115 protein-coding genes, 2 tRNA genes and 5 pseudogenes (2 of these 122 only partly in view) are annotated in these 109,523 nt (G+C 61.5%); 63 read left to right on the top strand and 59 right to left on the bottom strand.

All coding sequences use genetic code 11. The annotated features are described in order from the left end of the window. Positions 1–226: the 3' portion of an NYN domain-containing protein gene (locus tag J3O30_RS05930; RefSeq protein WP_207583330.1), read on the top strand. 548 nt of this gene lie to the left of the window's left edge; only the last 226 of its 774 coding nucleotides appear in the window; the start codon falls outside the window, past its left edge; the stop codon is at positions 224–226. A gap of 340 nt (positions 227–566) precedes the next feature. Further along, the gene (locus tag J3O30_RS05925; protein WP_207583329.1) at positions 567–1,361 is read left to right on the top strand and encodes a transglutaminase domain-containing protein; all 795 of its coding nucleotides are present in this window, start codon (positions 567–569) and stop codon (positions 1,359–1,361) included. A gap of 106 nt (positions 1,362–1,467) precedes the next feature. Here the strand turns inward: J3O30_RS05925 and J3O30_RS05920 are convergent, their stop codons facing one another. The 5 genes from J3O30_RS05920 to J3O30_RS05900 all read right to left on the bottom strand — a co-directional run bounded on the left by J3O30_RS05920 (position 1,468) and on the right by J3O30_RS05900 (position 5,202). Then, positions 1,468–1,920, bottom strand: a complete 453-nt coding sequence (locus J3O30_RS05920) for a hypothetical protein (protein ID WP_207583328.1) — start codon at positions 1,918–1,920, stop codon at positions 1,468–1,470. A 170-nt stretch (positions 1,921–2,090) separates the two neighbouring features. Next, complete coding sequence (locus J3O30_RS05915; protein WP_207583327.1) at positions 2,091–2,855, bottom strand: hypothetical protein; 765 nt, start codon at positions 2,853–2,855, stop codon at positions 2,091–2,093. A gap of 30 nt (positions 2,856–2,885) precedes the next feature. After that, positions 2,886–3,146, bottom strand: coding sequence for a hypothetical protein (locus J3O30_RS05910; protein ID WP_207583326.1), 261 nt, complete (start codon positions 3,144–3,146; stop codon positions 2,886–2,888). Between the two features lie 90 nt (positions 3,147–3,236). Then, the gene (locus J3O30_RS05905) at positions 3,237–4,541 is read right to left on the bottom strand and encodes an ATP-binding protein (protein WP_207583325.1); all 1,305 of its coding nucleotides are present in this window, start codon (positions 4,539–4,541) and stop codon (positions 3,237–3,239) included. Position 4,542: 1 nt separating this feature from the next. Continuing rightward, a complete protein-coding gene (locus tag J3O30_RS05900) occupies positions 4,543–5,202 on the bottom strand; it encodes a response regulator transcription factor (RefSeq protein WP_207583324.1) in 660 nt (219 codons plus the stop codon). Positions 5,203–5,402: 200 nt separating this feature from the next. Here J3O30_RS05900 and J3O30_RS05895 point away from each other — a divergent pair. From J3O30_RS05895 to J3O30_RS05885, 3 genes and pseudogenes are all read left to right on the top strand, one after another. Further along, a pseudogene (locus tag J3O30_RS05895) lies at positions 5,403–5,882 on the top strand (response regulator); the annotation flags it as partial. Positions 5,883–6,360: 478 nt separating this feature from the next. Next, a pseudogene (locus J3O30_RS05890) lies at positions 6,361–6,843 on the top strand (adenylate/guanylate cyclase domain-containing protein); the annotation flags it as partial. Positions 6,844–7,060: 217 nt separating this feature from the next. Beyond that, positions 7,061–7,261 (top strand): hypothetical protein, encoded by a 201-nt coding sequence (locus J3O30_RS05885; protein WP_207583323.1) that lies wholly within the window; start codon positions 7,061–7,063, stop codon positions 7,259–7,261. Positions 7,262–7,367: 106 nt separating this feature from the next. Here the strand turns inward: J3O30_RS05885 and J3O30_RS05880 are convergent, their stop codons facing one another. Both J3O30_RS05880 and J3O30_RS05875 read right to left on the bottom strand, forming a co-directional pair. Continuing rightward, on the bottom strand, positions 7,368–7,805 hold the full coding sequence (locus tag J3O30_RS05880) for a VOC family protein (protein WP_207583322.1): 438 nt from the start codon (positions 7,803–7,805) through the stop codon (positions 7,368–7,370). Positions 7,806–8,137: 332 nt separating this feature from the next. Further along, positions 8,138–8,710: a hypothetical protein gene (locus J3O30_RS05875; protein ID WP_207583321.1), complete on the bottom strand. Its 573-nt coding sequence runs from the start codon at positions 8,708–8,710 to the stop codon at positions 8,138–8,140. 14 nt (positions 8,711–8,724) lie between these two features. Between J3O30_RS05875 and J3O30_RS05870 the strand changes: the two genes are divergently transcribed. The 3 genes and pseudogenes from J3O30_RS05870 to J3O30_RS05860 all read left to right on the top strand — a co-directional run. Next, on the top strand, positions 8,725–9,261 hold the full coding sequence (locus tag J3O30_RS05870; RefSeq protein ID WP_207583320.1) for a DUF992 domain-containing protein: 537 nt from the start codon (positions 8,725–8,727) through the stop codon (positions 9,259–9,261). A gap of 150 nt (positions 9,262–9,411) precedes the next feature. Next, positions 9,412–9,942: a sugar O-acetyltransferase gene (locus J3O30_RS05865; RefSeq protein ID WP_207583319.1), complete on the top strand. Its 531-nt coding sequence runs from the start codon at positions 9,412–9,414 to the stop codon at positions 9,940–9,942. Positions 9,943–10,343: 401 nt separating this feature from the next. Next, a pseudogene (locus J3O30_RS05860) lies at positions 10,344–10,478 on the top strand (transposase domain-containing protein); the annotation flags it as partial. 54 nt (positions 10,479–10,532) lie between these two features. On the opposite strand, the gene J3O30_RS05855 reads toward J3O30_RS05860, so the two are convergent. Next, positions 10,533–11,339: a sulfite exporter TauE/SafE family protein gene (locus J3O30_RS05855; RefSeq protein ID WP_207583318.1), complete on the bottom strand. Its 807-nt coding sequence runs from the start codon at positions 11,337–11,339 to the stop codon at positions 10,533–10,535. A 297-nt stretch (positions 11,340–11,636) separates the two neighbouring features. On the opposite strand from J3O30_RS05855, the gene J3O30_RS05850 reads away from it, so the two are divergent. The 3 genes from J3O30_RS05850 to J3O30_RS05840 all read left to right on the top strand — a co-directional run bounded on the left by J3O30_RS05850 (position 11,637) and on the right by J3O30_RS05840 (position 13,674). Next, on the top strand, positions 11,637–12,074 hold the full coding sequence (locus tag J3O30_RS05850; protein WP_207583317.1) for a GNAT family N-acetyltransferase: 438 nt from the start codon (positions 11,637–11,639) through the stop codon (positions 12,072–12,074). Positions 12,075–12,302: 228 nt separating this feature from the next. After that, a complete protein-coding gene (locus J3O30_RS05845) occupies positions 12,303–13,124 on the top strand; it encodes an MBL fold metallo-hydrolase (protein WP_207583316.1) in 822 nt (273 codons plus the stop codon). Positions 13,125–13,194: 70 nt separating this feature from the next. Then, positions 13,195–13,674, top strand: coding sequence for a hypothetical protein (locus J3O30_RS05840; RefSeq protein WP_207583315.1), 480 nt, complete (start codon positions 13,195–13,197; stop codon positions 13,672–13,674). 238 nt (positions 13,675–13,912) lie between these two features. Here J3O30_RS05840 and J3O30_RS05835 read toward each other — a convergent pair whose 3' ends face one another. Next, the gene (locus J3O30_RS05835; RefSeq protein WP_207583314.1) at positions 13,913–15,244 is read right to left on the bottom strand and encodes an alkyl/aryl-sulfatase; all 1,332 of its coding nucleotides are present in this window, start codon (positions 15,242–15,244) and stop codon (positions 13,913–13,915) included. A 241-nt stretch (positions 15,245–15,485) separates the two neighbouring features. On the opposite strand from J3O30_RS05835, the gene J3O30_RS05830 reads away from it, so the two are divergent. Together J3O30_RS05830 and J3O30_RS05825 are read left to right on the top strand one after the other, a co-directional pair. Further along, entirely contained in the window at positions 15,486–16,163 is a 678-nt protein-coding gene (locus J3O30_RS05830) for a winged helix-turn-helix domain-containing protein (RefSeq protein WP_207583313.1), read from the top strand. Positions 16,164–16,166: 3 nt separating this feature from the next. Then, the gene (locus J3O30_RS05825) at positions 16,167–17,564 is read left to right on the top strand and encodes a HAMP domain-containing sensor histidine kinase (RefSeq protein ID WP_207583312.1); all 1,398 of its coding nucleotides are present in this window, start codon (positions 16,167–16,169) and stop codon (positions 17,562–17,564) included. 4 nt (positions 17,565–17,568) lie between these two features. Here the strand turns inward: J3O30_RS05825 and J3O30_RS05820 are convergent, their stop codons facing one another. Then, complete coding sequence (locus tag J3O30_RS05820; RefSeq protein ID WP_207583311.1) at positions 17,569–18,417, bottom strand: glycosyltransferase family 25 protein; 849 nt, start codon at positions 18,415–18,417, stop codon at positions 17,569–17,571. A 303-nt stretch (positions 18,418–18,720) separates the two neighbouring features. Between J3O30_RS05820 and J3O30_RS05815 the strand changes: the two genes are divergently transcribed. Continuing rightward, positions 18,721–19,191, top strand: a complete 471-nt coding sequence (locus J3O30_RS05815; protein ID WP_207583310.1) for a nucleoside deaminase — start codon at positions 18,721–18,723, stop codon at positions 19,189–19,191. Positions 19,192–19,610: 419 nt separating this feature from the next. Next, complete coding sequence (locus tag J3O30_RS05810; RefSeq protein ID WP_207583309.1) at positions 19,611–20,306, top strand: class I SAM-dependent methyltransferase; 696 nt, start codon at positions 19,611–19,613, stop codon at positions 20,304–20,306. Between the two features lie 148 nt (positions 20,307–20,454). On the opposite strand, the gene J3O30_RS05805 is transcribed toward J3O30_RS05810, so the two are convergent. Next, on the bottom strand, positions 20,455–21,378 hold the full coding sequence (locus J3O30_RS05805) for an AraC family transcriptional regulator (protein ID WP_207583308.1): 924 nt from the start codon (positions 21,376–21,378) through the stop codon (positions 20,455–20,457). An 80-nt stretch (positions 21,379–21,458) separates the two neighbouring features. Here J3O30_RS05805 and J3O30_RS05800 point away from each other — a divergent pair, with 80 nt between their 5' ends. Next, complete coding sequence (locus J3O30_RS05800; protein WP_207583307.1) at positions 21,459–22,286, top strand: oxidoreductase; 828 nt, start codon at positions 21,459–21,461, stop codon at positions 22,284–22,286. A 52-nt stretch (positions 22,287–22,338) separates the two neighbouring features. Here the strand turns inward: J3O30_RS05800 and J3O30_RS05795 are convergent, their stop codons facing one another. From J3O30_RS05795 to J3O30_RS05770, 6 genes are all read right to left on the bottom strand, one after another. Then, positions 22,339–23,160 (bottom strand): oxidoreductase, encoded by an 822-nt coding sequence (locus J3O30_RS05795; RefSeq protein ID WP_207583306.1) that lies wholly within the window; start codon positions 23,158–23,160, stop codon positions 22,339–22,341. 276 nt (positions 23,161–23,436) lie between these two features. Further along, positions 23,437–24,183, bottom strand: coding sequence for an NAD(P)-binding domain-containing protein (locus J3O30_RS05790; protein WP_207583305.1), 747 nt, complete (start codon positions 24,181–24,183; stop codon positions 23,437–23,439). Positions 24,184–24,219: 36 nt separating this feature from the next. After that, positions 24,220–24,663 carry a MarR family transcriptional regulator gene (locus J3O30_RS05785; RefSeq protein WP_207583304.1) on the bottom strand — a complete coding sequence of 148 codons (444 nt, stop codon included), beginning with the start codon at positions 24,661–24,663 and terminating at the stop codon, positions 24,220–24,222. Positions 24,664–24,739: 76 nt separating this feature from the next. After that, entirely contained in the window at positions 24,740–25,384 is a 645-nt protein-coding gene (locus J3O30_RS05780) for a TetR family transcriptional regulator (RefSeq protein ID WP_207583303.1), read from the bottom strand. A gap of 17 nt (positions 25,385–25,401) precedes the next feature. Beyond that, a complete protein-coding gene (locus J3O30_RS05775) occupies positions 25,402–28,512 on the bottom strand; it encodes an efflux RND transporter permease subunit (protein WP_207583302.1) in 3,111 nt (1,036 codons plus the stop codon). Continuing rightward, entirely contained in the window at positions 28,512–29,627 is a 1,116-nt protein-coding gene (locus J3O30_RS05770) for an efflux RND transporter periplasmic adaptor subunit (RefSeq protein WP_207583301.1), read from the bottom strand. The genes J3O30_RS05775 and J3O30_RS05770 overlap by 1 nt, the downstream gene beginning before the upstream one ends. A gap of 98 nt (positions 29,628–29,725) precedes the next feature. Here J3O30_RS05770 and J3O30_RS05765 point away from each other — a divergent pair, with 98 nt between their 5' ends. Then, positions 29,726–30,313 (top strand): TetR/AcrR family transcriptional regulator, encoded by a 588-nt coding sequence (locus tag J3O30_RS05765; protein ID WP_207583300.1) that lies wholly within the window; start codon positions 29,726–29,728, stop codon positions 30,311–30,313. A gap of 24 nt (positions 30,314–30,337) precedes the next feature. On the opposite strand, the gene J3O30_RS33095 is transcribed toward J3O30_RS05765, so the two are convergent. Continuing rightward, complete coding sequence (locus J3O30_RS33095) at positions 30,338–30,748, bottom strand: porin (RefSeq protein ID WP_246762725.1); 411 nt, start codon at positions 30,746–30,748, stop codon at positions 30,338–30,340. Between the two features lie 87 nt (positions 30,749–30,835). On the opposite strand from J3O30_RS33095, the gene J3O30_RS05755 reads away from it, so the two are divergent. The 4 genes from J3O30_RS05755 to J3O30_RS05740 all read left to right on the top strand — a co-directional run bounded on the left by J3O30_RS05755 (position 30,836) and on the right by J3O30_RS05740 (position 34,498). After that, complete coding sequence (locus tag J3O30_RS05755) at positions 30,836–31,426, top strand: TetR/AcrR family transcriptional regulator (RefSeq protein ID WP_207583299.1); 591 nt, start codon at positions 30,836–30,838, stop codon at positions 31,424–31,426. A 72-nt stretch (positions 31,427–31,498) separates the two neighbouring features. After that, positions 31,499–32,128 (top strand): hypothetical protein, encoded by a 630-nt coding sequence (locus J3O30_RS05750; RefSeq protein WP_207583298.1) that lies wholly within the window; start codon positions 31,499–31,501, stop codon positions 32,126–32,128. A gap of 75 nt (positions 32,129–32,203) precedes the next feature. Beyond that, positions 32,204–32,776: a DUF308 domain-containing protein gene (locus tag J3O30_RS05745; protein ID WP_207583297.1), complete on the top strand. Its 573-nt coding sequence runs from the start codon at positions 32,204–32,206 to the stop codon at positions 32,774–32,776. A 738-nt stretch (positions 32,777–33,514) separates the two neighbouring features. After that, positions 33,515–34,498 carry a phosphotransferase gene (locus J3O30_RS05740; RefSeq protein WP_207583296.1) on the top strand — a complete coding sequence of 328 codons (984 nt, stop codon included), beginning with the start codon at positions 33,515–33,517 and terminating at the stop codon, positions 34,496–34,498. Positions 34,499–35,240: 742 nt separating this feature from the next. On the opposite strand, the gene J3O30_RS05730 is transcribed toward J3O30_RS05740, so the two are convergent. From J3O30_RS05730 to J3O30_RS05700, 7 genes are all read right to left on the bottom strand, one after another. Then, a complete protein-coding gene (locus J3O30_RS05730; RefSeq protein ID WP_207583294.1) occupies positions 35,241–35,834 on the bottom strand; it encodes a hypothetical protein in 594 nt (197 codons plus the stop codon). 14 nt (positions 35,835–35,848) lie between these two features. After that, positions 35,849–36,046, bottom strand: a complete 198-nt coding sequence (locus J3O30_RS05725; protein WP_207583293.1) for a helix-turn-helix transcriptional regulator — start codon at positions 36,044–36,046, stop codon at positions 35,849–35,851. After that, positions 36,043–36,354 (bottom strand): GcrA family cell cycle regulator, encoded by a 312-nt coding sequence (locus J3O30_RS05720; protein ID WP_207583292.1) that lies wholly within the window; start codon positions 36,352–36,354, stop codon positions 36,043–36,045. Before J3O30_RS05720 ends, J3O30_RS05725 begins: the two co-directional genes overlap by 4 nt. Then, the gene (locus J3O30_RS05715) at positions 36,351–36,749 is read right to left on the bottom strand and encodes a hypothetical protein (RefSeq protein ID WP_207584270.1); all 399 of its coding nucleotides are present in this window, start codon (positions 36,747–36,749) and stop codon (positions 36,351–36,353) included. The genes J3O30_RS05720 and J3O30_RS05715 overlap by 4 nt, the downstream gene beginning before the upstream one ends. Further along, the gene (locus J3O30_RS05710; protein WP_207583291.1) at positions 36,715–37,080 is read right to left on the bottom strand and encodes a hypothetical protein; all 366 of its coding nucleotides are present in this window, start codon (positions 37,078–37,080) and stop codon (positions 36,715–36,717) included. Before J3O30_RS05710 ends, J3O30_RS05715 begins: the two co-directional genes overlap by 35 nt. 46 nt (positions 37,081–37,126) lie before the next feature. Then, complete coding sequence (locus J3O30_RS05705) at positions 37,127–37,351, bottom strand: sigma-70 family RNA polymerase sigma factor (RefSeq protein WP_207583290.1); 225 nt, start codon at positions 37,349–37,351, stop codon at positions 37,127–37,129. A 184-nt stretch (positions 37,352–37,535) separates the two neighbouring features. Then, a complete protein-coding gene (locus J3O30_RS05700) occupies positions 37,536–37,745 on the bottom strand; it encodes a hypothetical protein (RefSeq protein ID WP_246762724.1) in 210 nt (69 codons plus the stop codon). 83 nt (positions 37,746–37,828) lie between these two features. Between J3O30_RS05700 and J3O30_RS05695 the strand changes: the two genes are divergently transcribed. From J3O30_RS05695 to J3O30_RS05685, 3 genes are all read left to right on the top strand, one after another. Continuing rightward, positions 37,829–38,476, top strand: a complete 648-nt coding sequence (locus J3O30_RS05695) for a S24 family peptidase (RefSeq protein WP_017993243.1) — start codon at positions 37,829–37,831, stop codon at positions 38,474–38,476. 828 nt (positions 38,477–39,304) lie between these two features. Next, entirely contained in the window at positions 39,305–39,568 is a 264-nt protein-coding gene (locus J3O30_RS05690) for a hypothetical protein (protein WP_207583289.1), read from the top strand. Positions 39,569–39,579: 11 nt separating this feature from the next. Further along, positions 39,580–39,807 carry a hypothetical protein gene (locus J3O30_RS05685; protein WP_207583288.1) on the top strand — a complete coding sequence of 76 codons (228 nt, stop codon included), beginning with the start codon at positions 39,580–39,582 and terminating at the stop codon, positions 39,805–39,807. A gap of 26 nt (positions 39,808–39,833) precedes the next feature. Here the strand turns inward: J3O30_RS05685 and J3O30_RS05680 are convergent, their stop codons facing one another. Continuing rightward, complete coding sequence (locus J3O30_RS05680; RefSeq protein ID WP_207583287.1) at positions 39,834–40,073, bottom strand: DUF982 domain-containing protein; 240 nt, start codon at positions 40,071–40,073, stop codon at positions 39,834–39,836. A gap of 278 nt (positions 40,074–40,351) precedes the next feature. Between J3O30_RS05680 and J3O30_RS05675 the strand changes: the two genes are divergently transcribed. After that, complete coding sequence (locus tag J3O30_RS05675; protein ID WP_207583286.1) at positions 40,352–41,938, top strand: hypothetical protein; 1,587 nt, start codon at positions 40,352–40,354, stop codon at positions 41,936–41,938. A 77-nt stretch (positions 41,939–42,015) separates the two neighbouring features. On the opposite strand, the gene J3O30_RS05670 is transcribed toward J3O30_RS05675, so the two are convergent. Then, positions 42,016–42,092 (bottom strand) — tRNA-Pro (locus tag J3O30_RS05670). 264 nt (positions 42,093–42,356) lie between these two features. Between J3O30_RS05670 and J3O30_RS05665 the strand changes: the two genes are divergently transcribed. The 4 genes from J3O30_RS05665 (at position 42,357) to J3O30_RS05650 (ending at position 46,442) form a co-directional block, all read left to right on the top strand. Then, positions 42,357–42,764, top strand: coding sequence for a hypothetical protein (locus J3O30_RS05665; RefSeq protein WP_207583285.1), 408 nt, complete (start codon positions 42,357–42,359; stop codon positions 42,762–42,764). Positions 42,765–43,016: 252 nt separating this feature from the next. Continuing rightward, positions 43,017–44,204 (top strand): alpha-hydroxy acid oxidase, encoded by a 1,188-nt coding sequence (locus J3O30_RS05660; protein WP_207583284.1) that lies wholly within the window; start codon positions 43,017–43,019, stop codon positions 44,202–44,204. 446 nt (positions 44,205–44,650) lie between these two features. Further along, positions 44,651–45,844 carry a TCR/Tet family MFS transporter gene (locus tag J3O30_RS05655; RefSeq protein WP_207583283.1) on the top strand — a complete coding sequence of 398 codons (1,194 nt, stop codon included), beginning with the start codon at positions 44,651–44,653 and terminating at the stop codon, positions 45,842–45,844. A 313-nt stretch (positions 45,845–46,157) separates the two neighbouring features. After that, positions 46,158–46,442, top strand: a complete 285-nt coding sequence (locus J3O30_RS05650; RefSeq protein WP_207584268.1) for a GIY-YIG nuclease family protein — start codon at positions 46,158–46,160, stop codon at positions 46,440–46,442. Positions 46,443–47,107: 665 nt separating this feature from the next. Here J3O30_RS05650 and J3O30_RS05645 read toward each other — a convergent pair. From J3O30_RS05645 to J3O30_RS05635, 3 genes are all read right to left on the bottom strand, one after another. Next, positions 47,108–50,503 carry an acyl-[ACP]--phospholipid O-acyltransferase gene (locus J3O30_RS05645; RefSeq protein ID WP_207583282.1) on the bottom strand — a complete coding sequence of 1,132 codons (3,396 nt, stop codon included), beginning with the start codon at positions 50,501–50,503 and terminating at the stop codon, positions 47,108–47,110. Positions 50,504–50,596: 93 nt separating this feature from the next. Continuing rightward, a complete protein-coding gene (locus tag J3O30_RS05640; protein ID WP_003588051.1) occupies positions 50,597–50,878 on the bottom strand; it encodes a YiaA/YiaB family inner membrane protein in 282 nt (93 codons plus the stop codon). A gap of 50 nt (positions 50,879–50,928) precedes the next feature. Then, positions 50,929–51,615 (bottom strand): PspA/IM30 family protein, encoded by a 687-nt coding sequence (locus tag J3O30_RS05635; RefSeq protein ID WP_207583281.1) that lies wholly within the window; start codon positions 51,613–51,615, stop codon positions 50,929–50,931. 111 nt (positions 51,616–51,726) lie between these two features. On the opposite strand from J3O30_RS05635, the gene J3O30_RS05630 reads away from it, so the two are divergent. The 6 genes from J3O30_RS05630 (at position 51,727) to J3O30_RS05605 (ending at position 56,750) form a co-directional block, all read left to right on the top strand. Next, positions 51,727–52,332, top strand: coding sequence for a TetR-like C-terminal domain-containing protein (locus J3O30_RS05630; RefSeq protein WP_207583280.1), 606 nt, complete (start codon positions 51,727–51,729; stop codon positions 52,330–52,332). Between the two features lie 423 nt (positions 52,333–52,755). Continuing rightward, entirely contained in the window at positions 52,756–52,986 is a 231-nt protein-coding gene (locus J3O30_RS05625; RefSeq protein WP_207583279.1) for a helix-turn-helix transcriptional regulator, read from the top strand. After that, entirely contained in the window at positions 52,983–54,251 is a 1,269-nt protein-coding gene (locus tag J3O30_RS05620; protein WP_207583278.1) for a type II toxin-antitoxin system HipA family toxin, read from the top strand. Before J3O30_RS05625 ends, J3O30_RS05620 begins: the two co-directional genes overlap by 4 nt. 136 nt (positions 54,252–54,387) lie before the next feature. Then, a complete protein-coding gene (locus J3O30_RS05615; protein ID WP_207583277.1) occupies positions 54,388–55,167 on the top strand; it encodes an SDR family NAD(P)-dependent oxidoreductase in 780 nt (259 codons plus the stop codon). 233 nt (positions 55,168–55,400) lie between these two features. Then, positions 55,401–56,282 (top strand): GIY-YIG nuclease family protein, encoded by an 882-nt coding sequence (locus tag J3O30_RS05610; protein WP_207583276.1) that lies wholly within the window; start codon positions 55,401–55,403, stop codon positions 56,280–56,282. A gap of 153 nt (positions 56,283–56,435) precedes the next feature. Beyond that, on the top strand, positions 56,436–56,750 hold the full coding sequence (locus J3O30_RS05605) for a DUF2293 domain-containing protein (protein WP_246762723.1): 315 nt from the start codon (positions 56,436–56,438) through the stop codon (positions 56,748–56,750). A gap of 10 nt (positions 56,751–56,760) precedes the next feature. Here J3O30_RS05605 and J3O30_RS05600 read toward each other — a convergent pair whose 3' ends face one another. The 4 genes and pseudogenes from J3O30_RS05600 to J3O30_RS05590 form a co-directional block, all read right to left on the bottom strand. Then, on the bottom strand, positions 56,761–57,468 hold the full coding sequence (locus tag J3O30_RS05600) for a hypothetical protein (RefSeq protein ID WP_207583275.1): 708 nt from the start codon (positions 57,466–57,468) through the stop codon (positions 56,761–56,763). Between the two features lie 9 nt (positions 57,469–57,477). Further along, complete coding sequence (locus tag J3O30_RS05595; protein WP_207583274.1) at positions 57,478–58,527, bottom strand: type I restriction enzyme HsdR N-terminal domain-containing protein; 1,050 nt, start codon at positions 58,525–58,527, stop codon at positions 57,478–57,480. Positions 58,528–58,817: 290 nt separating this feature from the next. Beyond that, a pseudogene (locus tag J3O30_RS33090) lies at positions 58,818–58,892 on the bottom strand (DUF192 domain-containing protein); the annotation flags it as partial. Positions 58,893–59,001: 109 nt separating this feature from the next. Continuing rightward, positions 59,002–59,075: transfer RNA gene (locus J3O30_RS05590), tRNA-Gln, on the bottom strand. A 165-nt stretch (positions 59,076–59,240) separates the two neighbouring features. On the opposite strand from J3O30_RS05590, the gene J3O30_RS05585 reads away from it, so the two are divergent. Genes J3O30_RS05585 through J3O30_RS05575 form a run of 3 tightly spaced genes read left to right on the top strand, consistent with a single transcriptional unit; the run spans position 59,241 to position 62,355 of the window. Then, entirely contained in the window at positions 59,241–60,158 is a 918-nt protein-coding gene (locus tag J3O30_RS05585; protein WP_207584267.1) for an MBL fold metallo-hydrolase, read from the top strand. Continuing rightward, on the top strand, positions 60,155–60,613 hold the full coding sequence (locus tag J3O30_RS05580; protein ID WP_246762722.1) for a DCC1-like thiol-disulfide oxidoreductase family protein: 459 nt from the start codon (positions 60,155–60,157) through the stop codon (positions 60,611–60,613). The genes J3O30_RS05585 and J3O30_RS05580 overlap by 4 nt, the downstream gene beginning before the upstream one ends. Beyond that, a complete protein-coding gene (locus J3O30_RS05575; RefSeq protein WP_207583273.1) occupies positions 60,610–62,355 on the top strand; it encodes a DUF4166 domain-containing protein in 1,746 nt (581 codons plus the stop codon). The genes J3O30_RS05580 and J3O30_RS05575 overlap by 4 nt, the downstream gene beginning before the upstream one ends. Positions 62,356–62,633: 278 nt before the next feature. On the opposite strand, the gene J3O30_RS05570 is transcribed toward J3O30_RS05575, so the two are convergent. Together J3O30_RS05570 and J3O30_RS05565 are read right to left on the bottom strand one after the other, a co-directional pair. Further along, positions 62,634–63,056 carry a hypothetical protein gene (locus J3O30_RS05570; protein ID WP_207583272.1) on the bottom strand — a complete coding sequence of 141 codons (423 nt, stop codon included), beginning with the start codon at positions 63,054–63,056 and terminating at the stop codon, positions 62,634–62,636. Between the two features lie 140 nt (positions 63,057–63,196). Further along, positions 63,197–64,105 (bottom strand): DUF1499 domain-containing protein, encoded by a 909-nt coding sequence (locus J3O30_RS05565; protein WP_207583271.1) that lies wholly within the window; start codon positions 64,103–64,105, stop codon positions 63,197–63,199. 367 nt (positions 64,106–64,472) lie between these two features. On the opposite strand from J3O30_RS05565, the gene J3O30_RS05560 reads away from it, so the two are divergent. Then, positions 64,473–64,862: a hypothetical protein gene (locus J3O30_RS05560; RefSeq protein WP_207583270.1), complete on the top strand. Its 390-nt coding sequence runs from the start codon at positions 64,473–64,475 to the stop codon at positions 64,860–64,862. Between the two features lie 29 nt (positions 64,863–64,891). On the opposite strand, the gene J3O30_RS05555 is transcribed toward J3O30_RS05560, so the two are convergent. Then, the gene (locus J3O30_RS05555) at positions 64,892–65,137 is read right to left on the bottom strand and encodes a hypothetical protein (protein ID WP_207583269.1); all 246 of its coding nucleotides are present in this window, start codon (positions 65,135–65,137) and stop codon (positions 64,892–64,894) included. A 104-nt stretch (positions 65,138–65,241) separates the two neighbouring features. Between J3O30_RS05555 and J3O30_RS05550 the strand changes: the two genes are divergently transcribed. Together J3O30_RS05550 and J3O30_RS05545 are read left to right on the top strand one after the other, a co-directional pair. Continuing rightward, the gene (locus J3O30_RS05550) at positions 65,242–65,439 is read left to right on the top strand and encodes a hypothetical protein (RefSeq protein WP_207583268.1); all 198 of its coding nucleotides are present in this window, start codon (positions 65,242–65,244) and stop codon (positions 65,437–65,439) included. 366 nt (positions 65,440–65,805) lie between these two features. Beyond that, entirely contained in the window at positions 65,806–66,081 is a 276-nt protein-coding gene (locus tag J3O30_RS05545; protein WP_207583267.1) for a hypothetical protein, read from the top strand. 53 nt (positions 66,082–66,134) lie between these two features. Here the strand turns inward: J3O30_RS05545 and ppdK are convergent, their stop codons facing one another. The 6 genes from ppdK to J3O30_RS05515 form a co-directional block, all read right to left on the bottom strand. Continuing rightward, a complete protein-coding gene (gene ppdK / locus J3O30_RS05540) occupies positions 66,135–68,819 on the bottom strand; it encodes a pyruvate, phosphate dikinase (protein WP_207583266.1) in 2,685 nt (894 codons plus the stop codon). A gap of 606 nt (positions 68,820–69,425) precedes the next feature. Beyond that, entirely contained in the window at positions 69,426–72,887 is a 3,462-nt protein-coding gene (locus J3O30_RS05535; protein ID WP_207583265.1) for a chromosome segregation SMC family protein, read from the bottom strand. Positions 72,888–72,989: 102 nt separating this feature from the next. Then, positions 72,990–73,766 (bottom strand): DsbA family protein, encoded by a 777-nt coding sequence (locus tag J3O30_RS05530; RefSeq protein ID WP_207583264.1) that lies wholly within the window; start codon positions 73,764–73,766, stop codon positions 72,990–72,992. Between the two features lie 149 nt (positions 73,767–73,915). Beyond that, the gene (locus J3O30_RS05525; protein WP_183696222.1) at positions 73,916–74,185 is read right to left on the bottom strand and encodes a type II toxin-antitoxin system RelE/ParE family toxin; all 270 of its coding nucleotides are present in this window, start codon (positions 74,183–74,185) and stop codon (positions 73,916–73,918) included. Next, complete coding sequence (locus tag J3O30_RS05520) at positions 74,169–74,393, bottom strand: DUF6290 family protein (RefSeq protein ID WP_207583263.1); 225 nt, start codon at positions 74,391–74,393, stop codon at positions 74,169–74,171. The genes J3O30_RS05525 and J3O30_RS05520 overlap by 17 nt, the downstream gene beginning before the upstream one ends. Positions 74,394–74,463: 70 nt before the next feature. Further along, entirely contained in the window at positions 74,464–74,961 is a 498-nt protein-coding gene (locus tag J3O30_RS05515; RefSeq protein WP_207583262.1) for a DUF721 domain-containing protein, read from the bottom strand. 108 nt (positions 74,962–75,069) lie between these two features. Between J3O30_RS05515 and mutY the strand changes: the two genes are divergently transcribed. The 3 genes from mutY to J3O30_RS05500 are packed head-to-tail and all read left to right on the top strand — an operon-like array spanning position 75,070 to position 77,160. Then, entirely contained in the window at positions 75,070–76,173 is a 1,104-nt protein-coding gene (gene mutY / locus J3O30_RS05510) for an A/G-specific adenine glycosylase (protein ID WP_207583261.1), read from the top strand. Between the two features lie 2 nt (positions 76,174–76,175). Next, positions 76,176–76,790 carry an HAD family phosphatase gene (locus J3O30_RS05505; RefSeq protein ID WP_207583260.1) on the top strand — a complete coding sequence of 205 codons (615 nt, stop codon included), beginning with the start codon at positions 76,176–76,178 and terminating at the stop codon, positions 76,788–76,790. A 4-nt stretch (positions 76,791–76,794) separates the two neighbouring features. Next, positions 76,795–77,160, top strand: a complete 366-nt coding sequence (locus tag J3O30_RS05500; protein ID WP_207583259.1) for a nuclear transport factor 2 family protein — start codon at positions 76,795–76,797, stop codon at positions 77,158–77,160. A 118-nt stretch (positions 77,161–77,278) separates the two neighbouring features. Here the strand turns inward: J3O30_RS05500 and J3O30_RS05495 are convergent, their stop codons facing one another. The 5 genes from J3O30_RS05495 to J3O30_RS05480 all read right to left on the bottom strand — a co-directional run bounded on the left by J3O30_RS05495 (position 77,279) and on the right by J3O30_RS05480 (position 80,103). Beyond that, positions 77,279–78,421: a site-specific DNA-methyltransferase gene (locus J3O30_RS05495; protein ID WP_207583258.1), complete on the bottom strand. Its 1,143-nt coding sequence runs from the start codon at positions 78,419–78,421 to the stop codon at positions 77,279–77,281. Positions 78,422–78,632: 211 nt separating this feature from the next. Further along, on the bottom strand, positions 78,633–79,268 hold the full coding sequence (locus J3O30_RS05490; RefSeq protein WP_207583257.1) for a hypothetical protein: 636 nt from the start codon (positions 79,266–79,268) through the stop codon (positions 78,633–78,635). 37 nt (positions 79,269–79,305) lie between these two features. Next, positions 79,306–79,437, bottom strand: a complete 132-nt coding sequence (locus tag J3O30_RS33610; RefSeq protein WP_259671149.1) for a hypothetical protein — start codon at positions 79,435–79,437, stop codon at positions 79,306–79,308. Continuing rightward, positions 79,427–79,777, bottom strand: coding sequence for an antibiotic biosynthesis monooxygenase (locus tag J3O30_RS05485; RefSeq protein WP_207583256.1), 351 nt, complete (start codon positions 79,775–79,777; stop codon positions 79,427–79,429). Before J3O30_RS05485 ends, J3O30_RS33610 begins: the two co-directional genes overlap by 11 nt. Continuing rightward, complete coding sequence (locus tag J3O30_RS05480) at positions 79,774–80,103, bottom strand: NIPSNAP family protein (RefSeq protein WP_207583255.1); 330 nt, start codon at positions 80,101–80,103, stop codon at positions 79,774–79,776. The genes J3O30_RS05485 and J3O30_RS05480 overlap by 4 nt, the downstream gene beginning before the upstream one ends. 71 nt (positions 80,104–80,174) lie before the next feature. Here J3O30_RS05480 and J3O30_RS05475 point away from each other — a divergent pair, with 71 nt between their 5' ends. After that, positions 80,175–80,861, top strand: coding sequence for a metalloregulator ArsR/SmtB family transcription factor (locus J3O30_RS05475; protein WP_207583254.1), 687 nt, complete (start codon positions 80,175–80,177; stop codon positions 80,859–80,861). A gap of 161 nt (positions 80,862–81,022) precedes the next feature. Here J3O30_RS05475 and J3O30_RS05470 read toward each other — a convergent pair whose 3' ends face one another. From J3O30_RS05470 to J3O30_RS05460, 3 genes are read right to left on the bottom strand one after another with little or no spacing between them, the layout of a single operon-like run. Next, the gene (locus J3O30_RS05470; RefSeq protein WP_207583253.1) at positions 81,023–81,643 is read right to left on the bottom strand and encodes an NAD(P)-binding domain-containing protein; all 621 of its coding nucleotides are present in this window, start codon (positions 81,641–81,643) and stop codon (positions 81,023–81,025) included. 47 nt (positions 81,644–81,690) lie between these two features. Further along, positions 81,691–82,632 (bottom strand): SDR family oxidoreductase, encoded by a 942-nt coding sequence (locus J3O30_RS05465; protein ID WP_207583252.1) that lies wholly within the window; start codon positions 82,630–82,632, stop codon positions 81,691–81,693. A 52-nt stretch (positions 82,633–82,684) separates the two neighbouring features. Then, positions 82,685–83,320, bottom strand: coding sequence for an NAD(P)-binding domain-containing protein (locus J3O30_RS05460; RefSeq protein WP_207583251.1), 636 nt, complete (start codon positions 83,318–83,320; stop codon positions 82,685–82,687). A 166-nt stretch (positions 83,321–83,486) separates the two neighbouring features. Here J3O30_RS05460 and J3O30_RS05455 point away from each other — a divergent pair, with 166 nt between their 5' ends. After that, positions 83,487–84,065: a TetR/AcrR family transcriptional regulator gene (locus J3O30_RS05455; RefSeq protein WP_207583250.1), complete on the top strand. Its 579-nt coding sequence runs from the start codon at positions 83,487–83,489 to the stop codon at positions 84,063–84,065. Positions 84,066–84,241: 176 nt separating this feature from the next. Here the strand turns inward: J3O30_RS05455 and J3O30_RS05450 are convergent, their stop codons facing one another. Next, the gene (locus J3O30_RS05450) at positions 84,242–84,841 is read right to left on the bottom strand and encodes an NADPH-dependent F420 reductase (protein ID WP_207583249.1); all 600 of its coding nucleotides are present in this window, start codon (positions 84,839–84,841) and stop codon (positions 84,242–84,244) included. 76 nt (positions 84,842–84,917) lie between these two features. Next, on the bottom strand, positions 84,918–85,652 hold the full coding sequence (locus tag J3O30_RS05445; RefSeq protein ID WP_207583248.1) for an SDR family oxidoreductase: 735 nt from the start codon (positions 85,650–85,652) through the stop codon (positions 84,918–84,920). 219 nt (positions 85,653–85,871) lie between these two features. On the opposite strand from J3O30_RS05445, the gene J3O30_RS05440 reads away from it, so the two are divergent. Next, positions 85,872–86,765: a LysR family transcriptional regulator gene (locus tag J3O30_RS05440; RefSeq protein ID WP_207583247.1), complete on the top strand. Its 894-nt coding sequence runs from the start codon at positions 85,872–85,874 to the stop codon at positions 86,763–86,765. Positions 86,766–86,908: 143 nt separating this feature from the next. Here J3O30_RS05440 and J3O30_RS05435 read toward each other — a convergent pair whose 3' ends face one another. Together J3O30_RS05435 and J3O30_RS33085 are read right to left on the bottom strand one after the other, a co-directional pair. Next, positions 86,909–87,331, bottom strand: coding sequence for a hypothetical protein (locus J3O30_RS05435; RefSeq protein ID WP_207583246.1), 423 nt, complete (start codon positions 87,329–87,331; stop codon positions 86,909–86,911). 304 nt (positions 87,332–87,635) lie between these two features. After that, complete coding sequence (locus J3O30_RS33085) at positions 87,636–87,851, bottom strand: hypothetical protein (RefSeq protein ID WP_246762721.1); 216 nt, start codon at positions 87,849–87,851, stop codon at positions 87,636–87,638. Between the two features lie 284 nt (positions 87,852–88,135). On the opposite strand from J3O30_RS33085, the gene J3O30_RS33080 reads away from it, so the two are divergent. The 5 genes from J3O30_RS33080 (at position 88,136) to J3O30_RS05415 (ending at position 92,470) form a co-directional block, all read left to right on the top strand. Next, complete coding sequence (locus tag J3O30_RS33080) at positions 88,136–88,708, top strand: hypothetical protein (protein WP_246762720.1); 573 nt, start codon at positions 88,136–88,138, stop codon at positions 88,706–88,708. Between the two features lie 51 nt (positions 88,709–88,759). After that, positions 88,760–89,104 carry a hypothetical protein gene (locus tag J3O30_RS33075; protein WP_246762719.1) on the top strand — a complete coding sequence of 115 codons (345 nt, stop codon included), beginning with the start codon at positions 88,760–88,762 and terminating at the stop codon, positions 89,102–89,104. 9 nt (positions 89,105–89,113) lie between these two features. Then, positions 89,114–89,557: a hypothetical protein gene (locus J3O30_RS05425; RefSeq protein WP_207583244.1), complete on the top strand. Its 444-nt coding sequence runs from the start codon at positions 89,114–89,116 to the stop codon at positions 89,555–89,557. A 231-nt stretch (positions 89,558–89,788) separates the two neighbouring features. Next, positions 89,789–91,615 carry a methyl-accepting chemotaxis protein gene (locus J3O30_RS05420; RefSeq protein WP_207583243.1) on the top strand — a complete coding sequence of 609 codons (1,827 nt, stop codon included), beginning with the start codon at positions 89,789–89,791 and terminating at the stop codon, positions 91,613–91,615. Positions 91,616–91,780: 165 nt separating this feature from the next. Beyond that, on the top strand, positions 91,781–92,470 hold the full coding sequence (locus J3O30_RS05415; RefSeq protein WP_207583242.1) for an HAD family hydrolase: 690 nt from the start codon (positions 91,781–91,783) through the stop codon (positions 92,468–92,470). Between the two features lie 196 nt (positions 92,471–92,666). On the opposite strand, the gene J3O30_RS05410 is transcribed toward J3O30_RS05415, so the two are convergent. Then, complete coding sequence (locus J3O30_RS05410; RefSeq protein WP_207584265.1) at positions 92,667–93,308, bottom strand: hypothetical protein; 642 nt, start codon at positions 93,306–93,308, stop codon at positions 92,667–92,669. A 276-nt stretch (positions 93,309–93,584) separates the two neighbouring features. On the opposite strand from J3O30_RS05410, the gene thrC reads away from it, so the two are divergent. From thrC to J3O30_RS05390, 4 genes are read left to right on the top strand one after another with little or no spacing between them, the layout of a single operon-like run. Then, the gene (gene thrC / locus J3O30_RS05405) at positions 93,585–95,009 is read left to right on the top strand and encodes a threonine synthase (protein WP_207583241.1); all 1,425 of its coding nucleotides are present in this window, start codon (positions 93,585–93,587) and stop codon (positions 95,007–95,009) included. Between the two features lie 3 nt (positions 95,010–95,012). Then, on the top strand, positions 95,013–96,311 hold the full coding sequence (locus J3O30_RS05400; RefSeq protein WP_207583240.1) for a pitrilysin family protein: 1,299 nt from the start codon (positions 95,013–95,015) through the stop codon (positions 96,309–96,311). A 26-nt stretch (positions 96,312–96,337) separates the two neighbouring features. After that, positions 96,338–96,952: a GNAT family protein gene (locus tag J3O30_RS05395; RefSeq protein ID WP_207583239.1), complete on the top strand. Its 615-nt coding sequence runs from the start codon at positions 96,338–96,340 to the stop codon at positions 96,950–96,952. Beyond that, positions 96,949–99,861, top strand: a complete 2,913-nt coding sequence (locus J3O30_RS05390; RefSeq protein ID WP_207583238.1) for a sensor domain-containing phosphodiesterase — start codon at positions 96,949–96,951, stop codon at positions 99,859–99,861. The genes J3O30_RS05395 and J3O30_RS05390 overlap by 4 nt, the downstream gene beginning before the upstream one ends. A 52-nt stretch (positions 99,862–99,913) precedes the next feature. On the opposite strand, the gene J3O30_RS05385 is transcribed toward J3O30_RS05390, so the two are convergent. Then, positions 99,914–100,396, bottom strand: a complete 483-nt coding sequence (locus tag J3O30_RS05385; RefSeq protein WP_207584264.1) for an Lrp/AsnC family transcriptional regulator — start codon at positions 100,394–100,396, stop codon at positions 99,914–99,916. Positions 100,397–100,501: 105 nt separating this feature from the next. Between J3O30_RS05385 and J3O30_RS05380 the strand changes: the two genes are divergently transcribed. The 7 genes from J3O30_RS05380 (at position 100,502) to J3O30_RS05350 (ending at position 108,449) form a co-directional block, all read left to right on the top strand. Next, positions 100,502–101,713, top strand: coding sequence for a diaminopropionate ammonia-lyase (locus J3O30_RS05380; protein ID WP_207583237.1), 1,212 nt, complete (start codon positions 100,502–100,504; stop codon positions 101,711–101,713). Further along, positions 101,710–102,954, top strand: coding sequence for a Zn-dependent hydrolase (locus J3O30_RS05375; protein ID WP_207583236.1), 1,245 nt, complete (start codon positions 101,710–101,712; stop codon positions 102,952–102,954). The genes J3O30_RS05380 and J3O30_RS05375 overlap by 4 nt, the downstream gene beginning before the upstream one ends. Continuing rightward, positions 102,951–104,111 carry a M20 aminoacylase family protein gene (locus J3O30_RS05370; protein WP_207583235.1) on the top strand — a complete coding sequence of 387 codons (1,161 nt, stop codon included), beginning with the start codon at positions 102,951–102,953 and terminating at the stop codon, positions 104,109–104,111. Before J3O30_RS05375 ends, J3O30_RS05370 begins: the two co-directional genes overlap by 4 nt. A gap of 194 nt (positions 104,112–104,305) precedes the next feature. Then, the gene (locus J3O30_RS05365; protein ID WP_207583234.1) at positions 104,306–104,731 is read left to right on the top strand and encodes a hypothetical protein; all 426 of its coding nucleotides are present in this window, start codon (positions 104,306–104,308) and stop codon (positions 104,729–104,731) included. Positions 104,732–105,061: 330 nt separating this feature from the next. Beyond that, positions 105,062–107,242, top strand: a complete 2,181-nt coding sequence (locus J3O30_RS05360; RefSeq protein WP_207583233.1) for a methyl-accepting chemotaxis protein — start codon at positions 105,062–105,064, stop codon at positions 107,240–107,242. Between the two features lie 159 nt (positions 107,243–107,401). Further along, positions 107,402–107,710, top strand: coding sequence for a Dabb family protein (locus tag J3O30_RS05355; protein ID WP_207583232.1), 309 nt, complete (start codon positions 107,402–107,404; stop codon positions 107,708–107,710). A gap of 154 nt (positions 107,711–107,864) precedes the next feature. After that, positions 107,865–108,449: a cation transporter gene (locus J3O30_RS05350; RefSeq protein WP_207583231.1), complete on the top strand. Its 585-nt coding sequence runs from the start codon at positions 107,865–107,867 to the stop codon at positions 108,447–108,449. 12 nt (positions 108,450–108,461) lie between these two features. Here the strand turns inward: J3O30_RS05350 and J3O30_RS05345 are convergent, their stop codons facing one another. Further along, positions 108,462–109,361 (bottom strand): zinc ABC transporter substrate-binding protein, encoded by a 900-nt coding sequence (locus J3O30_RS05345; RefSeq protein WP_207583230.1) that lies wholly within the window; start codon positions 109,359–109,361, stop codon positions 108,462–108,464. Positions 109,362–109,378: 17 nt separating this feature from the next. Continuing rightward, positions 109,379–109,523 (bottom strand): annotated as a pseudogene (locus tag J3O30_RS05340) (metal ABC transporter permease) (it continues 727 nt past the right edge of the window).

Here is a 109,523-nt window from a genome sequence, read left to right as displayed (position 1 = left end):
GACACGAGACATGTTGACCAAAGCGATCACCGCAACTTCTGATCAAGACGGTCGAGCAAATCTAGCTGAAGTGGGAGGGCATCTGGTGAAGCAAGCGCCTGACTTCAAACCACGCAAGTACGGCTTCCCCAAGTTGAAGGATCTCGTGAGGTCGTCAGGTATCGTCGATGTAGAGCACGCACCGAATAACCCGAAAACAATCCTAGTTCGCCTTAAGAAGGCGTAAGCCAGCAATAGACGTGAGACCGGGATTGCCCCGCCAGCCGATCGGGCAACGCGTCGCGGACCAGGGAACAAAGTTATCTGGCGAAAGTAAGGGTGCTGAGCCGTGCAGAGGCAAAGCATTGAAGTGCTGCCTCCCAAGCTACTTCAGCATCTCTGCACGGCTCACCGAACAGTAACCCGGCCGCGGCCGAAATTGTTCCCGCTCGCTCTTTTCGCCCAGATCCAGAATCGCCTAAACCTGTCATTGTGGCTGTCGCAAAACTCCCTATCCTGCGATGTTGCAGACGGCGGTAAAATCATTGCCGGTTTGATCTCGCAACGGGAAAGGCAACCATAGCGACATGGAGGAAAAGAAACGCTGGACCAACCATAGTCAGATGTCCGATCCAATCCATCACAGGCCTTTGATGGCGGATTTGCCGAACGGGGTCGGGCGATTGAATGAAATTATTCAAGGCGTGCTCGTTCACGCCGATTGGGCAGCAGAATACGGTCTCGACCAAACAAGGTTGGACGCATCGGCGAGAAAAACATTGCCGATCGCGCAACGCTTCGACGATGTGTTCGCCAGAGATCCTCAGCCGCTCCACTGCCGGCGTCCCGCAGAGAGACGATCCACCGGCACGTGTCGCGATTTTGCACTCGCATTGTCTTCGATCCTTCGCAGCAAAAGTGTTCCCGCACGCGTGCGCTGTGGCTTCGCCTCCTACTTCTCGGCAGGATGGGAGGATCATTGGGTTTGTGAATATTGGAGCGCGGCAACCAGACGCTGGCATTTGAGCGACGCGCAAATCGACCGGATGCTGAAAGAGAAAAAACAGATCAAATTCGACCCAGCCGACGTACCGCGTGACTATTTCATGCCTGCAGGAGAAGCCTGGCTGAAATGCCGTCGAGAGACGGTCGATCCTCAGGCATTTGGCCACGGTGAGGTGAATGGCCTGTGGTTTGTGAAGATCAATGTCATCAGAGATCACTACGTGCTGAATGGCCGAGAAACCTCCGATTGGGATCGGTGGCGCGAAGCAGATTTTTCTCAAAGGCTGATACGACCGCAAGACCTGCCGCTGCTGGACAAACTCGCCAGCGATCCCGCGCAGGATTTGATCGAGGTCTTGCCGGACTGGCTGCCATAAGATGCCTGAAGCCGGCTAGGCTTAAAGTCTTTTCGCGCGGTTTAGTGGGATTCATTCCCGCTGCTTGTGGTTGGATCCTCGGTCAAGCGAACTTCAATAACGGAAATCATGCTTGGAAAAAGCTTATCTGATAATCTTCGAATTCACCTGATCTCTCCGGCTGAACAAGCTCTACGACGAATGTACGATCAGGAAATTGCCACCCAAGCTTTGCGATGTAGATTTCGCGCAGGCGTTCGCCCAGGATCGCCAGCTTGTCGCCGGCTACATCCGTGCATGCCGAGTGCTGAATGTCAGCGATGTGAAAATGATTCATCACCCATTCGATAGACTGGCGCGTTGCCTCAGGATTTCGTTCAAAGGATCGCAAGCCCTCCAAATTGAAACCGTCAACGAGAACGTATTTTTCAAACGCGACGAAGCGGGGCCAGAATATCTCTGAATAGCCTACTGCGAGCGAGAAATTTCCGCTGTTGGCGGTCCAGTCCCGGAGGCTGATCCCTCGACCATCATTCCCGGCTGCGAGTTCTGATTTCATACTATCTGGAATGTTTGCCAATCGTGCCCTCCCGGTCATGTAAACGTGCCGAGACCAGAAGAGCCTAACTCGTCGCTTCTTTCAAGGAACGGTGGGAACTCTTGGCGTCCGGTTGCGCCGGAAGCTGCCCACCCCGCCCCGAACCATCGTCATCTTCACTGCGGCCGGCGCTATGCCGTTGGTCAGTGATCTCAAGGAAGGGTCGGCGCGCGCATGTAGCGGGCTGTCGCGTAGACGACCGTCGCTATGATGGCAAGGAGGAAACCAAGACTGGTGGTGACGGTACCGAGGCCGAGGCCGCCATATTCCATCGGCTGGGACAGGAGGTCGCCGAAGGACGCGCCGAGCGGGCGGGTCAGGATGTAGGCCAGCCAGAAGGCGGTGGTGGCATCCAGCTTGAACTTGTAATAGGCCACCGCGATCACCACGATGATGCCGCCAAACAGAAGGCCCGTATTCAGGTAGCCCAGTTCGAAGCGTTCCGCGACCTGGTCGCCGACCGATGTGCCGAGGGCAAAGGTGAACAGGATGGCGAGCCAATAGAAACTCTCGCGCCGTGGTGTCAGGATCGAGTGGATGGAGAGCGTGCGGTCCACCCCGTACCAAATGGCGAAGGTGACGGCGAGCGCAATGCTGAAGCCCACCGTGGTGGTCATCAGCGAGACCCCGAAATTGTCAACGAGGTTATCGGTGACAAGGGTACCCACGACGCTGATCAGGACGACCGTCAGCCAGTACGACCACGGAACATACTTGCCCTGGTAGAACTGGATTGCGAGTGCGCAGAGAAACACGCAGGCCATGAAAATCGACGTGGCGGTAAGGCCATAGCCGAGGTTGACGTTGAGAAAGTCTGCTGCGGTCTCCCCCATGGTGACCGCCAGCAGCTTGATCAGCCAGAAGTCGACCGTGACCTCGGGGACGCGGCTGGCAGATTGACTGAATGATGTGCTCATCTTGGTATCTCCTGAGGTCACGGGCGCGGCTTACTTGCCAAGAAGCTTCATGGCGTCCATCAGGAACTGGTCGGCACGCTTGTCGTCATCGGCATTGCAGCGCTCGACCGCCTTGGTTTCCAGCTCGTCGGCCTTCTTCATCACATCGGCCGACACCTTGGCGGTCCCCTTGGCCGCGCGGTATTCCTTCAATACGTCCTCGCACGGGCGCGAGGCTGCATTGGCCTGCGCGACGAAGGCTGCGGAGCCGAGCGTGAGGGCGGTGAAGATCAGTTTGGCGGAACGGTTCATGGTGTTTGTCTCCATTGGTTTGTCGTGCACCTGTCGGGGTACGCTCAAAGCATGGGGCGCAAGGCTTAGGAGAAACTTAGAGCCGCCGGATCAGGCGAGAGGCCATTCGAGAACGACCCGCAGGCCGCGTCCTGCAGGATTGTCCATCAGCCGGATGGTGCCACCGTTGCGGCCGGCCAGATTGCGGGCGATCGCAAGGCCGAGGCCGCTTCCATCTGTTTTAGACGGATCGATACGGTAGAAGCGGTCGAACACGCGCTCGCGCAGTTCGGCTGCAATCCCCGGCCCGTTGTCGGTCACGGAGAGAACTGCGTGATCGTTGCGTGTCAGCACGGCAAGATCCACTTGCCCGTGGTCCGGCGTGTATCGCAGCGCATTGTCAACGACGATATCGAGGATGGCGGCCAGTTCCACGGGGTCGCTCCTGACCACGCAGGGAACCGATTGCACCATGCCGAGATCGATCGCTTTTGCGTCGGCCGCTGCCAGGAACCGGCTCAGGCACTCTTGAAGCGCTTCGCCAAGATGGACTGTGGCCGCCTCGCGGCCGGCCCCCTCGCCGCTCTCGCTGCGAGCCAACCTGAGAAGCTGGGTAGACACCTGTGTCGCCCTGCGCACGCCGGCCTCCAGGTCGGCGACGGCCGCGTCGCGCTCCTCCGGCTGCCCAGCCTGCCTGAGATTATCGATCTGGAGGGAAAGCGCCGTGATCGGTGTCCTGAGCTCATGGGCCGCATCTGCAAGGAAGGCACGCTGTTGCTCCAGCGTGGCGCGGACGCGGTCAAACGCGCGGTTGATCGCCAGCACCAGCGGACGCACCTCCACAGGGGCGTCCTTGACCGAAAGAGGGTCAATGTCCTCCACGACGCGGCGTTCCACCCGGCCCGCCAGGATATGGAGACGCTCCATGATCGCACCCACCAGCCAATAGGCGGCTAGCCACGACAGGGGTATGGCCAGCAGGAACGGCCATGCGGTGTTCCAGGCGGCGTCCGCCGCAAGCTCATCGCGCTCGGCCGTGCGCTGGGCGACCATGACGGTACGGGCTGGATCGCCCTTGTCGGTAAAAAGCCGCCACTCCTCGCCATCCGCAAGGAAGGTGGAGAATCCGCCAGAGGCGGGTGGTGGGAAAACCACACGCGGATCGTTCGTCCGGGTCGCCCGCGCATCCGCGAAAGTGATCCTGACAGCCACAATCTCATCGCTGGAGGCTCCCGCGCTCGCCAGAGGTTCAAGACCGCTGCCATCGCCGACCACATGAGCGATCTGCTGGAGCTGGAAGTCCAGGATGCTCCACGCCTCAAGACGTGCGCTGTAATAGGAAAAGGCTGCGGCAAAGGCCGCAAGAGCCGTTAAAAGCGCGGAAAAGACGAGAATGAACGAGCGGCGGAGCGACATGTCAGGCCTTCGGGATCGTCCAGCCGGCGCCGCGCACATTGCGGATAACATCCTTATGGAAGCGCTTGCGGATATAATGGATCAGAACGTCTATCGCATTGCTTTCGATTTCCTCGCCCCAGCCGTAGATACGCTCTTCAAGCTGACCGCGCGAGAGGATCAAACCCGGTCGCTCTGCCAGTGTCCGCAGAAGTGCGAATTCCCGCGCAGACAGGGTTTCCGTTGCCTCCCTGAACGTTACAGCATGCGTTGCGAGATCCAGCGTCACCTCTCCCGCCTGAATCAGCGACTGGGCATGCCCGGCCTTGCGGCGCATCACCGCCCGGATACGGGCCAGCAGCTCATCGAGCTCGAAAGGTTTCAGCACATAGTCGTCGGCGCCGAGGTCAAGGCCCTTCACACGGCTTGGCAGATCGTCGCGTGCGGTGAGGATGAGGATGGGAACGCCTTTGCCTGCCTTGCGGATCGATTCCAGCACCTGCATGCCATCGATCCGGGGCAGCCCGAGATCCAGCAGGACAACGCCGTATTCCACAAGGCCGACGGCTTCCAGCGCAGCCTTTCCGTCCGTCACCCAATCCACGGATATGGCATGCCGCCCCAACCCTTTCAGCAGGGCTTCGGCAATCATCCGGTCATCTTCGACAAGCAACAATCTCATATATCAAACGTAAGCGGTCTGGTGAAACTTGTCTTCTGCTGACTGGGGCAGACGACAGGCATAAAACCATACGGATCGATTTTTCCAGCAGCGCCGTCTGCCGAGGACGTCCCCGCCCCCACCTTACAAATCCGTAAGTTGTCGCCAAAGCGCCTCCTCAGCTAGAGTGCTTTAGGGCATGCCGGGAATGATCGGGGCTGATGCGGATCCTGCTTATCGAGGACGATCGGAAGACGTCCGATTATATCGCCAAGGGCCTTTCCGAGGCAGGCCATGTCTGCGACGTGCTCGGCGACGGCCGCGATGGGCTGTTTCAGGCGCAGCGCGAAGCCTATGACGTCGTCGTCGTCGATCGCATGCTGCCGGGGCTCGACGGGCTGGCGATCGTCCGCTCGCTGCGGGCGGCCAAGGTCGGCACATCGGCGCTGTTCCTGACGTCGATCGGCGGCGTCGACGATCGGGTCGAGGGGCTGGAGGCGGGCGGCGACGATTATCTCACCAAACCCTTTGCCTTCTCCGAGCTTCTGGCGCGCGTCAATGCGCTTGGCCGCCGGCCGCCGGTGCAGGAGCAGAGGACGGTGCTGAAGGTTGCCGATCTCGAGCTCGATCTGATCCGCCGCGAAGCCCGCCGCGCCGGCCAGGTGGTCGAGCTGCAGCCGCGCGAGTTCACCCTGCTCGAGGCGCAGAAGGCTGGCGCGCCTCTGATTCCTCGCCGGGGCAGATCATCGAATATGCCGAGCCGGAATTGAAGTGTTGGATGCCGATGCCCTCGGCCAATCTCGCTCGCATCTCGATGCCCTCCCCCTGGGAAGGCGACGACGCCCAGCAGCTCGATGGGTCGGGGATTTAAGAGATAACACTCATCGATAAAGTCTTCAGCCCGCGCGGATCACCGCGCGGCGTCATCCGCGAGAAGTGTGGCTGACTGACTGCAACGAGCGCGACACGGCCCACTTCGGCCAGCGCTGCCATGAGTTTCAGGTGTTGACATCTATGCAGAGGTTGATGGCTGTTGACCGCTTATTCTGAGTCTACTGTGAATAGCGCACCCACCATAATGAGACTTCGTGTCGCCCTTTTCCGTAATCGAAATAATCCACCGGCAGACCAGCCGCTATCTTAGCATCCGACATCGCCATTCGTTCCGCCATGCATGAGTTATCAAGCATTGCCGAGCGCAATGGCGGGGCCGTCGTGCAATATCTCGGCGATTCCATTTTCGTCATGTGGAATGCCCCGGTCGACGATATCAGCCATGCCGAACATGGTTGGCGATGCGCACTGGCGATGAAAGCGGCGGTCGACGGCTTGAACGAAGCCAATCTCAGCAATGGCCGCCCCGAGCTCCTGACGCGATTCGGATTGCACACCGGCCCGGCCGTCGTCGGCAGCTTCGGGGCGATTTCGCGTCAGCAGTACACGGCGATGGGCGATACGATCAATGTGGCATCACGGCTGGAAGGCATGAACAAGGATCTGAACACATCGATCCTGACAAGCGCCGCCACCCGCGCCGCCGTCGCCGACCGCTTCGACTTTCGCCCCTTCGGCCTGGCCCCGGTCAAGGGACGCGCCGAGAAGGTCGACATATGGGAGCTTGTCGGGGAAATCAGCGACGAGAGCAGATCCTGCGATCGATGAATGACGGCGCAGGTCGAAGCCGATTCAAGATTCACTTTGGAGAGGTAGATGATGGCACGAGTCTTAAGCGATGATCTTCGATTGCGAGTGTTGAAATATGCGGAATTGTGTAGCAACGGAAAGGTGCCCATCATTCCAGCTTCTCGAAGAACCGCCACGGCCGGTTAAGTCCACTAGCTTGCTCCCCCGAAAATCTAAACTCTCGAAGAGGATTTCCATGCAAAGTTCGCGCAAGGACCTGCTGATCGCACTGGCTCTGATAGCTGCGGGCTTCGTAGGCTTTTTTCTTTTTCTCTATCTCACAGGACACGATCCGGACGAGCGTCCATTGACCCTGATCGAATGGGTGATCGGTGGCATCCTGATCGTGCCGGGGTTTGGATATCTCGTGAAGTGGAGACGGGCGAAGGATGGCTAGAGCAATTCCAGAAAAAGCGCGAAGCGGTTTTCCGTCCGGAATTGCGTAAAAACAAAAATTTAGAGCGGTTCTGCGCTTCCGTGAAAAGCTGAACCGCTCTTGCTGCTCAGTTGAGCTCCTGCGCGAGTCCGACAAGAAGCCCCTCAGGCCCGCGGATGTAGCAAAGCCGATAGGACTCCTGATACTGAACGACTTCGCCCACTAGCTCCGCGCCCCGCGCACGCAGTCGTCCAAGCGTCTCGTCGACGTCGTCGACGGTGAACATGGCACGGAGGTAGCCAAGCGCGTTAACCGGGGCATCGCGGTGATCGGCGACGACAGTCGGCCGCAGGAAGCGGGAGAGTTCTAGCCGGCTGTGTCCGTCCGGCGTGCGCATCATTGCGATCTCGACATGCTGATCTCCCAGTCCGGTGACGCGCCCGGCCCACTCTCCCTCAATCGTGGCCCGCCCTTCGAGTTCGAGGCCCAGTTCGCGAAAGAAATCAATCGCCACGTCGAGGTCTTCGACGACGATCCCTACGTTGTCCATCCGCTTGAGCGCCATGCTTGTACTCTCCCCCTTGTCGTTCGATTTCCTTCCAGGACGTGCATGGGCCATCGCTCCCGACATCGCTATCAGAATCTTTAGGGAAAATGTCTGGAAGGATCGATCGGGCGCGCACTCTGCAATTCCGAACAATAAAAAAGGCCGGGCGAAACGCACCGACCTTCTCAACATCGCTCTTCACACCAGTGCCAGTACATCCGTGGTCAAGGGCAGATTAACGACTTCGGCGTCGCGAACGCTCCTGTGGAGCACTCACCAGCGATGCCGATGGGCAGTATGTAGCCGCTGATTGTGTTCAATTCAAGTCCACAGCGTCAAGTTATGCCGGACTAGGTCCTGTTGACAAAGTTCTCCATCATCGAATTCCAGCGAGAGCGTGGGAAACGGGTCGGCGCGCAGAGCTTCGAGACGCTCGGTCGTGCGGCGACCTGACGCAGAGCGCGCATGTGCCTTCGTTCGGCGTAGTCCGCCCCGAACAGCAAGAAGTCACGGACGAACGCATTCATCTTGCCGAGCACACGCTGGATCGTGCGGCCCGAAATCTTGCAGACGCCGTCCTCGTCGACGACGAGGACGCGGAGATGATGATAATCGCCTCCGGGCTTCACGAGCCTCGTCATGATGCTCCCGGTGCTCTCCCAGTCGCCGCTGTTCGAAACCGCGGTCTGTGCCGCCTCCTCGATGAGCTTGCTGACGACGGTTCCGTACCGGGCGGAGCGGTTACAGCTATCGATCGCCGTCGTCCGTCCGCCGGGAGCGAAGCCGCCGCATACCAGTCCGCCGCCCGGATCTACGTCGGCGGCCGCCGCTTCGAATCCGGCAGGGTTGTCGACTTCTCGAAGGAAAAGCCCCAGTCGGCGCTTGAACGAAGTTTGTTGGAATGCGTTTACCGCGGTATTCATGAAAGGAAAATCCCATGAACAAGCTCATGATGACCGCAGCCGCAGCTACCCTCGGCGTCGTTCCCTCGTTCGTCCCGGCAGCAGAGGCTGCCAGCCAGCCCAAGCAACCGAAGCATGCCGCTCAGCAGGTCGTAAATACACCGAAGACCCGTCTTGGAACCCTGTCTTGCGAAGTCGCAGGTGGCGTCGGCATGGTCCTCGGTTCGAGCAAGGCGATCGACTGCAGCTTCAAGCAGAAGACCGGCAAGGTTGAGCACTACACCGGTACGATCGGAAAGCTCGGCCTTGATATCGGCGTAACCGGCAAATCGTACCTTAGCTGGGTCGTCGTCAATACTGCCCCTACGCGCGTAGGCGACGGCGCCCTTGCGGGTACCTATGTCGGCGCGTCAGCCAGTGCGTCCGTCGGCGTCGGCCTCGGTGCCAACGCGCTGGTGGGAGGAAATGCGAAAAACTACGCATTGCAACCACTCAGCGGTGAAGCCGGAACCGGCCTGAATGTGGCTGCAGGCGTCTCCCGTCTCCAGCTTAAGGCTGCGCGGCAGCGCTAGGAATTGCCTAAAACGCGAATCTAGGAGTTGCGTGAAGCGGCCAAGGGTGCTTGCCTCCTTTAGCCCATAGCGGACATGGGCTAAAGCACTTTTCTCTCATTTTCCAATGACATCATCTATAATTGCGCCGAATCGCCGGGATACCAGCATATGACAAGTTCAGCCCGCTCCGCCGAAGGTCGCGCCCGCTTTGAAAATGTGCAACGGGCGGTCCGCCTATCGGCAAGACTTAGCGCGATCGGCTTCGACGATCTTCCCGGCCTGCGCTCCGCCTTTGAAGAGCTAGTAGGAAAGCCAGTGGGCGATCGGTTCATGGTGATCCCTCCTTTCTCGACCGACTGCGGCTTGAACATAAGCGTGGGAGCCAACGTCTTCATCAACCAGGGTTGCCACTTCATGGATATGGGCGGCATCGCTATCGGCGATGACGTAATGATAGGGCCGAAGGTAACCATTGTTTCCGCGGGACACCCTGTGTCTCCTTCGAAGCGTCGAAACGGTATCACTGCGGCACCTGTCATCATTGGCAAGAATGTCTGGATCGGCGCTGCGGCTACCATCCTCCAAGGCGTCACCATTGGTGAGAATGCCGTAATTGCAGCCGGTGCAGTGGTTAGTCGAAGCGTCCCGGCGAACTCTATGGTAGCCGGGGTGCCAGCCCGAGTGATCAAGCATCTGTAGTCGAGCCTCTCGCCATGTCCGACATTGGCCCAAACCGGGCTTCCTTCTCAATGCAGCTGGCCGCAATCAGTCCCTCGTGGTTTGAGTGTGAATAGGCCTCGAACATTGACCCTTTACTTGTCTTCACGCCCGTAGTTGATGGCCCCTTGAATAGGTGGCATCATCATGAGCATGGGTTTAGACCGCAAACAGCAGGTACGCGGGACGACGCCGCCGTCAGTAGAGCAGCAGAAACCTCGAATTTCGAACGATAAAACACGGCGGCGCGAACCCGCCCCGTGCTTCTTCTCACACAGTCCACTCTGAAAAGCCCTGCCATTCCAGGCCAACCGCATCGGGCAGAATTCTTGATTTTTGCACGATACCGTCAACCCCCCTTATCAGTTTGGCGACGGTTGAGAGAGAGCTGAACGACCATCGCCTCGCTCGTCGAGACCTGCAAACTCAACGGCGTTGATCCGCTGGCCTATCGGACCGCCACGCTCACCGCCATCGTCAACGGCCACAGACAGAGCCGGATCGATCAACTGCTGCCAGATTCCTGTCGCAGGACCGCTGAAGATCATGAGGTTGCGGCAGGACGCCCGCGGTCATGCGTGCCGCCATACCTTGATTGCGGAAATCACCAGGATCACAGCAAGGGCAGGCAGCAGCACGACACTCGGGACGATGCCGAGGAGCTGTCCGCCGATAAACGCGCCAAGGATCGATCCAAGGGCCATGACGAGCAGGAACATACGGTTGCTTCTGATGACGGCAAAGCTTTGGTCACGGCTGTAGCGGGTAAAGCCGACGACCATCGTCGGCAGGCTGACAGCCAGGGAAAGGCTACCTGCGAGCTTGATGTCTGCGCCGAAGAGAAGAATGAGGGTTGGAATCAGAAGCTCGCCGCCCGCGACCCCGAGCAGGGATGCCACGATACCAATCACGAGCCCCGCGACCACGCCTGCTATGATCTGCGCAGTCCCCGTCACAAGGGCCGACCCGGCTGAGATGTCGTGACCTAACACCAGCACGCCCGCGATCATGAGCAGCAAGATGGCGATCACCTTGTAGAGCGTCTCGGACTTCAGTCGCGTCGCCCAGCCCGCGCCGAGCCAGGCACCCGCGAGACTTCCGGCCAGGAGGTTGACGATGATTGGCCAATGCGCCGCAATCTGGTCGAAAGGAACCGTCGCCGCCCGAAATGGCAGAGCGAATGCTACGACGACCAGGCTCATGGCCTTGTTGAGGATCACCGCCTCCAACGCTGCAAAGCCGAACGGAGCGATCAGAAGGGGCAGACGGAATTCTGCTCCTCCAAGTCCGATCAGGCCACCAAGGGTGCCGATAGCCGCTCCGCAGATAAACGCCGCTGGCCGATTGCTGGAAAGGTCCTTCAAGGCGGGATCGGCCATGGCGTTATGTTCTCAAGGAAATCACGGGCCATGACCTATGACCCGGAAGCCGCGCATCGACAAGGGTAGCATGGCGCGTGTCACCGCGAGTGGCGCATGGCAAACCTGCGAACCATGCGGCGCCCAGAACATGAGTTTCTCGGTCAACCTGCCTATGTCGCCGAGTGCGCTCTTCACGTCATCCGTCTCTGTACATATGTAAGTATCCTGACTTTTGCGGCGAGAATTGTTGTGATTTTCATCGCAAAAATGGCACTGGATGAATTCAGTGCCAGATAACCTTGAAAGCCACACCCCATGACGACCGTGATCCGCCCCATCGCTTCGCCGGACGAGGCACAATGGCTGCCGCTCTGGCAAGGCTATCTGCGCTTCTACCGCCACCGCCTGCCGGAGGAACTCACGTCGCTCGCCTTTTCGCGCCTGGTCGATCCCGGATGCCAGCCGCATGGGCTGGTGGCCGAGCGCGACGGCGCTCTGATCGGGTTTGCCCATTATCTGTTCCATCCATCGACCTGGGCAGCCAACGACGTCTGCTATCTCGAGGATTTGTTCGTTTCGCCTGAGGCGCGCGGCAGTGGCGCCGGGCGGGCCCTGATCAAGGCGGTCTACGACTACGCCGATGCGTCCGGCGCGGCCACCGTCTATTGGATGACGCAGGAGTTCAACGCCGATGGTCGTGCGCTCTACGATACGCTGGCGCGACGCACCTCTTTCATCCGCTACGAACGCTGACAGAGCCGTGCCGGATGCCGGCGGGCGTCAGCGAGGTGAAATCGACAGCGATGCCGATATTCATGCCTGGGCGCTCGCGCGGGATGATCGGATTGCATGTCCTGTCGAAGCTGTTCCGGGACGCGGGTGGGCTGTGGCTCTACCGACGTGAAGCGATCCCGGCCAAATCGTCGAATACGACCGGGATGCTGGCCCTGAACACGTACCAAGCTTGCGAGGAACCTGACCATGACATGTCATATCTGCACCGCCTGCGGCACTCAGTTCGGCGAAAGCACGGAGCCACCCTCTGCCTGTCCCGTTTGCGAAGATGATCGACAGTTCGTGCCGCCATCAGGTCAGGCATGGACGAACATGGCGGTCATCGGCTCGACCCATAAAATACTCTGGACCGAGGAAGCCAAGGGCCTTCACTCTCTTCAGATGTCACCAGAGTTCGGGATCGGCCAGCGAGCCTTCCTCATCGAAGGCCCCGACGGCAATATTCTGTGGGACTGCCTCAGCCTGCTGGACGAGACCAGCATCACGAAAATTGCTGCCATGGGCGGCCTTGCGGCCATCGCGATTTCGCACCCGCATTTCTATTCGTCGATGATGGCGTGGAGTGAAGCCCTTGGCGACGTGCCTGTCTATGTCCACGCCGATGATAGCCAATGGGTGCGGAGATCAGGGCCGGCACTCAGCCCATGGACGGGCGAAATCTTCGAATTGAACCAGGCGACCCTGGTCCGCTGCGGCGGCCATTTCGCCGGCAGTTCGGTGCTCTATTGCCCCTGGCTGGAAGACGGACGGGGTGCGCTGTTTGCTGGTGACACAATGCAGGTAACCCTCGATCGCAGATATGTCAGCTTCATGCGCAGTTATCCGAACCTCATACCGTTAAATGCGCGCGCGGTGAAAGGCATAGGAGAAGCGGTGCGTCCCTTCCGGTTCGAGGCGATCTATGGAGGATTTTCAGGCAGGACGATCAAACGCGAAGGATCGCATGTCGTGGAGCGATCAATCGCGAGATACATCCGGGCGATCGAGGCCGACCCACAACAGGACTAGGCCGTGAACCCATAAGTCTTGATGACCGCCCTGGGTGGAACCCGTCATGCAAATCGACTAGTCGTAGTCCATGCTTAAGTTTGTAGAACAACAGCTCGGCCAAGGTTGGGTCGCCGAGCCAAATGCGCCAGAGCCTCAGGTTTCAGTTGCAGGCCCCTCGGTCAACGTCTGTTTCCGCTCGTATAGGCCCGTGCAAGACAGAAAACCGTCGGGTATTCTCAGGGCTTTGAACCTATTTTCGAAGGCCGGTCCGAAGTTTGATGAGACATGGGGCACTCTAAGCTTCATTGGTTGCAGCCGGTGGCGCTGGGACGACACCAACGATCATGAATGGTATAAGGTAGATGGCCATGGTCGCTACAGTGGCATAGCCCCGCGTTGGGGCGAGTTCTATGAGTTAGTTGGCCACGACACGATCCGCGATGCCGTGCCTTGGGAGACAATCCGGGCAGACACCGCTAACTCCCGACATTTCCTCTATTATTTTCGCGACGAAACGCTTGAGTTCATGGCCGAGGAGTGGTCTTTCATCCCTAGCCTGACGGTCTAATTTTGCGTTCGTTTGGAGCTGAGACTTTCCTGTAGTAGCGGAACCTGATTCAGATTCCAGGATGAGCCGCTATGATCTAACCGACGTTGAATGGCGCGTAGTTGCGCGGATTTTACGAGCTTGGGTTTAAGCGCCATCTCTCTCGCTCATTGAGCAAGCCGCCCCAAGGCTGCCACCATGACGGACGGCAACTTCGCGCAGTAGCGCGTTATATCTACACGATTATGCATCCGTTTCTTCAGGCTGGACTACGGAGACCATCACCGTCGTCCAGATAGCGAGCCTTCAAATCATTGGCGACCGATAGATAATAGTTTCGAGCAGTGGCGTTCATTTGGCGCTCCCCTAGCTCGCGCAGCGCTTTCATCTTGACTGTCATCGCCGCGCGGTTGCCGGGCTCGAGGTCGAGCAGATAGTCCGCTTGCTCTGCAGCCCACTGAAACTCACCGGCTGCGAGCGCCGCTTCAGCACTTTCCAGCATTTTGGCGGAGCCGCCCGACATCGCTACGAGTTTTCCCGCTCGCTCTTTCGCAGGAAGGGGCCAAATATTGGTTGGGTTACCATCGAACCAGCCTGCATTCTGGCAATAAATGCCACGGATCGACCACAGCACGGTCCCATAGAATTCCTGCAGGTAGGGATGCTGCGCTAGCTCTTCAGGCAACTTGATTTGCTGTACCAGCTCATCAGGGGTCATACCCTTGGCAATGCCTTCCATCGTCTTTTCGTACACGAACTTGATGGCATCCCGATAAGCCGTCAGTGCGTTGCGAGCATCGGCCGCATTCTCGATCACACCCATGTGGCCCGGTACAATAAAATCCGCTTCGAGCGAGAGCAGCTTGTCCAAGCTCTCGATCCACTTATCTGCCGGGCGCGTCGGCAGGCCGCGCAACGGAGCGATATTCGGAAAAGTCTTCAGCAAGACATCGCCGGCGATGAGTACCTTTTGCTCCGGGAGCCATACCGAAATGTTGTCGTCCGCTTCCCCAGGGGTCAAAATCGGTTGAAGTGCGATACCTGCGATAGTGATAGGTTTCTCATCACCATCGAACGTATTGGTCGGCGGCAAAAAACCTTGGCGGGTATGAGGCATCGTCCTGCCGTATTCCAACTGCGTGCCCGCGTTGATGAAGTCCTCGGCCGGAAGATGCATGCCGAAGGCATCGCCTCCATCGCGCTGACCGCGACCCATGCTGGGTGTCGCAGAACGCAAAAGCTCGTGGCTATAAATTCCTGGGTTTTCATTGCCCGCGAACACAGTCGCACCGCCCGTATGGTCGGGGTGATTATGGGTATAGATGATCGCCTTGACGGGACGAACGAGGTGAGAACCAAACGCCTCTACGATGGCCGTCGCATCAACAGGATTGGCGGCGGTGTCGACGATAATCGAACCTCCCCGGCCGGCAATCAAGGTGACGTTGCTCGCCGAGTAGCCGATGGCGGCATATACCCCGTCGGTGACGTGGACGACGCGTGGCCGAAATTCCTCCGAATGGGCAATCAGCTTCTCCCTACCAATGAACTCGTCTTGAGAGCCGGTTTGGAGTGTAGGTTTAATGGTCATGGCATCCCGTTTCCGTCTGTCGTCGCGAAGGCATCTTACTAATCGGGGGCCTGAGGTCGAGAACTTCATGGCCGCAATTGAACCTATAGAGCCTTTGGAAACATATACCCTGCGGGATAATTCCACGGCAGGAGGCCCTGACTGAGCAGGGCCCCCGCACCTTACCAATCCGTAAGTTGTGGCCAAGCCGGCGCCTCGGCTAAATTGCCCGCTCCAGGCATGCCGGGAATGATCGGGGCCGATGCGAATCCTGCTTATCGAGGACGATACCAAGACGTCCGACTATATCGCCAAGGGCCTTTCCGAGGCAGGCCATGTCTGTGACGTGGTCGGCGACGGCCGCGATGGGCTGTTTCAGGCGCAGCGCGAGGCCTATGACGTGATCGTCGTCGATCGCATGCTGCCAGGGCTCGATGGGCTGGCGATCGTTCGCTCGCTCCGGGCTGCCAAGATCGGCACATCGGCGCTGTTCCTGACCTCGATCGGCGGCGTCGACGACCGGGTCGAGGGGCTGGAGGCAGGCGGCGACGATTATCTCACCAAACCCTTTGCCTTCTCCGAGCTGATGGCGCGCGTCAATGCGCTTGGCCGCCGGCCGCCGGTGCAAGAGCAGAAGACGGTGCTGAAGGTTGCCGATCTCGAGCTCGATCTGATCCGCCGCGAAGCCCGCCGCGCCGGCCAGGTGATCGAGCTGCAGCCGCGTGAGTTCGTCCTGCTCGAAGTGCTGATGCGCGGCGAAGGTCGGGTCATCACCAAGACGATGCTTTTGGAGCGGGTCTGGGATTTCCACTTCGATCCGAAGACCAGCGTCGTCGAGACCCATATCAGCCGCTTGAGGGCCAAGGTCGACAGACCGTTCCAGGCCCAGCTTCTGCACACGGTCCGCAACACCGGATACAGCCTGCATGCGCCGCGTTAGAACATGATGGCTCCCAACCCCACAGGCTTTTTGGCATCGTTCTCCAGCCTGCGCCGGAGCACGCCGTTCCGGCTTGCCGTCACCTTCGGCTTGCTCTTCGTCGTCACCTTCTTCTTGAGCGGCGCGATCATCTATCACATGCTGGACCTTGGCCTCTCCCGCGATCTCGAACAGTCGCTCACCGAGATGAATTCGCTGATCGTTTCGACCTACGAGCCCGGTGACACCGGGGATCTCGTCAACACGCTGAACAATTATGCGAGCTTCCAGTCGACCTCCGACGGGCTTTATTCGCTGACCGACCATGCCGGCAAGAAGCTCGCCGGCAATTTCGCCGCACCGCCCATCCCGAACGGCGTCTATACCGTCAGCTCGGGCGATGTCGGGCTGAAGGGGCATGAACGCTACCGGATGCAGGTGTCGACGATCGGCCCCTACAGCCTGGTGGTCGGCGACAACTTCAACGATGTCGACGAGATGCTGAGGATCGTGCTTGAAAGTTTCGAATGGGCCGCGGCGATCGTCGTGGCGACGGCGATCGGCGGCGGCGCCTTTCTCGCCGTTCGCGCCCAGGCGCGGCTGGACAGGGTGGCCAACACCATGAACGACGTCTCCCACGGCGCGCTCGACGCCCGCATTCCGATCAGCGGCAATGGCGACGATCTCGATACGGTGGCGATCCAGATCAACGCGGCGCTGGTGCGGCTGCAGACTTTGGTCGAGAGCATGCGGCAGGTGAGCACCGATATCGCCCATGATCTGAAAACGCCGCTCAACCGGCTGCGGCTGACGCTGGATGCCGCGGTGGCGGGCAATGACCGGCAGGCGGATGTGTCGGTCCTTCTCGACGAAGCGAGAAACGAGAGCGACCGGATCAACGCCACTTTCGAGGCGCTGCTGCGCATTTCCCAGATCGAGGCCGGCGCCCGCAAGGAGCGTTTCCAGCCGACCGATCTCGATGCCGTGCTTGCGGTGATTTCCGAGGTCTATGTCGATGTCGCCGAAGATGCGCAGAAGTCGCTGCGGATAACGGCGCGCGCTCCCGCCATCATCCGCGGCGACCGCGATCTGCTGACCCAGATGATCGCCAACCTGGTGGAGAATGCGATCAACCACTGCCCGGCTGGAACGGTGATCACGGTTTCGCTGCGCCGTGAGCACGATCGCGCCATCCTCTCGGTCGCCGATACCGGCCCCGGCATTCCCGCCGGCGAAAGGGACAAGGTGTTCCGGCGGCTCTACCGGCTGGACAAAAGCCGCACGACGCCCGGAAGCGGGCTCGGGCTCAGCCTCGTCAAGGCGATCGCCGAGCTGCATGCGGCCGAGATCACCATGGGAGACAGTCAACCCGGCCTCATCGTCTCGATCGCCTTCCCCCTACTCTCCGGGGAGCGGTCCTGACAGCTCAACCCGGCGAGCGATCCTGACCTTTCATCCCGGGTGAGCGGTCCCGACCGCTCACCCTTGATGCCGCGAGGCGGCTGAAGCGGGCAGCAAAGCGGCGTATTTCGGCAGCAGTGCGATAGGGCAGAACGCTCCACGGCCGGCGGCGGCCAAGCCGGTAGGCCGAAAGCCCTGCCTGGATCTGCGAGCAGGCATCCGCCCTTTGGCTGACCGGCAGCGGATCGACGAAGCAGGCGCTTAAGCCCTCGTCGAATTCCAGGTCGAAGGCGAGATCATAGGGCAGCCGCATCGGCAGCAGCGCGCCGACCATCCAGCCGGCCGCCCTGCGGTTGATCAGATAGGCGCCGGAGCCTTTCTCGCGGGTGAGCGCGATGGCGAGCGAGCGCGATGCCGTCAGCGGCGCCACTTGGTGTTTGCGCCCGGTGTTGACGGTGGAGAGACGCAGGATGTCCCAGCGCTCCTGGTGCTGCAGGGCAGCTTCCACCACATCGGCGAGGTCATCGTCGAAATCGAGGTCGTCTTCCAGAATGAGGGCGAATTCGGCGTCGCCGGAGAGGAAGCGCCAGGCGCATTCGACGTGGCTGAGATAGCAGCCGATCTCGAAAAGGTTCGGCCGGCGGCCATGCCGGCTCAGATAGGAGGCTTCGTCGAAATCCGGATGCGGCAGGCTGAGCGTTGCGCCATCCACCGCCGCCACCCGCTCGAAGGCAAGGCCGATGCCGGAAAGCAGGCGCTCCATGCGAAACCGCCGCAATGGCGCCCGGTCGAGATTGATCAGATAGGTGTTGACCCGCAGGCTGACCGGATGGATCGCCGGCATCAGGGCGGCAGGTGTAGCGTGCATGTTCATGAGAAATCTGGCCTTCGACCTGGCAATGACTGCGCCAAACCTGCGCTCGAAATCTCACCGGCACCTCGCCGGGGCTATACATTTTCGTAAGGTGGCAAGGGTTCGAGTGTGGGGCGGCTGACGTGCGGGCGCCTGCACCCGGACGAGACATCCGGCGGCGGTCCCCAGACGGCAGACTTTGCTAAGCGACAAGAAGACGGTTGCCGCGATCCGGATCGCCGATCCTCAATCGGATTTGCAGCCCTTGGAAATCCCGCCGATTCAAGACAGACTCGTCCCGCTCTAACTCTTGGGGACAATCTGATGGAAAACCACGAGCCGTTTTTACGCGAGGCGATTGCGCTCTCGAAATCCGCGATGGACCGAGGCGACGAACCATTCGGCTCGGTGCTGGTGAAGGACGGCGAGATCATCCTGCGCGCCGAAAACAGCGTCTTCACCGGCCACGATATGACGAACCACGCCGAGATGAACCTGGTTAAATCTGCGGCGCAGCACTACGACACCGGTTTTCTCGCCGACTGCACGCTCTACACCAGCACGGAGCCGTGCGCGATGTGCTCCGGGGCGATTTACTGGTCGGGCATCGGGCGTATGGTGTTTGCGTGCTCCGAAGCCCGGCTTGGCGAGATCGCCGGGATCGGATTGAACGTGCCGAGCCGGGCGGTGCTGCAAACCGGCGCGCGCATTGTCACTGTGGTTGGGCCGGTCCTCGAAGACGAAGCCGCCGCAGTGCATCAGGAATTCTGGCCGAAACATCTGGGCAAGGCTTAGCCTCAGCCGGGGGTTTGGGCGAAACGTCTCCCCAACCTCCGCCTGGGATCCATGTCCGCCGCTGACGGATGCCGCCGTGGATCCTCGGGTCAAGCCCGAGGAGGACGGAGTGTGGGGTGAGCTTTGGGGCAAATAGCATCGGGAATGGCGGGAGAGGCAACGTAAAGACTGCGGTTCACATCCAACGCCGACGCGCCATCCGTTGCGCAGGCCGGGAGTTTGGCGAAAACACATCCCCAATCTCCGTCATCCCAGGCCTTGAGCCTGGGATCCATGCCCGCCGCCGACGGAGCCCGCCGTGGATCCTCGGGTCAAGCCCGAGGAGGACGGAGCGTGGGGTGAGCTTTGGGATAAATACACTGTTGTGTCAGGACATGGGCGGCAATGAGCCGAAGCGGTCATTGAAGAAGGGGAAAATCTTGGCCGAGAATGATTATGATGCCTTCGCGGCGGCATACGACGCGGATAATGAGGCCAACGCCTGGAATGCCTATTACGAGCGGCCGGCCATTCTTGCCCTGGTCGGCGAGGTCGCCGGGCTTTCCGTGCTCGATGCGGGATGCGGCGGCGGGGCGCATGCGGCAGCGCTTGTCGAGCGTGGGGCTGTGGTGACCGGGATCGATGCCAGTGCCGGCATGCTGCAGATCGCGCAACGTCGCCTCGATGGGCGGGCGCGCCTGCTACAGGCGGATCTCGGCGACGCCCTGCCGTTCGAGGATCACGCTTTCGGGCTGATCCTCGCTTCGCTGGTCCTGCATTATCTGCCGGACTGGTCGGGGCCGCTCATGGAGTTCAACCGGCTGCTGCCGCAAGGCGGCCGCCTGGTTTTCTCGACACACCATCCCTTCATGGATCACCCGTCGAGCGGCCGCGACAACTATCTCGAGACCTACAGCTTTGACGAGACCTGGCAGCGCGGCGAAAAGCAAATCGCCATGCGCTTCTGGCATCGGCCGCTGCACGCCATGTTCGACGCACTCAAATCGGCTGGATTTCAGATCGATATCGTCAGCGAGCCGCAGCCAGATCCTGGCGCCCGGACGCTATTCCCTGAGGCCTATCGGAGCCTGACGATGACGCCGCGGTTCCTGTTCTTTTCGGTGGTGAAAACATGACGATGTGGATGATAAAAATTTTCCCTCCGCTCGGGAACAACAGCCTCCGCCAATCGTAAGTATGATGGGCCGTGCGGAGGTGCGTCATAACACAGCCATGCACTTCGATACTCTGTGCGGCCCACTCCTGCCCCACCCCCAGTGATCCTCACCCCACCTCGCCCAGATGGCGTTGGACCCACTTTGTCTCTTCCGATGCGGTGCGGCCGAAATGGCGTTTGAAGTCGCGGCTGAATTGGGCCGGGCTGGCGTAGCCGACGGAGGCTGCGACCTCGGCGATCGTGCGCGTCTGGCGGGCGATCATCAACCGTGCTTCGTGGAGGCGGATCGCTTTGACATATTGCATCGGGCTGCTGCCGGTCAGTTCCTTGAAGTGGACATGGTAGGAGGGAATGCTCATGCCCACCTCCTTGGCCAGATCGGCGACCGCGATCTCGCAGCCAAAGTTTTCCCGCAACCAGGCGAGGCTCCGGATGATTTTTCCGGATCTGCCTTTCTGCTGCAGCGCCGCGATCATCGCGCCGCCTTGCGGCCCGACCAGCACCCGGTAGTGCAGTTCACGCAGCAGGCCGGCGCCGAGCACGGCAATGTCGGCGGTGCTGCGAAGCGCCACTAAGAGGCGCAGCAGGACATCCTCGATATCGCCGGCCATCCGGCTCGACACCAGGCTTCTCGGCGCGTCGCTTCTCAGTTCGGCGTGTTTTTCCATCTGCAGGGCGATCTCGGCCGCCATCTGCATATCGAACTCGACATAGACGGCCAGCAATGGCCGCTCGGCACTGGCGGTCGACTTCATCCGGAAGGGAACGGGCAGCGAAACCGCCAGATAGTGGTCTTCATCGTAAGTGAAGACTTCCCCTTCGAGGATGCCCTGCTTGCTGCCCTGCAGGACGAACACCGCGCCTGGCTTATAGAGCACGGGCACGTCGTCGAGCACCGCTTCGGTCCGCAAGATGCGGACGTAGCCAAGCGCCATCGGATTGTAACCATGGCGGGGCGCGAGCGCTGCGGCCAGCTCGACCATTTCTCGCCGCCTCGACGGGTTTCGATCGTTGATAGGATTTGGCAACATATTCAAACAATCCGCCATCGAAGCACCGATCGCTTCATATTATTTGTCAAACACCCGCAATCAAGGAGTGTTTGCAGATCATGTCGAAAAAGACCTTCTTCATCACCGGCGCCAATTCCGGCTTCGGGCTGGCCATTGCGACGGCGGCGGTCGCGGCCGGCCACAGGGTGATTGGCACCGTTCGCTCGGAGGCCTCACGCGCAGCGCTCGCCGCAGCCCTGCCTGCCCTGCGGCCGGTCCTCTGCGATGTCACCGAGTTCGACCGTATCGCTGACGTGGTCGGCCAGGCGGAGGACGCGCATGGGCCGGTCGACGTGCTGATCAACAATGCCGGCTACGGCCATGAGGGCGTGCTCGAGGAGTCGCCGATCGAAGAGATGCGGCGTCAGTTCGAGGTGAATGTCTTCGGCGCGGTGGCGGTGGCCAAGGCGTTTCTTCCGAGGTTCCGCGCCCGACGCAAGGGGTTCATCGTCAACGTCACCTCGATGGGCGGGATGATCACCATGCCCGGCATCGGCTATTACTGCGGCAGCAAGTTTGCGCTGCAAGGCATATCGGAGGTGATGCGCTCGGAAATGGCGCCGTTCGATGTGCATGTGACGACGCTCTGCCCCGGCTCGTTCCGAACCGACTGGGCCGGTCGATCGATGGTCCGCACGGAGCGGACGATCGCCGATTACGATGGCCTGTTCGATCCGATCCGCCAGGCGCGGCAGGCGGTCAGCGGCAAGCAGCTCGGCGATCCCGCCAAACTGGCCGCCGCCGTCCTGGCGCTGGTGGAATCCGACACGCCACCGCCGCAACTTCTGCTCGGCAGCGATGCGCTGAAGCATGTGACGGGCAGGATCGCCCGCCTTAGCCACGAGATCGAGGCGTGGAAGCCTGTCACCCTCTCGACCGATGGGTGACAGGAAGGAAGGCGGCAAGTGCACCCGGCGCCCCGGATATTTGGGCCAAGACTTACGACGCCTTGCGCTTTGCGAAGCCGAATGTCTTTCGCAGACTGCTGTCGACCGCGTTTGCCGGCATGAACCGGCGCAGCCGGCTGAGAAGCGTCGCCTGGCCACCGGCCGGTTGACGCATTTTGTATGGACCGTTGATTGCGGCGAGGATTTTCTCGGCGACTGCCAGTGGCGACGGCGCGGTTTTGATCTGGGCCTGTACCGCCTTGATGGTCGCGTCGGCCTGCGTGGCGTAAGCGCCCAGGGGCGCTGCGGTTTGGGCCGCGTTTACATCGAGCTTGGTGTTGGTAAAGGTCGGTTCAACCAGCACGACGCGCACGTTGAACTCTCGGATCTCATGGTCCAGCGACTCCGACAGTCCTTCGAGTGCATGCTTGCTGCTGGCATATAATCCCATGAACGGGGCCGGCAGGAAGCCGAGGACCGAGCTGATATTGATGATCAGACCGCTCCGAGCGGCGCGCATGGAGGGCAAGGCCGCGCGGATCATGCGCAGAGGGCCGAAAACATTGGTATCGAAGACCGCTTGAGCTTCGGCAGGCGACGTGTTCTCGACCGGGCCGACCAGCGAAACGCCGGCATTGTTGATCAGGATGTCGATCCTGCCTGCCTCGGACAAAACCCATTGAACGAAATCGGAGACCGAGGCGTCATCGGTCACGTCGGCAGTCCCATAACGCACGCCGGGAATGGCATTGACGCGCTGCGGGTTACGCACGCCGCCAAACACCTGGAAGCCGTTTTGGGCAAGAAGACGGGCCGACGCTTCGCCTATTCCGGAGGATGCCCCGGTGATGACGACAACTTTATTTTGAGACATGGATGCTCCTGGTTGGGCGCGAGTGGTTGATTGCGGGCTTCGCTAGAAAGGTCGGACTTTTCACCCTGTCGGCAAAGGACAGCAGAACCTGGCATCCAAGCGCGTAAGATTTCGATCGACATCTATCTACACTTTAGATGTCAATCGAAATATAAAATCAAGCACTTTTTGCTTTACGGAGATTTTTTTCGGTGATCACGCCTCCGGACGCGCCGGGGCATAACGCCGAGCCCGTGCGGCCCGCCGAGGTGACCAAGCAGCACGAGCCTCACGAACTCAGGATTTCGGAGCGGCAGTCCCGGCTCGGTTTCGAGCGACCATTTCGTCGTGGGTCAGGCTCGTGCCTGCCGCGAAGAATTCCTTGATCAGGGCGTCGCGATGATCGGCTGCGCGGGATCGATCCGCCGATCGCAGCGCCTCTTCCAGCTCACTTGCTGCAAGCTCGGTGCAATAGGCTGGGTTGCCGGGCTGCTGACGCCAGGACTCCGCCAGCCCTCCTGCATCCAGCGCATTAAAGCCGGTGGCCTCAACCAGCTCCATGGCAGTCGCCTTGGCTTCCGGAGCATCGCCTGCAACCGGAATGGCGATGCGTCCATCCGTGCCGTCAGGCCGCCCCTTCTCCGAGAGCGTTGCCGCCAGTACGGCATTCCACGCCTTGACGACGGGTCGGCCGATTTGCCCGCTCACCCAAACGCTTTCGGGCATCCCGCCATCGACGTCCGCGATCGCACCGTCGCGAAACGGATAATAGTTTGACGTATCGATCACCACGACCTCTTTGGGTACGTCATTGAAGAGCCCACCGAGATCGCGACAGCTTGCGAATGGGATCGAAAGAACCACCACCTCGACGCCCCGGACGGCTTCTTCCTTCGAAACGGCGGCCGCTCCGATATCGCCGGCAAGATCGCGGATGGTGTCCGGCCCCTTCGAATTGGCGAGCTTGACCTCATGGCCGCCGGCGGCGAATTTTCTCGCCAGCGTCGCGCCGATATTTCCAGCGCCGATGATCCCGATCTTCATGGGATGTCCTTTCTCTGATGTGGAGGGACGCCCGGCTCAATCGCGGGCGGGGCGAGCGAATGCGTGCAGCGTGTCGCGCAGATCGGCCAGCCCCTCGTCCGCGAGCTGGCAGGCGGTTTTGATCTTGTCGGTGACGGCCCAAAGTTCCTCGCGCAGGGATTCACCGGCTTTGGTCAGATGGATGAGCACCCGCCGCTCGTCATGGTGATCGCGCGTCCGGGTCACCGTGCCGGCCGATTCCAGACGCTTCAGCAGCGGCGTGATCGTTCCGGTGTCCATATCGAGCTTTAAACCCAACTCTCCAACGGCGCGGGGCGTACCGCTATAAAGTTCAAGCATCACCAGGTATTGCGGGAATGTCAGGCCGAGCGGCTGCAAAAATGGCTTGTGAAGGCGCGCCATCCGATTGGCGGCGCCATAAAGCGCAAACGAAAGTTGGGTGCCGACCGCGCGGCGGGATGCGATCTCGTTGTTCGACATGGCTTCATCTAGTGTGCATTTATCTAGTGTGCTAGATAATGGCTTTATCGGAAAGAACAAGGCCGGCAGCGCTAAATTACGCGCTGATCCCTTTCGGTGACGTCGCGCGGTCTGACGTGCCGAGCGCTGTCAGGATGAAGCGGATTTGGGCATGGACGCTGACTGCGGTCGCCTCACCCTCCTGAACGCGCTGCTCGACCAGAACCGGATGGAAGAACGGCAGGAAGGCGGTGATGATGCCGCGCGCGGCTTCGTCGGCGTCTTCAACCTTGAACTCGCCTGTCTGCACACCCTCGCGGACAAGCGCTTTGAGGATTGCCAGGATCTGCTCATTATGGGCGTTGATGGTTGCCCAACTTCCATCCGCGGCGGCGACGAGCAACTGGTGCATGGGTCTATCCTCCACCAGCCTTCTCGCGCTGTGCCCATGAATGGCGGTCAAGAGATCCGCCAGCTTTTTGCTCGCCGGCGCATCGGTTTGTGCGATTGCCAGAGCGATTTCAGCAACCTCTTTGACCACCAGCCCGCAGACGGAACTGTTGATTGCCGTCCTCGAGGGAAAGAAGCGATAGATATTGGCGCGGCTCATGCCGAGTTCGGCGGCGATGTCGGCGACCGACGTCTTATGATAGCCGATCCGCCGAAAATACCTTTCCGCCACTTCGAGTATCCGCGTCCGCGACTGCTCGAGGTCAGTTGCTGTCGGATCCGCAAAAGTCATGACCGCCTCCGGAGATATCACTCGGCAGCCATTGCCGTCGGTAACTCCACCGCCTTCGGTGAATTTTCATGGCTCTCGTTTTTTGTCGGCTTGATGCGGAACCAGATGGCGTAGAGAGCGGGAAGGAAGAGCAGGATCATCACCGTGCCGACCGCCGTTCCGCCGATCAGCGTGTAGGCCATCGACCCCCAGAACACCGAGTGCGTGAGAGGAATGAAGGCAAGCACGGCGGCAAGGGCGGTCAGGATCACCGGTCGCGTCCGCTGCACCGTCGCTTCGATGACGGCGTGATAATCGTCGAGACCGGCTGCCTTATTGTCCTTGATCTGTTCGGTCAGGATCAAGGTGTTGCGCATCAGGATGCCGGCCAGCCCGATCAATCCGAGAATGGCATTGAAGCCGAAGGGCTTGTCGAAGAGCAGCAGAACCGGAACCGCTCCGGCAAGACCGAGAGGCCCCGTCAGCATGACCATGGTCATCGTCGCCAGGCTACGGACCTGCAGCACGATAACGATCAGCATGGCGGCAATCATCATCGGGAAGATTTTCACCAGGGCGTCGTTGGCCTTGGTTGATTCCTCGATGTTGCCGCCCATCTCGATCCGATATCCGACAGGAAGCGAGGCAATCAGCGGCTGAAGCGCCTTCATGACCTGCTCCGAGACTTCAGGCGGCTGCGACGCCTCGCTGATATCGGAACGGATGGTGATGACAGGCGTACGATCGCGGCGTTTCAGGATCGGTTCTTCAAACCGGATTTCCGAGTGGCCGATCTGATCGAGCGGAACCTGTCGCCCATCCCGGCTCATCAGCGAGAAGTCTGCCAATCTGGACGGATCGAGCCGGTTGCCGCCGGCACTGCGGGCAACGACAGGCACGTTGCGGATATTCTCGCGAACCTCGGTGATCGGAACTCCGCTCAGCAGCAATTGCAGCTGTTGGGCCGCCTCGGCCGGCGACAGGCCGATCAGGTTCAGCCGATCCTGATCGGGAACGAAGCGCAACACCGGCGTGCGGTTGCCCCAATCGCGGTTTGCCTGGCGCACATCCGGCACGCTCTTCATGATATCGAGGGCTTTGTCGGAGATCTGGTACAGTTGCTGCGGATCCGGGCCGGTGATCCGGAATTCGACCGGAAACGGCGTGTAAGGACCGAAGACCAGCTGCGTGACGCGGACATAGGCTTCAGGGGCGAGCCCGTCCGAAACGGCGGCGCGCAGGCGAAGCTTCAAGTCCTCGCGTGTGTGAGCGTCAGGGGTCAGCACGACGATCTTGGCGAAGGACGGGTCCGGCAATTCCGGCGCCATGGCAAAGAAGAAGCGGGGAGCGCCCTGACCGACATAGCTGGTGACGGTCTTTGCCTCCGGCTGCTTCTGCAGCCAGTCTTCAAGCTTCTCAACCGTTGAAGTCGTCGTCTCGATGCTGGTGCCTTCGGGCATGCGGACTTCGACGAGGACTTCGGGACGGTCCGAGGTCGGGAAGAACTGCTTTTTCACCGATCCCATTCCAACGACGGAGGCCCCCATGGCGATGGCGACCACCACACAGGTGACGAACTTGTGGCGCACGGTGAACTCGATAACCCGCCGCAGGCGCCGGTAGTTCGGGGTGTTGTAGATGGCGTGATGGCCACCTTCGACCGGCTTGATCGCCGGCAGCATCTTGACGCCGAGATAGGGCGTGAAGGTTACCGCGACAATCCAGGAGACGATCAGGGCAAAGCCGACGACCCAGAAGATGTTGCCGGCATATTCGCCGGCGGTCGACCGGGCAAAGCCGACCGGCATCAACCCGATGATCGTCACCAGCGTGCCCGACAGCATCGGGGCCGCGGTATGGCTCCAGGCATAGGCTGCCGCCTTGATGCGATCCATCCCCTCCTCCATCTTCACCACCATCACCTCGATGGCGATGATGGCGTCGTCGACCAGGAGGCCAAGCGCCAGGATGAGCGCACCAAGGGTGATGCGATCGAAGAACCGGCCGGTTTCCAGCATGATGAGGAAGACGACGGCAAGGGTGAGCGGAACGGCCAGGGCGACGACGATGCCGACACGCCAGCCGAGCGCAATCAGGCTGACGAACAACACGACGCCGAGCGCCATGGCGAATTTCAGCATGAACTCGCCGACGGCTTCGTCGATGTTGACGGCCTGGTCGCTGACCTTGGCGAGCGTCATGCCGAGCGGCAAGGTCTTTGCGATGGCGACGGATCTTTCTTCCAGCGCCTTGCCGAGGTCCAGACCGTTCCAGCCCTGTTGCATCACCGCGGCGAGCATGATGGCGGGTTCGCCGTCATGGCGAATGAGATAGGTGGCCGGATCTTGATAACCGCGCCGCACTTCGGCAAAATCCGAGAGCTTCAAGGTGCGTCCGGCCGCAGCGATCGGCGTGTCTGATATCGCCTGGATGCTGTCATAGGCGCCGTCGAAGCGAATGAACACCTGGGGCCCACGCGTATCGATCGATCCGGCCGGCGTCAGGGTGTTTTGCCGCTGCAAGGCGGCCGCGATGTCCTGTGCCGAAATGCCGAGGGTGGCGAGCTTGGCATAGGAGAACTCGACGAAGATCTGTTCGGGCCGCTCTCCGAGGATGTTGATCTTCTTGACGCCAGGCACATGCAGGAGATCCTGGCGGATCACCTCGGCCTGGCGCACAAGCTCGCGCATCGGCATGCCCTTGGCCTTCAGCGCATAAAGCCCGAAGCTGACATCGGAATACTCGTCGTTGACAAAGGGACCGAGCACGCCCCTGGGCAGGTTGCGGGCCTCGTCTCCAAGCTTCTTTCGAGCCTGATAGAATTCCTCCTCGACGGCCGTGGCCGGCGTACTGTCCTTCAAGGTGACGGTCAAAAAGGCGTAGCCGGGCCGCGTTGTCGTCTCGACACGATCGTACCAGGTGAGTTCCTGGAGACGTTTTTCGAGCGGCTCGGCGACCAGATCCTGCATTTCGCGCGCTGTCGCGCCCGGCCACACCGTTGTCACGGTCAGGGTCTTGATGGTGAAGGACGGGTCCTCGGCGCGCCCAAGCTTGACGAAGGCATAGGCCCCGGCGGCGGCGAGCAGTACGATGAAGAACAGGGTGACGGCCCGCTCGCGAACGGCGAGCGCGGAAAGATTGAAGTTCATCAGTTTGCCGCCTCTGCCTGTTCCACCTTGGCGCGCACGCTGGCGCCGTCCTGCAGCAGATGGGCGCCGAGAGCGACGACCGGCTCGCCTGATTTGACGCTGGAAACCACCGCCACCTCCTCACCCATCTGTTCGATTTTCACCTGCCGGAAGTGGACGGTCGACGATGTCTGATCGAAGACCCAGACGCCGGTGCGGCTGCCATCGTCCAACACGGCGCCGACCGGCACCGCGGCATGCGATTGGCCGCTGCTGTTGGCGATCCTGATCGTCACCGTCGCGCCCAGCGGCGCTGACGCTGCAGCGCCATCCAGAACCCAGCGTGCCTCATAGGTGCGGGTTTGCGGATCGGCAGCGTCGGAGATCTGGCGCAGCCGCGCCTTGCCCTGTCGGCTTTCGTTTCCGTAGAGACTGGCATCGGCTATCTCGCCGAGCTGCGGCCTGAGGAATTCCGGAAGCCAGACCAGCGCTTCACGCGGGCCGGCCTGTGCGAGCCGGGCCACGGTTTGGCCCGCGGTCACGACCTGCCCCGGCTCGCCCAGCGTTTCGACAACCGTTCCATCGGTATCGGCAACCAGGACGGAATAGGCAGTCTCGTTTTCCGCCACCTTGGCGTCCGCCTCCGCCGCGGCAAGCTGCGCGGTGGCGGTGTCAAGCGCTGCCTTTGCCTGCTCGTAGCGCTGCGGCGTCGCGGCCAATCCGTTTTTCACCAAAGCGGCGTAGCGTCTCTCGTCTGCCTGCGCTTGGGTCAGCACGGCCTCAGCGGCAGCGACCGCGTTTCGTTTCGCCGTCAGGGCGAGCCGCAGATCGGTTTCGTCGATGCGCATCAGCGGCTGACCGGCCTTGACCTGCACGCCGACGTCCACATAACGCTGGACGATCTTGCCGGGCACCCGAAATCCAAGATTGCTTTGTACCCGCGCGGCGATGGTGCCGGTGAAGCTGCGCTCGGCTGTCTCCGGCGTCGTTGCTTCAACCAGCTTGACGAAAGGCGGTGCGGTGCGGGGATCGGCAGCTTGTGCGCTTCCTTGCGAGGACGCCCCGACAAAGAAGTATGCCATGGCGCCGGCAGCTGCCAGCAGGCCGAACGAGGCGAGGAGAATTTTGCGGTTCATGTCGGTAAGCCTTCTTGACCTGCGCAGTGATTAATTTAGATTGCGATCTAACTCTAATTCTGGTATAGATGTCAAATGAAATCTAATTGGAGATCGATATGAGAGTCAGTCGCGCTCAGGCCGAGGCCAATCGTGAGACGGTGATCGATGTCGCAAGCCGGCTCTTCCGCGAGCATGGCTTCGACGGCATCGGCCTGAAGGACCTGATGAAAGGAGCCGGCCTCACCCAAGGCGGGTTCTACAAGCAGTTCGAATCGAAGGATGATCTTGTGGCGCTGGCATCCGGGCGAGCGATGGAGAGCGCGGTGCGCAGATGGTCGAGGGTTGCCGCCGGAAGTCCCAATCCGCTTGAAGCGGTTGTCGATCTCTATCTCTCGCCCGGCCACCGGGAGGAGAAAGGCGATGGTTGTCCCTTGGCGGCGCTCGGCGCCGATGCGGCCCGCCAGAGCGAAGAGGTCCGCGCTCCATTCCAGAACGGCATCGAAGCTCATCTTCAGATTCTCGACGAGTTGATCCCCGCGTCGGACGGCGCAAAACCCTATGACAAAGCCATGGTCATCCTGTCGCTGATGGTGGGCGCCGTCACCATCTCGCGCGTCATGACCGATCAAGGCATGTCGGAGCGTGTGCTCGAAACCGCGACCGATGCGGTCAAACGGATCGCCGGCGAGACAGCGGCGGAATGACATCCCGGTTCTTCGGCTCAGACGTTATTCCAAGCCTTGCAGAGCGCCAGGGTCGCGAACCACTCGCCGATGCGGGGGCGGGCAGCCAATGACGGCGCTCGGTCGTATGGGGAACGTAAAAAGCCCCGCCAACATGGCGAGGCTCTCCGACTGCTGATCTGGCCGACAGTTCATAGAACTTTGCGCCGATACCGAACTTGAGCTCGTGCTGGTCGAGGTCGACATCAACACCCAGAATATCTTTTTGCCGAAGTCGTTGAAGCGATATTCGCCACAGACGAAGATATTGTCGGTGAAGGCAAAGTCGACGCCAGCGCCGACGGTGTAGCCGTTGAACGTTTCCGTTTCCTTGTCGAGGCCCGGCAGGTCGACGTAACCGCGTGGCAGTCCAGCGAGCTGCGCCGAAGACGAGTGCCTTGTCGAAAGCGCAAGCAACACGACAACCAACAGCGCCGGCCCAATCGGTTTAACAACTATCGTTTTCCGCTTGACTGCCTACCTACTGGAAGGTAGAAGCAACCCATGATCAATCTTCTCACGACATCCGATGAGATCCTTGCCTCGGCGCGGGCGCTGATTACCACCGGCGGATATAACGGCTTCAGCTATGCCGATATTGCCGAGGTCGTCGGCATCCGCAAGGCCAGCATCCATCATCATTTTCCCAGCAAGACCGATCTGGTGCGCACACTTATCCAGCGATATCGGGACGATGCCGAGATGGGGGTGGCGGCTCTGGAGCGGAACGTGCAGGACCCGCTCGAGCTCCTCAAAACCTATGCGGGCCATTGGGCCAAGTGCATCGACGATGCCAGCCGGCCGTTTTGCGTCTGCGCGCTGCTGGCGAGCGAACTGCCGGCGTTGCCGCCCGAGGTCGCCGAGGAGGTCAAGGGGTTTTTCCGCTTTCTCTCGGCCTGGCTGACTTCGGTCATGGAACGCGGCGCCAAGACCGGGGCTTTGAGCCTGTCCAGCGAACCCCGCGTCGAGGCCGAAGTGTTCATGGCATCCGTCCATGGCGCCATGCTTTCCGCACGGGCTTACGGGACGCCGGAGGTGTTTCCCACCATTCTGGCCCCGACCCTGCAGCGGCTGTCTCCGACCGTCGCTCGATAAGGTTCCGGGCGGAATGGCCGCCCGGAGTGACAATTCCGGCCTACAAAACTACCAACTAGTAGGAAGAACAAGATGAAAACGAACTTTCTCCCCGCCCTTATGCTCAGCCTCTCGGCGATCTCGTCGGTGGCTCTATCGGCCATGCCTGTCTTCGCTGAGGACCAGAAGGCCGAGCAGATTCACGTCAGAGGCAGCATCGTCAATTACAGCGGCTCGACCCTCACGGTGAAGACGCGCGAAGGGGCGAGCGTCGATGTCACCCTCGCCGACGGCTGGAAACTTGCGGGCGTCGCCAAGGCTGAGGTCACCGACATCAAGCCGGGTGATTTCGTCGGCATCGCCTCGCTGCCGAAAGAGGGCGGCGGTGACGGCGCGCTTGAGGTGCTGATCTTCCCGCCGGCCATGAAAGGCGCCGGTGAAGGCAGCTACGGCTGGGATCTCAAGCCGGACAGCAGCATGACCAATGCCACCGTCGCCGACGCCGTCAAGGGCGTCGACGGCCGGACGGTCACCGTCTCTTATCACGGCAAGGAAAAGAAGATTTCCATTCCGGACGGCACGCCGGTCGTCACCATCGCTCCGGCAACCAAGGATGATCTTGTTGCCGGCGCCGTCGTCTTCGTGCCCGCCGAGAAGGCCGCCGCCGGCACCATCGCCCATCAGGTGCTTGTCGGCAGGAATGGCGTGGTTCCGCCGATGTGAGCCACGCCGTCGCCGGTCGGCCCGGCCGCCCCGGGTCGATCGGCGACCAACAATCCCAAACTCAGGAAAGAACTCATGATGACCTACGATCAAACCACCGTCGCCGCTGGCGACAGGGAACAATGGCTGACGCGGTATTATTTCACCCGCGCAGCGTTTTCTCTCCTCTGGGTCGCAGCCGCCCTGACTGCCGGCCGCCAGTCCTTCTCGGTGGCGGCAGCGCTGCTGATCCTCTACCCGGCCTGGGATGCCGCCGCCAATTTCGTCGATGCTGCTCGACATGGCGGCCTGGCAAATAACCGCAGCCAGGCGATCAACGTCGCCGTCAGCGCAGTGACAACGGCCGCCGTGATCGCCGCGCTGACCATGAGCATGAACTCAGTCCTCGCCGTCTTCGGCCTGTGGGCGATCTTTTCCGGTCTGCTGCAGCTCGGAACGGCCGTTCGCCGCTGGAAGACCAACGGCGGCCAATGGTCGATGATCCTCAGCGGCGGCCAGTCGGCCGTCGCCGGCGCCTTCTTCATCGCCCAGGCGCAAATGCCGGAACCACCATCCATCGCCAACATCGCCGGCTACGCCGGCCTCGGCGCCTTCTATTTCCTGGTCTCGGCGGTATGGCTGGCTGTGACGCAGATGCGGCGGAGATAGCAGGACGCCTCGGCTGTCCGGTTCGCGCCGGCGGTTAAAACAAAGACCAGGCGCGGAGCCACGGCGTCAACAGGACGTGGACCCAAAGCCATCAATCGCCTCCGCCGCCACAACAATCGCTGCGGCAGAATTCAGCGCAGTTGTTCGGCCAGATCGGCAACGCGTTTGTCGAAAGCAGGCCCTCAACCTCCGTCATCCCAGGCCTTGAGCCTGGAATCCATGCCGCAGCTCGTGGAGGCCAAACTGGATCCTCGGGTCAAGCCCGAGGAGGACGGAGGCTGGGGTAAGCTCTCCGGTAAACACAGGATGGCGGACAGAGGAAGCGGCGGATTTTGCTTGGGTCATGCAAAGGCGTCCGCGCTTACGCCGCCAGTCCGTAATCATAAGCCTTGCCCCTCTCCGTTCCCCGCCCGCTCTACCATGCACGTCCCCTCTCCCCATTTTTCGGGAGTTCGAAGGACGGGTCGAGCCACGCCGCGCCAACCGGACCGCCTTGGGCCGGCAGCAGCCACAATTGCCAGTTGCCTTGCCAAGCTCGCGGTCAGCGACAGGCTTTCGCGTCTTATGCTATCTGGTTGTTCCAGAGCGATCAGCGGAAAAGTTCGATTCGAAAGTGGAACGGAATGGGCAAACCGGCGACAGAAGCGTCAAAACGCAGCGAGATCCCGCAGCCCTCACGCGACCTCACGCACCCGAGCATCCCCTCTCAGTTGTCTGCAAAACGCGGGAGCAGCGCCGATGCTCGACTTTGATCCGCTGTATTCGACCCCGCGGGTTGAGGCTGTCAAACAGTTCATCGATCAGCACTATTCGCTTGCCGGGCCGGTCTCTTGCCGAATGCTGCAACGCGGCCTGAACGATGTTTATCTTGTCGTTGGGAGCAACGGCGAGCGTTATGTCTTCCGACTTTCCCATCAGCGGGCGCGGGGTCCGGCCGACGTCAGAACCGAAACGGCTTTCCTCACACATCTCACGCAATCGGCCGTTCCGGTCGCAGCACCGATCCCGACACGCGATGGCGCCCTGTCCCTGCAGGGATATGCGCCGGAGGGTGCGCGCGAGGGGGTGCTCTTCCGGGAGATCGAGGGCCGCAAGCCGCAGGCGGCGGATGCCGGCGATGCCGCCGCCAACGGCAAGACCCTTGCTCTGATGCACAATGCAGCCGAGACATTTTCTCCGGACGGAGCACTCTATCGGCTTGACCTCGAACACCTGCTGTTTCGGCCGCTCGCGCGAATACGCGACAGCGGCATTGTCGAAGACGCCGACGTCCGTAGCGATCTCGAACAGATCGCGGCGCGGACCGCAAAGGCGATCGAAGCCTTCGGAGATCTGACCTGGACCTATTGTCATGGCGATTGTCACGGCTTCAACTCGCGGATCAACGACGCTGGCGAAGCGGTATTTTTCGACTTCGACGACGGCGGCCCGGGGTACCTCGCCTACGACCTCTCAGTCTTTTTGTGGGCGCAAGTCTCCTTCGGCCGGAGCTCGACCGCCATGTGGAACGCCTTCATCGACGGCTATCGCGCCGTCCGGCCGATCACGCCGGACGATTTTGAGGCAGCCCTTCGCTTCGTGATCGTCCGCCACTTCTGGCTGATGGGCGAATATGCCAGCCGGGCACAGGAATGGGGAAGCGAGACCGTCGGCTGGATCGCGCGGGAAGCGGATTTTCTGAAGACCTGGGAGACAGAGCAATTTGTCGATCGTCTGTTCTGAAAGAGGTTCTCGGCCTGGTCAGCAACGATATTGCCAAGTTCCTCGGCTTCAACTAAATTAAGAGCGTACACATCAGGGTTGAGGGTATAACTCAGTCCGTTGCACGTATCAGCGGCCGAGTGCGGGTGGGCTCTTCGAGCTAAGCAACTTCTGGATCAACGAAAAGATCTCAGGAGTTTACGTGTCAAAACAGTTACAGAAATTGAGAAACGAAGCGTCCGTCCGTCAGGCCGGTTGCTGCTGGTATTGTGATTGCAAGATGATCAATAGCACTGCAGCTTCAATCCGCCGGTGCACAGCTGAGCACTTGGTGCCGCAATCATGCGGCGGCAAAGATAACGTTGGGAACGTGGTGGCTGCCTGCTGGTTTTGCAACCAAATCCGCCACAGGCAGAGGCACGTGCTAGCACCCGAGAAATACCGCAAGTTCGTCCAGAGGAGGCGCGCTATAGGCAAATGGCACGGGTTCTCATAGCAAGCGTCGCCCGCTCGCAAATGTTGCGCTCGATCGGCGAGGCGTTTGTCGAAAACGCGCCCCCAACCTCCGTCATCCCAGGCCTTGAGCCTGGGATCCATGCCCCAGCTGATGGAGGCCGGCGTGGATCCTCGGGTCAAGCCCGAGGAGGACGGAGGTGGGGTAAACACTCTGGCAAACTCAGCGACGGCGGACGGAGGAAGGGGCCAATTTTGCTTCGGTCCGCAATCATCGTCATGCCGCCAATCCGACGCTCAACCACAAGCCTCACCCACCCCTCGCCCCGCGCAACGCGATCAACCCCCGCCGCAGCCACAGCAATTGCTGCGGCGGCATCTGGCGCAGGTGTTCGTAGTCCATCACCGTGACGTTATAGACCGTGCTCCTGACCTGCGGGCCGTCCTGGCAGCGCAGCAGGATGCCCTGCAGGGCCATCATGCGGTTACTGGCTTTGCGGGCGCGGTCGGCGAGGCTTTCGGTCACTTCGCCTTCGTGGCCTTTGACAGTGAAGAGCGATTGGGCGCGCGGGCTCGGGGCCGGGATGCCGGTGGTCTTGTGGTAGCGGGCCATGGCCTCGGCATAGTCGTCGCCGGCCTGGCGCTGCTCGGCGCTGATCAAGCCGTCGAGGAACATGCGGCCGAGGGTATAACCGGCAAACGGGCTCTTGACCGTCTCGTCATCGACCGTCCGGCCGAAGCCGTGGATGCGGCGGCGGGCTGATATGGCGACGCTGATATTGTCCTTCTCGGTCTCGAAAGGCTTGATCTTGCCGCAGGGAAAACGCTCGACATTCTCCTTGCGCGGCCGGCCGGCGCCCTTGTTTGCCCGTTGTGTCCTAGCCTTGGCTGCTTTGCCACCCATGCTGATTGTCCTTCCTATCGAATGATGCCGTTGCGCAGTGCGGCGGCGACCAGGGCGGTATCCTTGAAGATGCCGAGTCTCGCCTTGGCGTTGGCGATGTGGGTATTCACCGTGATGTGGGAGATGCCGAGAATGGTGCCGATCTCGGCGGCGGTCTTTCCGGCCGCCATCCAGCCGATGATTTCGGTCTCGCGTGGGGTGATCTTGCTCATGGCGCCGGCCCATCGATGAACGGCACGCGCGGCATCGTCACTTCGGCGCCGGAAAACGTCACCCGCCGGACGCGGTCGGGATGGCGGATCGGCGCGGCCGGCGCGGCATCGGCCTCCGGCGGCTTCTGCCTTGTGTCCTGCCTGGCGTCCTGCCTGGCGGGGAACCTGTCGCGGTTGCGGTGCGCCATGTTGATGACGGTGTTCTTCTTCGAGCCGAACAGCTCGGCGATCGCTCTTGCCGAGCGCCCTTCCTGCCAAAGCTGCGCGGCCTTGACGATCCTGTCTTCCGTCCAGAATAGGTCTCTCACCCTGCTGCCTCCTGCGCGTCGCGCGCGGCTCTTGCGATGATCGGGTTGTCGGGAAACATTTTCGCCAGCTCGCGCTTGGCGCTGCAGCTGCCATTGGCGGCATCGCGCAGCAGCTGCATCTTGTAGGCGGCGACCTTCGGCTTCGGTGCCTCGGCTTCCCGTTCGATGCGCGGGCGGCTTTGGGCTGCCATCGCCGCCTGCTGATTTCGGCACTCCTCGGCAAAACTGGCGCTGCTCGGGGCAAAGGCGCGGTTATGATCCCTCACCTTCCCGGAGATGAAGCCTCTGGCGGCGCGCCAGACCGCCTCGGCCGAAATGCCGTCGATGGCGACGAGATAGGCGCGGATCTGCATATCGGGATCAGTGCCGGCGGATGCCGGGAAGCCCGAAAGCATCCCCGCTATGATCTTCACCGGAGAGGAAATCTCTTGCGGCATCGACTGTCGTCCTTCTCGTGCTGCTGTTGATCGACCCGGCTTCCCTCGCCTTCTCCTTGAGGTACCAGTCGCATTTGATCGCCTGCCAGCCGCGGAAGATCTGCATCTCGGCGGCGCCGGCCGGATCGCCGGTCAGCAGATATTCCCTGGCCTGCATCCGGGCGGCATAGGCCGTCAGCGGCTTCCTCAGCGTGCGCTTGCGATGCTCGATGACGGCTGCCGCCAGCTCCTCCCCCAGCACCGGGCTGAGGATGTCCATGATGTCCTTGCTCATTGCGTCCTTCGCCATACCGTTTCCTTTCTCTCGCCGATCGAGCCACGGCCCCGCCGTGACCTCAAATCCGCCGTTGCCCGCCGAAAAAATTGACTGAAGTGCCCGGCTTGAGGCGCGGGGAAAACCGGCGGATCTCAGCGCCGGCATGATCCAGCCCCGCGGTGTCGCCCTTCTCGGCGCTTCGAAGCCGGTGGATCTCGGTCTCGACCGAAGGCACCGACACGCCGAGGATGGCTGCGATTTCGATATAGTCCCGGCCGGTGCGGAAGAGCTCGAGCGCGTTCATGCCAGTGATCCTTGTTGTCCATTTCGAGCGCAGCGCACCGTTGCCGCCGAAGCGGGGGCTGCCCCGGTGCTTGATTTCGAATTCTGTTGCGGGAGCAAAGGCTCCGGTCGTCTGCCGGGCTACTACCCGGGGAATTGATGCCGGCGTCGCCGAGGGAGGCGACGACGCCAGCCACCGACAGCCGTCAGGGAGGGGTGAGGCTATCGGGATCGGTGATCTCCCGCATGTCTTTCGGGCTGGTCTGCCGGTCGCAATTTTCGCAGTGGCGCTCGATCACCTCGGCAATCGACAGCGCCTTGCCGCACATCGGGCAGCCGGTGTAACGGCGGCTTCCGCGCTGGATCAGGCCGATTGCCGCCAGGGTGGAGGGGCTGATGGTCTCGCTGTTTGTCATGTGCACTAGGGTATATTTAATACCCTATATGTCAAGCACAATAGGGCATGACATATACCCTAAATTGGGGTATTTTTTATATCATGTTGAAAGATCAGGAACAATTTGAACGCGAAGAACGCGCAAAGCGGCTGGTCATGGCCAGGAAAAACGCCGGCTTTGCCGGGCCGAAAGCGATCGTCGATCGGTTCGGCTGGAATGCGAATGTCTACAAGGCGCATGAGTCCGGCCGCAACGGCTTCGGCATTGCCGATGCGAAGAAATATGCCCGCGCCTTCAAGGTCAATCTCAACTGGCTGCAGTTCGGAACCGGCAACGCGCTCGATCCGGATGAGCTGCCGGTCTCCGTCGCCGACGTGCCGAAGATCTCCTGGGTCAGCGCCGGACAGCTGAGCGAGCAGGCGCCGATCACCGACTTTTCGGAATTCCCGACGGTGGCCGCCCTCGATCTGCCAGATGGCGAATGGATCGCGCTCGAGGTCGAAGGCAATTCGATGAACAAGATCTCGCCGCCGGGCTCGATCATCTTCGTCAATCTTCGCGACAAGCGCCTGGCGCCGAACGCGCTCTATGTCGTCGCCGACGAAACCGGTGCTGCTACCTACAAGCGTTATCGCCCGAACGACGACCCGCCCTTCCAGCCGGCGTCTTATGAGGACGTGCCGCCGCCGGAATTCCAGGGCGCCGTCACCATCGTCGGCCGCGTCCGCCGGTCGATCATCGAGATGTAGGGACCGATGCTCGGCAGCAATACTGCAAATCAGCCCTATTCATCAAGGAAACCAAGATGATCCGCCCTTCCTCGCGCGCCGGCCGAATCTGGTTCTATATCGTCACCCTCGCGGTGTTTCTGCTGACCTTCAGCGCCGCCCGCGAGATGTACGGCCTGTAGGATTTCGCTCCGATCTCCCCGATCCGGCGACCAGGATCTATCAGGGTCTCGGGCATTCCTCCTGAAACCAAAAATTGTGGAAGCTCCGAATGCCGCGCTTGCATCTCTTGTCACCGCCAGCAGGATCGATCGCATGGCTGCGGGGAACCTGTCCTTCGGCACTCCCTCCTCCACCGATCGTAAACTCCGATCATCTCGTCGGTGATTTCGATCTCGTTGCGCATGGCCGGCGTCCGTTTTTCTCGCTGCATCAGACTCCAAGATAGGCTTTGATTTCTATCTCTCTGTCTTAGCTCCTGAAGGCTGGTGAGGGAGGGTTCCGGCCAAAGCTTCCCCCTACCCCATGAGCAAAGCCCATGAAGCCGGGAGAGCATTGGCCAGGTCCTGAAGGCCGGAGCCGGGATGGGACACGTGCCAGAGGGGCCATTCGCTTCGCCCTCGTCCTGATTTTCTGACAGCGCACTTAAGGACTTTCGCTTCCCGCGCCGCTGGGCTTCGTCAGCTCGGGAGTTGCACCCGGTCGCCCAATCACTGGCGACAGACATACGCCTATGATTCGTACCTCGTCAATCTTTGAGGTATTTTTTATACCTTTTATGATTGACGCAATCGGGTATGGTATATACCTTCTTCTCACAAGCCGATCAGCGGCGTGAGAGGACAGGCGATGCAGCACATCCGCAATATCGAGACCGAGGAGAGCAAGCGTGACGCCCGCTGGAACGGCGCATGGGGGATGAACGACTGCAGCGCCTATATGGCGATCGAGGCGCAGCGCATGGGCGCCCTCGGCTTTGCCTTCCTGCGCCGTCCCGAACATTCGATCCGCGGCCCCTCCTGGCTGCGCGGCGCTGCGGCCTCGGTCGCGGAGCATTACCGCTATGCCCGCGAGATCATGGGCATGACCGATCACGATCAGCTTTACGCCTGAGGCGAACGGAGATGGCTGCCGATTGCATCATCAAGGCCTTTTCCGGCTGCGCCAGCTTGAGCCGTGAATGCGCGGAAAAACCCCTCACCCCCGCACCGGTCACCTTCATCTCCTGGCGCAAGCAGGCCATCGCCTGCCTCACCTTCGGCTTCCTCGCCGCGATCATCTCGGCCGCCTGGATGGAGACGCAGTTCAAGCACCAGGATCGCGCCGATCAGGAGCAGGTCTCGTGGAAGTGAGCCGGAGCTTTGCCCAACACCGCAGATCACGAGCTGTATTTGATGTCGCTCGCCTTGGCCGCGGTGATGAAGGCCCGCCGCACCTGCTCGGGCTCGGCGGCATCGTTGAAGACGTCAAGCACAAGCCGCTCGGCAACCTTGGCCGCCGCCGTCTGGTCGGGCCAGTCATTCAGCAAAGTGTTGCCGGCCTGGACGACATTATAGACCGTCCTCACCTTGCCATTGATGGTGATCTTCACCGGTTTGAAGCTTCGTCGCTTGCTCATGGCGCAGTATCTCACACGGAACCCGACTCAACGAATCACTTTGGGACTCGTTCCGGTTGATTCGAAAACCGGCGCATCAAAGCTGATTCGGGCAATGCCGATGCCGCGCGCTGCTGTTCAATCGCGTCGTTATAATTTTCCTGCAGAAAAATTATAACTGGAGAGAAGAGCGAGCTGGTGAAGACCTTCTGCGCCAAGGGACCGATCTGCAGCTGATCTAAACCCTACCTTCCAGAAGAGATCGTGATATGCTTGGAGTCCAATTTGGAGAAACAACTATGTTGAAAAATCATATAGTTGGACTGGCGGTTGGCGCGCTTGCGGTTTTTTTGACCGACGCAGTCGCGACCTCCGATCCGCTCCCCAAAGGTTTTGAACGCCACAAGTTCAACGGATCGGTCAGACCGGAGGCCAAGGACGGCGTGACCCGGTTTCAGATATTCGACCGTCAGTGTTCCAATGTCGATTATGGAGATGGACGCGGCGAAAATGATTGTCGCAATGGCAACGTCCGCTCGACGATTCGCTATACCCGAGACATGAAGGCTGGCGAAAGCGTCGAATACACGTTTGATTTCCGGCTCGATCCGACTTTTGCCTATGAAGGCTGGCACAACAACTCCGCAAATGGCTTTTATCCCGATGGCCGGGACAGCCATTTGCGTTTCGCCTCCTGGGAAGGGCCGGCAGTCCACAATTTCATCTACATGCTGAAAGCCGACACGCGCAACGGCGTGAACTTTCTCGCCCACCAGTGCCAAAAACCGGGAGATTTCGGCAAATGGGCGACATTCTCGCTGAAAATCCGATGGGCAAGCGATGAGAGCGGATGGGTTACGGCAAGCTGCGACAACAAGGTGATCTACGCCGCCGAAGGCGAAGCAACCAACCAGGCTCCGAATTGCTGGGAATCGAACGAGTGCGAGCCGCAATCACACCGCGACCCGAAATCATTCAACTTCATTCTCGGCCCGGTGATGATGGGTTGGGGTCATGACTGGAAGACCTATGACAATCATACGTCCCAGTTTGACGTGGTGCAGCGCGATGGTATCGGCATCGATGTCCGCAATGTCAGTGTGACCCGCGGTGTCAGCGACTATTCCGCCGAACAAGCAGGCTTGCTCAAGAGGTTGCAGCAGCAACTGGCTCATTTGGGTTGCAAGCCAGGGAATGTTGAGGGCAAGCCTGACAAGACAACACGGCAAGCCGCGCTCTCTTGCCGCAAGTTCAAGAGCGGTTCGCTTCCCCAAGCGCTCAACCTCACGACGCTGCAAGCCTTCGCTGACGCCTATGCCAAGCCGGAGACCGCAAGTCTGCCTTCAGGCAACGCCGCGGCGGCGACCGAAACCGTTTCGTCAAAGCCGAGGATCTATATCAAGCTGGGCGAAATGCTTGCCATGACGACCGGCAAAGACACCAAGGTGAATTCCGACTTCTTTGGCAAGATCAAAGGCGCCAAGAAGGGGCAGAACGAGCTGGACTTCATTATACTGGGTCAGTTCGACTACGCTGACAACACGTTCAGCCAGCTGTCATTTCTTCTGCAAGACAAGCTCTCCAAGGCCGAAGTGAATGCGGCGGCCAAGTGCGGCTATGGGACGATCAAATTTCCGGACGGCTCAGATCATGTGGAGATCGGCATGCAACGTTCCGGAAACACGTTCTCGTCCCCGCCAAGAACTGACTGCTTGATTCAAGCGCTCGGCCAACGACCGGCATCGCAGGTTCCCTACCTCACCACGGGGTTTGCCGATCTGGCTAAATCAATGGTTTCCGACGGCAGTTGGAAGAAACTCAGGCATGAAGGTTTGAAGATATTTGTGAAACGTGTTGCCGATGGTGAGATCACAGTCGGCGGCTGAGATCGCAGCAAACATGCTGGGGATTTTTGCAGACATCAGCGAGAAACGAAAAACCCCGCCGGAGCGGGGGTTCTATCTGGTCGGAGTGAGAGGATTCGAACCTCCGACCCCCACGTCCCGAACGTGGTGCGCTACCAGACTGCGCTACACTCCGTGACCAGCGGCGCTTCTATAGAACAGCCTATCTGGTTGCACAAGCACCAAATTCCAAAAAGCCGGTGGATTTTTTGACGGGTTGATGACAGGGCGGGCGGTGCGCCGCTGCTGCAAAAAGACACACTCGGAGCAAATCGTCGGGAAGTGCCACAGGGGCAATTTTCTTTTGCCGGGTTCCGCGCTAAAGGGCTCGACGGGACAGGCGAAAGCGCGCGTAAAGAGCGGATTCGCAGCCACTGCGCTAGAGATCAGGGACGACACGATGAAACTCCGCACCATCACCGCGGCCGGGCTTGCAATTGGGCTTGCCGGATGCACCACCATACCTTCCGCCGGCAATCCGATCGAGGCCCGCTGGGTCGGCAAATCGGCCGGCATCTTCTTTGCCGCCTACGGGCCGCCGCTCAGCGACCGCGAGGAAGGCGCAACTACCGTCTATACCTGGCGCGGCGGCTACAAGACCGTGCGCATTCCGGCTAAATATGCCGAAGGCGCCGACGGCAAGCGCGGCAAGCAGATCGCGTCGGCCCGCACCTCCTATCTGCGCTGCCAGACCGAAATCACCACCAGCTCGGACTACACGATCCGCGACGTCCGCACCGTCGCCGACATTCCCGGCGTCAACGGCCCGTCCTATTGCGCCGAGTTCCTGGCGCCCGAACAGAAGTAACGGTCGACCTTAAGAGACGAGCAAACAGGCGGCCGATGTGCCGCCTGTTTTGTATTGGCTGAAAAAACGAAGACCTGCGGGTGATCGTCGGTTCACTGTGGGCGTCGAAGGATGTGGCCCTGGTTGTGCTCTTCGGTGCTCTCGGCTACATTTTGCGCAAGGCTCCGCCTTGATGTTGCTGACACTCATTCTGCCGGCGATCCGAAAGGGCCGCAAAGCGGCATTCGATGCGAGCGAGGACTGGACTAAGCGATGACAGTCGCTCGAACGAAGCCGGCGAGCCATCCGTTGCGAGGCGTCCTGGCGCTGGACGATTTCGAGGCCAAAGCGCGGCGCCATCTGCCGCGCCCGCTGTTCGGCTACATTGCCGGCGCGAGTGAGACCAACGCATCCCTGCGGATGAACAGGGATGCGTTTCAGACATACGCTTTCAAGCCGAGAGTGCTCATCGACGTTTCGGCGCGCAGCAGCGAAACATCGATCTTCGGAACCAGATATGCGGGGCCTTTCGGCATCGCGCCGATGGGGATCAGCGCCTTGATGGCCTATCGCGGCGACCTGGTTCTGGCATCGGCAGCGGCGCAGGCAGGCATTCCGATGATCATGAGCGGCTCGTCGCTGATCCGGATGGAGGAGGTGGCAGAAGTCAATCCCGATGCCTGGTTCCAGGCCTATCTGCCTGGCGCGCCGGATCGAATTGACGCCCTGGTAGACCGTGTTGCGGCTGCCGGTTTTAAAACCATCCTGCTGACGGTCGATACCGCAACGCTGGCAAACCGTGAGAACAACATCAGGGCGGGGTTTTCGACGCCGCTGCGTCCCAGTCTTCGGCTGCTCTGGGAAGGCCTGTCACACCCGCGCTGGAGCCTCGGCACATTTCTTCCCACACTCGCAAACCACGGCATGCCGCATTTCGAGAATTCCTACGCCGAGCGGGGTGCGCCGATCATCTCCTCCAAGGTGATGCGTGACTTCGCCAAGCGGGATCATCTGAACTGGTCGCACTTGCAGCGCATCCGCAGCAGATGGAGCGGGAACCTGGTGGTCAAGGGCATTCTGCACGAAGACGATGCCGTCAAGGCGGTGGAGGCCGGCGCCAACGGCATCATCGTCTCGAACCATGGCGGCCGGCAACTGGATGGCGCAATGTCGCCATTGCAAGCGCTGCCGGGAATCGTCGAAAAGACCGGACAGTCCGCGACCATCATGATCGATGGCGGCATAAGGCGGGGAACCGATATTCTCAAGGCGCTGGCGTTGGGCGCGAAGTTCACATTCGTTGGAAGACCGTTTCTTTACGCGGCCGCAGTTGCCGGACAGGCGGGCGCCGAGCGCGCAATCGAGATCCTTCAGACGGAAATTCAGCAGAACATGGCGCTGCTCGGCATTACCTCGCTTGCCGAGCTCAATGAACAGCACGTTCTGCGACATCACGGCTAAAGAGAAGTGCGCCTCAAATCGGTGCGCCCGCCAAGCAGCGCGCGGGCAGGTCGACAGATTTGTTGATCCAACGGCACACCTGCGACCAAACCCCGTCTCAAAAAGGGGCTTGCCGCACTCAACCGTCCGGCGTATCTATTGGCCGTCGCGAAAAGCGGCTGCTTCCCTTGATCCGCTCAGTGGCGGAGTAAACAGGTGGACGAATTGTCGTCCAGGCGGTCGAGCACACGCCATCCATGCGCCAGCGCATGGTTCGGCCAGCATTTCCCAGAAACCAAACGCCTGACACAGCGTCAGACTTCATCGTGAGCCATCGGCGTCCCCGAGCAATTCCACTGGTTTGTCCAGGTATTGCCCGGCGACCAAGGCTGGACCCGTTTTTCGCCTTGATGAAGGCGGGAACCGCTCCGGCGGTGCTGCAGGCTCGCGTCGACCCGGAACGCACCATGACCAGATCCCTTATCGTCATCTTCACCGCCATTGTCCTCGATGCCGTCGGCATCGGGCTGATTTTCCCGATCCTGCCGTCGCTGCTGCGCGATATCACCCATGCCGAAAACGTCGCGCCCATGATCGGCACGATGACCGCGCTCTATGCGGTGATGCAGTTCATCTTCGCGCCGGTGCTCGGCGCCCTCAGCGACCGGCTCGGCCGCCGGCCGGTGCTGCTGATTTCGCTCGCCGGTGCCGCCGTCAACTACCTGTTCCTGGCTTTTGCGCCCAATCTCGCACTGCTGTTCGTCGGCCGGGCGATTGCCGGGCTGACCAGCGCCAATATCTCGGTGGCATCAGCCTATATCACCGACATCTCACCGGAGGAGAAACGCGCCCGCCGCTTCGGTCTTTTCAACGCGATGTTCGGCCTCGGCTTCATCGTCGGCCCGGTTCTCGGCGGCGTGCTCGGCGATTATTGGCTGCGGCTGCCCTTCATCGCTGCGGCCGCGCTCAATGGCGCAAACCTGCTGCTCGCCTTCTTCATCCTGCCGGAATCGCGCCCGGGCAGCCGCGAGAAGATCGATCTGGCGGCACTCAATCCGCTCAAACCGCTGCGTTCGGTGCTGGAGGTCAAGAGCCTGCTGCCGGTCGTCATCCTGTTCTTCATCTTCAGCGCCACCGGCGAGGCCTACGGCACCTGCTGGGCGCTGTGGGGCAGCGACAGCTTCCACTGGAACGGGCTGTCGATCGGCCTTTCGCTTGGCGCCTTCGGCATCTGCCAGACGCTCGCCCAGGCCTTCCTGCCGGGACCGGCCGTCAAACTGCTCGGCGAACGCGCGACGATCCTCGTGGGGGTTGCCGGCGTCTCAATCGCGCTCGGTGTCATGGCCTTCGCCGGCCAGGGCTGGATGATCTTCGCAATCATGCCGGTCTTCGCGCTCGGCGGCATCGGCGTGCCGGCGCTGCAGTCCTTGGCGACCCGGCAGGTCGATGAGAGCAGCCAAGGCCAGTTCCAGGGCGTGCTGGCCTCAGTCGTCAGCCTCGCCTCCATCGTCGCGCCGCTTGGCTTCTCCAGTCTCTATTTCCTCGTCCGGGAGGAATGGCCGGGCGCCATCTGGCTATCGGTCGTCATCGTCTACGCGCTCACCGTGCCGCTGGTTCTCGGCTTGCGGCTGAAGACGGCGGAGCGGGCGGCGGTTTGGTGACATGAACGCGGTGCTTGCGGCCATGGGTCCTCGGGTCAAGCCCGAGGACGACGGAGGGTGGGGGAACGCATGCGAGAAATATCAACGTGTGCGGCGGTCTATTGGAATTGCCGCCTATCATTTACGCGATTGCCGCGCAAAACCGCTCGCGCATTTTACTGGAATTCCTCCGGACGTCTCCCCTCTTGCCGCTCGTTGTCCCCGCTCTCCGTCATACTCGGGCTTGACCCGAGTATCGGGCTTGACCCGAGTATCGGGCCTGACCCGAGGATCCGGCTTGACCCCAGTATCCACAACCAAGCACTCTGCGGGCATGGCGGGATATGTCTACATCATCACCAACCAGAAAAACGGCACGCTCTATATCGGCGTGACATCCGATCTGGAGCGCCGCATCTATGAACATCGCGAAGGGCTGACGCCGGGCTTTGCCTGGAAATATGGGTGCACGCGCCTCGTCTGGTACGAGGAACATTGGGATATCGGCAGCGCGATCCAGCGTGAGAAGTCGTTGAAACGCTGGTACCGGCAATGGAAGATCGATCTGGTCGAGGCGATGAATCCCGGGTGGGATGATCTCTATCTTACGCTGTGGTGACGCGAACGCAGTGCTTGCGGCCATGGGTCCTCGGGTCAAGCCCGAGGACGACGGAGGGTGGGGGAGCGAGCGCGACAAATAGCGAAGTATGCCGCGGTCTATTGGAATTGCCGCCTATTAATTTTACGCGATTACCGCGCAAGACCGCTCGCGCATTTTACTAGAATTCCTCCGGACGTATCCCCTCTTGCCGCTCGTTGTCCCCGCTCTCCGTCATACTCGGGCTTGACCCGAGTATCCACGCCGCAAGCACTCCGCTTGAATTTGTTCGGCGATCGCTATTGTCAGTGTGAGCGCAACGCAGCGCTTGCAGCATGGGTCCTCGGGTCAAGCCCGATACTCGGGTCAAGCCCGATACTCGGGTCAAGCCCGAGTATGACGGAGGGTGGTGGAGCCTATGGGGCAAGGGCCGCAAACGCGTGATGTTTTGTTAGAATTGCCGTCGTGCCGTCGTTGTTTACGCAATTCCCATTTTGCTGGAATTCCCTCCAGACGTCTCGCCTCTTGCCCCGCGTGCCCCACCCTCCGTCATACTCGGGCTTGACCCGAGTATCGGGCTTGACCCGAGTATCGGGCTTGACCCGAGTATCGGGCTTGACCCGAGTATCGATGCCGCAAGCATTTCGCTTGAATTTGTTCGGCGCCTGACGCCGGCCAAGCCCCGCCTACGCCGCCTCGCCCGCCTGCACCGCACCCTCCGCCAGCTTGCGCGCCGCGACGAAATCGACCTTGCCGGAGCCCAGCACCGGGACCTTGCCGATGGTGACCTCGGCCGGCACCATCATGTCCATGGCGCCCCTGGATTTGGCGAAGGCGAGGAATTCGGCGCGGGTGGCGGCGGGGGCGTCGGTCAGGAGCACCAGGCGCTCGCCCTTCTTGGCGTCGGGCAGCGAGGAGACGACCGAGAGCGCACCCGGCCAGAGTTCGGCGGCAAGCGTTTCGACGGCGGCGAGCGAGATCATTTCGCCGGCGATCTTGGCGAAGCGCTTGGCGCGGCCGCGGATCTTGACGAAGCCGTCCTCGTCGATGGTGACGATGTCGCCGGTATCGTGCCAGCCATCGGCAAGCGGCTCAAGCACGCCGGGCTTTTCGGCACGGAGATAACCGGCCATGACATTGGCGCCGCGCACATGCAGCCTTCCGCCCTCATCGATGCCGGGCACCGGTTCGAGCTTCCAATCCATGCCCGGCAGGATTTTGCCGACGGTGCCCGACTTGTTGTACATCGGCGTGTTGATCGAAATGACCGGCGCGGTTTCGGTGACGCCGTAACCTTCGAGAATGCGCAGGCCGAATTTTTCCATATAGGTCTGGCGAGTCGAGGCCTTCACCGGCTCGGCACCGGAGAAGATATAGCGGATCGAGCGGAAATCGTAGGGATGCGCCGTCCTGGCATAACCGTTGAGGAAGGTGTCGGTGCCGAAGATGATCGTGGCGTTGGAGACATAGATCAGCTCAGGCACGATGCGATAATGCAGCGGCGACGGATAGAAATAAACAGGCACGCCGGAGATCAGCGGCAGCACCGTGCCGGCCGTCAGCCCGAAGGAATGGAAAACGGGTAAGATGTTGAACACCTTGTCGCCGCTGTGGAAATCGATGCGGGCGGCGGCCTGGGCGGCGTTCGACAGGATGTTGCGGTGGGTGAGCACCACGCCCTTCGGCGTGCCCTCCGAGCCCGAGGTGAAGAGGATGACGGCTGGATCATCCGGCTGGCGCTTGACCAGCGGCCGCCCCTTGCGCAGCAGCCCGCGGATCTTGTCGAGAAGGCCGACTTCGGCTCTCAGATCATCGAGCCAGACGATCGTCACCTGCTTTTCCATCTCTTCGATCACCGGGCCTAGCTTGGCCTGGGTGACGAAGGCGCGCGAGGTCAGCACGTGCCTGATCTCGGCGGCCTTGCAGGCGGAGAGAATATTGGCGGCACCCGCGGTAAAATTCAGCATCGCCGGCACCTTGCCGGCGCTCATCACGCCGAGAATGGTGGCGGCGGCGCCATTGGCATTCGGCAGCATGACGCCGAGGTTGTTTTCCGGGAAGCGCGCGCGGAATTTGGCGCCGAGCACGGCCGCCCCGGTCAAGAGCTTGCCATAGGTCAGCCGGCCGGTGACCGGATCCTCGACGGCGAGCTTTTTCATGCCGAATTCGTGGCCGGCCTCGATGACGCGGCCAAGAACGGTCGATGAGGTGTCGGCAGTCTGGAACATCAGGTTCGACATCACCTGATAAAGTGCTGCACCCGCCGCGGTGCGGCGCTTGCGGCCCTTCAGCTCCGGCGGCACTTCGAGCTTCACCGGCTCGAGAATGGTGACCTTGACCTTGGGAAACAACCGGCGGCGGATCTTGCCGTTGTCGAGATAGGAGAGATAACTCTTCTCCAGCCCGTCGATCCTGACCGGCACGACCATCGAGCCGGTCTTGTCGGCGACCATGGCGGCGCCATCATAGACCTTCATCAAGGTGCCGGTCACCGTCAGCCGGCCCTCGGGGAAGATGCCGATCGGGTTGCCGTCCTGCACCACCTTGATCAGCGAACGCGTCGCCATCGGCTTGGTCGGGTCGAGCGGCAGGAACTTGCACATTTTCAGGAAGGGGCGCACCCACCAGGCCTGGGCGATCTTGTAATCGACGGCGAAGGTCGGCTCCTCCTCGGTGATGGCAAGCGCCAGCGCACCATCGAGCAGGCTGACATGGTTCAGCGCAATGATCGGCGCGCGGCCGGCCTTCTTGATATTCTCCAGGCCCTCGACCTCGAGGCGCATGAAGGCGCGGAACAGGATCGAGATGAAATCGCGGAAGGGATTGGTCGGCAGCGTCTTCAGCATCAGCCAGGCGACGGCGAAATTGATGATGCCGAGGCCGATCAGGATCTGCGGAATAGAAGCGCCGAGCGCCTGGATGGCGGCGACGAGGCCGAGGCCGACGGTGATGAACAGCGCCGACAGCACATTGGCGGCGCCGATGACGCGGGCGCGGCGGTCCTCATGCGCCCAGGTCTGCAGCGCGGCGAAGGTGGGAACGGCGATGAAGGCGCCCGAAATCGCCATGCCGGCGAGATCGATGGCGACGCGGATGGTATTTTGACCGGCAAAGAAATCGGCAATCGTCGTTGCGTGGACAGCCGATGCCAGGCCCCAGAGGTTCCAGGCGAGGTCGAGGCTGAAGAGGCCGAGCAGCGCCGTTCCCACCGGGGCCGGCAGCAGCACGATGCGGCCTGATGACATCCAGGCGGCAATGCCCGAGCCGACGGCGACGGCGATGGCAAAAACGGTGAGATAGGCGGGAACGACCAGTTCGGAGCCGCCGAGCAGCTCGGTCACCATGGTCGGCAGGATCGACAGCACGAAAGCGCCGACCAGCCAGAACCAGCAGTTCATCAGCGCCGAACGCCACAGCCGCTTATCCCTACGGATTTCCATCACCAGCGTGTAGCTGGAGCGGATGACATTGCGGTCGATCTGCAGATCCGGCGCCTTCGAGCCGGTGGGAGGGATCATCCGGCTGGCCAGCCAGCAGAGCACCGACAGCCCCATCATCATCGAGCCGAACAGCAGCACATTGTCGCCGCTCGAGAAGGCGAGCGCGGCGATGATGGTGCCGGCGAGGATGGCGATGAAGGTGCCGCCCTCGATCCAGGCATTGGCCTTCGGCAGGTCGCGGCGTTCGAGGTGATCGGGCAGGATGCCGTATTTGATCGGACCGAACAGCGCCGAGATGACGCCGAAGCCGAAGAGGGCCGCCATCAGCACAAAGATCGAGGAAAAGCCGAGGCCGACCACGGCAAGCGCGGCAATGCCGATCTCGCAGCGTTTCAGCAGTTCGGCGATCTTCGCCTTGTCGTGTTTGTCGGCCAGTTCGCCGCCGAGCGCCGAGAGCAGCAGGAAGGGCACGATGAGGATGACGCCGGCAAGCGTCACCAGGGCGGCGCCCTCGCTGGCCGACATCTTGAAGAGAATGAGGAACACCAAAGTGTTCTTCAGAAAATTGTCGTTGAACGCGGTCAGGAACTGGGTCCAGAACAGCGGCGCGAATTTCCTGGATGTCATCAGCTTGTTTTGCACGGGCGCTTTCCTCTATCGGCTGGCAGAGAAGGCCACAGAGTTGTTACGCAATGGTTGAGTGCGAAAACAACTCTGCGCTGTGGTTAACGAAGGTCAATCTTCGTCGCTACGATTGAATTTGACGAGCAGTTTTTCGGTGCGGGCATCCTCGACCTTGCGGATCAACTTTTCGGATTCGGCATTGTCGCGCAGCGTCTTGGTGATGTTCACCGTGGTCTGCACCAGCATCAATATGCCCATGGCGAGATAACCTTTGCCCCAGAGATCGAGCGGCATCATGTACAGGCCGAGCGCCAGCATGAAGGCGGCCGAGCCGAAGGAGATGTAGGAGAAGCTGACCCAGCTGGAGGAGTGTTTCTGGAAACTGTCGTTCATGATCGTAACCCTCAAGGTTCTATGGATTGGATGGTTGGATGAAGGCGATTTCAGGCGGCCGGCGTGATGCGGCTCTTCAGCCGGGCGAGCACGTCATCGGCTGTGGAGTGGAGGGCTGGGCCGCAGCCGGCATTGGCCAGCTTTTCGATGATGCCGGCCGGGCGGATGGAACCTTCCATCTCCTTCAGCGCTGCCGCCGTCAGATCATTCTGGCTCTGGCGGATGCGCAGGCGGGCCAGCGTCTCCTCGGCCTCGTCGAGCGTCGCGAGGCCCGGACCGGCGACGACGACATCGAGCTTCTGCGCCTCCTCAGTCGCCCGGGCCAGCCGCTCGCCGCGCTGCAGCGCCTGCAGCCGCGCTTCGGAGGCCCGGACGATCGCCTTCAATTTGTCGATTGATGTGGTGAACTGAGCCTGCGCCTTCTCAGACGCATCACGCTCGGCTTCGAGAAAGGCGATCGCCTCGGCCGCTTCCCGGGCCAGCCCGTCATTGCCCTTGCCCAGAGCGGCGCAGGCGCGGATCTCGAGATCGGCGATACGGGCAACGATCGTTGCATGCTGCCCCTTCTCCTGTTCGTTCTGAGCGATGGCGACGGCGACACTGCGCCTGGCCGACTGGATCGATTGCGCCGCATCGCGGATCTGCTGGGCGAGCAGCGGCACGGCGTTGCGATCGGCGAAGGCCTGCTCGGCATCATGCGCCCTGCCCCGCAATAAAATTGAAATCAGTTTGAACATTTCCTTCCTCCGGTTTATGAACGTTGTTCACGGGTTGAGTTATGGCAGAATCATGAACGTCGTTCAAGAACAATTTTGAACGACGTTCAAAAAAATTGAAGGAACATGTGAATGGCCGGCAGACGAGAAGAAAAACGCGAGGACCTGAAGGCGCGGCTGATCGAGGCGGCGCGCGACCGCATCGCCCGCGACGGGCTGACCAACCTCAGAGCCCGCGACATCACCCAGGACGCCGGCTGCGCACTCGGCGGCCTCTACACGGTGTTTGCAGATCTCGGCGAACTGGTGATCCACGTCAACTCGGCGACGCTGAAGGCGCTGGAGGCCAGGCTGACCCTGCCCGAGGCCAGGGATAAAAGCCCGACCGACCGCCTGCGCAACCTCGCCCAGGGCTACCTCGCCTTCGCCGTCGAGCACCGCAACCTCTGGAAAGCGCTGTTCGACCACTTCCCCCCCGACACCAGCCCGACGCCGCAATGGCATCTCGACGAACACCTGTTCCTGATGGACGTGATCGCCGAACCGCTGGCCGAACTGCAGCCCGACATGCCCGCCGAAGACCGCGCCATCCGCGCCCGCACGCTGTTCGGCGCCGTGCACGGCGTGGTCAGCATCAGCCTGGAGGGGCGATTCGTGGGTCTGCCGCTGGAACGGCTGGCGCGGGAGGTGGACGAGCTGGTGCAGACGATTGCGGCGGGGGCGGAGCGGCGGCGGTGATGGCGGGTGAGTGCGGCCGGGGTGGGTTTGGCAAGAGCCCTCCTCCCCTCCGTCGTCCTCGGGCTTGACCCGAGGACCCATGCCCGGAGCGGAAACTCCTCCCAAAAAATGCCCCTCACCCTAACCCTCTCCCCGTAAACGGGGCGAGGGGACGTGTTACGCGAGACGTTGGAGAGAAACGGAAAGGCCGCGGCATATCCCCTTCGCCCCGCGAGCGGGGAGAAGGTGGCGGCAGCCGGATGAGGGGCTGGGCCTCGCCAATCTTCTGCGCCGGATGTCGCGCCTGCCAAAACCACTACCCATCTTACCGAGCGGGGAATTTCGCGGCCCCAACCCATTCCATATCGTCAAAATATCCCGATCGGTAAATTCCCCTGGACGCCCGCCGAAATTCCACTATATTTTCCCGATCGGGAAAATCACATGTCGAAACAGATTAAAACTCCAGCCGATATCGGCGCCCTGGTTCGAAGCACGCGCAAGGAGCAAAACCTGCGGCAGGACGAGCTTGCCGGCGTTGCCGGCGTCGGGCTTCGGTTTATCGTCGACCTTGAAGCCGGCAAACCCACGGCGCAGATCGGCAAAGTCCTGCAGGTTCTGCAAACGCTCGGCTGCTCCATCGACATTCTGGCGCCCGGCGAGCGCAGACGATGACGGACAGGATCCTCAACGTCTGGTGGAACGGCCGCATTGTCGGTCAATTCACGCAGGACCGACACGGTGATATCGGCTTTGCCTATGCTGAAGGCTGGCTCGGCGATGATGATGCGCTGCCGCTCTCGGCCTCTCTCCCGAAACGACCGGAGCGATTTTCCCGCCGGGAATGCCGGCCGTTTTTCGGCGGCCTGTTGCCCGAGGAAAACCAGCGGATAGCTGCCGCGCAGGCCCTGGGCGTTTCTCCGGCCAATGACTTTGCGCTTCTCGATCACCTTGGCGGCGATGTCGCCGGTGCATTGCAACTGCTTGCCGAGGGCCAGGAGCCCGCGGAAACCGCGACGACTGCAGATCGCCAATCCGCGCCTTTGGACGAAGCCGGCATTGTTCGGGTGCTGGAGGCGCTTCCCGTGCGCCCTTTGCTGGCCGGCGAGGAAGGCTTGAGACTGTCGCTCGCCGGCGCGCAATCCAAGGTGCCGGTTGTTCTGATCGACGGCCGGATCGGCCTTCCCCTGCCTGGCCAGGCGACCACTCATATTCTGAAGCCACCAATAGCGCGCTTCAAGGCGACGACCGAAAACGAAGCTTTCGTGATGAGGCTCGCAGCCGCCATCGAGCTGGATGTCGCAGCGGTCGAACCGCGACATGTGCGGGAACGCCCGTTTCTTCTGGTCGAACGATATGACCGCGTCCGCGACGCCGGCGGCCTGGTTCGCCGCATCCATCAGGAGGATTTCTGCCAGGCGCTCGGCGTACCGCCGGAAACGAAATATGCGAGCGAAGGCGGGCCGACCTTCAAGGATTGTTTCGAATTGCTGAGACGGATTTCGGCAAGACCGGCCATCGATGTTCTGAAGCTGCTGGACGCTGCCATCTTCAACCTGATCGCCGGAAATGCCGATGCCCACGGCAAGAACTTCTCCATCCTTTACGATAGCCAAGGCCCGCGGCTGGCAAAACTCTACGACCTCCTCTCCACCGTGATTTATCCGGAGCTGTCGCCAAAGCTGGCAATGAGAATCGGCAAACGTGCCACGCTCGCCGAGATGGATGCGGAGGGCTGGCAGGTCTTTGCGCGAGAAGCCGGCGTTGGCACTCCGCTGCTGCGCCGCCGGGTAAACGAGCTCTGCGACAAGGTGATAGCAGCGGCCGATAAGGTCGCTGACGAGCTCGCAGACATATCGCCTGATCGAGACCCAATCGATGAAATCGCCGGCTTGATAAAGAGCCGGGCCGAGGCAGCCAGGCTGACCTCGAAAGATTGAGGAAAACGAGGAATTGCTCCCAACGTCGCGCCTCTTGCCGATCGCTGACCTCAATCTCCGTCGCCCTCGGGCTTGACCCGAGGACCCATGGCCAAGCACTCTGGGCCCACCCACGCCGCACGCGAAAGGAACCCCCATGAGCCGCATCTTCATCACCGGTTCCACCGATGGCCTCGGCCTCGCCGCCGCCCGCACCCTGATGAAAGAGGGCCATGACGTCGTGCTGCACGCCCGCTCCCGCGAGCGCGCCGCCGCCCTCGCAGACATCTCCGCTGCCGCGCTCGGCATCGTCATCGGCGACCTCGCCAGCGCCGCCGAGACGCGCTCGATCGCCGAACAGGTCAACGCCATCGGCCGCATGGACGCCGTCATCCACAATGCCGGCATCTACCTCGAGCGCAGCCGCGGCGACACCCCGGAAGGCCACGCCAAGACGCTCGCGGTCAACACCCTTGCCCCCTATCTCCTCACCGCCTGGATCACCCGCCCCGACCGCCTGATCTATCTCACCAGCGGCATGCACCGCAGCGGCGCCAGCGCCCTTGACGATATCGACTGGAAGACGCGGCCGTGGAGCGCCAGCCAGGCCTATTCGGAAAGCAAGCTCTACATCGCCACCCTCGCCGCCGCCCTCGCCCGCCACTGGCCGGATGTGCTCAGCAACGCCGTCGACCCCGGCTGGGTGCCGACAAAGATGGGCGGCGCCGGCGCGCCGGATGACCTTGAAATGGGGCATCTGACGCAGACATGGCTTGCGGTGAGCGATGCGGGAGCTGCGAAGGTGAGCGGTGGGTATTGGCATCATCGGCAGCAGCGGGAGGCGGCGGCGGAGGTGACTGATGCGGGGTTTCAGGATGCGCTTATGGAGAAGCTGGCGGGATTGACGGGCGTGCGGCTTTTTGAAGGTCGGCGGTAAGGTGTGAGGCGGGTTAGCGGGCGTTGCCGTTGCTCTATATTTGCCAGCTTGTTTGTTGAATTTCTTTTTCGTTCTTAGCTCTAAGACATTTAATGTATCGGAAATGATTTCCGCTCAACATTTCTAGGAGCTATTTGCCCGCACTCAGAACGTGTGGCATGTCTATGCCAGGTGGCGGAATGCGGCATTGGGTAGAGCAGTTGTCATCGGCGAGCAAGGTTTTGTGAGGGCGTTTGGTCAAGGTATTTTTTACATATGTATGGGGTCAGCCAGGTGACCCCGCTTGGCCACTGACTTTTGCAGGTAAGGCCGAGCGAACGCACGCAAGGAAGCATCTTTCGGAAGGGGACATTGTCTTCACCGTGGGAACCCGTGGCGCCCCAACGCCACCTGCTGATCACGGACGGGTGCTGGGAGCTTATATCGTCTCCGACCTTGAGGTGAATACCCGCGACTATGTAGATCCAAATTTGGATGAGGCCGGGTGGGTTCAGACAGTCACTCGTTTTCCCGCCGCTTTGCATCCAATAGCTGTTTGGGGAATCACTTCGGCCAACAACGTCTTTTCAACCCTCGTTGGGCCATTGACCCCGAAGCATCACCTTCACGGGCAATCGCGAATAGTCGAACTGGATCCGGTGACCGCGGAGCCCTTGCTTGCGCTAGAGCGCCGGCAATTGCCGATCGCGGTTCCAAAAACTGTGTTCGGGCAAGGACTTGTTGCTAAGACGAACAGCAAGCTTGCTCCCAAGCATCAGGGAGTCTTTTCAGGCGCGTTCGCGCCGCACGATATTTGGTATGTCTATGTGCTCGTCTTAAAGGATGCCAAGCACAAGGAGTTGGCCTTCAAGATTGGCTACTCCCATGATCCGGCTCTCCGGGCAGTCGCCCATAACACACCATTGGCGCCGGAGGTGACGAGCCTAAAATGGAGCGTGTACCTCGAGCAACCCACGCCCTCTGAAGATGCAGCTAGGAGGGTCGAGCAGACTCTCCTGGCCCGTTTCAACAAGAACCGCCTGGCTAGCAATGGCGAAATTGTCAGCGGGCTTTCGAGCGCAACTATTTCCGCGTCCATCGCCGACATCATGCGCAAACTGGAGACTGGCACGTGATCCCCAACTACCAGACCCTCATGCCCGGCGGCTGGCTTTCGAAGGCGAGACGCGATCTGCTGACGTCGCCGAGCGTGTCGCCAAGGATTTGCTGACGCAATCAAGCCACGTATTCGCGTGAGAGCGATTAGCAGTCGCCGGGAAGGCAAATAAATGGGCAAGGCCCGCTTCACAGCGGGCCTTTCTCGCTCTGGATTATCCTTAATGGCAAAATTCTCACATCAGACAATCGAGAAGCACTTACGCCGCAAGCATCCCACTTGCCCTGATTTCGCAGTCGCATTCTTTGTTGCCGAGATCGGCAAGAAGGACTGGAAAGGCGCATCGATCGGCAAAGCAGTTGGGATCACTATGCAGAGCGTGCTTCGCCATTCGATGACCGATTACGACCAATTGCTCCTTGCTGGCGTCGATCGGGAGGAAGCCCCGGCGACGGGTGCAGCCGAAAATCAACGCCATGATTGCTAGTTGGACGCCGCTAAGGACTTGAGCTGTTGGCCCAGATTCTCTCATATGTCTCCCTGACTGCGGAGAACGTGTCAGTGACTTGCATCAACGAAGTTGGGCTGTGAAGACCGCCGTCTTTGAACGAGGCGCCAGAATGATATCCTTGAGATCCATCGACCAAAACGTAACGGTCGTGAATCTCCGGCGCGCGTCGAACCTCAACTGTGAGACCATATTGAGTTGCGAAGAGGGTTGCAGCTTGCAACAAACCTTCGGCGCCTTTTTTGCCTAACAATCGGACCGACGCCGATTTGCTCACGTCCGGGAGATACCGCGCCAAGAAGTCGCTATTGAGATATGGATCAATAAAAAACAGATCGCTTCGCGCCTCCTGGATGACTTTCTTAAGTGCATCATAATAGTCGAACACCATCCCGCGATCCACAGTCACGCTCAACGGTCCGACCGTCGCCATACGCAATTTATGCCGAGCAGATCTCAATAGAACTCGTAAGTTGCGTTGGTGATCCCATGACGAGATAGACGAGTTGAGCCCCATGATTGCCATATTGGCTTCCAGTTGACCGCCAAGCCGTGTGTCGGAAAATATGGCTTTTACTCTGCCGAGCCAATCAAAGGTCTCGTCATCTGTGCCGCTCATCTCGGAGAATCCGGGAGTTGTGCGGATTATATCCTCAATCTCCGCAAGCAGATCGGCATCTGATAAGCGTTCGGTCATCGCCAGCTCCTATTCAAAAGTCACCTCAAACGGACCTTCCGAACGGATCCGAACTTCTTCGGCCGGCAGCCCGAGCATTTTTGCCCCAACCATCTTGTAAAGGTAGTCGATAACGAAAGTGCCCTTGAACTGCTTATCCTCAACAAAGCCTGTTGCTTCCGTATAGCATTCACCCACAAGGGCAAAGGGAAGCACGCCCGCTGGGCTGAGCAGAGTCGCAGGGATTTGCGTTCCTGCCGGGATATCGATCGCAACGAGATTTTGCATCAACGTCGGGCTCTCTCGATTAACAGAGATGTATTCGTCAGCGGTCTTGAAAAGGAAAGGTGAAAAACCGAAACGCTTATTTAGCTCATCAAGCCCCGCAAATGCGGAAACGATCTCAACTACGGCTGAAATGAGACCGTCATCCGTCCGAAACACTCGGCTCCCAGTTATACCGTTCCTGATCCCATCCATCCTCAAATCGACCGGAAGAGAACACGTGTTCCTTTCGTAGACGACGTGGCCGTTCAAGATCCGCGCCTCAGACCCCAGCCCTTCTGATAGTGGCTTACCGATATCGATCTTCACGTCTGCCCGCTTTCGCATTGCATCCGGTCCCAGCAGATTGCGCACGGTCGGTAGCTTTTCGTCGGTTTCATCCTTCAACCACGCAAAAATCGGGGCGTCGGGATTGCCTACCCGATAGACTTTGAACTCCCGGCCATTTGACAGAAGATAGAATTCCGCGGCGATTTCGGGATGGGTAGCATACGTGTGCGCTTGATAGCTGTCGTCCTGAGAAAGTTGAATTGACGGCTTCTTAGCCTCAACCACCCACCGAGCGTATGACACGACCTCGCAGACGAAATCAGGCTTCCCGCGCAAGACAGGGTCTTTCTCGCCCTTCTTGTGCCCCAGGAAGGCCTTGTCGTATTGCAACGAAACCTGGCTTCGCAAATTGGCTTCCGGGTTTCCTTGCGTGTAGCCTAGCGCGCGGCACAGGGGCCTTATCAGCTCTCCTGAAACGTCGTCTTCGTTCATGTGGTCAATGTTATGGGGTGCGAAAATCGACATTCTCAGGTCTCCGAATCACGCGATTTTCGCGCATCACATTGGCTTCGGAAATCGGAATTTCGTAGAAGTTGCGTTGTTCACAGATTCGCGAGAGCTTGCATCGTCTGAATCCGTTCTGTATAGCATTGGCGCAACAGAAAGACGGTCGTTACGGCGTTACAAAGATTGAAAATAACCATTGAAAATCAATGGACTATTTGATTTAGAATCTCTCCACTCCATTCAATATCCTCATATTCTTGAGTTTTTGACTGCCGCAGCATGTCCCGCATTGTCGGGCGTGCGCGCCGTCACTTCGCCTTCTTCGTCGTCGTGGCGCTGTCGATCCTGTCGCCCGGTTTGATGCCGCGTTTGGCGACGATGCCGGAGGCGAAGCGGCCCCGACCATGTTACGGAAACACGCACCGGAAAACTGTTACGGTTAGCTTTCGCTAATATTTTCTAAGCCATTGAAATAATTTAATAAGTCCGCGGTGGCTGGGGCGCCTGGATTCGAACCAGGGATGACGGTACCAAAAACCGTTGCCTTACCGCTTGGCGACGCCCCACCAGAGCTTTCAGCGGCAAACCGCTTGCTGAAATCGACGCCTGATTAGCAAAGCTCTCCGTCCGTCACAATGACTAAGTTGCGCCTCAAGCAGATTTATGCGCGCGCGGGGCGGTGGGCCGTGCTAGGAATTGGCGGTGTCATCGGCCTCGAGATCATTGCCTTCATGGACAGTCCCGCATTCGACCTCGTCTTCGAGCCGGCCTATGGGCGGGCCGTGCCGGTGGCGCCGGGGGTCGAGCGGATCACTGCGAACAATGCCGGGCCTTTCACCTTTTACGGCACCAACAGCTATATCGTCGGCGGCTCCTCGGTCGCGGTCATCGATCCCGGGCCGGAGGACGAGGCGCATTTCCAGGCGCTGATGGCGGCGCTTTCCGGCCGCGAGGTGACGCATATCTTCGTCAGCCATACCCATCGCGACCACTCGCCGCTCGCCCGCCGGCTGCGGGCGGCAACCGGGGCGGTGACCGTCGGCCAGGGGCCGCACCGGCCGGCAAGGCCATTGCGCGCCGGCGAGATCAATCCGTTTTCCGAAAGCTCCGACATGGCCTTCGTGCCCGACATTTCGATCGGCAACGGCAAGACCATCAAGGGCGATGGCTGGGTGCTCTCAGGCGTGCCGACGCCGGGGCACACGGCCAATCATGCCGCCTTCGCGCTCGATGGCGGCGATCTGCTATTCACAGGCGATCATGTCATGGCCTGGTCGACCTCGATCGTCGCGCCGCCGGATGGCTCGATGGCCGATTACATGGCCTCGCTCGAGAAGCTGATCGCCCGCGATGACGGGCTGTTGCTGCCCGGCCATGGCGGGCCGGTGACGGATCCGGCCACATTCCTCCGGGCGCTGAAGGCGCATCGCCTCGGGCGCGAGCAGGCGATCCTGACGCGCATCCGGGCGGGCGACCGTGGCATCCCGGAGATGGTCAAGGCGATCTACAGCGATACCGATCCGAAGCTGCATGGGGCGGCAGCGCTTTCCGTGCTCGCCCATATCGAGGATCTCTTCGAGCGCGGCGAGATTGCCGCGGATGGGCCGCCTTCGCTTTCCGCCCTCTACCGGCCTGCAGCAGGGAGATGAGCCAGGCGATGCTAGCCGCTTACAGCTATCGCGACGATGCCGATGTGCCCGATTTTGCCGATGACCGGCCGCTGATCGTCTTTGATGGCGAATGCGTGTTCTGCTCCGGCTGGGTGAAATTCGCGCTGAAACACGACAAGCAGCGGCGCTACCGGTTTCTCGCGGCGCAGACGCCGCTCGGCGCCGCGCTCTACCGGCATTATGGGCTGGATGGGCGCGACTACGAGACCAATATCCTCATCGAGAACGGCCGCGCCTTCTTCAAATCCGACGGCTCGATCCGCATGGTCGCCGGCCTCGGTTTTCCCTATTCGCTGATCAGGCTTTTCCGGCTGCTGCCGCGGCGGCTGGCCGACACGCTTTATGAATTCATCGCCCGCAACCGGCTGAAGATCGCCGGCCGGCAGAGCTGCATGGTGCCGACGCCGGAGCAGCGCAGCCGCTTCATCGCATGAGCGGCGACAGGCTTTCGCTGCTGATCATCGGCGGCTACGGCACGTTTGGCGGCCGGCTGGCGCGGCTGCTTGGCGATGAACCGCGGCTCAGACTGCTGATCGCCGGGCGGTCGCTTGAAAAGGCAGACGATTTCGTTGCGGATCTCAGAGCCCCGAAAGATGGATCCGAGGGCTTGGGAAGCAGCAATCTGGGGGCGACGCTGCAGGCCGTACGCTTCGATCGCGATGGCGATCTGGCGGAACAGCTGACGCGGCTGAGGCCGGATCTCGTCATCGATGCCTCCGGGCCGTTTCAGAGCTTCGGGGACGACCCCTATAAGGTGGTGCGCGCCTGCATTGGCCTCGGCATCGATTATGCCGATATCGCCGACAGCACCGGCTTCGTCGCCGGTATTGGCGGGCTCGATGCCGCGGCCAGGGCGAAGGGCATCTTCGCGCTGTCGGGGCTGAGCAGCCTGCCGGCGCTTTCCTTTGCGGCGCTCGATGTCATGGCGCCGCAGTTTGCCCGGATCGATCGGGTGGCTGCGGGCATTGCCCCGTCGGCGCATGTGAAGATCGGGCTCAATGTTGTGAGGGCGATCGCCAGTTATGCCGGCAGACAAGTGGCGGTGCTGCGCGATGGGCAGCCTTCGACCGGGCTTGGGCTGATCGAGGCGATGCGGGTGACGGTGGCGCCGCCGGGCGCGGTGCCGCTGCGCAGCCGGACATTCCTGCTGGTCGATGCGCCGGATCTGGCGCTGCTGCCGGCGCGCCTTCCCACTCTGCAATCCAGCTTCACCGGGGTCGGAACGGAGCCGCAGCTGCTGCAGCGCCTGCTCAGCCTCGCCGCCCGGCTGGTGCACCTGAAGCTGCTGCCATCGCTGCTGCCGTTTTCGCCGCTGCTGCAGCGCGCCAGCCATGCCTTGGCGATCGGCGACCATCGCGGCGGCATGTTCGTGCGGGTCGGCGGCATCGATGCCGCGGGCAAAAGCCTCACCTGCGGCTGGCATCTGATTGCCGAGGGTGATGACGGGCCGTTCATTCCGATCACCGGCGTCGCGGCGCTGGTCCGCCGGCTGCTTACCGGCAACCGGCCGGAGAACGGCGCGCGGCCGGCGACGGGGGAATTGCGGCTGGAAGATTTCGAAGCGGAATTCCGGCGGTTTTCGATTGCGACGGGGATCCGGATGGAAAGCGAGGGTGCCTGCCTGCCGCTCTACCACAGGATTCTCGGCAGCGCCTTCGAGCGGCTGCCGCCGGCGATTGCCGCGATGCATTCAGTTGGGCACTCAGCCGGGCATGCGGGCGGGGCGCACGTCGCCTCCGGCCGGGCGCGGATCGAACGCGGTGGGGGGTGGCTTGCCGGCATCGTCGCGCGCCTCATCGGCTTTCCCGCGGCGGGCGAGGATGTGCCGGTGACGGTGCGTTTTGTCGCCGAGGGCGATAAAGAGATCTGGACGCGGGATTTCGGGGAGAAGAGGTTCCGCAGCCTGCAGCTCGAGGGCAAGGGCCGCGACCGGCACCTGCTCGCCGAAGTCTTCGGGCCGTTCCGGGTGCTGGTGGCGCTGGTGCCGGAGGAGAATAAGTTACGGCTGGTGGTGCGCGGCTGGCGGTTTTTAAGGGTTCCGCTGCCGCTGTTCCTGGCGCCGGGCGGCGAGACTTATGAGGAGGAGCGTGAGGGGCGGTTCCACTTCTATGTGGAGATCGGCGGGCGGCTGACGGGGCTGGTGGTGCGGTATACGGGGTGGTTGGTGGTGGCGTGAGGGGGTGGTTCTTCCTCACCTGAGCCGGCGTGCCGTGTGAGCCCCCCTCTGCCCTGCCGGGCATCTCCCCCACAGGTGGGGAGATTGGCTGGGCTCGCTGGCTTCCCCAAACAACCGGTGTCACAGCCCGGCGAAACGGCGGAGGGACGGGAAGTTTTCGCCACTTGCCAATCTCCCCACCTGTGGGGGAGATGCCCGGCAGGGCAGAGGGGGGCTGACGGGTGGTGGCGTAATAGAGGGTGGCTGCGTCTGGAGACGTAAGAGGCCCCATCCACCGGTCAACTAACATAGAGCTTGTTCAATGGATGGGGCTCGGTCGTGTATTCCATCGAGAGAATTGAGATTGTCAAACTGCTCAATAACTGAACATCGACCTCACATTTCTCAGGAACATATATGTAAAGATCATCCGGCCTTTTCTCTGCAGCTACACTCACCCCTCCCCGCTTTCGAACGGCAAATGTATGGATGACTGAATTTTTAACATCGGGCTGAATCTGCAGTGCACATTTCACAACCCGATCAAACTCAAGAAAGTCATCCGGAACATGAAGAGAGAAGAGCTTCCCTATGGGAAACTCCATAAAGCGGCAGCCGCTGACAAATTTGAGATAAATCTCGCCTGAGAGCGTTTTCACAAAACCTGAAGTATCAAGAGTGTCCTGGTCAGGCACACTCAGAAAATCGGCCTTGCTTCCCATCACAGCTCTCCTCCTTTGGTGCGGCATAAGGTTGTCGAGCCTGCCGCACCCTATCCCGGCCCTTCGCTTTGGGCACAGGGCGTTCGCCGCTGCAATCGATTCGCTGGATCGATTGCTGCCGCCTCTGGCGGCACCGCGGCTCACCCACCCGCAATCCCCAGCAATTCGGAATCCAGCGCCTTCAGATAATCGCCGGCGATGTCGGCGCTGAAGCCGAGGTCGTGTTGGCCGTAGCGGGAGGCGACGCGGATGTCGACGAAGGTGGTTTCGGCCTCTTCGCGCAGCCGGATGAGGATATCGAAGCGCAGGCCGAGGATCAGCGTGCGGTTGGTTGCCTGCAGCGTCACGCCGTTGGCGCCGCGGATCAGCTTGGCGACATCGTCGTCATAGGGGCGCGGCGTCGGCACGGGCACGATATCGGGCGCATCGGCGACGGCAGCATCATCGCTCGGCTCAGGCTTGGCCGGCCGGTCCTCGGGGTCGCGGTCGGGCTCGGTATCGCCGGTGGTCCGGATGATGGTGAAGCCGCGCAGCTTGGCGACCTTGCGCACCGCCTCCAGCACGCGGTCGAGTGCGCCCTCATAACGCCGGCCGGTCAGCTCGGGATAGGCGGTCATCTGCTTTTCACGATCCTCCGGCATCACCGGATTGCGCTTCAGCCAGATCTGGTCGGCTTTCGGCGGCGACAGCCAATCCGGCACCGAGACCGGATCGGTGGAGACGTCGTAGATATCCGGCAAGGTCAGATAATGCTCGGTGGCAAAGGCGCCGAGCGCTAAGGGAAAGGCGGCGTAGATCAGCGCGGCGAGTGCGGCCAGCCCGCCTTCGGCGCCCGTCATCCAGAGGCTGCGCAGCCCGACGACGGCCAGAAGGGCGGCCAGCAGCGCGCCGCCGGCGGCGGCAATCAACAGCAGCACCAGATAGGGGGTGGCGAGGCCGCCGAAACGATGGGCGACCAGCACCGCCAGCGCCAGCACCAGGGAAAACGCCCCGAGCAGCCGCGAAAAGCGGGCGGCGTTGGAAACGGGACGGTCGAAACGGATGGCCATCAAACTTACCGGTTGCTCGTCAGCGCCGCGCCTTCAACCACGCAAATCGCCATACCCCTGTTTAGAGCATGATGCCGAAAAGTGTGAAGCGGTTTTCGGACGACATCATGCTCTATTTCTTTGATTTAGATCCGGATTCAGATTTTAGGCCAGCCCGGCCTAAAATCATCCGGATCTGGGCAAGATTCGGCTGAATTGAAACTGTTGTCTCGGAATATCAGATGGAATTCGCGAGCGAAGACCATGACGAGACCATGATGAAGACCGGGGCGAAGACGGGGCGATTCCATAAGCTCTTGCTGATATGGTAAAAAAGAGCCATTCTGCCGCGGTTTCATCTCCGATTTTAAAGGCAAGGAGCGACGGGATGATTTCAACCGAGATAGCCGCAAGGCCGCAGGCGTCTGCGCTTGGCGGGATCGACCACAGCGAGCCGATGCTGCCGATGGAGCTCGTCGAGCTCGAACTTTCGCTCGAAGGGTATGCCGGCGGCGATGCCGGCTTCTGCGAGGCGGTGCGCCAGGCAGCGCAACGGTCGGGTGGCGAGCTGCTGTTCGACCTGCCGGCCGGGGGTCTTATCGAGGATTGCCGCCGCATCGCGGTGCTGCGCATTCCCGATGACGGCAGTGAGATGCGCGTCGTGCTGGCGCTGCTCGATTATGCCGGCACCGAAATCCGCATGCAGGCGCCCGATGAGCAAACTGCGCATCTGGTGCGTTTCGCCGAAGCCTTTATCGAAGTGCTGGAGCGGATTTAGAGCTTCGGAGCGTGATGCCGAGAGATGGGCTAGCGCCGCTCGGCCGCCGCTTCCGCAACGCTGCGGAAGGGAAACTTGCGGCCGCATTCGCATTTGATGACGAAATTTTCCTGGTGGTTGGATGGACGCTGCACGCCAAAGCCGCGCGGCAGCCGATCGACCTTGAAATCCGGGTGTTTGCGCTTCGGATCGTCAACTTCCGAGGCTTCGGCAAAGCCCTCGTTGCCGCATTGCGGACAGTTCAGTTTTTTCGAAAATCGATCGCGGATGGCCATGCTCGTTCCAGTGTTTGCCGACCTCTCTTACAGAGGAATCTCCGGTGGCGAAAGTGGAACCATATGCGGGGGATGCCGTTCCTTTTTTTGAAAAGGAGGCGATCATGCCCAATAGAGACCCGATGCCGATCCCGAATGCCGACACGCCGCGCGGCCCAACGCCGACGCCGGGCATTCCCGACCCCACCCAGCAAAAACCGCCGCTGACGCCGGTGCAGGACCCGTCGGACACGAAGAACCCACAGGACCCACCGCTCGATCCGGCCCTGCTGCCGATTGGGGATCCGGCTGGGGCGGCGTGAGCGTCATCTTCACGCCCGCTCGCTCCTGTGCGGAGTGTCCCCTACCGAAGGATTTGGGCGCACTGTGACAGGCACTGGAACTTAGTAAACGCTGGGCCAATTGAGCACCCGGTGTAGTGTGTCCCTGTTCTCTGGCGACGAGTTTGACGGAAACGCCAACCACACTCTCCGTCATCCCAGGCCTTGAGCCTGGGATCCATACGGCTGCTGCTGATGGATGCGGCGTGGATGCTCGGCTCAAGGCCGAGCATGACGGAGGGTGGGATAGGCGGGAGAAACCGTTCACATCCACTACACGCCTCACCGCCGCAGCTTGACGCCCGCACCCGAATGGCATTTCCTCAGGGAAAAGCAAGGAATACCCCGATGCGCCTTCCGCTCCTCATCACCGTTGCCACCGTCGCCGCCGCGCTTTCCGCCTGCCAGACGATGACGCCGGAGGAGCGGCGGGCAGCGGATGAAGGGCGGTGCCTGAGCTATGGTTTCCGGCGCGGCACGGATGGGTTTGCCACCTGCCTGCAGCGCATCGATCTCGACCGGCGGGCCGAATCGCGGGCGCAAAGTGCCGAGATGATGCAGAGCATGGCCTGGGATCTCAACGGGCCCTATGTCTACCACGATCACTGGCACCATCATCATTAAGCCGGGCGCCCGCAAGGGCTGCCCAGGGCGCCCACAGGGCAGCCCATCTCTGACTATTTGCCCCCGAGGTCTTTCAGACCTCCTGAGATGACCGCCTGCGCCGCCGCCAGTCTGGCGATCGGCACGCGGAACGGCGAGCAGGAGACATAGTCGAGCCCGATCGTCTCGCAGAAGCGGATCGAGGCCGGGTCGCCGCCATGTTCGCCGCAGATGCCGAGTTTCATGTCGTTGCGGGTGCGCCGGCCGCGTTCGGCGGCGATGCTGATCAATTCGCCGACACCGTCGAAATCGAGCGAGATGAAGGGATCGTGCTCGATGATGCCCTTGCGCTGATAGGTGGGGATGAAGGCCGAGGCGTCGTCGCGGGAGATGCCGAAGGTGGTCTGCGTCAGGTCGTTGGTGCCGAAGGAGAAGAATTCGGCGGCTTCGGCAATCACATGGGCGCGAAGGGCGGCCCGCGGCAGCTCGATCATCGTGCCGACGAGATAATCGATCTTCATGCCGGCCTCGTTCATGACCTTGCCGGCGACCTCATCGATGCGCGCCTTGACGTAATCGAGCTCGGAGCGCAGGCCGACCAGCGGCACCATGATCTCCGGCACGACGGCCGCCCCGGTCTCCTTAGCTGCGGCAACCGCCGCCTCGAAGATGGCGCGGGCCTGCATCTCGACGATTTCGGGATAGGAGATCGCCAGCCGGCAACCGCGATGGCCGAGCATCGGATTGAACTCGTGCAGCGCATCGACGCGCTGGCGAAGCGCTGCCGCCTCCATGCCCATGGCGAAGGCGACTTCGGCCACCTCGTCGTCGGTCTTCGGCAGGAATTCGTGCAGCGGCGGGTCGAGCAGGCGGATCGTCACCGGCAGGCCGTGCATGACGGTGAAGAGGCCGGTGAAATCCAGCCGCTGCATCGGCAGCAGCTTGTCGAGCGCCAGCCGCCTGCCCTTCTCGTCGACGGCGAGGATCATCTCGCGCATGGCATGGATGCGCTCGCCCTCGAAGAACATGTGCTCGGTGCGGCAAAGGCCGATGCCTTCGGCGCCGAAGGAACGGGCGGCGCGCGCATCGGCCGGCGTATCGGCATTGGTGCGCACCGTCATGCGGCGGGCGCGGTCGGCCCAGCCCATGATGCGGCCGAAATCGCCCGACAGTTCCGGCTGGATCATCGGCACCTCGCCCTTCAGCACCTGGCCGGCCGAGCCGTCGATGGTGATGATATCGCCCTTCTTCAGGGTGACGCCGATGCCGAGCAGCCGCTCGTTGCGCATGTCGATGCGCATGGTGCCGGCGCCGACGACGCAGGGGATGCCCATGCCGCGGGCAACGACCGCCGCATGGCTGGTCATGCCGCCGCGGGTGGTCAGGATGCCTTCGGCGGCATGCATGCCGTGAATATCCTCCGGGCTGGTCTCGACCCGGAGCAGAATGACCTTGCGGCCTTCGGCCTCGGCCTCGACGGCCTCCTCGGCGGTGAAGACGATGGCGCCGGTGGCAGCGCCCGGCGAAGCCGGAAGCCCGGTGCCGATCACCTGGCGGGTGACACGCGGATCGATCGTCGGATGCAGCAGCTGGTCGAGGCTTGATGGTTCGATGCGCAGCACCGCCTGCTCCTCGGTAATCACCTTCTCGTCGACCATATCGACGGCGATCTTCATTGCCGCCCGGGTCGAGCGCTTGCCGGAGCGGGTCTGCAGCATCCACAGCTTGCCGCGCTCGATGGTGAATTCGATATCCTGCATGTCGCGGTAATGGATCTCGAGCTCGGTGCAGATGCCGCAAAGCTCGCGAAAAGCCTCCGGCATCAGCTTTTCCATCGACGGTTTTTCCGAGCCCGAGGAAATCCGGCCCTCCTCGGTGATGCTTTGCGGCGTGCGAATGCCGGCAACGACATCCTCCCCTTGCGCATTGACGAGGAATTCGCCGTACAGCGCCCTTTCGCCGGTCGACGGGTTGCGGGTGAAGGCGACGCCGGTGGCCGACGCATTGCCGAGATTGCCGAAGACCATCGCCTGGATGTTGACCGCCGTGCCCCAGGCTCCGGGAATATTGTGAAGCTGGCGGTAGGTGACGGCGCGTGCATTCATCCAGCTGGAAAAGACCGCGCCGACGGCGCCCCAGAGCTGCACCTCGGGATCCTGTGGGAATTCCTGCTCCAGCTCCTCCTCGATCAGCCGCTTGTAGAGAGAAACGATATGCTGCCACTCGGAGGCGCTGAGTTCGGTATCGAATTCGTGACCGAGCTTGGCCTTTTCGTCTTCGAGGATCTCCTCGAAGGCATCGTTGCCGAGACCCATGACGACATCGGCATACATCTGAATGAAGCGGCGGTAGCTGTCCCAGGCAAACCGCGCGTCGCCGGCATCATGGCCGAGCGCCTGCACGGTCTCGTCGTTGAGGCCGAGATTGAGCACGGTGTCCATCATTCCCGGCATGGAAACACGGGCGCCGGAGCGCACCGAGAGCAGCAGCGGCTGGCTGCCGGCGCCGAAACGGCGGCCGGTGATCGCCTCGATGTCGGCAATACCGGCGCGCACCTCGGCCTTCACAGCGTTCTCGATATGGCGGCCGTTCTTGTAATAGGTGTTGCAGGCATCGCCGACGATCGTCAGCCCCGGCGGAACGGGAAGTCCCAGCGCGCACATTTCCGCGAGATTGGCGCCCTTGCCGCCCAGAATCTCGTGATCGCGCGCCCGGCCCTCAGCCTGCCCGTCGCCGAACGTATAGACCCACTTGGTCATCTTCCCCCCAACACCAAACCGGGATTAGCTTAATCCGTTGGTGTTGAAATGAAAATCGACAAATGCGGCAAAATGTTGCGTTGCACAATAAATCTGGGGCGCGCGCCACAGTCGAAACGATTAAAACGGTGAACGCCAGAAAAAAGGCACAAAAAAAGCTTTGCGGGACTGCAACAATGTCCCGCAAAGCCTTGTTTCCGTCCGGCCAGGAAAACCGGACGGGGGGTCCCACAACCCAGGAACGGTTCAGCTTTTTGAAAAAGGAACCGCTCTGACCATCATCTTACGCAACTCCGGGGAAAACAGATCTGTCCTTCCCCTCGAATTGCGCTAACGGCTTCCGGTTCTTGCCCTCGCCCGGAAAACCGCACGCAAATTTGACAATGCGCAACGCTTGATTGCCAGCTTTTCAGCTGAGTAATTAGGTTGCGTCGAAACAACTTCTAATGCAAGTCAGCGAAAAGAGCATCACCCAAATGGAGTACAGGCGGCAAGAGAGCCGACCTTTTTTGGTGTTTATTCCCAGTTTTCTGATTTCACGCAATTTCTGGGCGCAAAACCGCGTCACGGCTTTGCTGAAATTGCGCTGATCCAGGCTGGAATTGCTCAGGCGATCTCGCGCAGGCGCTCGGCGGTCTGCAGGTCGACGGAGACGAGGGTGGAGACGCCCTGCTCGGCCATGGTGACGCCGAAGAGGCGGTTCATGCGGGCCATGGTGATCGGATTGTGGGTGATGATGACGAAGCGGGTTTCGGTCGACGCCGCCATTTCGTCCATCAGGTTGCAGTAGCGCTCGACATTGTGGTCGTCGAGCGGCGCGTCGACTTCGTCGAGCACGCAGATCGGCGCCGGATTGGTGAGGAAGACGGCAAAGATCAGCGCCATCGCCGTCAGCGCCTGTTCGCCGCCTGAGAGCAGCGTCATGGTCTGCGGCTTCTTGCCCGGCGGCCGGGCCAGGATTTCGAGGCCGGCTTCCAGCGGGTCGTCGGATTCGATCAGCTGCAGCTCGGCGGTGCCGCCGCCGAAAAGATGGGTGAACAGCCGCTTGAACTGGGCATTGACGATGTCGAAGGCGGCGATCAGCCGTTCGCGGCCCTCGCGGTTGAGGCTCTGGATGGCGCCGCGCAGCTTGCGGATCGCGTCGATGACGTCGTCGCGTTCCCTGATCAGCGCTTCGAGCTTGTCACTCAGCTCCTTCTGTTCCTCGTCGGCGCGCAGGTTGACGGCGCCGAGCCGCTCGCGCTCGATCCTGAGGCGCTCCAGCTCGCGCTCGACCTCGCGCGGGTCGGGAAGCGCCTGCATGGCCGGACGCCCGGTCAGCTGCAGCGCTTCGTGCGGGGCGACATTCAGGACCTCGCGGATGCGGCTTTCGCCTTCCTGGCGCTTCTCGCGGGCGGAAACCAGGCGCTCCTCGGCGCGGCCGCGGCGTTCACGGCATTCGGCAAGTTCCGACAGTGCGGTGGTCGCCTTGTGGTCGGCCTCGCGCTGGATGCGTTCGGCCTCGGCCAGAAGATCGCCGGCGTTGCGGCGCGCCTCCTCGGCCTTCTGCAATTCGCTCATCAAAGCGCGGCGCTTGTCGTCGAATTCGTCCGGCGCCAATTCGAGCTCGGCTGCCTCTTCGCGCGCCTCTTCCTCGCGTTCGCGCAGCGTGGCGACGTGCTCTTCAGCACTTGCCGCCCGCTGGCGCCAGGTCTCGCGCTCCTGGCCGATCGCCAGGATGCGGCGCTGGCGGGCTTCATTTTCCCGGGCAAGGCTTTCGTGGCGAGCGCGGCTTTCGGCCAGCGCGCCGCGATCGGTCGCCACCTCCGCCTGCTGGTAGCGCAGCCGCTCGTCGATCGCGGTGAGATCGGGCGCGTCCTCCAGCTCGATGCGGGCATTCTCTTCCTGGATGGCGACCTCCTCCAGCTGCGCGCCCAGCTGGCTGACCGCCTCGCTGACGACATCGCGGCGGCGGATCAGATCGCCAGAGGCCCGCTCGGCGGCTCCAAGCGCATCGCGCGCCTCGGCGAGATGACGGGAGGACAGCCGGCTCATGTCGCGGGCCTCGGCAAGCCGTCGTTCTTCGCCGCGGATCGCATCAGCGGCGGCGGCCTGCCGCTCCTCGGCTTCGGCAAGCACGTCGCGGGCAAGGGCTGCCTCGCCTTCGAGCTCGGCCAGGCGGTTTTTCTGGGCAAGGCGAAGGGCTGCAGCGCTCGGGGCGTCGGCGCCTGTCACGTGGCCGTCCCAGCGGTAGACGGCGCCGTCTTTCGTCACCAGCCGCTGGCCGGGCTGCAGCGCCGCCATCAGGCGCTCTGCGTCCCCTTCCCCGACCAGGCCGATCTGGCGCAGGCGGCGGGTGAGTGCGGCGGGCGCGCTGATATGGGCAAGCAGCGGCGTGACGCCGGATGGCAGTGCCGGGTCGCCGGCGCCATCGCCATTGTCAGACCAATGGGCCGGGGCCTCGGCAGCGAGCGGCGATTCCAGATCGTCGCCGAGGGCAGCACCGAGTGCTGTTTCGAAGCCGCGATCGACCTTCAGCTCATCGGCAACCGGCGGGAATTCGCCGGCAGCGGCACCAGCGGCGAGCATGCGGGAAATGGTGCGGGCCTCGGTTTCCAGCGCATTGAGGCTCGAGCGGGCCTGATCGACCGGCGCGCGCGCCAGCGCCTCGGTCTGGCGGGCGGCGGCAAGCGCCTGCTCGACGAGCTGGACGGCGGCTTCGGCGTCGGCGAGCGCGATTTCACCGGCCTCGACGATGGCGCGTTTTTCATCCGGGTCAGGCAGGCCGGCGATCTTGTCGCCGATGGTTGCGAGTTCGTGGTTGGCCTCATTCATCTGGCGTTCGAGGCGCATCCTGCGGTCAGCGAGATCGCGGATGGCGCGCTCCAGCTGGTTGCGGCCGGCAGCGGCCTCGGCGCGCTCGGCGGTCAGCTGGGTGAAGATGCGTTCGCTGTCGGCAAGTTTTGCCGCCGCTCCCTCGAAGGCCTCGCGGGTTTCCTCGGCATAACGGCCGGAATCGGCCAGCACTTCGGAAATCTCGGCCTCTTCGGCATCGAGCCTTGCCAGGATAACGGCATTGTCGGCGACTAGTCGCTCCTCGCGGCGGATATCCTCGCCAAGCTGGGCGAGACGGCGTGTCAGCTCGTCGCGGCGGCGCAGAATGCGGCCGACATCCTCCTCCAGCTGGCTTCGGGCGATCTGCAACCGCTGCAGAGCGGCGGCGGCGCGCGCCTCACCCTCGCGCAGTTCCGGTAGCTTCAAGCTGGCGATGGCCTGGTTCTTCGCCGCCTCCATCTGGGCTTGCGCCTTTTCGGCGACGACGACCGTCGCCTGGTTCAGCGCGCTGTCCGCCTCGGCCTCAGCTTCCTTGGCCTGCACCCAGCGAATATGCAAGAGCATCGCCTCGCGGGCGCGGATATCGGCAGACAGCGTCTTGAAGCGGTTTGCCTGGCGGGCCTGCCGCTTCAGGCTCTCGATCTGGCTTTCGAGCTGCGAGGTGACGTCGTCGAGACGCTCGAGATTGCCCTCGGCGGCCCGCAGCCGCAATTCGGCCTCGTGGCGGCGGGAATGCAGGCCCGAGATGCCGGCCGCCTCTTCCAGCAGCTGGCGGCGGGCCTGCGGCTTTGCCTGGATCAGCTCGCCGATCCGCCCCTGCCCGACCATCGAGGGCGAACGGGCGCCGGTGGAGGCGTCGGCAAACAGCAGTTGCACGTCCTTGGCGCGGCTTTCCTTGCCGTTGATGCGGTAGAGCGAACCCTGTTCACGCTCGATGCGGCGGGTGACCTGGATCTCGTCGCTGTCGTTGAAGGCGGCAGGCGCGGTGCGCGTTGCATTGTCGAGATAGAGCGCCACTTCGGCGGTGTTGCGGGCCGGGCGGTTTCCCGAGCCCGAAAAGATCACGTCGTCCATGCCGGAGGCGCGCATGTTCTTGTAGGAATTCTCGCCCATCACCCAGCGCAGCGCCTCGACGAGGTTGGACTTGCCGCAGCCGTTCGGGCCGACGACGCCGGTCAGCCCCCGCTCGATGATGAATTCCGTCGGCTCGACGAAGGATTTGAAGCCGACCAGGCGCAGCTTGTTGAACTTCATGCAGAAGCTCCGCGGCGCGGGGTGGGCAAGGAGCCGCACCGCAGCCACAAAAAAACGGGCGCACGGCTTTCACCGTCGCCCGTTATCGTCAAACGGATCGGTTCAGAGCAGACTGTCGATGAGCCCCGACAAGGTTTCAACCGGCATGTCTCCAGAGTAGCGCTTGCCATTGATGAGGAAAGTCGGCGTGGCATTGACGCCGAAATCCTTGGAACCTCTTTCCCGCACGGCGTTCACTTCATCCAGAAGCTTCTGGTTCGTCAAGCATTTCGTGAAGCTATCCTCAGTAAATCCGGCGAGCTTCGACATCTGCAGCAGTGCGCTGCGGCCGTCATCGGCGGCGGCCCAGACCTGCTGCTGCTTGAACAGCATCGAAACCATCGGGAAATATTGCTCCGGCGTGCTCAGCTGCTCCGGATTGGCGGGGCTGCAGCGGGCGAGCATGAAGGCGGCGGCGGCACGCGGGTCGAAGGGGAATTCGCGAATGATGAACTGCACCTTGCCGGCGTCGACATATTTCTGCTTGATCGCATCGAAGGTGGTGTTGTGGAAATGGGCGCAATGCGGGCAGGTCATCGACATGTATTCGACGATCTTGACCGGGGCGTCAGCCTTGCCGAGCGCCATCTCAGGCAGCGGGCCGGGCTTCAGCACTGCGGCCATGTCGACATCGCCATCGGATTGCGGCGTTTCGGCCGGCGATGTCGCCGCCGTCTGGATGGTGTCGACATTGGTGCCGTCGGCCAGGGTCTTGCCGGAGGACGAAGCATCGGCAGCGTCCTTGCTGTCGTTGCAGGCGACAAGCGCTGCGGCAGCTGCGGCGATGGCGATCCCACCCAGGAGGCGGCGTTTCGTCAGTTGCATTTCAGACATCTGCATGGGTTCCCCATAAGCAATGAGAGTGACGGCGTGACTGTGCGATATAACGGCTGGCGGCCGCTCACAAGCCACGGTTCACCAACTTCCTTCAAAGAATTGTGACCGTGATGGGACCGCGAGCCAAAATTGCGATCGATGCGTATGCGGATTCATCGATAGACATCGCGGCGGTTGCCAATCCGCACGATGAGGATCAGCACCGCCCCATCGTCGATGTTTGCGATCACTCGATAGTCCCCAACGCGATACTTCCAGAAATCCCCGAGTTCAGACCCCTTAAGCGCCTCTCCGATGGATCGTGGATCGTCCAACCTTGCAACGCGATCATTCAGGAATCGGAGTATTCGGCGAGCCGCCTCATGCCCAAGCTTCTCAAGCTCACGCTCGGCTGCCCGGTGAAACTCAATTCTCCAAACCATGACGCGCCATCAGCTCGGCCAGCGGCACGCTATCGCTCTCACCCCGACGAAGTTCTTCGAGGCGTTTTTCGGCGAGGTATATATCTTCGAGATCGTCGAGATGCTCGAGGATGGCCTGACGTGCATAGAAACTCTTGCTGCGGCCCGTGCGCTTGGCAAGTTCATCGAGCCGTGCTTCGATATCGGGCGGCAACCGCAAGGCCAGCATGATTTTTCTCCTGAATGCTATACACGTATAGCATCCTAAGGGCTGTATCGCCAGCCCGAGCGATCGAATGTCAGCGTTGAGTTCCCCGCTTGCCCATCACGGCGGTCCCTAAGCGCTGGATCGCCTGGCGCAGTTTGTCGCCCTCTATGCCTTCCATCATGCCTTCGAGCTTGCGGGCGGCTTCGCCCTTCAGCGGCGGCGGGGTGCGGGAGCGGCGGGCGGGGTTTGAGACCGGCTTCTGGACGATGCGGATCTGGTGGACGGCGGCAAAGCCGAAGAAGCTGTTGATGCGCTGGATGAGTTCACCCTGGGCATGGGTGAGAAAAAGCGCGCGCGCGCCTTCGCAGGCAATCGTCAGCACACCGGGGCGGAAGCCGCCGACCTCATTGCCGCCGCGGGCCCAGGCGATCTTTTCCGGGCGGGTGCAATCGGCAAAATCCTCGCCGGCGATTTCGCTCCATGAGCCGAGCAGGGCCGTGTTGATGCCGGCGCGGCGCGCCAGGACGGGATCGATCAGCCCGTTCGCCAGCTCGGAAATCTGCTTTGCACCTTTGCGTGGATAACTCATCGAAACCCTTGGATGCCCCTGCCAATCGCACAGGCAATTCGCATCACCGGCTTGATCGCGCGGCATTGCTTCGCCAAGTATAGGCACTTCCCCCGATCCCGGCAAATCATGACGCTCACGAAACCCGACACTCCCTCCGCAAAGCCCCTGCTCGACTGGTACGACCGCCACCACCGCGACCTGCCCTGGCGGGTCTCGCCCGGCATGGCGGCCGGCGGCGTCAAACCCGATCCCTATCGCGTCTGGCTTTCCGAGGTGATGCTGCAACAGACGACGGTGCAGGCGGTCAAACCCTATTTCTCCAGGTTTCTCGAACGCTGGCCTGCGGTGACCGATCTTGCCGCGGCCGAAAGCGACGCGGTGATGGCCGCCTGGGCGGGGCTTGGCTATTACGCGCGGGCCCGCAACCTGAAGAAATGCGCCGAAGCAGTGGCGAAAGAGCATGGCGGCGTCTTTCCCGATACCGAAGAAGGGCTCAAATCCCTGCCCGGGATCGGCGACTATACGGCAGCGGCCGTCGCGGCCATTGCCTTCAACCGGCAGGCGGCGGTGATGGACGGCAATGTCGAGCGGGTGATCTCCAGGCTCTATGCGATCGACACGCCGCTTCCGGCGGGAAAGCCACTGATGAAGCAGAAGGTGGCGGCGCTGACGCCGGCTCTGCGGCCAGGCGATTTTGCCCAGGCGATGATGGATCTCGGGGCGACGATCTGCACGCCGAAACGGCCGGCCTGTTCGCTCTGTCCGTTCCGCGGCGCCTGCGAGGCGCTGAAACTTTCCGATCCCGAGCTCTTTCCGGTTAAGGCGGCAAAGAAGGAAAAGCCGGTGCGGCAGGGCGCGGCCTTCATCGCGGTGACTGACGATGGCGAGATCCTGCTGCGGCGGCGCATCGACAGCGGCCTGCTCGGCGGCATGACCGAGGTGCCGACAACGGCCTGGACGGCGCGCCTCGACGGCGAAACCTCGGCCTCAGCCGCGCCCTTCGAGGCGGCCTGGCAGGCATGCGGCACCGTCATCCATGTCTTCACCCATTTCGAGCTCCGGCTGTCGATCTGGCGGGCGGCGATCGCCGGCAAGCCAAAAACGAATGTCAGCCCGAATGACGAATGGTGGGAGCCGGTTACAAATCTTGAAGCGCAGGCCTTACCCACAATCATGAAAAAAGCGATCGCGGCGGCTATTCCTCTCGCGTTCAAAACATCCAAGGGATGACCATGACCACCGAGATAAAGCATATTGTTTTCGATATCGGCAAAGTCCTTATTCATTACGATCCGCATCTTGCCTTCAGCCGGCTCATTCCCGATGAGACCGAGCGCAACTGGTTCTTCGCCAATATCTGCACTCATGACTGGAACATCGAGCAGGACCGCGGCCGCACATGGGCGGAGGCCGAAGCGCTGCTGATTAAAGAGCACCCTGCCCGCGAAGAGCATATCCGCGCCTTCCGCAAATATTGGCACGAGATGGTGCCGCACGCCTATGAGGACAGCGTCGCGATCATGGAGGGGCTGATCGCCGAAGGGCGCGACGTGACGATGCTGACCAACTTCGCCTCCGACACGTTTCGCGAGGCGCAGGCGCGTTTCCCCTTCCTCACCCTGCCACGCGGCGTCACCGTTTCCGGCGATGTCGGCCTGATCAAGCCGGATCTCGCGATCTACGAGAGCCATACGAAGAGCTTCGGCCTCGATCCCAAGGCAACGATTTTCATCGACGACGCGTCGGTCAATGTCGAAGGCGCCAAGGCCTTCGGCTGGAATGCGGTGCTGTTTTCGGGTGCCGAGAAACTGCGCAGCGATCTCGCCGCGTACGGATTGAAGGTCTGACCCCATGGCTTTCGACCCGGCAGAGGAAATCGACCGCTTTCACGCCGCCATCAACGCGCTGGATTTCCCGGCGATCGAGGCCTATTTCGCCGAGGACGCCACCTATGTCTCAAACGGCGTCGGCAGCCTTGCCGGCCGGGCTGAGATCATGGCGGCCTTCCGGAAATATTTCGAAGACTATCCCGATCAGACGGCGGAAAATTCGCTGGTGGAGACACTGACCCCGCTGTCCGGCCGGGCGGTCTGGTCGCTTCGCGCCACCCATAGCAAAACGGGCAAGCCGCTGATCCGCGACGGTGAGGAGACGATCACCTTCAATTCGGAAGGCCGCATCACCCGCGTCGACGTCACCGATTACAAGGATTTCTGATTGCCGCATTCCCTAGCTCAAATAGAAGACGCCCGGGGCTCAAACCCCGGGCGCCTTGGCCTTCTTCCGCAACTGGAGGAAACCGGAAGAAGGTATTTCGATCCGTCGAAGGTGCTGCTCACTTCACCTTGGCCAGATCACTGCGGATGGCGGACCTGAGATCGTCGATCGGGCGCAGGGACTGCCCGTCTTCGAAATGCCAGAAGGTCCATCCGTTGCATGCATCGAGACCCTGCACCTTGGCGCCGAGACGATGAATGGAGCCGGCCTCGCCGCCTGAAGCCACGGTGCCGTCGGCGCGCACGATGGCGCTGTAGCGGCGCTTCGCGTCGGTCAGCACCTGGCCGGGTTTGATCATGCCGCTTTCGACCAGCACGTTGAAGGCGACGCGGACTTCGGCCTTCTTGCCGGTCATGACGGTCAGTTCCGCCTTGCCGAGCGGCTCGACGGCGGCGATGCGGGCCGAGGCCGCATCGATATAATCCTGTTCGCGCTCGATGCCGACGAAGTGGCGGCCGAGACGCTTGGCGACAGCACCCGTCGTTCCCGAGCCGAAGAAAGGATCGAGGACGATATCGCCGGGTTTGGTCGAGGCCATGATGACACGGGCAAGCAGCGCTTCCGGCTTCTGCGTCGGATGCACCTTCTTGCCGTCCTCTCCCTTCAGCCGTTCGCCGCCGTTGCAGATCGGAAAGAGCCAGTCGGAGCGCATCTGCACGTCGTCATTGGCGGCCTTCATCGCATCGTAGTTGAAGGTATAACCCTTGGCCTTGGCGCTGGGGCTTGCCCAGATCATCGTCTCATGGGCGTTCTGGAAGCGACGGCCCTTGAAATTCGGCATCGGGTTGGTCTTGCGCCAGATGATGTCGTTGAGGATCCAGAAATTCAGATCCTGCAGCGTCGCGCCGACGCGGAAGATATTGTGGTAGGAGCCGATCACCCAGATCGAGCCGGTGGGCTTCAGCACCCGTCGGCAGGCGAGCAGCCAGGCGCGGGTGAAGGCATCATAGGCCTCGAACGAAGCGAACTGATCCCATTCGTCATCGACGGCATCGACCAGCGACTGGTCGGGACGATGCAGCGTTCCGCCGAGCTGGAGATTATACGGCGGGTCGGCAAAGATGATATCGACGGAGTGGCTGGGCAAAGCTTCAAGGGCGCTGACGCAATCGCCCTTGATGATCGTGTCGACCCAAGAGCCCGGCCGGGAATCCGACTTGACGGAAGCCTTGAGGTCGGCAAGCGGAAATACTGATGCCATTCTGATACTCACTCATACGCTCTACGCTTAACTGTCCGTTATGGTTACCCAACTTAGTTACCAAAGCCTGAAGCCGTGGGCGATTTCGGGAATTTATTCGGGAGGCGGTCGAGCGAGCGAGTGGGAATGGTAGGCCGCTAGGCGACTGAGCCGGTTCCTCGCTCACTGAGTCGAGCGAGCGACGCTAAAGCTCATCCACTCTACAAGCCAGTCAGCGCAATCGCGGACGGTCGAAGTACTCGATTCCACCTTCGCACGGAACGTCTCCGATCTCCCCAGATCGAGCAGCGCTTTCCAGGAATTGCCGCATCTTTTCAGCTTTCGGCAACAGGCGGCGCGTTAGTCGCTCAAGGCACGCGCTGGATTGCGAAAAAACACATCGGTCAGGACGATTATGGCCCTCCCAATCCGGCAAGCTCAATCCAAAGAACCGCGCTATCACATAGCGCATGGAGCCTGCCCTGTGAGACTTATCCATGGCCTCCAACGATATGCTCCGCAAATTAAGATCTAGCCCTTGCTTGTTCTTTATTGCCAAGGCCGCAAGGTACACCGATATCTCTTTTGAGGAATATCCTTGTATATTTGGGTGAGCTCCATATTCTGCATAATAAGACAGATCTACATATGACCATTTTTGTGGGTCAGAGCGAGTATCCCACATTCTCAACCAATATGCCGAGCACTCTTTTTGCTTCGAAGTTGCAGCACCGGCTGAGATGCTCAAAATGCAGAGCGCCACAATCAAAACTTTGCTTCGATGCCGTTCAACAGCACCGTACGACAGAAAATCGGAAGAAACTGGCCAGTTCCGTTTTTTTCGTGCTAGCTGGCTTTCCCGAAACACGATGTAAATCTCCTATCAAAAGGCTCCCCGCAGCCTGTCAAAAGCCATCGATAGATGAAATAAATTCGTTGTCACGCGTATAGTTCGAACGGGTTACGCCAGTTGCAGTTTTCACAGCGCCGGTCTGGCGATCGCGCGGGATGCGCTCGCTCTCGACCTCACGCCGCATCGTGCACACTCCTGCTATCGGCCGGGGCCTCGTCGCGTTCGAACATGCCGTAATCGCGCACGACACTGGCGATACGCAGGCGATAATCGGCGAAGATGCCGCCGCGGCCGGCCTGCTGGGCGGCGCGATGGGTCTCGCGGTTGCGCCATTCCTTGACCGCCGCCTCGTCGCGGAAGAAGGAGAGCGACAGCAGCTTGCCGCGGTTCGTCAGGCTCTCGAAACGCTCGATCGAGATGAAGCCGTCGATCACTTCGAGTTCGGCGCGCAACTCGCCGGCAAGATCCAGATATTTGTGGCGTTCGCCCATATAGGGCACGACTTCGAAGATGACGGCGATCATGGCAGCACCAGCTTGGCGTGAGGGGCGGAGACATTTTTGAGGAAGATGCGATCCTCCTTGCGGATGAAACCTTCGCGTCTGGCGAATTCGTAATTCTCGCGGCCGAGCGGGTCGGCCGCCAGCCGGGCGCGATAGGCTTCGTAGGCGGCGAGGCTTTCGATGTTGTAGACGCCGTAGGCCGTGGTCGCCGATCCCTCGTGCGGGCCGAAATAGCCGATCAGGTCGGCGCCATTCCTGGGGATCGTCTGGCCCCAGTTGCGGGCATATTCGGCAAACGCCTCTTTCTTGAACGGGTCGATCTGATAGCGGATGAAGCAGGTAATCATCGATTTCTCCTTTTGCTTTCCATCCTTTTTCGCACATTGCCTGACGGCGATGCTTCGGTTACGATCGAAGTATGAAGGAAGGTCCTGATATTGCGCAGATCGGCGCGCTCATCGGCGATCCCGCCCGCGCCAACATGCTGGCGGCACTGACGGGCGGCCGGGCGCTGACGGCGACCGAGCTTGCCGGCGTCGGCGGCATCACCGTGCAGACGGCGAGCACGCATCTTGCCAAACTCGAAGCCGGCGGGTTGCTTGCGCAGCGCAAGCAGGGGCGTCACCGTTATTTCACGCTGGCCGACGAGGCCGTCGCCCGGCTGATCGAAAGCATGATGGGCTTTGCCGCCGGACGCGGGCATCTGCGCCACCAGCCGGGGCCGAAAGAGCCGGCGTTGCGCAAGGCGCGCATCTGCTACGATCATCTGGCCGGCGATTACGGCGTGCGCATGCTCGACAGCCTGATTGCTTCAGGCTCGATCGACGCGGTCGGCGACGGGTTGGCGCTGACCGAAAAGGGCGAAAACGATCTCAAATGCATCGGCATCGATGTCGGCGACCTGAAATCGTCGCGCCGGCCGCTCTGCCGCTCCTGCCTCGACTGGAGCGAAAGACGCGCCCATCTTGCCGGCAGCCTCGGCAAGGCGCTGCTGTCAAACTTCCTCGACAAGAGCTGGGCGCGACGCACGGCTGAAAGCCGCTCGATCCTCTTTACCCCGGAAGGCGACCGGCAGTTTCTGATGCTGTTCCCGATCGATGCATAGGTTTGCTGCGATCTGCAAAAAATTTCAACCGCCGTTCCGGCTAGCCGGAAAGCCGCCGTCGCCAGACAACTCCACTGGGTTGGTTGATGAGAACGACGTGAGAAACGACTTGCTCCCAGTGTTGTTGCGGACCTGCCGGTATGGACGTGGTGTCGGTGGATTCAGCCAAGATCGACGTTTATGGCGAAGTCCCAGGTGCCGGCGCCGTTTTTGGCCAGGCCGATCATCATCAGGCCGAGCGCCTCAAGCGTCTGGGCCATGTGCAGGCCGCCGACGTCGAACGGACGCAGCCCGAGACTTTCGAGGAAGGTCGAAACGCGCGCCTTCGCCTCCGCATCGTCGGCTGCGATGAACGCGTCGAGGCGTCCACCCCTGGCAAGTACGTGACCGAAGATCGTGTTGAACGCCTTGACGATGTGCGCGCCGGCGGGAAGGCCCTTGGCGGTCTCCTGCGCACCAGAACTGTCGTGAGGGGTGACGAGGCCCGAGAGGTCAGGGGCAACTGGGTTGGCGATGTCGATGATCACCTTGCCGTCGAGCGCGTCCCCAAAGTCGGCCACCACCGCCGCCGCACTTTGGTACGGCACGGCGAGGATGACGATGTCGCCCGCCGGCGCTGTCCCGTACGCCCCTGTGGTCGCTCCAGCTGCGAGTTGGTCGGCGAGCGCCCGCGCCTTGGCGGGGTCTCGGCTGACAACCTCGACAGTGTGTCCGGCCTTGGCTGTACGGCCAGCGATCGCTGCGGCCATGGTTCCTGAGCCGATGATGCTGATAATGCTCATGTGCAGTCTCCTAAAGAGTTGAGTTATGCTCGTCGTGTCCAAGCTGGTCAGCCGGCGGGGAAATAATGGCCGTTGTCCAGGTCCTTGAGCAGGCCGGGCTGAGTGGGTTCCCAGCCGAGGGCCCGGCGGGTGATGGCATTGGACGCGGCGACGTCCAGCTTCACCAGATTCGCGAGGAACCCGAAAAAGCCTGGCAGCATCAGCTCATCCGCGGGAATCGGCACGGCCGGCAGGTTCAAGCGGCTGCCGATGGCTTCGGCGATCTCGCGGAACGCAATAGCCTCATCGGCAACCGCATGCCAATTCCTCCCGGCGGGGCTCTTCTCCAGCGCCAGACGGAACACGGCGGCGAGGTCGCGGGCGTGCACGGCCGACCAATTGTTTTTGCCGTCGCCGGGATAGCCGACAACGCCCTTCTCCTTCGCAAGCCCGATCAGTATCGGGAGGAAACCGGCATTGTCGCTCGTGCTGTGCATGATCGTCGGAATCCGTACGACCGAAGAGCGCACGCCTTGCTCGGCGAGACCGAGCACCGTCGTTTCGGCAATGTTGCGAACTCGCAAGGTGCCCTTGAACTTCTCGCCGCCAGAGAGGGTGGCGTCCTCCTCGGTGGCTGGGCGGCCGAGATGTTCCCAACCCGGCGAGCCAATGCTCCCCGACGTGACCAGCGGCTTTCCGGTCCCCTTCAGAGCCTCACCGTATGCGAGCATGATCTTTTGCTCCGCGGCAGCCACCGCGTCGAGGCCACCGGTGGGAAGCAGGTCTTGCCGGTGCGCGACGTGGATGACGCCGTCGAAGTCTGCGGCCGCCGCTTTTAACCCATCGAGATCATCGAGGTCGCCGCGACGCACCTTGGCGCCAAGCGCGGACACCGCTTCCGCAGACTTGTCCGACCGGGCAAGCGCAGTGACCTCGTGACCGGCTGCGATAAGGTCGGAAATGATATACGGACCGGAATGGCCGGTCCCGCCAGTGACGAAAACGTGCATGTTACTGTTCCTTGTGGGTGATGTGATGCGGGAGTTGATGGTACCGGTTCACTCAGCCGAGAAGGCTGACGCCGATTGAGAAATTGGTGTGCTTGACGGAGTGGGTCATGAGGCCCAGCGACAGCAGGCAGGCGTGCTCCAGCGTCCGCGCCATAAGCAGCTCCCCGGTATCCATGGGGCGCAGTCCGAGGCTCTCGATGAACGCCGAGACGCGTGCCTTCGCCTGTGCGTCGTCGCCGGCGAGGAGCACGTCCAACGGGCGGTCCTCGACTGGACCGGCAGCCAGGACATGCGAGAACAGGGTGTTGAACGCCTTGACGACTACCGCATCGGCAGGGGCGGCCTTGGTGATTTCCCGTGCGCCGAAACTGTCCTCAGGGGTCACGAAGCTCGTGTAGTCGGAGGCAACGGGGTTGGTGATGTCGACGAGGAGCTTGCCTGCCAGCCCTTCGCCGTACTGCTTCACCACGTCGAGTACGGCGGCGTAGGGAACCGCAAGGATAACGATGTCTCCAGCCGGGGCAGCGCCAAACGTCCCTGTCGTCGCGCCGGCTCCGATCTGCGCGGCCAGCGCCCGCGCCTTCGCGGCGTCGCGACTCGTCACCTCGACGGTGTGTCCGGCCTTGGCAGCAAGCCCGCCGATCGCTGCGGCCATGCTGCCTGATCCGATGATGCTGATCGTGCTCATGTTCGTGTTCCTCGGGCGTTCGCCATCACTTCTGGTTTCGTGTCGAGTAGCGGCTCTGTTGCGATTTTCGCGGATCCACCCTATCTGATGGATCACTGATCCAGCTGCTATAATTGGATCAGTGATCCACATATACGGATCACCGGTCCAGTTATCAAGGCCAGACATGCGAGCCGACGCGAAAAAGAATTACAGCCATCTCCTCGCGGTCGCGCGTGAGGTCGTCACAGAGCACGGCGTCGATGCGTCGATGCGAGATATTGCCCGCCGGGCCGGCGTCGGATTGGCGACGCTGCTTCGTCATTTCCCGACGCGAGAAGCCTTGTTCGAAGCCTTGCTGCGTACGAACCTGGACGCCCTGACACAGAGGGCAGGTGAACTCGAAACGTCTGACGCCCCTGACGAAGCGCTGTTGTCCTGGTTCCGCGAATGGGTAGCATTCGCCGAAAGCCATCAGGGCGTTGTCGCCCTGATGGCGGCGGCCCACACGAACCCGGACTCCGCTCTTTATGCTTCATGCGCAGCTGTGCACTCAGCGAGCGCGCGACTACTGCTCCGTGCCCAGACCGAAGGTACGGCGCGCTCTGATATGAATGGGGACGACCTGTTCGGCCTGATGTCGGCGCTCGGCTGGCTCGTCGACTTACCCTCATTCGCGCCGAGGGCAAATCATCTCGTTCACATCATCGCGAGCGCCATCCTGACAAACCCGGCGAGCAACGGTATCAGGAAGGCGACTTGTTAAATCGCCGCCTATAGACCGCATCGAAGGCCAACTCCCCGCAATCGGCGGCAAGGACTAGCCTGCCGTCGATGCCCATCGTATCTCTCCGTTTTCCTTACGTGGAATTGTGTCCGAGCCAGGCGGACACGTTGTGACCCACGAGGCAGGATCGCATCAAAATTTGCGATCCCGATTGATCAGTCGAACCTGACCAGGTCCTTAAAGATCAGCTGACCCCAGCTCTTTCCGCGCGCCTGCACAAGCAGTCCACCTTCCGAAAGCCCGCCAAGTTTGATCGGCGCAAAACCGAGATTTTCCGCAAGCGCACCAATCTCCATTGCGGCGTCGTCATCGTCGCTCGCCAGGAACACAACTCTCCTGCCACCATGTACGGCCGGATCTTGGTCGAGGACGGCAGCGGCCAAATGGTTGAAGCCCTTGACCAGTCGTCCACCAGTGAAGGCCTGCGCGACGAACTTGGAAGAAGGCTGTCCTCCCAGGTCCTCAGGAGGCACGCCGTAGGCATTTGTTAGATCGACGATCGTCTTCCCCTGCCAGGTGGGGAGTGCCTTTGCGACATCCGGGTGCGACTCGAAACGGACAGCCAAAAAGATGATGTCCGCCTTGACCGCTTCCGCCAGTTTTGTGGGAATGATGGTGGGTCCGATCGCGGCCGCTGCGGAAGCAAAGCTTTCCGGGTCGCGCGTGGTTGCAACGGATACTTCGATACCTCTACGGGCAAACGCCTTGGCCAGAGCCTGGCCGACATTGCCGAAGCCGATAATTGCATAGCTCATATATATTCTCCTTGGGTTATCACGCGCCTCCGGCGCTCCGAACGATCGAATGGAGCGCCCGGCCGGGCGGAGTGCGTCAGAGTTGTGCTAGGCCGCCGTCGACGGCAACTTCGCCGGCGGTCATGAAGCTGCTGTCCGATGACGCGAGAAAGGCGGCCACCGCTCCGATCTCCGCCGGATCAGCCATGCGCTGGAGCGGCGTCATCGAGGCGAAAACCTTCTGGCCCTCCTCGCCTAACGCCTCCTTTGCGAGTTCGGTCGCCGTCGCCCCGGGCGACAGCACGTTGACCCGGATGCCGGTGCCTTTCAGGTCCTCCGCCCAGGTCCGTGCCAGGTTGCGCACCGCCGCCTTGCTCGCACTGTAGGCTGTCATCCCCGCGGCGCCGGTGGTGCCGGCGCTCGATCCGGTCAGGATGATCGAACCGCCCTCGCCCATCAGCGGCAGCGCCTTCTGGACCGTGAAGATCGTACCCTTCACATTGGTGTCGAAGGTTTCGTCAATGTGCTCGGCGGTGATCTTGCCAAGCGCAAGCTGGCTTCCCGCCCCGGCATTGGCGAAGACGATGTCGAGGGTCCCGCGCTCAGCCTTCACCGCTGCGTAGAGTCGGTCGAGGTCAGCCGTATCGGAAACCGAACCCATCACCGCGCGGGCATTAGGCCCGAGGTTTGCCACAGCAGCGTCGAGCGCTTCCTGACGGCGGCCGAAGATGAAGACGAACGCGCCTTCCTCAATGAAGCGCTTTGCGGCGGCGAGGCCGATGCCGGTAGCGCCTCCGGTGATGATGGCGGTCTTTCCATTCAGTCTAGTCATCTTGTGCATCCTTTGTTGGAACTGGTCGGAAGCTGGAGAAAGGCTTGGGGGGCAGCGCACCGACCCGCCTTGTACGCCATGCAGGTAGGATGCTGAGAGCAGCGCTGTCAGTGTAGAAAGATGCACAAGCGTGGTGCATAATTACACCGACTGCTTTATATGAATGACGCTAATTGCACCGCATCACGACATCAGCATTACGAGTTGGCCAGGAACACCATGACGATCGATTGGGACGACATTCGATATTTTCTCGCTGTGGCACGACACGGTTCTGTCCGCGCCGCCGCCGACCACCTCGAAGTCAATCACACAACGGTGCTAAGGCGCATCGCTCAGCTTGAAGCCCGGCTCCGCTCGCAGATGTTCGAAAAACTGCCGGCGGGCTATCGCCTCACTGAAGCTGGCAAGCAGGTGCAAGAGTTTGCGGAACAGATGGAGGCTTCTTCTCATCTGTTGGTGAGCCGCGTGTCTGGCCGTGATCAAGGCGTGCGTGGTCCCCTGCGAGTCACAATGGCGCCCACGCTAGCGACACATTTGTTAATGCCTGACTTTGCCGCTTTTATGCGACAGCACCCCGAAATCGAAATGGAGATCCAGTCCTCTTTAGAAAATGTGAACCTGACAAATCGCGAAGCCGACGTGGCCTTGAGAGTCGTTTTTGACCGCAATTCGCTGCCACAGAACCTTCACGGCGTGAAAGGCCCAGACCTCTCCGTAGGTGTCTATATGTCTCGCGACCTGCTCGCGGCTTGGACGGCCGGCAATTCGGGCCACATCAGGTGGATAACGAAAAACGTAGAGGGCGTGCCCGAGTGGGCCCATGGCGATGCCGTCGAAATTACCGGAGCCCCGTTCCGAGTTCCAGAAGATGCAGCGCATCTCGAAGCGTTGCGCCTTGGCCTAGGGATTTCGGCGCTTCCCAGCTTCGTTGGAGATGCTGAGCCGCTGCTCGTCAGAGTTCCTGGCACAGGTCTCGGTCCCCATGGAACGCTCTGGGTGCTGACACAGGGCGAGACGCGAAAGACCAAGCGTGTCCGCTTGTTCACGGAGTACATATCAGAGAGACTGCGTGCTCATGCGGGTGTTCTTGCAGGTGACAAGTCTCGGTAAAATCTATCGTCCACATTCCATAAGCAGCGACGAATCTCGACCACTTTGCCCAATGTTTGAGGTTGACGAGTCATTCGCCGAAACCGCTTAATATGGCATCAGTCGATGGTCGGGACGCTTAGCATATGTTTCCCGACATCCTCTCACCGGACCCGATCCTGCTGGCGCACATGCGCCCGCAGCGCCGCGAGAGTGAGCGCCAGTGCGGCGTGATTGCTTTCGGCTTCACCCAGCACGTTTTCGCCTTCCTCGATCTCGCGCAGCTGCGCGCCGTAAAGCCAATCGTCAGATGTCTGGAGGCCGCGGGCCAGGTGCCAGACCGCATCCGGCCGGACTTCCCGGCAGAGATCGATGGCGTGATTGACGTCGTGAGTGAAGGGCCGCGCCATCAGGAAGCCGTGCTGCGACCTGATGCTGCTCGGCATGTAGTCGTAGGGACCGTCGAAATCGTTCGGCTCGGCCGGCCGGAATTGCTTCAACAAAAAGGCGCAGGTGATGAAGGCGTCGATCCGGCCGTCGGGCATATCGGTCTTTTCCAGGGTTTCGATGATATCCTCGATCGTCATGCAGTCTTCCTCTTGGTCCGTTCCTTGGCATGCCGCCTCTCCTCTTCCCATAGCGGCGGTGGCGTCCTCTTCCCCGAGCGCCATCTAGTGCAGGAGAATGCCAAAGGTAGTCCCGGGGCTGTGTCGAGCTGGTGATCACGCGGATTTCATCGATCTCGCACCCGCCTCGCTTGAGGTAACAGCCTGACGCGCACGTCCTGGTCGAATTGTCTTGGCTTCGGCAATAGAGGTTGGCTGGCAGTCGGCATTGGTCGCCGGCTCGTAGGCTACTCAGCACCATGCTTCAATCTAACCAGGAAAGGCTCTAACAGCCTTTCTTCCTCATCTTCCTTTCGACCTTGGCCCTCTTTTCGGGCCCATCCCCTGCATGTTTTCCGCCGGTCAGGCCATGATCCATCATCGCCTGCAGCTCTGCACAGCTTCTGTGGTGCTTCCCGCCCTTAGCGGTGACGTCGGTGGATGTGAAGGCAAATAGCAGCGCGACGGCTGCCGCCGATCGAACAAGAGCTGACAGCCTCATGGTTCCTCTCCTATTGCCCTGCATGGTACGCTCAGGGCCGCGAGCCGGCAATGAGGGTCGTGTCGCGCCAGCCTGGAAATACTGGTGTTCCGACCAGCCGGACGGACGGGAAAGTGTCCCATGACGCGCGATCGAAACCCGTGCCGTTGAGCTCGGACCAAGGTCTGGCGCCCCTCCGACTGAGGGCCTAAGGCCGGAACAGTGGGGTGTGACCGAAGTTTGTCAGGCAGCTCTCCTTCCGCTCCGGATGTGACAGAGCTGAAAATCAAACGGAGGAATACACCATGATGAAGGTAACACATCTCGCCTTGGCAGCGGCCTTTCTGGCCGGTACGGCCGTTTCCGGCTTTGCTCAATCGTCAAGCACTGTCGGCACCGGCGGTTCGTCGGCCGGCGGCGGAACTGCGAGCAGCACGATCGGTACTGGTGGCAGCTCTGCCGGAGGCACCTGCCCTGCCGGCGCAACCAACTGCAATTCCGGCTCGTCCTCGACGGTCGGCACCGGCGCCTCGTCGGCTGGCGGCGGCACCTCGAGCAGCACCGTCGGCACCGGCGGTTCGGCTTCCGGCTCAGGCTCCGGCTCCGGCTCTGCTTCAACGCTCGGAACCGGCGGGTCGTCGTCCGGCGGCGGCACATCCAGCAGCTCGGTCGGCACCGGCGGTTCCGCCGCGGGCTCCGGCGATGCGAACTCAGCCTCGAGTGTCGGAACCGGCGCGTCGTCTGCGGACGGTGACAAGACCGGCAGCACCGTCGGCACCGGCGGCAGTGCAGCCGGAACCTCGCACGACAGCAAGGGCAAGAAGGGCTGTGCACCCGGCCAGGTCAAGAAGGACGCCACCGGCAGCCATGGCTGCTGATGATGTCGGCCGGCGCCCTGGCGGCGTCGGCCAATCCCTTGGAGAAAACCAATGACCCAATTTTCCACGATCGCACTGACCGCTTCGCTCACCTTGATCGCCGGGCAGACCCTGTCCGAGGAGATCAAGCTCGACGACGGAACGACATGCACCATCGTCCAGTCGCAGGCGGGGGACATGTCCACCACGGTGACGGCGGGCAACGGGCACGTGTCGTCATCGACGACGACCGGCGGCGGCTCGGCCGGCTCTTCTTCGTCCTCGGCCTCCGCCGGATCCTCGGCGGGATCGGGAAGCGTCGACAGCTTTTCGACGGCAAGCATCACCAGGCCTGACGGCACCGTCATCACCAAACGGTCCGACGGAACCTGCTCATTGACGAAACCGGCGAAATAGGAGACGGCCATGAAACACATCAACCTTATCGCAGCAGCGTCGATCGTCTTGCTGGCATCGACCTCTGCCGGCCTTGCGCAGGATTGCAAAGCGGCCGGGACGGTCGGCACGGGCGGAAGCGCTTCAGCCGGCGGCACGTCGGCAAGCTCGCTCGGCACCGCAGGCACCTGCCAGACCGACGGCGGCACGACCTCTTCAATCGGATCGGGAGGAAGTGCGGCCACCGTCGACGGAAAGGCGCAAAGCAAGACGCATGTCAACGACAACGGCGACAAGCTCAAGGCGCAGACCAAGGCCCAGGCCGTCGACAAGGGAACTTTCAGCAAGTCCCGCACAAAGACCAGCACCGACGGCAGCGCCTTGGAAAGCACAACCCGTACGATGTCGCATGTGCCCGGCGAGAAGCCGGTCAAGAATACCACCAGTCAGAAGATCATCCTGCCGCAACAGTAGGTTAGATGGGCTCGCTCACCCGAACAAGGGCGGGCCCTTTGCCTCGGCACGAATGGCGCCCGGTGCTTGAAGCGCTCCTCCTCTGCACGATCGGCCAGAGCATTCAACTGCTCATCGAATGAAGCAAAGAATACAACCCGTTGTTTTTACGCGGCTTAACGGCGTCTCGCTGAGAAATCATTAAGCATGTTCCGATATTCTCAGGTTCTACATTAACGTGAGAGCCCGGATATGGCGTCGATCCAAAACAAGATCATCATTGCAAGCGTTGCGATATTCGCCCTGGCGGGCGGCGCCACCGAGGTCGGCATCTGGTCTGCCTCCACCCTCTCGGCAAACAGCACCGATGTCGCGCAGTCGGCGCAAATCCTGCGCAATCACATGCAGGCCGATATGATGCATGACGCGCTGCGCGCCGACGTGCTCGCCGCCTTGCTGGCGTCGAACCCGGCAGCCGGCATCGACCCAGCCGCGGTAAAGGCGGATCTTGTGGAGCACGAGGCATCGTTCCGAGAGATGATTGACGGCAACAAGGCTCTTGTCTCCGACGGACAAACGAAAACGGTCCTTTCCGGCATCGAACGTCCCCTTCTCGTCTATGTGGAAAGCGCCACGAAGATGGTCGACCTTGCGAGCAAGGATCCGTCGGCCGCGTTGAAGGCATTGCCGGACTTCATGCAGCAGTTCTCGACATTGGAAACGGCCATGGAACAGGCCGGGGACCAGATCACCGCTGTATCGGATGACATTTCCAAGCGCAGCGCCGACATCAAGGCCTCGGTCGATATCGTTCTGAAGGCGCTTCTGGCCGCGGCCGCGTTGTTCGCCATTGGCCTCTATTTCCTGACCCGCAAGAGCGTCACCAAGCCGATCCTGGCGCTTTCCAGCGATATGCAGAAGCTCGCCGATGGTGACACGGCCATTGCCTGCACCGGCATTGGCCGCTCCGATGAAATCGGCACGATGGCATCGGCTGTCGAAATCTTCCGCCATGCAGCGATTGCCAACAAGCAATTGGAGCAGGACGCCGCGGCGGCTCGGTTGCAGGGCGAAACCGAACGGGTCACGGCCCGCAAGCAGGCTGAGGAGGATGCGGCCGAGCGGCTGCGGGTTGCGACATCGGGCCTTGCCGCAGGTCTGAAGCGGCTTGCCTCAGGCGATCTCGCCTTCCAGATCGAAGAACCGTTCGCACCTGATTTCGAGGGCCTCCGGCATGATTTCAACATGTCGATCCGGCAGCTCGATCAAACCCTCGGCGCCATCGCTGCTGCCATTGCGGCGATCGACGAAGGCACCAGGGAAATCGCGTCCGGAGCCGGTGATCTGTCGAAACGCACCGAACAGCAGGCAGCCTCTCTCGAAGAAACCGCAGCAGCGCTCGACCAGATCACCGCCAATGTCTCGAACTCCAGCAAGCGGACCGACGAGGCGCGCACCGAGGCGACCGATGCAAACCGCAATGCCGCCAAATCTTCCGAGGTCGTGTCCCATGCCGAAGAAGCCATGCGCCGCATCGAGGCCTCGTCGCAGCAGATCTCCAGCATTATCGGCGTGATCGACGAGATCGCCTTCCAGACCAACCTGCTGGCACTGAACGCCGGCGTCGAAGCTGCGCGCGCCGGAGAGGCGGGCAAGGGCTTTGCAGTGGTGGCCCAGGAAGTCCGCGAACTCGCCCAGCGCTCGGCTCAGGCGGCAAAGGAAATCAAAGGCCACATCCAGAAATCGTCGGTGGAAGTCGAAAGCGGCGTCAAACTGGTTCTCGACACCAGCCAGGTCCTGAGCGCCATCAGCGAGCAGATCGCCCGCATCAATCAGCACATGGATGCCATTGCCGTATCGGCAAGAGAACAGTCGACCGGCCTTGCCGAGGTCAATACCGCCGTCAATTCGATGGACCAGGTGACCCAGCAGAACGCCGCGATGGTCGAACAATCGACCGCCGCGTCCGGTCATTTGGCTCAGGAAGCCGCCAGGCTGCGTGAACTCGTTTCCCGGTTCAAGCTGCATGCGACCGCTTCGACGCAGTCCGGACGACGGGGTGGGCAGCTGGCGGCCTGACGGCTTGACGGGGGGCGATCCGGCAGCGACCACGGAGCCGGTCGCTTGCCGCATCGCAGCCATGCTTGGGATCCGGTTGAGCTTTAGCCGGGCTTCGTGTAAAGCCGCAGCATTCCCAGACAAGATCCGGACTTCCAGCCCAGACTTCCAGCAAGGCGTGAACATATGGACGGCTTCGACCTCATCATCTTCGACTGCGACGGCGTTCTCGTCGATTCGGAAATCATCGCCGCGGAAGTTGAATCCGCGCTTCTGACGGAGGCCGGATATCCGATCAGCGTCGAGGAAATGGGCGAACGCTTCGCCGGCATGACATGGCGCAACATCCTGCTGCAGATCGAACGTGAGGCGAGCATTCCGTTTTCGGCCTCGCTGCTCGAAAAGTCCGAGCAGATGCTCGACCTCAGGCTGGCCGCCGACGTCAAGGCCATTCCAGGCGTCGAATTCGCCGTCTCCAGGCTGCCGATGAAGCGCTGCATCTGCTCGAATTCGAGCAGCAAGCGGCTCGACATGATGCTGGGCAAGGTGGGGCTGAAGCCGCTGTTTGCGCCCAATATCTTCTCCGCCAAGGATCTCGGCCCCGACCGCGCCAAGCCGAAACCCGACATCTTCCTGCACGGCGCAAGCCGGATGGGCGTGTCACCGGCCAAGGTGGTCGTCGTCGAGGATTCCGTGCATGGCGTGCATGCGGCGCGCGCCGCCGGCATGCGGGTCATCGGCTTTACCGGTGCCTCGCACAGCTATCCCGCCCATGCCGACAAACTGACGGATGCCGGCGCCGAAACCGCGATCTCCCGCATGAACGACCTGCCGGGCGTCGTCGCCGCGCTGGCCGCCTGGGACAACGTTCTCTAAAGTCTGGGCGCCGAGCCTCTCCCCCTCATTCCTGTGCTGGTCACAGGAATCCAGTGCGCCCAAGTCCTTGGGCGCGGGAGAGCGGCTTCATCGCATCAGAGTCGTTCACGGCGCCGACGCGCCGTGGCTGGATTCCTGTGACATGCACGGGAATGAGGCAAAGTGGGGCATCCGGCCCCCGGTCGCCGATATCGCTTTAGCTGTTCTTCTTGGTCTTGGCCGGCTGGGTGTCGAAGCCGACGTTGACGCGCACGAGCGCGCCGGAGCCGACAGGCATCTTGATGCCGTCCTTGCGGAAGATCACCTGGGTGCCCGGTGCGCCCGCCGGAATCTCGGTCGGGAATTTGGTGACTTCGGAATAGAGCACCGTCTCGCCGTCGACGACGGTGACGCGGATCGGCAGCGTCACCGGGCCGGGGGCGCCGGCCGGGCCGGTGATCAGGCGCAGCTGGGCAACGACGGTCATCGTCAGGTTCGTGTCGCTCAGCGAGCACTGGCGAGTGTAATCGCCGAACGAGGCCTGGAAAACGATCTGCTGCGGATCATCCTTCTTGCCCTTGGCATAAGTGCGGAAGATCGCATCCTGGTCGCGCATGAAGATCTGCGGGCAGGCGCCCTGGACGACGGGGGCGACAGCGCCCTGTGCCGTCGTGGCCGTGCCGATCGAAGGATTGTTCGAGGATGGGTTGGCCGGTGCCAGCGGCATGATCTGGGCGGTGCCGTTCGGCTGCGTCGGCGCCGACTTGCTGTCACCACCGGTGCCGAGCGTATCGCAGCCGGCGAGCAGGGCAAGGAGGGAAGCTGAGATAATGAGACGCGAGACCTTGCCGAGCACTATGTTCCACCCTTTGTACAAGCGTTTCTTGGAGGCCCCAGGTCTTTTCCGTGAGGCCTTTCACGACGGTTTGCGATGGTCTATATCAGCGGCGAAAACAAAAATCGATTGGGTACGCGCCGTTTTGATGCACTTTTCGCCGCCGGATGCGGGCAACTTCAACAAGATAACGGCGATGGTATGGCCTGAAGGCAGCCCCTTCTCGATTTCCGGGCCCGGTTTCCGGCAGTGCGGGCCACCGCTCAGCCCGACCGGATTTCCTCCAGCGATAGATCAAGGATGACGAACGTGGATTATATCTCGACCCGCGGCGAGGCCCCTGCCCTCGGCTTTTGCGACGCCCTGCTGACCGGGCTGGCGCGCGACGGCGGGCTCTATGTTCCCCGTGAATTTCCGAGCTTCTCCAAAAAACAGATCCGGGCGCTGCGCGGCAAGAGCTACCAGGAGATCGCCTTCACCATCCTGTCGCCCTTCACCAATGGCGAGATCCCCGAGGCGACCTTCCGGGCGATGATCGACGAGGCCTACGGCACCTTCCGCCATCCGGCGATCGCGCCGCTCGTCCAGACCGGACCGAACAGCTTCGTCATGGAGCTGTTCCACGGCACGACGCTCGCCTTCAAGGACGTGGCGATGCAGCTGCTGGCCCGGCTGATGGATTATGCGCTGGAAAAGCGCGGCGAACGGGCGACGATCGTCGGCGCCACCTCGGGCGATACCGGCGGTGCGGCGATCGACGCTTTTGCCGGCCGCGAGCGCACCGACATCTTCATCCTCTTCCCGCATGGCAAGGTCTCGCCGGTGCAGCAGCGGCAGATGACCACCTCGTCTTCAGCAAATGTGCATGCGCTTGCCGTCGAGGGCAATTTCGACGATTGCCAAAACCTGGTGAAGGCGATGTTCAACGACGCGGCGTTCCGCGACAAGGTCGGCCTCTCCGGTGTCAACTCGATCAACTGGGCGCGCATCATGGCCCAGATCGTCTATTATTTCACGGCGGCGGTCGCACTCGGCGGGCCGGACCGGAAGATCTCGTTCACGGTGCCCACCGGCAATTTCGGCGATATCTTCGCCGGCTACTGCGCCAAGCGCATGGGCCTGCCGATCGACCGGCTGGTGATCGCCACCAACGAAAACGACATCCTGGAACGGATGCTGAAGACCGGCCGCTACGACATGAAGGCGGTCAAGGCGACGAGCTCGCCGTCGATGGACATCCAGATTTCGTCGAACTTCGAACGGCTGCTGTTCGAAGCCTATGACCGCGACGCCTCGAAGGTGCGCGCGGCAATGGAAAGCCTCAAGCAATCCAACGGTTTCGAGATCGGCGCGCAAGCGCTGAAGGCGATCCGCCGCGACTTCCGCGCCGGCCGCGCCAGCGAGAAGCAGGTGGCCGAGACGATCCGTACGATCCATGCCGAGACCGGTTATCTGCTTGATCCGCATTCGGCGATCGGCGTCTTCGTTGCCAAGAAGAAGGAAAAGCCGAATACGCCGATGGTGACGCTTTCGACCGCGCATCCGGCGAAATTCCCCGCCGCCGTAAAATCGGCCTGCGGTATTGACCCGGCGCTTCCGACGTGGCTTGCTGATCTGATGCACAGGGAGGAGCGCTTCCAGATCATCGAACCGGAGCTCAAAGCCGTAGAAAGCTTTATCGGCAGACATGCCCGCGACAAGACGACGGCAGGCGCAGAAAGATAGCCAATGACAGTTGAGTGCACCCGGCTGAAATCCGGGCTGACAGTAGTGACAGAAACCATGCCGCACCTTGAAAGCGTTGCGCTCGGAGTCTGGATCAAATCGGGATCGCGTAACGAGACGGCAGACGAGCACGGCATCGCCCACCTGCTCGAACACATGGCCTTCAAAGGCACGGGGCGCCGCACGGCCCGCCAGATCGCGGAGGAAATCGAGGATGTCGGCGGCGAGGTCAACGCCGCGACGTCGACCGAGACGACCTCTTATTACGCCCGCGTCCTCAAGGACCACGTGCCGCTCGCCGTCGATATCCTTGCCGACATCCTGACGGAATCGGCCTTCGAGGAGGAGGAGCTGGAGCGTGAGAAGCAGGTAATCCTGCAGGAGATCAATGCCGCCAACGACACGCCCGACGACGTGGTGTTCGACCGGTTCTCCGAAGTCGCCTATCGCGACCAGACGCTCGGCCGGGCTATCCTCGGCACGCCGGAGACCGTCGTCTCCTTCACGCCGCAGCAGATCCGCGGCTATCTCGGCCGCAACTACACGACCGATCGCATGTTCATCGTCGCCACCGGCGCCGTCGAACACGACGAATTCCTGCGGATGGTCGAGGATCGTTTCGCCAGCCTGCCGAGCGAGCCTTCGGCGCCGCCGGTCATGGAAGCGGCGCGTTATATCGGCGGCAGCGTGCGCGAACCGCGCGACCTGATGGACGCCCAGATCCTGCTCGGCTTCGAGGGCAAACCCTACCACGCCCGCGATTTCTACTGCTCCCAGATCCTTGCCAATATCCTCGGCGGCGGCATGTCCTCCAGGCTGTTCCAGGAAGTGCGCGAGTTCCGCGGCCTCTGTTATTCGGTCTATGCCTTCCACTGGGGCTTTTCCGACACCGGCATCTTCGGCATTCATGCCGCGACCGGCGGCGAAAACCTGCCGCAGTTGGTGCCCGTCATCATCGACGAGCTGCACAAATCCGCCGATCAGATCCACCAGAAGGAAATCGAGCGCGCCCGCGCCCAGATCCGCGCCCAATTGCTGATGGGCCAGGAAAGCCCGGCGTCGCGCGCCGGCCAGATCGCCAGGCAGATGATGCTTTACGGCCGGCCGATCTCCAATCCGGAGATGATGGAACGGCTTGAGGGCATCACCATCGAGCGGCTGACGGATCTCGCCGGCCGGCTGTTCTACGACACGGTGCCGACGCTTTCGGCGATCGGACCGCTGGACCAGCTCGCACCGATGGAAGACATCACCGCTTCGCTTTCGGTCCCGGCACCGAAGACGATGCAGGCCGGCCGCTGAGCCGTTCGTCCTGCCGGGAGTGATCGATGCCAAAATCGGTGTTTCGGTTTCTGTCGCGGCAACCGGAAGCGGTGGAGCTGGAGAACGACAGATATCTGCTGCGCCTGCCGCGCTATCAGGATTTCAACCAATGGCACCGGCTGCGCGCCGAAAGCCGCAAGTTCCTGGAACCCTGGGAGCCGACCTGGCGACGCGACGAGCTGACGGAGGGCGCCTACCGCGCCCGCGTCATCCGCGGCAAGCAGGAATATGCCTCGGGCCAAGCGGTGCCGCTGTTCATTTTCCTCAAGGAGAACCACACCCTCGTCGGAGGCGTCACCATCGGCTATATCAGGCGGGGTGCGGCACAAAGCTGCATGATCGGCTACTGGATGGGCGAACGCCATGCCGGCCAGGGGCATATGTTCGCCGCCCTGCAATTGGTTATTCCTTACATCTTCGCCGGGCTTGAGTTGCACCGTATCGAAGCAGCCTGTATTCCAGATAACGCGCGCAGCATCCGCCTGCTTGAAAAGGCCGGGTTTCAGCAGGAGGGTTATTTGCGCGGATATTTGAAGATCAACGGTCAGTGGCATGACCATGTGATGTTTTCACGTCTCGCCACCGATACGGATAACGGCAGGAAACCCGACAGCCGATGACCAGAGACCGCATGCTGCCCAAGTCACCGTCCGGACGAATGATCGCGGTGATCGCAGCCCTTTTCCTGGCAGTCTTCGCCTTGGTGGCGGGCGCTGCCCAGGCGGCCGAACCGGTGAAGATTTCCCGTGACGACACCGCGCTCGACCTGACCGCGACGACCGAAATCTACGTCAATCAGGGCGAGGCCTTTCAGGTTTCGACGGCTGCCGGCGCCGACGGTATCCGCCGCCGCATCGAGGTCAGGGCAAGCTCGGAGAACCACCAGGGTGACTGGGCGGTGTTTGCGCTTGCCAATGTTTCGGAGGAACAGCTCGAACGCGTCATCGTCGCGCCGCATTTCCGTCTGGTCAATTCCAAGCTGTTCTGGCCGGATCTCGGCTCGCAGCGCATCAGCGCCATCACGCCGAGCGAAGGTTTTGCGCTCGATCGGCAGCCGAGCGACGAGGCCGACGTCTTCCGCATTACGCTGAACCCCGGCGCCGTCATCACCTTCGTTGCCGAGCTGTCGACGCCGGAGCTGCCGCAGATCTATCTCTGGGAACCGAACGCCTACAAGGACACGATCAACGCCTTCACGCTCTATCGCGGCATCGTGCTCGGCATTGCCGGCCTGCTGGCGGTGTTCCTGACCATCCTCTTCGTCGTCAAGGGCACTTCGATGCTGCCGGCGACCGCCGCACTCGCCTGGGCGGTGCTCGGCTATATCTGCGTCGACTTCGGTTTTCTCGGCAAACTGATCAGCGTCGCCTCCGCCGACCAGCGAATATGGCGCGCCTGCGCGGAAGTGGCGCTCGCCTCCAGTTTCGTCATCTTCCTATTTACCTATCTCAACCTCAACCGCTGGCATGCGCATCTCGGCTACGCGACGCTTGCCTGGGTGCTCGGCCTTGCCCTGCTCTTCGGCGTGGCGATCTACGATCCGTCGATTGCCGCCGGCATCGCCAGGCTTTCCTTCGCGCTGACGGCGGCGACCGGGCTGCTGCTGATCATCTATCTCGGCTTCAATCGCTACGACCGCGCCATCCTCCTGGTGCCGGCCTGGGCGCTGACGCTCGTCTGGCTGTTCGGGGCATGGATGACGGTCACCGGGCGGCTCGACAACGACATCATCCAGCCGGCACTCGGCGGCGGCCTGGTGCTCATCGTGCTTCTGATCGGCTTCACCGTCATGCAGCATGCTTTTGCCGGCGGCGCCTTCCAGCAGGGGCTGTTTTCCGATCTTGAGCGGCAATCGCTGGCGCTGACCGGATCCGGCGACATGGTGTGGGATTGGGACGTGGCGCGCGACCGCGTCGTCACCATTCCCGACGTCTCGACCAAGCTCGGCCTTTCCCCCGGCACCATGCATGGCGCAGCGCGCAACTGGCTGCCGCGGCTGCATCCCGATGACCGCGACCGCTTCCGCGCCACGCTCGACGTGCTGCTCGAACACCGGCGCGGCCGGCTGAACCACGAGTTCCGCATCCGCGCCGAGGACGGGCATTTCCACTGGCTGTTGATCCGCGCCCGGCCGGTGCTCGGCTCCAACGGCGAAATCATCCGTTGCGTCGGCACGATCGTCGACGTGACCGAGCAGAAGAACTCCGTCGAACGGCTGCTGCACGATGCGCTGCACGACAATCTGACCGGGCTGCCGAACCGGCAGGTGTTCCTCGACCGGCTGCAGTCGGTCCTGGCGCTGGCGCCGGGCGGCGATACGCTCAAGCCCACGGTGATGGTGATCGACATCGACCGCTACAAGCTGGTCAATGATTCGCTCGGGGTCGCTGCCGGCGACAATATCCTCATCGCGCTGACGCGGCGCCTGCGCCGGCTGTTGAAACCGCAGGACACGCTGGCGCGGCTGGCCGGCGACCAGTTCGGCCTGATCCTGGTTTCCGAGCACAATCCGACCAAGGTCGCCGATTTCGCCGATGCGATCAGCAAGGCGATCATGGTGCCGATCAACTTCGCCAACCGCGAGATCATCCTGACGGCCTCGATCGGACTGACCTCCTGGGTAGACCGTCAGGAGAGCGCCACCGGCCTGCTCAGCGACGCAGAGCTTGCCATGTACCGGGCAAAACGGGCCGGCGGCAACCGTGTCGAGCCATTCCAGCCGGCCTTCCGCGACTTCGGCACCGACCGGCTGCAGCTGGAAACGGATCTGCGCCGCGCCATCGAGCGCAAGGAATTGTCGATGGTCTACCAGCCGATCGCCCGGCTTGAGGATGTCGAGGTCGCCGGTTTCGAGGCATTGATGCGCTGGGAACATCCCAAACGCGGCAACATCCCGCCCTCCGAATTCATCCCGATCGCCGAGGCCTCCGATCTCATCGGCGCGCTCGGCATGTTCGCGCTCGAACAGGCGACCAACGATCTGATGAGCTGGCAGCAACTGACCGGCGAATTGCCGATCTTCGTGTCGATCAATCTGTCGAGCGTGCAGCTGCTCAACAACGAGCTTTATGACGACGTGCGTTCGGTTCTTGCCAAGACGCATTGCCAGCCCTCGCGCCTCAAGCTCGAACTGACGGAGTCCATGGTGATGGAAAATCCGGAACAGGCCCGGCTCGTGCTGCAGAAGCTGAAGGAAGCCGGCATCGGCCTGGCACTCGACGATTTCGGCACCGGCTATTCCTCGCTCGCCTATCTCACCCGTTTTCCCTTCGACATGATCAAGCTCGACAAGGCCCTGGTGCGCGACGGCAGCGACAAGAAGGCGACCGTGCTCAGATCGGTGATCGCCATGGCGCGCGAACTTGAAATGAAGGTGGTGGCCGAGGGGATCGAATCCAACGAGGATGCGATCGAGCTCGCCAAGATGGGCTGCAACTACGGGCAAAGTTATCTGTTCGGGCCGCCGATCGCTTCGGAATCGGTGCTGCGGCTGCTGCGGGAGCGGTTTCCGCTGACCAAGCGGGCGTGATCTTAGAACAGGATGGTTTCAGACCGGTCGGCCTAACTGACGACGGCCGGTCTCACCGCTCAATAGGAACGCTGAGACCGACCTTCACCCGATCCATCGCGACGAATGTCCGGAAGCGCTTGACGTTGTTGTTGCCGAAAAACAGCCGCCGCGTCAGCGCCTCGTAGTCGGCCATCGAGGGGACGACGATGACCAGAATGAAATCGGCCTCGCCGGTGACGTAGTAACACTGCTGGATTTCCGGCGCGGCGGCGAACTGGCTTTTTGCCTGTTCGATCTGTTTTGCCGTTTCGCTGATAACCTCCACCTCGACGAAGATGGTGATCGATTGTCCAAGTGCCGTGGGGTCGAGAACGGCGACGTTTGCCTGGATGACTCCATCCTCCGCCATCCGTTTGATCCGGCGTTGGACGGCAGGCGCTGACAGGCTGACGGCTTCGCCGATTGTCCGCTGTGGCGTGGTATTGTCCCTTTGCAGGATCGCCAGGATCTTATGGTCGAACGGATCCAAAGGGGATTTTACCAAGCGGCTCAAAATGGGGCTCCAACGAAACAAAATTGCAAAACAGCCCGAGAAATACAGCGCCTTTTTCGCCTCGCCTGCAATATGTTTTAGCCGAACACCTGAAACGAGGCGCACATGTTTTTGCTGAACACCAGCTCCGACTACCGTCAGCCGCTCGACCCGCGAGACGCCGAAATCCTCGGCATGGATGCCGCAAACGCCGTCGAGCGCCACCTGACATTCCGGCAAAACCACGCGGAAACGCCCCTCGTTGCTCTGCCGGCACTGGCAGCCGAGATTGGTGTCGGCTCGATCCACATCAAGGACGAAGGTCATCGGCTCGGCCTCGGAAGCTTCAAGGCGCTTGGCGGCGCCTATGCGGTGATCCGGCTCGTCCTCGAGGAAGCGGCCCATAGGCTCGGCCGCGCCGTCGATGTCTCCGAATTGCATTCTTCTCATGTCCGAGAGGTGGCCGAGACGATGACCGTCGCCTGCGCCACCGACGGCAATCACGGCCGGTCGGTGGCCCAGGGTGCACAGCTGGTGGGAGCCCGGGCGGCGATTTTCGTGCACGCCGGTGTCAGCGACGAACGCGTCGCCGCCATCGCCCGCTTCGGCGCTGAGATGATCCGTGTGGACGGAACCTATGACGATTCCGTCCGCGAAGCGGCGCGCATTGCCGAGGAGAAGGGGTGGACGATCGTGTCGGACACCTCATGGGCGGGTTATGAGCGCATTCCCGGGCTGGTGATGCAGGGCTACACCGCCCTTGTCCGGGAGGCGCTGAGAGCAATGCCGCAGCCGCCCACCCATGTCTTCATTCAGGCAGGCGTCGGCGGGATCGCTGCCACTGTCGCCGGCCACATGGCCATCGCCTTCGGCGACAAACGCCCGACCTTCACAGTCGTCGATCCCGCCCGCGCCGCCTGCCTGTTCGAAACGGCGCGGGCCGGACATTTGGTAACCGTTGCCCATGGCGAGCCGACGGTTATGGCGATGCTCGAATGTTACGAACCCTCGCTCGTCGCCTGGCGTATTCTCTCTCGGGTCGCGGACGCGTTCATGACCGTGGATGAAGACGAGGCGATCTCGGTGATGAAGCGGCTCGCCGATCCGGCTGGCAACGATCCCGCGATGGTCGCCGGCGAAAGCGGCGGGGTGGGGCTTGCCGGGCTGATCCGCGCCGTCAGCGATCCTGCGATCAGGGAGGCTCTGTCGATCGACGGCCATTCCCGTATCTTCCTGGTGAACACCGAAGGCGCGACCGATCCCGGCAAATATGAAGAGATCGTCGGCCTATCCCCGGCGGTGGTCGCCGCTAAAGGCAAGATCGGAGCTTCAGCATGAGCCATCGTTCGATCGATCCCGCGCGCCTGCTCGGACGCATCGCCAAGCTCGGCGAGATCGGCCGCGATGCCGACGGAAGGCTTGTCCGATTGGCGGCGTCCGATAGCGAAAAGCTTGGACGCGATCAGGTTGTCTCCTGGCTCGATGAGGCCGGGCTGGAGGTTGCAGTCGACCATATCGGCAACATCTTCGGCATCTGGAATGGCGCGGGCGCCGGGAAAAAGCCGATCATGATCGGCTCCCACATCGACACGGTGATCAATGCGGGCATCTATGACGGATGTTATGGCGTGCTGGCCGGCCTGGAGGTGATCAAGACCCTCAAAAGCCAAGGGTTTGAACCGTCGCGCCCAATCGTTGTTGCCGCCTTCACCAATGAGGAAGGGGTGCGCTATGCGCCCGACATGATGGGTTCGCTGGTCTATTCCGGAGGCCTCGATGTCACTGCTGCGCTGAAGACGGTGGGCACGGATGGCACGGTGCTCGGCGATGAACTCGCGCGGATCGGCTATGCCGGCACCCATGCGCCCGGCTTCATGACGCCGCATGCCTATGTCGAACTGCATATCGAGCAAGGTCCTGTTCTCGAGAGGGAGCGCATATCGGTCGGCGCGGTCGAGGATCTGCAGGGCATTTCGTGGCAGAGGGTGACCATCGACGGTGATGCCAATCATGCCGGCACGACACCGATCTCGATGCGCCGGGACGCCGGCTACGCGGCTGCCCGCGTCATCACCTTTCTGCGGGACCGCGCAAAGGCATCGAACACCCCAACTGTCGCGACCGTCGGCTGCATCGCCTTCGAACCGAACGCCATCAATGTCATTCCTTCACGCGCGACGTTCACGGTCGATCTGCGTGATCCGGACGAAGACCGACTGAAAGAAGAGGAAAACGCGCTCGCCGCATTCCTCGATCTGCTTTCCTCAGACGAAAAGGTTGGCGTATCCGTCGAGCGGCTGGCACGATTCGAGCCGGTCAAGTTCGATCGAGCGATCGTTCAACGGATTGAGGTTGCCGCCGGGGATCGCGGCCTGGCGTGCAGGCGCATGACATCGGGTGCCGGCCATGACGCCCAGATGATTGCGCGCATCGCGCCAAGCGCGATGATCTTCGTGCCCAGCCGCGGCGGGATCAGTCATAATCCGAAGGAGTTCACATCAGACACGGACCTTGTCGCGGGAGCGAATATCCTCCTCGACGTCGTTTGCGGACTTGCAACAGGGGAACGGCCGAAATGAGCGTCGACAGCCAGATGCTGCAACGGGAAATGACCGCCTGGAGGCGCGACCTTCACAGCCATCCCGAATTCGGCTTCGAGGAGAAGCGGACGGCGGCCTTCGTCGCGCGGAAATTGCGGGAATTCGGGCTCGACGAGGTGGTCGAAGGTGTTGGCGGCACAGGGGTTGTCGGAACGCTCAGGCGTGGCGGCGGCAATCGTTCCATCGCGCTGCGCGCCGATATGGATGCCCTCAGGATCACCGAACAGGGCGATCGGTCCTATCGATCGCAGGCCGCCGGCGTGATGCACGCCTGCGGCCATGACGGCCATACGGCAATGCTGCTTGGCGCCGCCAGGATGCTGTCGGAGGAAGGCCATTTCGACGGCACGGTCCGGTTCATCTTTCAGCCTGCCGAGGAGTGGGGCAAAGGCGCCTTGGCGATGCTCGGCGATGGCCTGATGACGCGCTTTCCCTTCGACGAAATCTACGGCCTGCACAACATGCCGGGTCTTCCGGTCGGCGTTTTCGAGACCCGCGCCGGCGCGATCATGTCGGCTGAGGATAATTTCGAGATTGTCCTCAAGGGCGTCGGCGGACACGCCGCGCGTCCGCACTCAGGCAACGAAGTCCTGGTCGCCGCCTGCGCACTGGTGACGAACCTCCAGACGATCGTTTCCCGTCGGCTCGATCCGACCGATATCGGCGTCGTCTCGGTGACCGAACTTCTGACCGACGGCACCCGCAACGCTCTGCCCGGGCTGGCGCGCATCCTCGGCGATGCCCGCAGCTTCCGCCCCGAGGTCAGCGCGCTGGTCGAGAAGCAGATGCGCCTGATCGCAGAGGGGACGGCGCTTGCCCACAATGTTTCGGCCGAGGTGAATTACACCAGAGAATTCGTCCCGCTGCTCAATGATGCCGTCCTTGTGGAGGAAGCCTTTGCCGCAGCCAGCAGTGTCTTCCCCACGGAAAATATCAATGCCCGGCGCGAGCCGATGACCGGATCGGAAGACTTCGCGCGCTTCCTCGACCATGTCCCCGGCTGCTTCGTCTTCCTGGGCAATGGCGAAGACTCCGCGCCGCTTCACAATCCGAATTACGATTTCAACGACGATGGACTGATCCATGGGGCCAAATTCCACACGAGCATCGTGCGTCGGCGCCTGAACGCAAACTGACATCCGATCCGATCGGGCGCGGCCTGCACCGAGCCTCGAAACCGAAGACATCTGAGGCGCGCGGGGACCTCGCCGCCCGTTTTCGGATGCATCGCGTTACGGGAATAGACGAAGGCGTCTACAACCCCCTCCGACAGACCATTGACCAACGGTCTGCGATGTGCGCCTCTCAGTGCTTGCACAAGGAAAATCCCATGCTCAAATTTCTGCTCACCCTGTCCTTGGGTGTTTTTTGCGTCGCGCCGCTTCAGGCCGGCGAACTCACTCCCGCCACCAAAAGCTGCCTGTCGGGGGAAAAACAAGGGCATTGCGAGCGCTGGGTCAAGGATTTCAAGACAGCCACGGAACTGGCGCATAAAGGCGATCACGGCGCACAGGTAACCGTCGCCTTCTGCCTGTCCACCGGATGCCATGGCGCCGTCACCATCGACAAGGTCGCTTCCTGCAGCTGGCACCTCGTCATCGCCAATTCGGGTGCCGCGACAGTGCTCGATGGTTCCAACCTCAGGAACACCTGCCGGCCGATGACGCCGGCTGAGAAAGACCAGGCCCGCGCCTTGTCCCGCGATCTGGTCCAGAAGATCTATAAGCGCCCGATGGTCACGACCGATCAGATGTAGTCTTCATCTCGCCGATTTTGATTGAATTTCCTAGCCCTTAAACTTTTATTCACAGCCTGCTGATCTTGTACTGACCGCAATGATGATCGTCATCGCAGCCGGCAATGTTGCCGCTCCCGATGACGATCCGCACGGCGCGCGGTGATGTTTCCGCTTGCATCTTCGGGATGAACCCGCCGAAATTTTCAATTCGCCTGGTTTCGAAGACAGAGACGCGTGCTCACCCGCACGCATGCGTGGCTCGCCTATCCCTCATTCAGCGCCGCCAGCCTTCCTCGATGACCTCGCGCCCGAAGCAGATTTCATCAGCCGACATGAAGGGCTTTTTAGATGATCAGAACCGTTTCAGCGAAACTCATCCTTGCGACCGGCACTGCGATCGCCGGCGTCCTGATCGCTTACACCGCCTTCAATGCGGTGAGTGTGAAGACCAATACCGAGCGGGAGGTCATGGCGCTGGCGACCGAGCAGGCGGCCGTGGTCAGCCAACAGGTGGCAACCAATATCACCGAGGCCACCTCGGCCGGTACGGCTCTGGCCGCAAGCCTCTCCGGTTTCGTCGACGGCGGATCGAAAAGCCGGGCCGACATCGTTGCGATGATCAAGGCCGTGGCTCCGCAATATCCGAGCGTGTTCGGCGCCTGGATGTGCGAATTGATCGACGGTCCCCACCCGACAACCGGCACGGAGGCCTTGAACAAGGAAGGTATTTTCACGCCGTATTGGACCAAGGGCGATGACGGCAAGATGGAATTCTCGACATGGAGCATCAAGCCTGAGGACGAATATTACAGCGCGCCGCTGAAGAGCGGAAAGGCGATCATCACCTCTCCCTATCTGACCAACATGAATAAGCTCGTCACCTCGGTTTCGGTGCCGATGCAAGTGAACGGGACTGTCGTTGGCCTTGCCGGCGTCGATATCAAGCTCGATGATCTCACAGCCGCCTTGACGCAGATGCACCCCTTCGATGGCGGGCGGGTCATGCTGCTTGCCAATGACGGCAAGTGGCTCGCCCATCCCGACAAAGACAATCTGATGAAGGACTACGCCGATGCCGGCGCAGATGACGTCAAGCAGGCGCTGGCCGACGGCAAGATGCGGGTGATATCTGGTTTGCCTGATGGCGCCGTCCGCCTGGTCTATCCGTTTACCGCCCGCGGAATGAACACCACCTGGGCGGCGGTCCTGGATGTGCCGGCCGCAACCTTCTCGGCGCCGGTTTGGCAACAGATCTACAATACGGTCATTGGCGGACTTCTTATTCTGGCCGTGATGCTCGGCGTCATCCTGACGGCGAGCCGCACCCTGATCGGCAAGCCGCTGAAGGGGATTCTGAGCGCCGTCCAGAAGATGGCGGGCGGGAATTATCGCGAGCAGATCGACCATAATGGCAGCGCCGACGAGCTTGGAAGCCTGAAGAGCGCGCTCGAAAAATTCCGCCATCAACTCGCCCGCGGCGAGGCGCTCAAGGACGAGCAGGAGACGCTTCAGGCGCAGGTCGAAACCGACCGCAAACGCCAGGGCGACCTCGAGCAGGCCAAGGCCGAGGATCTGCACCATTTCGTCGAAGTCGTGCAGAGCCGGTTCGGCCTTCTGGCTTCGGGCGATCTGACCGTCAGGATGAACGACAAGGTGGCGCCGGAATTCGAGACGATCCGGGCGAACTTCAATACGTCGGTTTCCGCATTGGAAGACACCATCCGCAACGTCGTCCACGCCGTTTACACCATCCGCTCAGGCCTCGGCGAGATTTCGACGGCGTCGAACGATCTTGCGCGGCGCACGGAACAGCAGGCCGCCTCACTGGAGGAAACGGTCGCGGCACTCGGTGAAGTCACCCGCGGCGTCAACGACACGTCCGAAGGGGCAAACAGCGCGCAGCAAACGATGAAGCTTGCCCGCGCCGATGCCGAAAAGGGCGGCGAAGTCGTTGCCCGTGCGATCGAGGCGATGACCGAAATCCAGGGCTCCTCCGGCAAGATCGGCAATATCATCCGGGTGATCGACGAAATCGCCTTCCAGACCAACCTGCTGGCGCTCAATGCCGGCGTCGAGGCAGCGCGGGCCGGTGAAGCCGGCAAGGGCTTTGCCGTCGTCGCCCAGGAGGTCAGGGAACTGGCGCAACGCTCCGCCCAGGCGGCAAAGGAAATCAGCGGGCTGATCTCAATGTCGTCGTCGCAGGTTCAGACCGGCGTCAACCTGGTCGAAGAAACCGGTGTGGCGCTCTCCAAGATCGTCGATCGCGTTGTCGGCATGAGCGATACGGTCAATGAAATCGCCACCAGCGCGCAGGCGCAGGCAATCAGCCTGCGGGAAGTTTCCGCCGCCGCCGATCTGATGGACAAGGTTACCCAGCAGAACGCCGCCATGGTCGAAGAGACGACGGCCGCAGCACAGGGGCTTGCGCAGGAAACGGAGAACCTGGCAGCGGTCGTCGGCCGCTTCGGCCTCGGCGGCGCAGTTTCGCGCGCCAGCCAGTCGCCAGCAGCGATGAAGCTGGCGAGCTGATCAATGCATGTCATCAGGACGTGTGCAGCGGTTCCGAGACACCGACCTGCATAAACAAAAGAGCCAGCTTCACGCCGCAACGCCGGCGTGGAAATAATCTCATTGCCCTCCCGGCTTTCGCGGCTATTCTGCCGGCACAGAAAATCGGGAGGAGCACTGATGATCCTGCACTGCGTATTCCTGCGGCTGAAGACCGCGGTGACGAGCGACGACAAGCAGTCGCTGTTTGCGGCGATCGCCGCCCTCAAGCAGGTTATTCCCGGCATCCTTGATATCAAATACGGGCCGAACGTTTCGCCCGAGGGGCTGCACGGCGGCTTCGTCGACGGTTTTGCCGTGACCTTTGAGAGTGCTGAGGCTCGCGACGCCTATCTCATCCATCCCGAGCATGCGACCGTTGGCGAGCGTATCGTCTCTTCGACGGATGGAGGCCTTGCCGGCATCCTGGTCTTCGACCTCAATCTGTAAGAGCCGCAAGCGGTCTACGCGAAAACGGGATCGGCCCGAGCGGCCCTCCCCTTGTGCTGCAAGGACATGCTGCACTTAGGCTTGCAGCAGTGTCTCGCAGCCGCGAGCAAACAGCGCCGTCCTCGGCTGATTTATGGAAAAGACTGATACGGATATGCAAAGTTCCGCCCTTCGCCGCGCCGTCACGATCGTCGCGCTCGCGAACCTCGCCTATTTCGGAATCGAGTTCACGGTCGCCCTTTCGATCGGGTCTGTCTCGCTTTTCGCAGACTCGGTCGATTTCCTCGAAGATGCCTCGGTCAATCTGTTGATCCTGATGGCGCTCGGCTGGTCGATGCGGTCGCGAGCCCGCGTCGGCATGGCACTCGCCGCAATTCTGCTCGCACCGGCGATCGCCACGATCTGGACCGCTTGGCAGAAGTTCACCGTGCCTGTTGCGCCCGAGGCCTTTGCGTTATCCCTGACTGGCCTCGGCGCCCTCGTCGTCAATCTGGGCTGCGCCTTGCTGCTCGCCCGCTTTCGTCATCACGGCGGAAGCCTGACGAAGGCGGCCTTCCTGTCCGCCCGCAACGACGCGGTCGCGAATATCGCCATCGTCGGTGCGGGATTGATCACCGCGTTTTTCTGGACGTCGGCGTGGCCCGACCTGATCGTCGGGATCGGCATCGCAATCATGAATGTCGATGCGGCGCGCGAGGTGTGGACTGCGGCCCGTGACGAGCACCGGGCCGCAGCCTGACTGTGCGCCAGCTCAGCTCGATTTCGCCATGGCGGCGGCGAGCTGGTCGACATTGTAGCGGAACATCTTCTCGTAGGTCGGCGCCGGTCCCTTGGCGTCGGACAGCGATTCGACATAGAGCTCGCCGCCGGGCTCGGCACCGGTTGCCTTGGCGACCTGCTTGACCAGGCGCGGATCGTTGGAATTCTCGAAGAAATAGGCCTTCACGTGCTCGCCCTTGATCTGCTCGATCAGTTTGGCGACGTCGGCGGCCGATGCCTCGCTTTCGGTGGAAAGGCCGAGGGGCGCGAGGAAGCTGACATTATACTCGCGGCCGAAATAACCGAAGGCGTCATGGCTGGTCAGCACCTTGCGGCGATCGTCGGCTACCTTGTCGAATTTCGCGTGGGCGTAGGTGTTCAATTCGTCCAGCCTCTTTGTATACGTCTCGGCATTGGCCTTGAACGCCGCGGCATCGGCGGGGTCGGCAGATGACAGCGCCCTCTCGATATTGGCGACCCAGATCTTGACGTTGACCGGGCTGTTCCAGACATGCGGATCGGTGATCTTTTCGCCGTCCTCATCCATGGTGCGGGTGTCGATGCCTTCGGAGACGGTGACCGGCTTGCCCTTGTAGCCCGAGGCGGTGATCAGCCGGTCCATCCAGCCTTCCAGCCCTTCGCCGCTGACGAAGGTCACTTGAGCCGCGTTCAAATTCTTGGCGTCGGCCGGCGACGGCTCGAATTCATGGGGATCGCCGTTCGGCCCAACGAGGCTCTTCACGTCAACATGGTCGCCGCCCACCTCCCTGACGACATCGGCAAGCACGGTGAAGGAGGCAACCACCTTCAGCGTTTCGGCGGAGGCCGGCATGGCCGACAGCGCCATCAGAGCGGGGATTGCTGCGGAGAGAAGCAGTCTGTGCGATGTCATCGAGGTCTCCTTGGGAATCAGCCCTTCAGATGCGGGCGGGAAAGAAGCGCCTGGCGAGGCCCGAGGGCGCGAAAAAGATCGAAAAGGCGTAGAGGATCGCCGCCGTCATGATGATCGTCGGGCCGGAGGCGAGTTCGAGATGGTAGGAGGCGATCAGGCCGA

This window comes from Rhizobium sp. NZLR1, from assembly GCF_017357385.1.
Taxonomy (GTDB): Bacteria; Pseudomonadota; Alphaproteobacteria; order Rhizobiales; family Rhizobiaceae; genus Rhizobium.
This window is presented reverse-complemented; position numbering and strand designations above follow the sequence as displayed.

Excerpts from the sequence above, each read along its gene's own strand:
- J3O30_RS05925 (WP_207583329.1), top strand. The coding sequence starts at position 567 with ATGGAGGAAAAGAAACGCTGGACCAACCATAGTCAGATGTCCGATCCA.
- J3O30_RS05915 (WP_207583327.1), bottom strand. The coding sequence starts at position 2,855 with ATGAGCACATCATTCAGTCAATCTGCCAGCCGCGTCCCCGAGGTCACG.
- J3O30_RS05910 (WP_207583326.1), bottom strand. The coding sequence starts at position 3,146 with ATGAACCGTTCCGCCAAACTGATCTTCACCGCCCTCACGCTCGGCTCC.
- J3O30_RS05905 (WP_207583325.1), bottom strand. The coding sequence starts at position 4,541 with ATGTCGCTCCGCCGCTCGTTCATTCTCGTCTTTTCCGCGCTTTTAACG.
- J3O30_RS05900 (WP_207583324.1), bottom strand. The coding sequence starts at position 5,202 with ATGAGATTGTTGCTTGTCGAAGATGACCGGATGATTGCCGAAGCCCTG.
- J3O30_RS05885 (WP_207583323.1), top strand. The coding sequence starts at position 7,061 with ATGCAAAGTTCGCGCAAGGACCTGCTGATCGCACTGGCTCTGATAGCT.
- J3O30_RS05880 (WP_207583322.1), bottom strand. The coding sequence starts at position 7,805 with ATGGCGCTCAAGCGGATGGACAACGTAGGGATCGTCGTCGAAGACCTC.
- J3O30_RS05875 (WP_207583321.1), bottom strand. The coding sequence starts at position 8,710 with ATGAATACCGCGGTAAACGCATTCCAACAAACTTCGTTCAAGCGCCGA.
- J3O30_RS05870 (WP_207583320.1), top strand. The coding sequence starts at position 8,725 with ATGAACAAGCTCATGATGACCGCAGCCGCAGCTACCCTCGGCGTCGTT.
- J3O30_RS05865 (WP_207583319.1), top strand. The coding sequence starts at position 9,412 with ATGACAAGTTCAGCCCGCTCCGCCGAAGGTCGCGCCCGCTTTGAAAAT.
- J3O30_RS05855 (WP_207583318.1), bottom strand. The coding sequence starts at position 11,339 with ATGGCCGATCCCGCCTTGAAGGACCTTTCCAGCAATCGGCCAGCGGCG.
- J3O30_RS05850 (WP_207583317.1), top strand. The coding sequence starts at position 11,637 with ATGACGACCGTGATCCGCCCCATCGCTTCGCCGGACGAGGCACAATGG.
- J3O30_RS05845 (WP_207583316.1), top strand. The coding sequence starts at position 12,303 with ATGACATGTCATATCTGCACCGCCTGCGGCACTCAGTTCGGCGAAAGC.
- J3O30_RS05840 (WP_207583315.1), top strand. The coding sequence starts at position 13,195 with ATGCTTAAGTTTGTAGAACAACAGCTCGGCCAAGGTTGGGTCGCCGAG.
- J3O30_RS05835 (WP_207583314.1), bottom strand. The coding sequence starts at position 15,244 with ATGACCATTAAACCTACACTCCAAACCGGCTCTCAAGACGAGTTCATT.
- J3O30_RS05830 (WP_207583313.1), top strand. The coding sequence starts at position 15,486 with ATGCGAATCCTGCTTATCGAGGACGATACCAAGACGTCCGACTATATC.
- J3O30_RS05825 (WP_207583312.1), top strand. The coding sequence starts at position 16,167 with ATGATGGCTCCCAACCCCACAGGCTTTTTGGCATCGTTCTCCAGCCTG.
- J3O30_RS05820 (WP_207583311.1), bottom strand. The coding sequence starts at position 18,417 with ATGAACATGCACGCTACACCTGCCGCCCTGATGCCGGCGATCCATCCG.
- J3O30_RS05815 (WP_207583310.1), top strand. The coding sequence starts at position 18,721 with ATGGAAAACCACGAGCCGTTTTTACGCGAGGCGATTGCGCTCTCGAAA.
- J3O30_RS05805 (WP_207583308.1), bottom strand. The coding sequence starts at position 21,378 with ATGTTGCCAAATCCTATCAACGATCGAAACCCGTCGAGGCGGCGAGAA.
- J3O30_RS05800 (WP_207583307.1), top strand. The coding sequence starts at position 21,459 with ATGTCGAAAAAGACCTTCTTCATCACCGGCGCCAATTCCGGCTTCGGG.
- J3O30_RS05795 (WP_207583306.1), bottom strand. The coding sequence starts at position 23,160 with ATGTCTCAAAATAAAGTTGTCGTCATCACCGGGGCATCCTCCGGAATA.
- J3O30_RS05790 (WP_207583305.1), bottom strand. The coding sequence starts at position 24,183 with ATGAAGATCGGGATCATCGGCGCTGGAAATATCGGCGCGACGCTGGCG.
- J3O30_RS05785 (WP_207583304.1), bottom strand. The coding sequence starts at position 24,663 with ATGTCGAACAACGAGATCGCATCCCGCCGCGCGGTCGGCACCCAACTT.
- J3O30_RS05780 (WP_207583303.1), bottom strand. The coding sequence starts at position 25,384 with ATGACTTTTGCGGATCCGACAGCAACTGACCTCGAGCAGTCGCGGACG.
- J3O30_RS05775 (WP_207583302.1), bottom strand. The coding sequence starts at position 28,512 with ATGAACTTCAATCTTTCCGCGCTCGCCGTTCGCGAGCGGGCCGTCACC.
- J3O30_RS05770 (WP_207583301.1), bottom strand. The coding sequence starts at position 29,627 with ATGAACCGCAAAATTCTCCTCGCCTCGTTCGGCCTGCTGGCAGCTGCC.
- J3O30_RS05765 (WP_207583300.1), top strand. The coding sequence starts at position 29,726 with ATGAGAGTCAGTCGCGCTCAGGCCGAGGCCAATCGTGAGACGGTGATC.
- J3O30_RS05755 (WP_207583299.1), top strand. The coding sequence starts at position 30,836 with ATGATCAATCTTCTCACGACATCCGATGAGATCCTTGCCTCGGCGCGG.
- J3O30_RS05750 (WP_207583298.1), top strand. The coding sequence starts at position 31,499 with ATGAAAACGAACTTTCTCCCCGCCCTTATGCTCAGCCTCTCGGCGATC.
- J3O30_RS05745 (WP_207583297.1), top strand. The coding sequence starts at position 32,204 with ATGATGACCTACGATCAAACCACCGTCGCCGCTGGCGACAGGGAACAA.
- J3O30_RS05740 (WP_207583296.1), top strand. The coding sequence starts at position 33,515 with ATGCTCGACTTTGATCCGCTGTATTCGACCCCGCGGGTTGAGGCTGTC.
- J3O30_RS05730 (WP_207583294.1), bottom strand. The coding sequence starts at position 35,834 with ATGGGTGGCAAAGCAGCCAAGGCTAGGACACAACGGGCAAACAAGGGC.
- J3O30_RS05725 (WP_207583293.1), bottom strand. The coding sequence starts at position 36,046 with ATGAGCAAGATCACCCCACGCGAGACCGAAATCATCGGCTGGATGGCG.
- J3O30_RS05715 (WP_207584270.1), bottom strand. The coding sequence starts at position 36,749 with ATGCTTTCGGGCTTCCCGGCATCCGCCGGCACTGATCCCGATATGCAG.
- J3O30_RS05710 (WP_207583291.1), bottom strand. The coding sequence starts at position 37,080 with ATGGCGAAGGACGCAATGAGCAAGGACATCATGGACATCCTCAGCCCG.
- J3O30_RS05705 (WP_207583290.1), bottom strand. The coding sequence starts at position 37,351 with ATGAACGCGCTCGAGCTCTTCCGCACCGGCCGGGACTATATCGAAATC.
- J3O30_RS05700 (WP_246762724.1), bottom strand. The coding sequence starts at position 37,745 with ATGACAAACAGCGAGACCATCAGCCCCTCCACCCTGGCGGCAATCGGC.
- J3O30_RS05695 (WP_017993243.1), top strand. The coding sequence starts at position 37,829 with ATGTTGAAAGATCAGGAACAATTTGAACGCGAAGAACGCGCAAAGCGG.
- J3O30_RS05690 (WP_207583289.1), top strand. The coding sequence starts at position 39,305 with ATGCAGCACATCCGCAATATCGAGACCGAGGAGAGCAAGCGTGACGCC.
- J3O30_RS05685 (WP_207583288.1), top strand. The coding sequence starts at position 39,580 with ATGGCTGCCGATTGCATCATCAAGGCCTTTTCCGGCTGCGCCAGCTTG.
- J3O30_RS05680 (WP_207583287.1), bottom strand. The coding sequence starts at position 40,073 with ATGAGCAAGCGACGAAGCTTCAAACCGGTGAAGATCACCATCAATGGC.
- J3O30_RS05675 (WP_207583286.1), top strand. The coding sequence starts at position 40,352 with ATGTTGAAAAATCATATAGTTGGACTGGCGGTTGGCGCGCTTGCGGTT.
- J3O30_RS05665 (WP_207583285.1), top strand. The coding sequence starts at position 42,357 with ATGAAACTCCGCACCATCACCGCGGCCGGGCTTGCAATTGGGCTTGCC.
- J3O30_RS05660 (WP_207583284.1), top strand. The coding sequence starts at position 43,017 with ATGACAGTCGCTCGAACGAAGCCGGCGAGCCATCCGTTGCGAGGCGTC.
- J3O30_RS05655 (WP_207583283.1), top strand. The coding sequence starts at position 44,651 with ATGACCAGATCCCTTATCGTCATCTTCACCGCCATTGTCCTCGATGCC.
- J3O30_RS05650 (WP_207584268.1), top strand. The coding sequence starts at position 46,158 with ATGGCGGGATATGTCTACATCATCACCAACCAGAAAAACGGCACGCTC.
- J3O30_RS05640 (WP_003588051.1), bottom strand. The coding sequence starts at position 50,878 with ATGAACGACAGTTTCCAGAAACACTCCTCCAGCTGGGTCAGCTTCTCC.
- J3O30_RS05635 (WP_207583281.1), bottom strand. The coding sequence starts at position 51,615 with ATGTTCAAACTGATTTCAATTTTATTGCGGGGCAGGGCGCATGATGCC.
- J3O30_RS05630 (WP_207583280.1), top strand. The coding sequence starts at position 51,727 with ATGGCCGGCAGACGAGAAGAAAAACGCGAGGACCTGAAGGCGCGGCTG.
- J3O30_RS05625 (WP_207583279.1), top strand. The coding sequence starts at position 52,756 with ATGTCGAAACAGATTAAAACTCCAGCCGATATCGGCGCCCTGGTTCGA.
- J3O30_RS05620 (WP_207583278.1), top strand. The coding sequence starts at position 52,983 with ATGACGGACAGGATCCTCAACGTCTGGTGGAACGGCCGCATTGTCGGT.
- J3O30_RS05615 (WP_207583277.1), top strand. The coding sequence starts at position 54,388 with ATGAGCCGCATCTTCATCACCGGTTCCACCGATGGCCTCGGCCTCGCC.
- J3O30_RS05605 (WP_246762723.1), top strand. The coding sequence starts at position 56,436 with ATGGGCAAGGCCCGCTTCACAGCGGGCCTTTCTCGCTCTGGATTATCC.
- J3O30_RS05600 (WP_207583275.1), bottom strand. The coding sequence starts at position 57,468 with ATGACCGAACGCTTATCAGATGCCGATCTGCTTGCGGAGATTGAGGAT.
- J3O30_RS05595 (WP_207583274.1), bottom strand. The coding sequence starts at position 58,527 with ATGTCGATTTTCGCACCCCATAACATTGACCACATGAACGAAGACGAC.
- J3O30_RS05585 (WP_207584267.1), top strand. The coding sequence starts at position 59,241 with ATGGACAGTCCCGCATTCGACCTCGTCTTCGAGCCGGCCTATGGGCGG.
- J3O30_RS05580 (WP_246762722.1), top strand. The coding sequence starts at position 60,155 with ATGAGCCAGGCGATGCTAGCCGCTTACAGCTATCGCGACGATGCCGAT.
- J3O30_RS05575 (WP_207583273.1), top strand. The coding sequence starts at position 60,610 with ATGAGCGGCGACAGGCTTTCGCTGCTGATCATCGGCGGCTACGGCACG.
- J3O30_RS05570 (WP_207583272.1), bottom strand. The coding sequence starts at position 63,056 with ATGGGAAGCAAGGCCGATTTTCTGAGTGTGCCTGACCAGGACACTCTT.
- J3O30_RS05565 (WP_207583271.1), bottom strand. The coding sequence starts at position 64,105 with ATGGCCATCCGTTTCGACCGTCCCGTTTCCAACGCCGCCCGCTTTTCG.
- J3O30_RS05560 (WP_207583270.1), top strand. The coding sequence starts at position 64,473 with ATGATTTCAACCGAGATAGCCGCAAGGCCGCAGGCGTCTGCGCTTGGC.
- J3O30_RS05555 (WP_207583269.1), bottom strand. The coding sequence starts at position 65,137 with ATGGCCATCCGCGATCGATTTTCGAAAAAACTGAACTGTCCGCAATGC.
- J3O30_RS05550 (WP_207583268.1), top strand. The coding sequence starts at position 65,242 with ATGCCCAATAGAGACCCGATGCCGATCCCGAATGCCGACACGCCGCGC.
- J3O30_RS05545 (WP_207583267.1), top strand. The coding sequence starts at position 65,806 with ATGCGCCTTCCGCTCCTCATCACCGTTGCCACCGTCGCCGCCGCGCTT.
- ppdK (WP_207583266.1), bottom strand. The coding sequence starts at position 68,819 with ATGACCAAGTGGGTCTATACGTTCGGCGACGGGCAGGCTGAGGGCCGG.
- J3O30_RS05535 (WP_207583265.1), bottom strand. The coding sequence starts at position 72,887 with ATGAAGTTCAACAAGCTGCGCCTGGTCGGCTTCAAATCCTTCGTCGAG.
- J3O30_RS05530 (WP_207583264.1), bottom strand. The coding sequence starts at position 73,766 with ATGCAGATGTCTGAAATGCAACTGACGAAACGCCGCCTCCTGGGTGGG.
- J3O30_RS05525 (WP_183696222.1), bottom strand. The coding sequence starts at position 74,185 with ATGGTTTGGAGAATTGAGTTTCACCGGGCAGCCGAGCGTGAGCTTGAG.
- J3O30_RS05520 (WP_207583263.1), bottom strand. The coding sequence starts at position 74,393 with ATGCTGGCCTTGCGGTTGCCGCCCGATATCGAAGCACGGCTCGATGAA.
- J3O30_RS05515 (WP_207583262.1), bottom strand. The coding sequence starts at position 74,961 with ATGAGTTATCCACGCAAAGGTGCAAAGCAGATTTCCGAGCTGGCGAAC.
- mutY (WP_207583261.1), top strand. The coding sequence starts at position 75,070 with ATGACGCTCACGAAACCCGACACTCCCTCCGCAAAGCCCCTGCTCGAC.
- J3O30_RS05505 (WP_207583260.1), top strand. The coding sequence starts at position 76,176 with ATGACCACCGAGATAAAGCATATTGTTTTCGATATCGGCAAAGTCCTT.
- J3O30_RS05500 (WP_207583259.1), top strand. The coding sequence starts at position 76,795 with ATGGCTTTCGACCCGGCAGAGGAAATCGACCGCTTTCACGCCGCCATC.
- J3O30_RS05495 (WP_207583258.1), bottom strand. The coding sequence starts at position 78,421 with ATGGCATCAGTATTTCCGCTTGCCGACCTCAAGGCTTCCGTCAAGTCG.
- J3O30_RS33610 (WP_259671149.1), bottom strand. The coding sequence starts at position 79,437 with ATGCGGCGTGAGGTCGAGAGCGAGCGCATCCCGCGCGATCGCCAGACC.
- J3O30_RS05485 (WP_207583256.1), bottom strand. The coding sequence starts at position 79,777 with ATGATCGCCGTCATCTTCGAAGTCGTGCCCTATATGGGCGAACGCCAC.
- J3O30_RS05480 (WP_207583255.1), bottom strand. The coding sequence starts at position 80,103 with ATGATTACCTGCTTCATCCGCTATCAGATCGACCCGTTCAAGAAAGAG.
- J3O30_RS05475 (WP_207583254.1), top strand. The coding sequence starts at position 80,175 with ATGAAGGAAGGTCCTGATATTGCGCAGATCGGCGCGCTCATCGGCGAT.
- J3O30_RS05470 (WP_207583253.1), bottom strand. The coding sequence starts at position 81,643 with ATGAGCATTATCAGCATCATCGGCTCAGGAACCATGGCCGCAGCGATC.
- J3O30_RS05465 (WP_207583252.1), bottom strand. The coding sequence starts at position 82,632 with ATGCACGTTTTCGTCACTGGCGGGACCGGCCATTCCGGTCCGTATATC.
- J3O30_RS05460 (WP_207583251.1), bottom strand. The coding sequence starts at position 83,320 with ATGAGCACGATCAGCATCATCGGATCAGGCAGCATGGCCGCAGCGATC.
- J3O30_RS05455 (WP_207583250.1), top strand. The coding sequence starts at position 83,487 with ATGCGAGCCGACGCGAAAAAGAATTACAGCCATCTCCTCGCGGTCGCG.
- J3O30_RS05450 (WP_207583249.1), bottom strand. The coding sequence starts at position 84,841 with ATGAGCTATGCAATTATCGGCTTCGGCAATGTCGGCCAGGCTCTGGCC.
- J3O30_RS05445 (WP_207583248.1), bottom strand. The coding sequence starts at position 85,652 with ATGACTAGACTGAATGGAAAGACCGCCATCATCACCGGAGGCGCTACC.
- J3O30_RS05440 (WP_207583247.1), top strand. The coding sequence starts at position 85,872 with ATGACGATCGATTGGGACGACATTCGATATTTTCTCGCTGTGGCACGA.
- J3O30_RS05435 (WP_207583246.1), bottom strand. The coding sequence starts at position 87,331 with ATGACGATCGAGGATATCATCGAAACCCTGGAAAAGACCGATATGCCC.
- J3O30_RS33085 (WP_246762721.1), bottom strand. The coding sequence starts at position 87,851 with ATGAGGCTGTCAGCTCTTGTTCGATCGGCGGCAGCCGTCGCGCTGCTA.
- J3O30_RS33080 (WP_246762720.1), top strand. The coding sequence starts at position 88,136 with ATGATGAAGGTAACACATCTCGCCTTGGCAGCGGCCTTTCTGGCCGGT.
- J3O30_RS33075 (WP_246762719.1), top strand. The coding sequence starts at position 88,760 with ATGACCCAATTTTCCACGATCGCACTGACCGCTTCGCTCACCTTGATC.
- J3O30_RS05425 (WP_207583244.1), top strand. The coding sequence starts at position 89,114 with ATGAAACACATCAACCTTATCGCAGCAGCGTCGATCGTCTTGCTGGCA.
- J3O30_RS05420 (WP_207583243.1), top strand. The coding sequence starts at position 89,789 with ATGGCGTCGATCCAAAACAAGATCATCATTGCAAGCGTTGCGATATTC.
- J3O30_RS05415 (WP_207583242.1), top strand. The coding sequence starts at position 91,781 with ATGGACGGCTTCGACCTCATCATCTTCGACTGCGACGGCGTTCTCGTC.
- thrC (WP_207583241.1), top strand. The coding sequence starts at position 93,585 with ATGACGAACGTGGATTATATCTCGACCCGCGGCGAGGCCCCTGCCCTC.
- J3O30_RS05400 (WP_207583240.1), top strand. The coding sequence starts at position 95,013 with ATGACAGTTGAGTGCACCCGGCTGAAATCCGGGCTGACAGTAGTGACA.
- J3O30_RS05395 (WP_207583239.1), top strand. The coding sequence starts at position 96,338 with ATGCCAAAATCGGTGTTTCGGTTTCTGTCGCGGCAACCGGAAGCGGTG.
- J3O30_RS05390 (WP_207583238.1), top strand. The coding sequence starts at position 96,949 with ATGACCAGAGACCGCATGCTGCCCAAGTCACCGTCCGGACGAATGATC.
- J3O30_RS05380 (WP_207583237.1), top strand. The coding sequence starts at position 100,502 with ATGTTTTTGCTGAACACCAGCTCCGACTACCGTCAGCCGCTCGACCCG.
- J3O30_RS05375 (WP_207583236.1), top strand. The coding sequence starts at position 101,710 with ATGAGCCATCGTTCGATCGATCCCGCGCGCCTGCTCGGACGCATCGCC.
- J3O30_RS05370 (WP_207583235.1), top strand. The coding sequence starts at position 102,951 with ATGAGCGTCGACAGCCAGATGCTGCAACGGGAAATGACCGCCTGGAGG.
- J3O30_RS05365 (WP_207583234.1), top strand. The coding sequence starts at position 104,306 with ATGCTCAAATTTCTGCTCACCCTGTCCTTGGGTGTTTTTTGCGTCGCG.
- J3O30_RS05360 (WP_207583233.1), top strand. The coding sequence starts at position 105,062 with ATGATCAGAACCGTTTCAGCGAAACTCATCCTTGCGACCGGCACTGCG.
- J3O30_RS05355 (WP_207583232.1), top strand. The coding sequence starts at position 107,402 with ATGATCCTGCACTGCGTATTCCTGCGGCTGAAGACCGCGGTGACGAGC.
- J3O30_RS05350 (WP_207583231.1), top strand. The coding sequence starts at position 107,865 with ATGCAAAGTTCCGCCCTTCGCCGCGCCGTCACGATCGTCGCGCTCGCG.
- J3O30_RS05345 (WP_207583230.1), bottom strand. The coding sequence starts at position 109,361 with ATGACATCGCACAGACTGCTTCTCTCCGCAGCAATCCCCGCTCTGATG.